This window comes from Thioclava sp. NG1, from assembly GCF_003122275.1.
GTDB classification, from domain to species: Bacteria; Pseudomonadota; Alphaproteobacteria; order Rhodobacterales; family Rhodobacteraceae; genus Thioclava; species Thioclava nitratireducens.
In genome coordinates this window covers 446,865-553,546 of sequence record NZ_QFBB01000001.1, presented here as the reverse complement: position 1 = coordinate 553,546, position 106,682 = coordinate 446,865, and the positions used below count along the sequence as shown (strand labels likewise).

The following is a 106,682-nucleotide window of genomic DNA, read 5'->3' as shown; positions in this document are numbered from 1 at the left end:
CTGGTGAAGCCAAGGCCAAGCGTACGACCGCCGCCCTGCGTGGTCACTTCGCGAAAGCCAATGTCGCCCCGAAGCGCAAAGTCGCGGAATTCCGCGTCGCTGAAGAAAACCTGATCGAAGTGGGCGAGGAAATCACCGCGAACCACTATTTCGAAGGTCAGTTCGTGGATATCGCGGGCACCTCGATCGGTAAGGGTTTCGCCGGTGCGATGAAGCGTCACAACTTCGGCGGTCTGCGCGCCACGCACGGCGTGTCGATCTCGCACCGCTCGCACGGTTCGACCGGCCAGTGTCAGGACCCGGGTAAAGTGTTCAAGGGCAAGAAGATGGCCGGTCACCTCGGTGCCGTCCGTGTCACGACCCAGAACCTTCAGGTCGTCAAGACCGATGCCGACCGTGGCCTGATCATGGTCAAGGGTTCGGTTCCGGGCGCCAAAGGTGGCTGGGTGACGGTCAAGGATGCGGTCAAGAAACCGCTTTCCGAGAACATCATCTACCCCGCCGCGCTGAAGTCGGCTGCCGAAGCCGCTGCGAAAGCTGCCGAAGAAGCCGCTGCCGCCGCTGCCGCCGAGGCCGAAGCCGAAGCTCAGCGTCTCGCCGAGGAGCAGGCCGCTCAGGAAGCTGCCGCGCTGAAGGAAGCCGAAGCGTCGATCGAAGCCGATAAAGGCGAAGACGGCGGCGAAGCGCCCGAAGGAGACAAAGAATGAAACTCGATGTGATCAAGCTCGACGCCGGCAAGGCCGGTTCGATCGACCTCGCCGACGAGATCTTCGGGCTCGAGCCGCGTGCGGACATCCTGCATCGCGTCGTGCGCTGGCAGCGCGCGAAGGCTCAGCAGGGCACCCACTCGGTTCTCACCCGCTCGGAGGTCAGCTACTCGACCAAGAAGATCTACCGTCAGAAGGGCACCGGTGGCGCACGTCACGGTTCCCGCAAGGCGCCGATCTTCCGCAAGGGTGGTGTCTACAAGGGCCCGACCCCGCGCAGCCACGCTCATGACCTGCCCAAGAAGTTCCGGGCTCTGGGTCTGAAGCACGCGCTGTCGTCGAAAGCCGCCGCTGGCAAACTGATCGTCCTGGAGGATGCGCAGCTCGCCGAAGCCAAGACCAAGCTGCTGGCGAAAGCCGCCAAGGAGCTGGGCTGGAAGAAGGTGCTGGTGATCGACGGGGCCGAGGTGAACGAGAACTTCGCCCAAGCCGCGCGCAACATCGACGGCATCGATGTGCTGCCTTCGATGGGCGCCAACGTGTATGACATCCTCAAGCGTGACACGCTCGTGCTCACGAAGGCGGGTGTCGAAGCTCTGGAGGCTCGTCTGAAATGAGCGCGAAACCCGAACATTACGACGTGATCGTCAAGCCGGTCATCACCGAGAAGGCCACCATGGCCTCGGAGAACGGCGCTGTTGTTTTCGAAGTGGCGAAAGACGCTTCGAAGCCGCAGATCAAAGAAGCTGTCGAGACTCTCTTCGGCGTCAAGGTGAAGGCGGTCAACACCACCATCACCAAGGGCAAGACCAAGCGCTTCCGGGGCACCCCCGGCCGTCGCTCGGACTTCAAGAAAGCCTACGTGACGCTGGAAGAAGGCAACACGATCGACGTCACCACCGGCCTGTAATCCGGTACGACCGAGACATTGGAAAGGCCCTCGTGATCGCGGGGGCCTTTTCGTTTGCGGAGTTGGATTAGGGGCTTGTCTCTCATGGGGCGCCCGGGTGGCCAGCCCGGGCAGCGCCCACCACTCACTTCTCCCGCAGGTAGCTCTCCGAGACATAGCCGCGCAGGTTGCGCGCGACGTCGAGCGAGACGTTGCACCAGCGGGTATTGCCGCTGCGCTCGCAGCTGCGCACATGGACGATTGCGCCGTTGGGGAGCCCCAGGATTACCTTGTAGCCGGTGCCGGGGCCTGCGCGCAGTTTCAGCATGTCCTGGCCCTTCACGCCTGCGACCTCGTAGGTTCCGCGCCAAGCGTCGGCGAGGGTGGGGGTGGCGAGGGTGGCTGCCGCGCAGAGCGGAGCGGCGAGCAGAATTGCTCGGGTTGGACGCATCGATTTTCTCCTGTTATGTCGTCTGCCTCGGGGGGCATTTTGCCTGCCCGGACCGCGAAGCGCCAGTTGCTTGGGCCATCGCGTGTAAAAACAGGCCAAGGCTATAGACTCACCCCCATAAGCCTGCTACATCGCGCCAGTCTCGCGGCCTCGGATTCGTTCCGGGGCCCGTGATTTTTGAATTCGGGGACCTTCGGGGCCCTATACACACAGACAGGCGAGGCAACTCGCCGCAAACCAACGGAAGACAGAAAGCATGGCACTCAAGTCGTATAAGCCGACGACGCCGGGCCAGCGTGGGCTGGTTCTGATCGACCGTTCGGAGCTTTGGAAAGGCCGTCCGGTCAAAGCCCTCACTGAGGGTTTGACCAAGTCGGGTGGCCGGAACAACACCGGGCGGATCACGATGTGGCACAAGGGTGGTGGCGCGAAGCGTCTCTACCGCATCGTCGATTTCAAGCGTCGCAAGTTCGATGTTCATGGCACCGTCGAGCGGATCGAGTACGATCCGAACCGGACCGCCTTCATCGCGCTGATCAACTATGAAGATGGTGAGCAGGCCTACATCCTCGCACCCCAGCGTCTCGCTGTTGGTGACAAGGTCGTTTCGGGCTCGCGTCACGACGTCAAGCCGGGCAACGCGATGCCGTTCTCGGGCATGCCGATCGGTACCATCGTCCACAACGTCGAACTGAAGCCCGGCAAGGGTGGCCAGATCGCACGCGCCGCGGGCACCTACGCCCAGTTCGTCGGTCGTGACGGCGGCTACGCTCAGCTGCGTCTTTCGTCGGGCGAACTGCGCCTCGTGCGTCAGGAATGCATGGCGACCATCGGTGCCGTGTCGAACGCCGACCACTCGAACCAGAACCTCGGTAAAGCCGGTCGTAAGCGCCACATGGGTGTTCGTCCGACCGTCCGCGGTGTCGCGATGAACCCGATCGACCACCCGCACGGTGGTGGTGAAGGCCGCACCTCGGGTGGCCGTCATCCGGTTACGCCGTGGGGCAAGCCCACCAAGGGCAAGCGCACGCGCGTCAACAAGAAGACGGACCAGTACATCCTGCGTTCGCGTCACGCGAAGAAGAAGGGTCGCTAACATATGTCTCGTTCTGTTTGGAAAGGCCCCTTCGTTGATGCCTACCTGCTGAAAAAAGCAGAGAAGGCTCGCGAGTCGGGCAAAGGCGACGTCATCAAGATCTGGTCGCGTCGCTCCACCATCCTGCCGCAATTCGTCGGCCTCACCTTTGGGGTCTACAACGGTCAGAAACACATCCCGGTCAACGTCACCGAGGAAATGATCGGCCAGAAGTTCGGTGAATATTCGCCGACCCGCACCTATTACGGGCATGCGGCCGATAAAAAAGCCAAGAGGAAGTAATCGTCATGGGTAAGGAAAAGAATCCGCGCCGCGTGGCGGAGAACGAAGCGATGGCGAAGACCCGTATGCTTCGCACCTCGCCGCAGAAACTGAACCTCGTCGCCGCGATGATCCGTGGCAAGAAGGTCGACAAGGCCCTTTCGGACCTGACCTTCTCGAAGAAGCGCATCGCGCTCGACGTGAAGAAGTGCCTCCAGTCGGCGATCGCCAACGCAGAGAACAACCACGGCCTGGACGTGGACGAACTCGTCGTGGCGGAAGCCTGGGTCGGCAAGAACCTGGTGATGAAGCGTGGCCGTCCGCGGGCGCGTGGTCGCTTCGGCAAGATCATGAAGCCGTTCTCGGAAATCACCATCAAGGTGCGTCAGGTTGAGGAGCAAGCGTAATGGGTCAGAAGGTTAATCCGATCGGCATGCGCCTCCAGGTCAACCGCACCTGGGATAGCCGCTGGTATGCCGACAGCAAGGACTACGGCGACCTGCTGCTCGAGGACATCAAGATCCGCGAGTTCATCCACGAGGAAGCCAAGCAGGCCGGCGTCAGCCGTGTCATCATCGAGCGTCCGCACAAGAAATGCCGCGTGACCATTCACGCTGCGCGTCCGGGCGTCATCATCGGCAAGAAGGGCGCTGACATCGAAGCGCTCCGCAAGAAGCTGGCGAACTTCACCGACAGCGAGCTGCACCTGAACATCGTCGAAGTCCGCAAGCCGGAACTTGACGCGCAGCTGGTTGCCGAGTCGATCGCTCAGCAGCTCGAGCGTCGTGTCTCGTTCCGTCGCGCCATGAAGCGCGCGGTGCAGAACGCGATGCGCATGGGTGGTCTTGGTATCCGCGTGAACGTCGCTGGCCGTCTGGGCGGCGCCGAGATCGCACGGACCGAGTGGTATCGCGAAGGTCGCGTTCCGCTGCACACCCTGCGTGCCGACATCGACTACGCGCTGTCCGAAGCGTCGACCCCCTACGGGATCATCGGCGTGAAGGTCTGGATCTTCAAAGGCGAGATCATGGAACATGATCCGCAAGCTCGTGACCGCAAGCACGCCGAAGCCCAAGAGGGCCCGGCACCGCGCGGCCCGCGTCGCGATCGCTGAGGGAGTAGATAGTTATGCTGCAACCGAAACGGACGAAGTTCCGCAAGATGCACAAAGGCCGGATTCATGGTGAAGCCAAAGGTGGTTTCGACCTGAACTTCGGTCACTTCGGCCTCAAGGCAGAGGCGCCCGAGCGCGTCACCGCCCGTCAGATCGAAGCTGCGCGTCGTGCGATCACCCGCCACATGAAGCGTCAAGGCCGTGTCTGGATCCGGATCTTCCCGGATACCCCGATCACCGCAAAGCCCACCGAAGTCCGTATGGGTAAAGGTAAGGGTTCGGTCGACCGTTGGGCCGCCAAGGTCAAGCCCGGCCGCGTGATGTTCGAGATCGACGGCGTCAACGAAGTGACCGCACGCGAGGCTCTGCGCCTCGGCGCGGCCAAGCTTCCGGTGGCCTGCCGCATCGTCGAGCGTCAGGACTGGTAATACCGGTCTGACTGCTGAAGACAAACGAAAGCCCCGCCAGAGATGGCGGGGCTTTTGCGTATCTGGCGCTGAGATCAGGCGCCGTCGGAAATCCAGCCGTCGATCAGCGCGTCCAGTGCCTTCCAGTCGGTATATTCGATATCTGCATCGAGATCGGCATCGGGATTTTTCTTCGCCACGATCCGGCGCATCACGAACCGGCGGAAGATATCGTATCTCGACGGCAGATAGGCGCCCGCGATCTGTTCCGTCAGATCCGGCGTCCAGCCGGTCGCCGCTTCGAAGTCCTTCAGGATTTTATCGAGCGCGCGCCAATCCTCTGCGTCATGACCGGCGGCGGCCAGCGAGACCGAGAGAAAGAGGTTCGGGCGGTTCTTGATGATATCGCGTTGTTCGGCGACGAAATCCGCGAAGCGACCCTGATAATGTCCGACATGGATCGAGGCCGCGAGGACGATCCGGTCGAACCGGCCGAGATCCATCCCCTCGGCCTCATCGGTGGAAATCAATTCCGCAGAGTGACCCAGATCCGCGATGCGGTCGGCGACGTGCCGCGCGATCTTGCGGGTTTGCCCCTCGGTCGAGGCATAGGCGACGAGTGTTTTCATGCTGCGCTCCCGGTGTCTGGTTGCGCAGCAAGAAAATCAGGTGAGATGCGGCTTGGCTATGATGGCGATCAAAGCGCCGGGCTCAGTCGACCCATTTGTAATTGAAGCTGACCGAGATCCGCTCGTCTTCGGCCATGTTCATCGGCACCTCGTGGCGCAGCCAGCTCTCCCAGAGCAGCACCTCACCCGGTTCTGGGGCGATGTAGATGAAGGGCTGCAGCTCGCGCCGGGCGGTCTTGAGGCGGGTAGGGGCCGCCATCATCCGGGCGCTGCGCGGGTCTTCCAGCTTCAGCGCCGAGGCGCCGTCGGGCATCGCGACATAGGTCGTGCCCGAGATCACCGAATGGGGGTGCAGGTGCGAGCTGTGGGTGCCGCCTTCGGGCAGGATGTTGATCCAGAGGTCTTCCAGCACCAACTTACCCTCACCCAGATCGAATTCGAGATCTTTGGCAAAGGCCGCAACGTGCTTGTCGAGCGCCTTCACCATGTCCGCGAAGATCGGGAAGCGCCAGGGCAGGTCGGTGAGCGAGGCGTAGGAGGTATAGCCCGGATAGCCGTTCTCCTCGCACCAGTCCTGACCGGCTTCGTCATCCTCGGCGATGGCGTAGCACGAGGCCTCCAGCTCGTTCGTATCGACCTTGGGGCCGAATTCGGATAAGGAGGCGCGGTAGAGGCGGGTGACGAAAAGGGACTCGATCTGGGATTTGGACTCGGGCATTGGGGGCTCTCGCAACTGGGCGTGGATTTACCCCCCTGTTACGCGAAAGCGGGCCGGAGGCCAAACAATCCTTGCCATATTCGATTCGCTCTGATATTGGCCCCAAGTTCCTGAAATCAGGACCGACATAACCCATCAGAAGTAGGGTCACCCGCGAGGGGCCCTCTGATGCCAAGAAAGGACCCGGGATGAACGCCCAAGAACTCAAGGCGAAGACGCCTGATGAGCTGCGTGACCAGCTCGTCTCGCTGAAGAAAGAAGCCTTCAACCTCCGCTTTCAGCAGGCCACGAACCAGCTCGAGAACACCGCGCGCATGCGTACCGTTCGTCGGGACGTTGCACGGATCAAGACCGTGCTGAACCAAAAAGCCGCTGAAGCCGCGAAGTAAGGAGAGCTTCCTATGCCCAAACGCATCCTGCAAGGTACCGTGACGTCGGACAAGAACGACCAGACCATCACCGTTTCGGTCGAGCGCCGCTTCACGCATCCGGTTCTCAAGAAGACGATCCGGAAGTCCAAGAAATACCGCGCCCACGACGCGGAAAACCAGTTCAAGACCGGTGACATTGTTCGCATCGAAGAGTGCGCGCCGATCTCGAAGACCAAGCGCTGGCGGGTTGTGGTCACGGCGTAAGCCGCGGCCATTTCGCCAGTATTCGAAACCCTGGGGCCCTTACTGCATAGGCGTCCCCAAAGGTCGGGAGTAACCCCATGATCCAGATGCAGACCAATCTGGATGTTGCTGACAACTCCGGCGCTCGCCGGGTTCAGTGCATCAAGGTCCTCGGCGGCTCGCACCGCCGTTACGCATCCGTGGGCGACATCATTGTGGTGTCGGTCAAGGAAGCGATCCCGCGCGGCCGCGTGAAGAAAGGTGACGTCCGCAAGGCCGTCGTCGTGCGCACCGCCAAAGAAGTTCGTCGCGACGATGGCACCGCCATCCGTTTCGACCGCAACGCCGCCGTCATCCTGAACAACGCGGGCGAGCCGGTCGGCACCCGTATCTTCGGGCCGGTCGTGCGTGAGCTGCGGGCGAAGAACTTCATGAAGATCATCTCGCTTGCTCCGGAGGTGCTGTAATGGCTGCTAAGCTCCGCAAAGGCGACAAGGTCGTCGTTCTCGCTGGCAAGGACAAGGGCAAGCAGGGTGAAATCACCTCTGTTGACCCGAAAGCCGGCAAAGCTGTCGTCGACGGCGTGAACGTTGCGATCCGCCACCAGCGTCAGACCCAGTCCAACCAGGGCGGTCGCCAGCCCAAGGCGATGCCGATCGACCTGTCGAACCTGGCTCTGATGGACGCAAACGGCAAAGCCACCCGCGTCGGCTTCCGCGAGGAAGACGGCAAGAAGGTGCGTTACGCCAAGACCACGGGGGATGCGATCTGATGCTCGATCAAGCTACCTACACTCCGCGTCTTCGCGCTCTTTACCGCGACTCGATCAAAGCCGCGCTGAAAGAAGAGTTCGGCTACAAGAACGACATGATGATCCCGCGGCTCGACAAAATCGTGCTGAACATGGGCGTCGGCGAAGCCGTGAAAGACACCAAGAAGGTCAAGCAGGCCGCCGAAGAGCTCTCGCTCATCGCTGGTCAGAAGGCCGTGATGACCAAGGCGAAGAAGTCGATCGCAGGCTTCCGCGTCCGTGAAGAAATGCCGCTGGGCGCGAAAGTGACCCTGCGCGGTGACCGGATGTACGAATTCCTCGATCGCCTGATCAACGTTGCCCTGCCGCGCGTTCGCGACTTCCGCGGCGTGAAGCCGGCCTTCGACGGTCGTGGCAACTTCGCAATGGGCCTCAAGGAACACATCGTGTTCCCGGAAATCGACTTCGATAAGGTCGATGAGGTTCTGGGTATGGACATCATCATGGTGACCACGTCTGACGTGGATGCCGAAGCGAAGGCGCTGTTGAAGCATTTCAACATGCCTTTCAACGCCTGATCGCGGAGGAACGAAACTTATGGCTAAGAAATCCATGGTTGCGCGCGAAGCGAAGCGCCAGCGTCTTGTGAACAAGTACGCTGACAAGCGGGCCGCGCTCAAGGAAATCATCAACGACCAGGAGCGCCCGATGGAAGAGCGCTTCAAGGCGTCGCTGAAACTCGCGGAACTCCCGCGCAACTCGTCGGCGGTCCGGCTGCACAATCGTTGCCAGCTCACGGGTCGTCCCCACGCTTACTACCGTAAGCTCAAACTCTCGCGGATCATGCTGCGTGACCTGGCCTCCTACGGTCAGATCCCCGGCATGGTGAAGTCGAGCTGGTAAGGAGGGCGACATGTCTGTGAACGATCCTCTCGGCGATATGCTGACCCGCATCCGCAACGCACAACTGCGTGGCAAATCCACCGTCCGCACCCCGGCCTCCAAGCTCCGCGCTTGGGTTCTCGACGTGCTGGCTGACGAAGGCTACATCCGTGGTTACGAGCAGACGACGTCTGCTGCCGGCCATCCGGAGCTGGAAATCAGCCTCAAGTACTACGAGGGCACCCCGGTCATCCGCGAGCTGCAGCGCGTCTCGACCCCCGGTCGCCGCGTGTACATGGCCGCGAAAGACGTCCCGTCGGTCCGTCAGGGCCTCGGCGTCTCGATCGTCTCGACCTCGAAGGGCGTGATGTCGGATGCAAACGCACGCTCCGCCAATGTCGGCGGCGAAGTGCTCTGCACCGTATTCTAAGGAGGGCTCAATGTCTCGTATTGGTAAGAAACCGGTCGAGCTTCCCAGCGGCGTTTCGGCGCAGCTGTCGGGCCAGACCATCGAAGTGAAGGGGCCGAAAGGCACCCGTTCCTTCACCGCGACCGACGATGTGACCCTCAAGGTCGAGGACAACCTCGTCACCGTCACCCCGCGTGGCCTCTCGAAGCGCGCGCGCCAGCAGTGGGGCATGACCCGCTCGCAGGTCGCGAACCTCGTGCAGGGCGTGACCGAAGGCTTCAAGAAGGAGCTGGAGATCCAGGGTGTTGGTTATCGTGCGCAGATGCAGGGCAACGTCCTGAAGCTGTCGCTCGGTTATTCGCACGAAGTCAACTTCGAGGTTCCGGAGGGCGTGACTGTCACCGCTCCGAAGCAGACCGAGATCGTTGTGGAAGGTTCCGACCAGCAGCAGGTGGGCCAAGTCGCGGCAAATATCCGCGAATGGCGTGCTCCCGAGCCCTATAAGGGCAAGGGCATCCGCTACAAGGGCGAGTATATCTTCCGCAAAGAAGGTAAGAAGAAGTAAGGAACGCGAAAATGGCAAACAGCAAACGGGATCTGTTCCTCAAGCGCCGCCTGCGCGTCCGGAACAAGCTTCGCAAGATGGCCGCTGGTCGCGCCCGTCTTTCGGTGCATCGTTCGTCGAAAAACATCAGCGTTCAGCTGATCGACGACGTCAACGGTCGCACTCTGGCCGCCGCTTCCACGCTCGAGAAGGATCTCGGCGTGGTCGGCAAGAACAACGTCGAAGCGGCTGCCAAGGTTGGCGCCGCGATCGCCGAGCGTGCGAAGAAGGCCGGTGTCGAAACCTGCTACTTCGACCGCGGTGGCTTCCTGTTCCACGGGAAGATCAAGGCGCTCGCCGACGCAGCCCGCGAAGGCGGTCTGAAGTTCTAAGACTGGTGGGGGACGTTCGCGTCCCCCCGATGATCCGGGCCGCGCCCTTCGGGGCGGGGCACCTGGATTGAGACAAACGGCGTGAGACCACGCCATCACGAGAAGGAATGCCTCATGGCAGAACGTGACAACCGCCGGGGCCGCCGCGACGACCGCGACGAAAACCCGGAATTCGCCGATCGCCTCGTCGCGATCAACCGCGTGTCGAAAACCGTGAAGGGTGGTAAGCGCTTTGGCTTCGCAGCCCTCGTGGTCGTCGGCGACCAGCGTGGCCGTGTCGGCTTCGGCAAAGGCAAGGCCAAAGAGGTTCCGGAAGCGATCCGCAAAGCCACCGAGCAAGCGAAGCGCAACCTGATCCGCGTCCCGCTGCGCGATGGCCGCACGCTGCACCACGACATCGAGGGCCGTCACGGCGCTGGTAAGGTCGTGATGCGCACCGCACCGGAAGGTACCGGGATCATCGCCGGTGGTCCGATGCGTGCCGTGTTCGAGATGCTGGGCGTGAAGGACGTCGTGTCGAAATCGACCGGCACCCAGAACCCCTACAACATGATCCGTGCCACGCTGAACGGTCTGACCCGCGAAGCAAGCCCCCGTCAGGTGGCTGCGCGCCGCGGCAAGAAAGTGGCCGACATCCTCAAGAAGCCCGAGGCCGAGGCACCTGCCGAAGCCACGGAAGCGTAAGGAGAGCGATCAATGGCTACCATCGTCGTCAAGCAGATCGGTTCGCCGATCCGTCGCCCCGCCATCCAGCGTGCCACGCTGAAAGGTCTGGGTCTGGACAAGATGAACCGTACCCGTGAGCTGGAAGATACCCCGGCCGTGCGCGGTATGGTCGCGAAGATCCCGCACCTCGTCGAAATCGTCGAAGAGCGTGGCTGAACCGACCGGTTCATCTGAGTAACGAAGCGCCCCGACCGAAAGGCCGGGGCGTTTTGCATTTGTAGCGCTTGGCTCCTGGCGGGGCAGGCGGAGAGGACGCCCGCGAGTGACGGATAGTCCGCCGGATACGCGTCCTCCAAAGCCGAGAGACGGGCCGCATGTCTCGCCGGAATGAACGCCCGTTGCGTGGGTGACGCCGAGGCGCCTCCGACCGCGATCACGGTATTGGTGCCGCTGAAATCCTGTTCCATATCGGCGGTGAAAACGTCTCGCCCTCTCCGGTCTGAGGCGATTGGACATGGTACATCCGCGTATGGCGGTTTGGCGCGAAATTGGGGCCGTCGCGCGCCGCACCCGATAACGGCATGTCATTTCTTTAATATTTATTCACGATTTCCGGAACCGATTGTGACACACTGGGTTGGTTGGATATCGTTGCATCCTGCAATAGGGTGCTGCGCTTCAAGACTGAGGGACGGATCGAGATGTTTGAGAAAATCATGGTTCCGGTCGACCTGCGTCACGTCGAGAAGATGGACAAGACGTTGAGAGTCGCTTCGGAAATCGCAGCGAAACACGACGCGGAAGTCGTTTTCATAGGTGTTACGAGCCAGGAGCCGAGCGAATTCGGCCATAATGCCAAGGAATATGCCGCGAAGCTGGACGCTTTCGCGGATAGTCATGCCAACGAATTCGGGCACAAGGCCTCGGGGAAGGCGGTCGTCGTGCCCGATCCTGCCGTGGATCTCGACAAGACGTTGCTGAAGGTGGCCGACGATCTCGAGGCCGATCTCGTCGTGATGGCCACGCACGTGCCCAACGCGGCCAACTATCTCTTTGCCTCGCATGGGGGACATCTGGCCGCGCACAGCGATGCGTCGGTCTTCCTCGTACGCGGATAAGCGGACCAACATAACCAATAAGGACAGGAGGACGGCATATGGCCGAACCTGAAGAAGTTCAGGGTATCCCTGCCCCCGAAGGGGACACGCAACTCATCGAAACCGATTACGAAATCGGTCAGGACAACCTGGAAGGCCAAGTCGGGCCCTTCGGTTTCGACATTCACAACCCGGTTTTCATGATCTCGGCGCTGACGATCGTTGCCTTCGTCTTCTATGCGCTGGCCCTGCCCGAACAGGCGAGCGAGATCTTCGGCGCAATGCGTCCGTGGCTGACCTCGACTTTCGACTGGTTCTTCATGAGCGCCGCGAACATCTTCGTCATCTTCTGTCTCGCCCTGATCGTCTCGCCCTATGGCGCGGTGCGTCTGGGGGGCACGGATGCCGAGCCGGACTTCACCTATATGGGCTGGTTCGCGATGCTCTTCGCGGCCGGTATGGGCATCGGTCTGATGTTCTTCGGCGTGCTCGAGCCGGTCTATCACATGGCGGTATCGCAGCCGTTGGGCACACCTTCGCCCTTCGATGCAGATGGCAACCTGATCCCGGAGAATGTCGCACGGGCCAAGGAAATGGGCCTCGCCGCGACGATCTATCACTGGGGTCTGCACCCTTGGGCGATCTATGCGGTCGTGGCGCTCGCGCTGGCGCTGTTCTCCTATAACAAGGGGCTGCCGCTGACGATCCGCTCGGCTTTCTATCCGATCTTCGGTGAGAAGGTCTGGGGCTGGACCGGCCACATCATCGACATCATCGCGGTGTTTGCGACACTGTTCGGTCTTGCGACCTCGCTCGGTTTCGGCGCGCAGCAGGCGAATGCGGGTCTCAATCACGTATTCGGCGTCCCGATCAACACGACGGTGCAGATCATTCTGATCACCATCATCACCGGCGTTGCGTTGTTCTCGGTGCTGCGCGGCCTCGACGGCGGCGTGAAGCTGCTCTCGGAGATCAACATGGGCATCGCGGCGCTGCTGCTGCTCTTCGTTCTCTTCGCGGGTCCGACCCTGATGATCTTCACCGATTTCGGTCAGGGTCTTCTGGCCTATGCCAAGGACATCATTCCGCTGTCGAACCCGATCGGGCGCACGGATGACAGCTATCGCGACGGCTGGACCGCGTTCTACTGGGCGTGGTGGATTTCCTGGTCGCCCTTCGTCGGTATGTTCATCGCCCGGGTGTCGCGTGGCCGTACCGTGCGCGAGTTCATCATCTGCGTGCTGCTGATCCCCTCGCTCGTCTGCGTGCTGTGGATGGCGGTCTTCGGTGGCGTCGCGATCGACCAGGTGATTTCGGACCCGGCAGGCTCGCTGGTGAAGGCGCAGGTCATCGATAGCTACAACCCGCCGCTGTCGCTGTTCGCGATGCTGGAGGGTCTCCCGCTGACCTCGATCACCTCGGTCATCGCGATCATCCTGGTGATCGTGTTCTTCGTGACCTCGTCGGACTCCGGCTCGCTCGTGATCGACACGATTACCGCAGGCGGCAAAGTCGACGCTCCGGTGCCGCAGCGTGTGTTCTGGGCCACCTTCGAGGGCGCGGTCGCGATCGTGCTGTTGATCGGCGGCGGTCTGAGCGCGCTACAAGCGATGGTGATCTCGACCGGTCTTCCCTTCACGCTGGTTCTGCTGGTGATGTGCTGGGCGATCTGGAAGGGTCTTCGGACCGAGCCTCGGTAAACTGAGGGACACTTGAGACAGAGAGGCGCGCGGGGGGAAACCTCGCGCGCCTTTCGCTATGCGCAGGGCGTCTGGAAACGCGGCGCGACTGCGTATATGACCCGGCGCATGTCTGACGGCGCGACCCTTACTTCTGCGAGCCATATCGCGATTTCCGATCTGGGCCACGATCTCGACGGTCGCCCGGTGCTGGAGGGGATTTCGCTTGAGACCCGTGCCCGCCGCATCGGCGTGGTGGGGCGCAACGGATCGGGCAAATCTACCCTCTCGCGGCTGATGGCCGGGCTGATTGCGCCGAGCCGGGGTAGCCTGCGGATCAACGGCCACGATCTGGCCGCCGACCGCAAGGCCGCGCTGCGCGAGGTCGGCATCCTGTTCCAGAACCCCGATCATCAGATCATCTTCCCCACCGTGATCGAGGAGATTTCCTTCGGGCTGCGCCAGCAGGGGATGAGGAAAACCGAAGCCGAGGCTGCGGCGGAAGAGACACTCGCGCAGTTCGGCAAGGCGGCGTGGCGCGATGCCTATGTCACGACGCTCAGCCAGGGCCAGAAGCAGCTTCTATGCCTGATGGCGGTGAGCGCGATGGCCCCGAACCTGCTGATCTTGGACGAGCCCTTCTCCGGTCTCGACATCCCGACCAAGGCGCAGCTGGGTCGCGCGCTGACGCTCTATCGTGGGACGCTGGTGCAGGTGACCCACGACCCGCGCGAGTTGGAGCATTACGACGAAATCCTCTGGCTCGACCAAGGGCGGCTGCGAATGCATGGCGCGGCGCGCGAGGTGCTGCCCGCCTATGTCGAAGAGATGACCCGCGCGGGAGAGGCCGATGATATCGCTCAGCTCTCCCGTTAAGACCGCCGCCCATGACTGGCCTGCGGGTTTGAAACTCGCAGCGCTCTGCCTCGCGACCGTGGGTCTGTTCTATATCGAAAGCCCGCTGATCCTCGCGGGCGTCGTCACGGCGATCCTGATCGCCTATGCCTTGCCCGGTCGCGCCTTCCTGCGCGCGGGCCTGTCGGCGCTGAAACTGCTCTGGCCGTTTATCGTCATCGTCGCGATCTGGCAGATGGTGATCGGCGAGATCGCGGAAGGCGCGGTGATCGTGATGCGGATGATCTCGGCGGTGGCGCTGGCGAACCTCGTGTCGATGACGACGCGGCTCAGTGATATGATCGCGGTTGTGCGCTGGCTGACGACACCGTTGCGCCGCTTCGGGCTGTCGACCGCCGCGCTGGAGATCGCGATCGCTTTGGTGATCCGCATGGTGCCAGTGCTGACCAACAAGGGTGCGCGCCTGACCGAAAGCTGGCGCGCCCGGGCCACGCGGCGGCCGAGCTGGCGGCTGGTGCTGCCCTTCACGCTTCTTGCGCTTGACGACGCCGACCATGTCGGCGATGCGCTACGGGCCCGGGGAGGGCTCACATCCGAGAGGGAGACTTGAGATGGAAAAGAATGTCGCGCTGATCGCGCTGTTTGCGGCCCTGATCGCGGTACTCGCGCTGATCCCGAAGATCACGCTGGGCTTCGGTGTGCCGATCACGGCGCAGAGCCTTGGGATCATGCTGGCCGGCGCCGTTCTGGGCTCGAAGCGTGGTGCTCTGGCGGTCCTGCTGTTCCTGCTGCTGGTGGCCGTTGGTCTGCCGCTGCTGGCCGGCGGTCGTGGGGGCCTCGGCGTCTTCTTCGGTCCGACGGGCGGGTTCCTGTTCAGCTGGCCGCTGGCCGCGTGGCTGACCGGCTTCGTCGTCGAGAAATGGCGCTCGGTTCCGCTGGGCGCATCGGTCTTCGTAGGGTCGATCCTTGGTGGGATCGTGTTGTCCTACGCGATGGGAATCGTCGGGCTGTCGCTTGCGCTCGGCAAGAGCCTGATCGAAAGCACTTCGCTAATGGTCGTCTTCATCCCCGGCGATCTGATCAAGGCGCTGATCGTTGCGGCGCTGACCGTCTCTCTGGCCCGCGCACGGCCTTCCAGCGTCCTGTCGCGGAACTGAGGGACGCGGCATGGCGCTGCTTCTGATCCATACGGGCGGGACGATCGGCATGGTCGCCTCTGATGCGGGTTTCGTACCGCAGCAGGGCGTGGTCGAGGATTTCCTCGCGACCCTGCCCGAGGGGCGCGAGGTTGAGACCCTACGTCTCGATCCGCTGATCGACAGCGCCAATGCCACACCCGCCGATTGGGATCGGATCGCCGAGACCATCGCCGCGCATCACGACCGTTGCGACGGGGTGATCGTGACCCACGGCACCGATACGCTCGCCTATACGGCGGGGGCTTTATGCTTCGCGCTCGAAGGGCTGGGCAAGCCGGTGATTGTGACCGGCTCGATGCTGCCGCTTTCGGTCGAGGGAAATGACGGCGCGCGCAATCTGCGCGACGCGATTGCGGCGGCGCGGACAGCTACGCCAGGCATATGGGTGCAATTCGCCGGACGCCTGTTGCACGGCGCGCGGGTCCGCAAAAGCCACTCGCGCGCTTTCGATGCCTTCGCCGCCGATCCTTCCGACATCCTGCCCTGCCAGCCGGGGCCGCGCCTGATCCGTCATCCGGTCAGGCCCGCGCGGATCGCCGTTCTGGCCGTGGCGCCGGGGGCGGAGGAGAGCCTTCTCGACCATGCAGCCAAGACCTGTGACGGTCTGGTGCTGCGCTGCTACGGCTCGGGGACTGCGCCCGACACGCCCGGCCTGCGCGCGGCGCTTGCCGCGGCGCAGGCCCGCGCGGTCCCGGTCATCGGGGTCAGCCAATGTCCCGAGGGAGGGATGGCGCTTGGCACCTATGCGGCGGGGGCGGTCCTGCGCGATCACGGGGTGATCGACGGGCGCGACATGACGCCGGAGTCGGCCTATACAAAGCTCTCCCATGTCCTTTCGCTCGACGATCCGCAGACGCGGGCGGCGCGCCTCTCCCGGTCGCTCTGCGGAGAATACACGCCCTGAGCCTTGGGGCTCACGCCGGTTTTTCGGAACGCCTTCGCCCGTCCTCCCGTTAGGAGAGCGAACCCCGAAAAGGAGCACCCCCATGGCGGAAGGCAATAACAAGCCGAAATCTTCCAATTCGAAAGCGTCGAGCCAGAAACGGTCGCGCAAGGCCACCGGGGTTGCGCCCGTCCAACAGCTCCAGAGCCGCGTCGAGGCCTATCGCGAGCTCGCCGAGGCCTATGTGAAATACCCCTGCGTGATGCGTCCGGGCGATCTGACCGGGCTTGCGCGTCGCCTGCATGTGCGCTCGACGATCATCGAGGACCACGCGGTGCGCATCGACGAGAAGGCCGAGGGCGCGAGCGAGAAATTCGAGGAACTGGCGGATTCGCTGTTCTCCTTCTTCCGCGGCACCTCGCTGCTGTTTCACCGCGACATGCTGGGCGAGGATGAGCGGATGCCGACGGTGCTCGCGCTCGGGGATGTCCATCCGGAGAATTTTGGGATCATGCCCAATGCCGATAACGTGCCGATCTTCGGCGTGAACGATTTCGACGACGTGCTCTACGGGCCCTTCACCTGGGATCTGAAGCGCGGCATCACTGGCTTTCTGATCGCCGCCAAGGAGGAGGGAGACCAGAAGAAGAAGCACCGTGAGAAGATCGTGCGCAAATTCGTCGAAGGCTATCGTGACGGGATGGAATTCTATGCCCGCCACGACAAGGAGGCGAGCCAGCAGATGCGCCCCGATAACAGTCCGAAAGTGATCCGGCGGATGTTCAAGAAGGCGCGCAATAGTCGGAAGGAATGGCTCTGGGATCGCTATCTCAACGAGACCGGTCGGGGCTTCCGGGCGAATGACGAACTGACGCCGATCTCCAGTCGGATCTCGGAGTTTCAGGGTTACATCAACGACGTGGCCAAGCAGAACGGGATCGATCCCGGTGGGCGCGCAGGGCAGCTGAAGGTGAAGGATGTGTGCATCCGCCATGGGCAGGGCACGGCCTCGCTGGGGCTGCCGCGCTACTATTGCCTGATCGAAGGTCCGAGCAAGAATGCCAGCGACGATCTGATCATCGAGTTCAAGCGTGCCCGGCAGTCCGCGCTCGAAGGTCTGGTCCCGGAGAACGATTTTGTCGCCGGTGAAAAGGGCGACCGGATCGCGCATGGCCAGCGGGTGCATCTGGCGCATGGCGATGTCTTCTACGGCAGCGTGGAGATCGACGATATGAGCTTCATGTCGCGCGAACGTGCGCCGTTCCGCGACGATATCGACCTCGACGATCTGTCGAAGGACAGCTGGCGTGACTATGCCCATGCCTGCGGGCAGGCGCTGGCGCAGGCCCACGCGCGCTCCGACGATGCGGGCGAGCTGGACTACCGGATCGAGCCGCGCATCATCGAGGCGATGCAGCCCTTCGATCTGTTCGTCGACGATCTGCTGTGTTTCGGGCGAGAGGCGGTGAAGCGCCTCAAGCGTGACCACAAGTTCTTCAAGATGGATCTGAAACGCGGCGCTTTCGACATGACGCAGAAGCACTACCGCTAAGCTCTCGTACTCGCGTTGACACGGTCTCCCCAGACGGGGCGGCCGTTTCCCAATGAGCGCAGCTAGTCGCGTGACGGCGGTGTCGTGCTTGCGCGAGCGCCTTCCTGTCGTTACTCCGCGATTATGGCGGTGAAGCGTACGACATTGATGGATGTGGCGCGGGCGGCGGGCGTGTCCCGCGCGACGGCCTCGCTCGTCATTCGCGGCTCGGACCTCGTGGCGGCAAAGACGCGCGAGAAGGTCGAGAAGGTCATCGCCGAGCTCGACTACGTGCCCAATAGCGGCGCGGCACGTCTGCGCGGTCAGAAAAGCCGCACTATCGGCGTGATCATTCCGAACCTCGTGAACAGCTTCTTCTCGGAATTCGTCGAGGGGATCGAGGCCGAACTGGACGAGCAGGGCTATCAGGTCATGCTCGCCAGTTCGCGGGACGATCCGGAACGGCAATCGGGTCTGCTCCGCCGGTTGCGCGAGCATGACGCGGAGGGGATCATCCTGTTTCCCGCCGAAGGGACCGCGCCGGATACGATAGAGAAGCTGGTCGCAGCTGGCGTGCCGCTGGTGCAGGCGATGCGCCACGTGGGCCGCGATCTCAGCGATTTCGCAGGCTCCGATCACGGCCTCGCGGTGCGGCTGAGCGTGCGGCATTTGCGCGATCTCGGCCATCGACGGATATCCTTCGTCGCGCTCGCGGGGGAGGTTTCCACGCGGGATGAACGTCTCGCGGCCTTCGAGGAGGAGATGCGGGCTCAGCAGCTCATCAATGCTGGGGTGATCGACGTGCCGCTCGCATGGGATGGCTCGCCGCAATCGGCCGCGATGCTGATGGCGCTCGAGCCACGCCCGACCGCAGCGATCTGCTTCAACGACATCCTCGCCTCGGGCCTGCTGCGGGGACTGTTCGATCTGGGGCTGATGCCCGGCCGCGATCTTTCGGTGGTGGGCCACGACAACCTGTCCTTCATCGATCTCGGTGCGCCGCCGCGCCTGACCACGGTGCAGGTCTTCCCGCGCCAGATCGGCGCGGCTTCGGCGCGCCTGCTGCTGCGGCGAATCGCAGATCCGGGCGCAGAGCGGAAAACCGAGATCGTGACGCCGCGCCTGCGGGTGCGCGACACCACCGGTTCCGCCGACTGATCCCAACTTGCCCCGACGCCGTCCACTCACGCATCCGTGATTTGCGACTCGTAATTTAGATCGTTCTAATTAGATCGATCTAAATGAGCATGCCCGACCGTTGAGGAGCGCGAGGGCATGTGGTTACACGCAGGGAGGCGACGTGTATCACTTCAACTTCACGCCCGTATTCGAGAACTTGGACCTGCTGCTTTACGGCGCATGGCTGACCATCCGCCTGTCTTTCGCGGCGATGCTTCTGGGCCTGATCGTGTCGGTTCTCGGGGCTGCTGCGCGCACCTCGCATTCGAAGGTGCTGCACGCGATCGTCGGCGCCTATGTCGAGATCATCCGCAACACCCCCTTCCTCGTGCAGATCTTCTTTCTGTATTTCGGGCTGCCCGCGATCGGGATTTCGCTCGATCCGAATGTCGCGGCGCTGATCGCTCTGGTGATCAATGTCGGCGCGTACGGGACCGAAATCACCCGCGCCGGGATCGAATCCGTGCCCCATGGCCAGATCGAGGCAGGGCGCGCGCTGGGTCTCGGGCCGATCCAGATTTTCCGCTACGTGATCCTGAAGCCCGCGCTGCGCAACGTCTATCCGGCGATGACGAGCCAGTTCATCTACCTGATGCTGACCTCGTCGGTCGTCTCGACGATCTCCGCGAACGATCTGGCCTCGGTAGGGGCGGATCTGAACGCCAAGACCTTCGCCAGCTTCGAGATCTACCTCGTCGTGACCGCGTTCTACCTCGTTCTCTCGCTGCTGTTCTCGGGCCTCTTCAAACTCGTCCAGAACGCCATTTTCAACTATCCTGCGAGCCGCTGACATGATCCGCCAATTCGGTCCCTCCGACATCCTGTTCATCATCGAGGCCGTGCGCTGGACGCTTCTGCTGTCGGTCATCGCCTTTATCGGCGGCGCAATCGGCGGGCTGTTCGTGGCACTCGCGCGCAGCTCGGGCTCGAAGGCTCTGCGCCGGATCAGCGCCGGGTTCATCCGGATCTTCCAGGGCACCCCGCTCCTGATGCAGCTGTTCCTGTTCTATTTCGGTCTGACCGTGCTGAACCTGCCGATCAACCCGCTGCTGGCGGCGGCGATCGCGCTGACCTTCCATGCCAGCGCCTATCTGGGCGAGATCTGGCGCGGCTCGATCGACGCGGTGCCGTCGGGGCAGACCGAGGCCGCGACTGCGCTTTCGCTGAGCTATCGCGACCGGATGCAGCATGTGGTTCTGCCGCAGGCGGCGCGGATCGCCGTAGCCCCGACCGTCGGCTTCCTTGTGCAGCTGATCAAGGGCACCTCGCTGACCTCGATCATCGGCTTCACCGAGCTGACGCGCGCCGGTCAGATCGTCAACAACGCGACCTTCGACCCCTTCGTGGTCTTCGGGCTGGTGGCCGCGATCTACTTCATCATCTGCTGGCCGCTGTCGCTTTATGCGCGCCGGCTGGAAGGGCGGATGCGCCTCGCATTCACCCGCTGATTTTTCACCCGCTTCAGGTTTAGGAGGAGTAAAACATGAAGTTTCTCAAGACAGTCGCAACGGCGGCCCTGACGGTCGGCGCATTGATGGCAGGCCACGCGCAAGCCACCACGCTCGATCAGGTCGAGAAGGCCGGCGTGCTCAAGGTCGGCATGCTCGTCGATTTCCCGCCCTTCGGTCTGATGGGCACCAGCGGCAAGCCCGAAGGCTATGACGCGGATACCGCCAAGGCGCTCGCCGACTACCTGGGCACCAAGATCGAGATCGTGCCGGTGACCGGCCCGAACCGTATCCCCTACCTGCTCTCAGGTCAGGTCGATGTGCTGGTCGCCTCGTTGGGCATCACGCCAGAGCGCGCCAAGCGGGTCGATTTCTCGCGCCCCTATGCCGGGATCGAGATTATGGTCTACGGCAAGAAAGAGGAAAAGGTCTCGAAGCCGGCTGATCTGTCTGGTGAATCTGTCGGCGTCGTGCGCGCCTCGACGCAGGACGCGGGCGTGACCAAGGTCGCCCCCGACGACACCACGATCCGCCGCTTCGACGACGACGCGGCCGCAGTGCAGGCACTCCTCTCGGGGCAGGTGCCGCTGATCGGTGTGTCCAACGTCGTGGCCGCGCAGATCGCGAAGGCTGCGCCGGGTCGCTTCGACGAGAAGTTCCCGCTTTCGAGCCAGGTCCAGGGCATCGCGGTCGAGCCGGGCGCAGACAAGCTTCTGGCCAAGATCAACGCGTTCGTCGGCTCCGCAATGAAAGACGGCACGATGGACAAGATCTCGCAGCAGTGGCTGGCGACGGACATCCCCGATTTCGTCCGTAACGGATCGGCGGAGGAAGCCGCGACACCGAAATCGGCCTCGAACTGATCTCACCCCACATCCGGCGCAGCCCCGCGCTGCGCCGGGTCACCCTACAAGGCATCCCATGACACAAGCACAGCAGCCCGCCGTCGAGATGCGCGGCGTCACCAAGTTCTTCGGTGCGTTTCAGGCGCTGAAGTCGATCGATCTGACGGTCGAACAAGGCGAGCGGATCGTGATCTGCGGTCCGTCCGGCTCCGGCAAGTCGACCCTGATCCGCACGCTCAACCAGCTCGAAGAGATTCAGGAGGGCACGATCACCGTCGACGGGATCGAGCTGACGGCAGGCGGCGAGAACGTCGCCAAGGTGCGCCGCGAAGTCGGGATGGTCTTCCAGCAATTCAACCTATTTCCCCACCTGACCGTGCTGCAGAACTGCACGCTCGCGCCACTCAAGACGCGGCGGGCGGACAAGGCCGGGGCTGAGGCGACCGCGCGCAAGTATCTGGAGCGCGTGAAGATCCCCGAGCAGGCGGACAAATTTCCCGCCCAGCTTTCGGGCGGTCAGCAGCAGCGGGTCGCGATTGCGCGGGCGCTCTGCATGGAGCCGCGGATCATGCTGTTCGACGAGCCGACCTCGGCGCTCGACCCCGAGATGGTCAAGGAGGTGCTCGACACGATGATCGACCTCGCCCGTGAAGGCATGACGATGCTCTGCGTCACCCACGAGATGGATTTCGCCCGTGCCGTCGCCGATCGTGTGATTTTCATGGAGCAGGGCGCGATCATCGAAGAGGGGCCGCCGGCAGAGTTCTTCGGCAATCCGAAGTCGGAGCGTCTGCGCAACTTCCTGGGGCAGATCTCATGAGTGATGATGCCAAAGCCACCCCGTTGATCCTCGCGCTGATCGAACTGAAGCCCGCCGACATGATGGAAGCGTTCTGTGCCGAGCATCCGGTCACCCGTGACGCCACAGCGCGCGAGGGCATCGAGGTCGTGCTGACCAGCGGCGCGCGCGGCCTCTCCGGCGAGGAGATCGCCGAATTTCCCGACCTGCGTCTGATCGCGGTCAATGGCGTCGGCACCGATGCGGTCGATCTGGATGCGGCGGCCGCGCGCGGCATCCATGTGACGACCACGCCCGACGTGCTGTCGGAAGCGGTGGCCGAGCTGGCGCTGGGTCTCGCTATCTCGGTGCGTCGGCGGATCGGCGAGGGCGAGCGGTTGCTTCGCTCGGGCGGCTGGTCGAACGGGCAGAAACCGCGGCTCGGTCAGGCGCTGACCGGTTGCCGTGCGGGTATTCTCGGCTATGGCCGGATCGGGCGCGCACTGGCGGACATGCTGCGCGCGCTGGGGGTTGATGTGATCTATCATGCCCGCAAGCCCCATGACGACGCCCCCGAGGCATGGCGCCCCGACGCCCGGACGCTGGCCGCCGAAAGTGACGTCCTGTTCGTCACGCTCTCGGCCACGCCTGAGACGCGGTATATTGTCGATGCGCCGGTGTTGGAGGCGCTCGGCTCCGAAGGCACCTTGGTCAATGTCGCGCGCGGCTCGGTCGTCGACAGCGCGGCGCTGGCTGCGGCCTTGCATGGCGGCACGCTCGGCTCTGCCGCGCTCGATGTATTCGAGGTCGAACCTGTCGCGCCCGATGGGGCGGAGGACGGTCTTTTGCGCGCGCCGAACACGCTTTTCACGCCACATATCGCTTCGGCCACGAACGAGGCGCGACGCGCGATGGCGCAGCTGGTGATCGCGAATATCGACGCCTATCTGGCCGGAGCCCCGCTTCCGAGCCCGGTAGGGCCCGCCTGATCGGAGCCTTGCATGCTGGACTTTCTCTGCATAGGCGAGCCTCTCGCCGAGTTCACAAACGACCCTGCAACGCCCGATCTGTTCCACCGCCGGCTTGGGGGCGACACGCTGAATGCGGCGATCTACCTCGCGCGGCTGCGGCCCGATCTGCGGGTGGGCTACCTTTCGCGGCTCGGTTCGGACGGGATGAGCCGCTGGATGCGCGATACGATCGCGCAGGAGGGGGTCGAAATCGAGGCAATCGGGTCCGAGGCCGATGGCAGCCCGGGGCTGAGCTTCATCGCCACCGATGCTACGGGCGAGCGCAGCTTTACCTATTGGCGCGATCAGGCGCCGGCGCGCCGGATGTTCGGCGCCGACGGGGAGGAGGTCGCGGCGCTCGGTCAGGCACGCGTCCTTTTGTTCTCGGGCATCACCTTGGCGATCCTTCCCGACACGGCGCGCAGCCGTTTGCTGGCGGAGTTGGACGCGCTGCGCCAGCGCGGGATCACCGTCGCCTATGACACGAATTACCGCCCGCGGCTCTGGCGTGACCGGGCCGAGGCGGCGGAGTGGACCGAGCGCGCCTTGGCAGTGACGAGCCTCGCGCTGCCCTCGCTCGACGATCTCGCGGCGCTCTGGAACGAGACCGACCCCGAGGCGATCATGGCGCGCTGCGAGAAACACGCAGCGGGCGCCATCGTGCTGACGACGGGCGGCGGCGCGGTGCTCGCGCGCGACGCATCGGGGGCGACGCTGCGCGTTGCGCTGCCCGATCCCGTCGCGGCTGTCGACACGACTGCGGCAGGCGACAGTTTCGATGCCGCTCTCCTCTCGGCCCTGCAGCGCGGTAAAACGCTGGAGGCCGCAATTCTCGACGGTGCGCGTCTCGCAAGCCGAGTCGTCCGTCATCCCGGCGCGATCATCCCGCGCGATGCCATGAAAGAAGAGGTTGCACACCATGCAGCGTGACCAGATCGCAAGCGCCGCAGAGGCGCTGGCTGCCGCGAATGACGGCGAGACGCTCGAGGCGCTGACCCCGCTGCCGGTCACGCCGGCGGAAGCCTATGCTGTGCAGGCCGAGAGCCTGCGCCATCTCGGCCCCGTGGGGGGGTGGAAACACGCGCTGCTGGGCGGGCAGGACCTGTCCTGCGCCCCGGTTCTGGGTCGCGCGGTCCATCGCTCGGGTGCGACCCTTGCCGTTGCGCCCCATGCGCGGCTTGAACTGGAAATCGCGGTGCGGCTGCGTGCCGATATTTCGCCCGAGGCCAAATCTCACGAGATTCTGGAAGCGATCGGCAGCGTTCATGTCGCCTTCGAAGTGCTCCAGTCGCGCTTCACCACGCTCGAAAAGCAGCCGCCGCTGGCACAGATGGCGGATCGGTTCTCGAACCGGGCGATCGTCATGGGAGATGAGGTGCCCGATTGGCAAACCCGTGACCTCTCGCGCCTGCCGCTTGCGATCGGCGCGCCTGCCGAGCCGCCTGAAATGGCCGCTGGGATGTCACTTTCCGAGATCGTGTCCTTCCTCGGCTTCCTCGCCGAGCGCGCCGCCGTGATCGGGCCGGGGCTGCGGGCGGAGCATTGCATCGTCACCGGCGCGCGCATCGGCCCGCAGCCTCTGCCGGTGGGGGTGCAGCTGCACGGGGGGCTCGAAGGCTGTCAGGTTTCGCTGACCACGCGCGCGCTCTGAAAACTCATCGGTTTGACGGAGAGATAGCCGGCCCTGCTTCGAAAGAGGCGGGGCCTTCGTATTCCGCCCTCGCCGCCGCGATCGGGGGCAGGCTCTGTCGGGAGTCGCCCCGTGGGCGAAAACTGAATTTTTCGGGGAAAGGTGGAGGCGAGTACCGGAATCGAACCGGTGTACACGGATTTGCAATCCGCTGCGTCACCACTCCGCCAACTCGCCACCGTGGTGTGGGCGTCAGATACGGTATCGCAGGCGCCCGCGCAAGAGGCGAGTTGCGTCCGAGATGCATTGTGCGCGGGCGCCATCGCCCCTGAGCGCGACGGCAGGTCGGATCTGGCTCTCGCATAACTTGCTCAGGCCCTGCTTCTGTGGCAAAACCGCCCACAAGGGTTTGCTACCGAAGAGTTCTCGACATGCAAGATTTCGCTACGCGCCGCACCGTGATGGTCGACACGCAGGTCCGCCCCAACGACGTGACCAAATTCCCGATCATCGCGGCGATGCTGCATGTGCCGCGCGAGCAATTCGTGCCCGCGGCCAAGCGCGAAGCCGCCTATATCGGGGAAAACCTCGAACTGGCACCGGGCCGGGTTCTGCTCGAGCCGCGCAATTTCGCGAAGATGCTCGACGCGCTCGACATTCAGCCCGACGATCTGGTGCTCGATGTGGGCGCGGGGCTCGGCTATTCCTCCGCGGTGATCGCGCGGATGGCCGAGGCAGTCGTCGCGCTGGAAGACGGGGACATGGCGTCGCAGGCGGAGGCCGCGCTGGCCGAGGCCGGGGCCGACAATGTCGCCGTCGTGACCGGCGCGCTGACCGAGGGTGCGGCGCAGCACGGCCCCTATGACGCAATTCTGATCGAAGGCGCAGTGGAAGCCATTCCGCCCGCGCTGATCGAGCAGCTCAAGGAAGGCGGTCGGATCGCCGCGATTTTCATGGAAGGCGCCCTCGGCATCGCTCGGATCGGCTACAAGATCGACGGAGCGATGAGCTGGCGCGACCTGTTCAATGGCACCGCACCGGTCCTTCCGGGCTTCGTGCAGCCGCGTGAATTCGTGCTCTGAAAGGCACATCGAATAGGCTAGCTGTTTTGCAGGATATGCAATCGAGCGGCGAGCCGATAAACTTAAAGTAATTGCGCCCGGCGGCAGAGGGACTCCTGCATCTGTGGCGATACAGGAAAACGAGGGGCATTCGATGCTGCGCAAGACACTGACATGGACCGCTTTGGTCGCGGCGACCGCCATGGCGCCTATCACGGCCGGGGCCGAGACGCTGGCCGACGCGCTGGTCTCTGCTTATCGCCATTCGAACCTGCTGGAGCAGAACCGCGCTGCGCTGCGGGCCGCGGATGAAGACGTCGCGCAAGCCGTCGCGAATCTGCGCCCGGTCCTGCAATGGACCGCGAGCTACGATTACCTCAATGCCGACGCCACGCGCACGATCTCGCAAAAAGCCTCGACCACGCTCGGCGCGTCGATGACGCTGTTCGATTTCGGCCGTAACAAGCTGAATGTCTCGATGAAGAAAGAGACCGTGCTCGCCACCCGCGAGGGGCTGCGTTCGGTCGAACAGAACGTGCTTCTGGCGGCGATCCAGGCCTATTCGGATGTGAAGTCGGCCTCCGAGCAGGTTGCGATCAACCAGAATTCCGCGCGCGTCCTGAACGAGGAACTCAAGGCGTCGAACGACCGGTTCGAAGTGGGTGAAGTCACCAAGACCGACGTCTCGCTCGCACAGGCGCAGCTGGCTTCTGCCCGCGCGTCGCTCGCCGCGGCACAGGGCAAGCTGCGTTCCGCGCGCGAGGCCTACAAGGCCGCGACCGGGCACTACCCGAGCAATCTCGCGGCGTTCCCGAAGCGGCCCTCGCTGCCGGGCTCGCTGGATGCCGCGCGCGATATCGCCCTACGCAGCCATCCGAGCATCAAGCAACTGCAGCACACTGTTGCGGTCTATGACCTCGGCGTTGATTACGCCCGCGCCAATCGTCTACCGAAAATCACCGGTTCGCTCGGCCTGAAGCAGGAAGAGCAGGGCATCCAGACGCAGTCCGCCGGGATCGAAATGAGCCAGACGCTCTATTCCGGCGGTGCGCTTCTCTCGGCACAGCGCCAGGCCGTGGCGAACGACCAGTCGGCCCGTGCACAACTCAGCCAGGCCGGCGTGACGGTCGCGCAGAACGTGGCCAATGCCTGGTCGGCGATCGACATCGCGAAGGCGCAGATCTCGGCTTATGACCAGCAGATCACCGCAGCGCGTACCGCCTATCAGGGCGTCAAGGAAGAGGCGCTTCTGGGCGCCCGTACCACGCTCGACGTGCTCTCGGCAGAACAGGATCTGCTTGATGCGCAGGCCGGACGGATCGACGCGGCCGCCACGCTGCAGGTAGCTTATTATCAACTTTTGTCCGCTATGGGGCTGTTGACGGTAGAAAACCTGAAGCTTGGAATTCCGACCTATGATCCCGCGGCTTATTACAATGCGGTCCGCACCGCGCCCCTTACGCTCAGCCCGCAGGGCAAGCGTCTGGATCGTGTGCTCAAGGCCATCGGCCAGTAACGACCAACCGGTGTTCCGGCGGGCTCTTGGGGCCCGCCCGCCGCGCCATAGTGGCGCGGGTATCGCAGCCTCCGGGTGTCCCTCGCAGTTTCGGATCCGTCACGGCTGGACAGGCGCGCGTGCGCGCTGCAGGATGGAGTGATTATGGCTGATACCCGACCCAGACCTGAAATCGAAGATGTGCTGGCATCGATCCGGCGACTGGTGTCGCAGGACAGCCCGCGTATGGCCGAGAGTTATCCGGCCTCCAAGGCCGAGCGTGCGGCCCCCGATCCGCTGGTTCTGACGCCCGCGCATCTCGTCTCCGACACGCAGGCGGAGCCGAAGGGCGACATCCATGATCTCGAATGGTCCGCGCCGGGAGTGACGCCTGAAGAAGAGGCGGCCGAACCGCAGGATTTCGCGCAGGACCAGCCGGAGAAGGCCGCCGCGCCTGCAGGGGCCGAGGCGCCCGCGCCACTGTCCGAGGCACGTCGGAAGCCACAGAATTTCGAACCCGAATTCGACGATGCCGAGGCCGAGCCCTGGCCGTCGGAGGCGGAACTGCAGCAGGGCGGGTTCGACGATGAGCTCAAGCGGCTGGAAGGGTCGCTCGCGCAACTCGAGGCGGAAGTCGCGCGCGATGGCTCAGATTTCGAATCCGAGACAGGCGACAGGTTCGAACCTGCCGGCACTGCACCCCTGACCGAACTTCCCGAGAGCTTCACGCCGGTCTGGTCCCAAGGTGCGGATCCGGAGCAGACTTTTGCCACTGCCGATTGGGAGGACGTGGCCGGGTTCGTCGCGCCGCAATCGCCGGATCAGTTTGGGGCCGCGGACAAAGATATCACAGAGCCGCTCCCGGCAGAGGATGCCGCCGCGCCTGCCGAAACCGATCCCTTGGCCGGGCTTGATTTCGCTGCGGCCGACACAGACGAAGGGGAGCCGGAAGACGTTCATCCCGGCGAAACGCCGATCGGGGCAGACGCCCTCTTGGGCTTCGATGTCCCGCCGGGAGCTGAGACACCGGAGGAGGCGCCTTCGGCACAGGATTGGGAAGATCTTGCACCGGAACCGGACGCGGGTGGCGCTGCCGCGCCGGAGGCGACAACCGCGCCACCGACCGATTCCGCACCGCCACGCCGCCTGCATCTCAGCGATGCCGGGGCGCGCATCCCGGAGCCGGAGCCACGTATGTCGAGCTATGCCGAATTGCGTGCGACGCTGGAAGAGGATTCCGAAGCCGACGAGATCGCCGCGCTCGAGGCTGAACTCGCGTCGACGCCGGACCAACCTGAAGCGCCGCTGCATCCGGCGGTGCAATCGATGAACGAAACCCAACTTCGTCAGATCGTCTCGGCGATGCTGCGCGAAGAGTTGCAAGGCGCACTTGGCGCGAAGATCACACGTAATCTGCGCAAGATGGTGCGCCGCGAAGTGCAGCGCGCGCTGATGAGCCGCGATCTGGACTGACTCGCGCCATCGCCAACACAGCCGGGGCAGGGGCGACGATCGCGCGCTGTTTGCCCCCGCGAACATGCGCTTCAGCCGCGATTGCGGTAATCTCGGCGCAAAGCTGCGCTTGAAAATTCAAAACGGCGCGCCCTGAGGGACGCGCCGTTTTGGGTACTCAACTGTCGCCGTGGCGCCTGACAGGATCAGGCCGCTTCGGCCTCGTGCTCATCCGAGATCGCGGCGAGGCGGCGTTCGCTTTCTTCGCGCGACAGCGCGACCGACGTACGGACACCCTTGCCGACGAATTCCATCAAACCCCGGACGACGCGCTCGTTCGGATCGATGCCGGCGCAGGACAGGACTTCACGGCCATCGCGCGAGCGTGCCCAGCGGGCGATCTGCTCGGGGCCATTGCCGTATTTCTTGTCGTCTGCAATCGCATCGTCCAAGGCCGCGAGGACCACAGCGGCGAACAGTTTGCGGGCTCGTTGGCCCTGCTCGTAATTGAAGGCCGAGCCGTCAACGAAATCGCGCATTCTTCCGTCCTTTGTTATTGCTCTTGCGTTTCCTGGCGTGAGGGCCATCTAGGCCTTTCGGCCCCCGATTCGATATGGCTTGGGTCACATGGCAGCTATGCGCTTAACGCATGGCACCTTTGCCCGTTTCCAAAACCTGGTCCTTCGCGAAGGATCGCATTGAACGCGAATTAAGCGCGGGCGCCCGAAATTCAAGGGCTGTCATTCGCGAAGCGCGAAACCCGTATCGCATCAAGAGCCGGTTAATATTCTGTAAACATTACAAGTTTACGGGATGGGCGCAGCGAAAAAACCTTTGGTGCCCCAGGTGCGGCCGATCGTCGTTTCCTCTGCGTCACGATGTTCCGCAAATCTCCGCCGTGGGGCTTGCGCTTTTCGAAACAGTTGATCCGCGGCGGTCATAAATAAGTGACCACGGCCTCGCCAGCCGACAACTCGCCATTGGCGCGCCCGAAGCGCAGATAGGCGATCGCGCGATCGCCCGAACGCGTGAAAAGACGCCCCACGCTGCGATCTTCGGCGGTAATCTCGGCACCCGGTTCCGCGGGCCCTTCGACACCTACGGTGACGAAGCCTTTGCGCAGCTCCGTTTTGTGCTTCATCCGCGCCGTGACCTCTTGCCCGACATAGCAGCCCTTGCGGAAATCGACGCCATTCAGCTGAGCGAACCCGGCTTCGAGGATGAAAGTGTCGGGGGTCAGTTCGATACCGGTCTCGGGGATGCAATGCTCGACCCGGATCGCATCCCAATCGGTGCCGTCATCGCCCGCCTCGTCGCCGTAAAGCCGCCAGCCCATGTCGGGATGGCGTGGATCGGTCAGCGCGCCCTCGGGTGCCGGACCTGTGCCGCGGTAGACCTTGAGATCCGAGGGCGCGATCGCGACGTCGGCGCGGAGCTTGTACATGCCCAGTCGTTTGATCGTCGCCTCGGCGATGCTTTCGTCGATATCGATGACGATCGCGTCGCCTCGCGCTAGCAAGAAGAAATCGGCAAGGTATTTTCCCTGCGGCGTCAGCAGGGCGGTATAGACCAGCCCGTCATTCACGTGGCGCACGTCGTTCGTCACCAGCCCTTGCAGGAAGTGCTCGCGATCCGTGCCAGTGATCTCGTAGAGAATGCGCTCGGCCATGGAGGTCTCCTTTCCCCGCCCATGTAGGCAGCCGGGGCGGGAATGCCAACTCAATCGAGAAGCTGCATCCGGCACAGTCCCGCATAGGGCCCGTTCTTGGCCAGCAGTTCGTCATGCGTGCCCTGTTCGACGACCTGACCTTCAACCACCACGACGATCTTGTCGGCGTTGCGCACGGTCGACAGGCGGTGGGCGATGACCAGCGTCGTGCGGCCCTCGCTGAGCTCCGAGAGCGCCTGCGCCACCTTTGCCTCGGAGACGGTGTCGAGCGCCGAGGTCGCCTCGTCGAGCAGCAGGATCGGCGCGTCGCGCAGCACGGCGCGCGCAATCGCGACCCTTTGCCGTTGTCCGCCCGAGAGCGCCGAGCCGCGCGGGCCTGCGCCGGTATTGATGCCGTTCTGCAGAAGGTCTGTGAACTCGGTCACGTGCGCGGCTTCGAGCGCGGTCTGGATATGGTCGGGATCTACCTCCTGCCGGCCGAGCAGGACGTTCTCGCGGATCGTCTCGTCGAAAAGAGCCGAGTCCTGCGACACGGTCGAAAAATGCTGGCGCAGTTCGGCAACGCCGAGATCGCTCAGCGGCGTGCCGCCCAGAGTGATGCGCCCGCTATCGGGATCGACGAGCCGGGTCAGCAGGTTGAACACGGTGGTCTTGCCCGCGCCCGAAGGGCCGACGAGTGCGGTGGTCTGGCCGGGCTCCGCCACGAAGCTGAGGCCGCGCAGGACATGCTTGTCGCCGTAATGCAGATGTACGCCGTCGAACTCGATCCGCGTGGTCTCGGGCAGGGCGGCGGGGTGCGCGGGCGAGGTGATCGACGGTTCGGTATCGAACAGGCGATAGATCCGCTCGAGGCTCGCCGCCGCCGTCTGCCAAGAGCCCGCCGAATTCGCGAGGCGGCGAAGCGGCTGGAAGGCCAGCGCCATTGCGGTGAAGAAGGACATGAAATCGCCGACCGAACGCTCGCCCGCCATGATTTCCTGACCGCCGAGGATCAGTACCAAGAAGAAGCCAAGCCCGGTGATGATGTCGATCATCGCGGGCACCAGCCCCGAAATGAAGGTGGTCTTGATCTGCGCGATGCGGACCTCGTCCACCAGCCGCGCGAAGCGCCCCGCTTGATAATCCTCGATCCCGTTGAGCTTCACCGCAGCGATACCGTGGAACACCTCGTCGAGCCGAGTCGCGCGGTCGGAGGAACTTTCGCGCATCTGCCGGGTTTTGCGGCGGATGTAGCGCTGCGCCATCGCGACCGGCAGGATCAGAAGCGGCGCGCCGATCACGGCGCCCATGGTCCAGCTCGGATCGATGGCGACCGCAACGGCGAACAGCGAGATCAGCGAGACCGCATCGCGCCCGGTGCTGGAAATGAAGATCTTCCAGACGTTCTGCACGGCGCTCGTATCGCCTTGCACCCGTTCGATCAGGGCGCCGGGCGGGTTGGCCTGGTAGAAGCGCTGGTCGAGCCGCAGCATGTGGCGGAACAGATCGGTCTGCATGTCGCTCGACGTGCGCAGCGAGACGCTGGTCATCACCGTGCGCGAGGCCACCGAGGTCGTCGCCCGGACCACGAACAGCCCGAATATCGCGGCGCCGACCCACCAGATCAACTCGCTCTCGCCCTGCACGAAGACCTTGTCGAAGAGCGGTTTGAGCATCCAGCTCAGTGCGCCCAGCGTTGAGCCTTCGATCATCAGAAGGACCATCGACACCCCGATCATCGGCCAGTGCTTGCGCAGATAATCGCGCCACATCCGGCCGGCGAGGTGTTTCGACGTGTAAGGGTTTGCAGTCTTGGCCACGAGGCACCATGCGATAGGCGCGCCTCTCGAGCGCGCGGTTAAGTCCGTGAATTACCGCGAGACGGGGCCTGCGTGCAAGCCGGGCGCGAGATTGACGCCGCGCGCGGGCGGCATTACCGATTATTCGTTGTGCCAGACGGAGATACCCGATGAGCCTTGCCCAAGGTCGCCCCTACCTCGCAATTCCCGGACCCTCGACGATGCCCGACCGCGTTTTGGCCGCGATGCATCGCCCGGCGCCCAACATCTATGAGGGCGAGATCGAGGAGATCTCGGTGCGGGTCGCGGCGAATCTGCGGCGGGTGGCAATGTCCTCGTCCCATGTCGCGATCTACATCGCCAACGGCCACGGTGCGTGGGAGGCCTCGATCGCGAACGTCTTTTCGCGCGGGGATAAGGCGCTGAGCCTCGTGACAGGGCGCTTCGGCAATATCTGGGCGCGTAACGCGGCGACGATGGGCGTTCATGTGGAGCGGCTGGAATTCGGCCTGAAGGCGCCCGCCGATCCGGCCCGCGTCGAAGAGGCACTGCGCGCCGACAAGGATCACGAGATCAAGGCCGTGCTGCTGACCCATGTCGATACCGCGACTTCCGTGGTCAACGACGTGGCGGCGATCCGTGCGGCGATCGACGCAGCGGGGCATCCGGCGCTGCTGATGGTCGATTGCATCGCCTCGCTCGCCTGCGACGAGTTCCGGATGGACGATTGGGGCGTCGATGTGATGGTCGCGGCCAGCCAGAAGGGGCTGATGGTGCCGCCGGGTCTGGGCTTTGTGTGGTTCTCCGACAAGGCGCTGGCGGCGAGCCGCGAGGCCGATATGGTCACGCCTTATTGGGACTGGCAGCCGCGCGCCTTCCCCGAGATGGTCTACCAGTATTTCGGAGGCACCGCCCCGACGCATCACCTCTTCGGCCTCGACGAGTCGCTCAAGATGATCCTCGAGGAAGAGGGGCTCACCCATATCTGGGCGCGTCACGCGACGCTCGCCTCCGCCGTCTGGGCTGCGTTCGAGACCTGGGGGCAGGAAGGGGATATCGCGCTCAACATCGCCAACCCGGCGCATCGCGCGCATTCGGTGACGGCAGCGCGGATCGGCGCGGGCAATGCGCAGCGGCTGCGCAGCTGGTTGGAGCGCGAGGCGGGGGTGACGCTTGGCATCGGGCTCGGCATGGCCGAACCCGGTACGCCCGAGGCCAACGATTTCCTGCGGGTCGCCCATATGGGCCATGTGAACGCCCATATGACGCTGGGCGCGCTGGCGACGATGGAGGCCGGGATGCAGGCGCTGAAAATCCCGCACACCCCCGGCGGCATCGCCGCGGCGGCTGGTGCGATCGCGAAAGGCGCCGGTCAGGCCTGACCGTGACGCTCCAGCCAGTCGGTGAGCTGTTCGACCTCTTCCGAGGCTTCCCGCGAGACCTGCGGCGTCTCGGTGCGCGAGGACGACAGCCGCATCTCGCGGCTGGTCTGGGTGTTGCCTGCATAGGCGCCGAAGGCCAACGCGAAGGCCAGCGGGCTCAACATTGCGATACGGGCGTTGCGGATCTTGCGGCTCATGTGTCTGCTCCTGTTGTCGAGCAAAACATGGGCCCGGCCTCGAGTCGGCGCAATTCACCTTGCGGCGAGACGTGCTGACGCCGGTGCTTTTTTGCCGATTTGGTAGGCGGATTTGTTTCCGGGAGGGCGCGCAGATCAGCGCGCGCGGGCGGCTTTCAGCGCGTCAGGGAGGGCCGCGGCAAAAGCGTCGAGCTCGGCTTCGGGCCCGACCGAGACGCGGATGCAGCGGTTTTGCGGGGCGACGAACGGCATCCGCACGAACACCGCGCGCGCGTCCAGTTCCTGCAGCACGGCCCGCGCGAAATCACCATCCTGCCCGCAGTCCACGGCGACGAAATTCGTGGCCGAGGGCAGGGTGCTCAGCCCGTTCTCGCGCGCGATCTCGTCGATCCGGTCGCGTGCGCCTGCCACGAGGAGACGCATGTAGGCCTGCCACGTCTTGTCCTGCAGCGCGGCCAGCGCGCCTGCCTGAGAGATGCGGCACATGCCGAAATGATTGCGAATCTTGTCGAAAGCCGCGATCAGGCCGGGGGCCGCAAGCGCATAGCCCACGCGCGCGCCCGCCAGACCATGGGCCTTCGAGAAGGTCCGCATCCGGATCACTCGGGGATCGTCGGCCGCGATGCGCGCCTCGGTCCCGTCGTCGGCGAATTCCACATAGGCCTCGTCCAGCACCATCAGCGTGCCATCCGGCACCGCGTCGATCATCGCCTCGATCGTCTCGCGCGGATGATGCGTGCCCATCGGGTTATCGGGATTGGCGATATAGACGAGCTTCGCGCCCACCTCGGCGGCCTTCGCGATCAGCGCCTGCGGGTCTTCGTGATCCCCGGCATAGGGCACTTTGTGCAGCACTCCGCCGAAGCCCGCGATATGGTAATTGAAGGTCGGGTAGGCACCTTCCGAGGTGACAACGGGATCGCCCGGTTCGATCATCAGGCGGCACAGGTAGCCCAGCAGCCCGTCGATCCCTTCGCCGACCAGAACGTTCTCGACCGCGACATCGTGATGCGCGGCAATCGCCGTACGCAGATCGAAGCTCGTCGAGTCGCCGTATTTCCAGGCATCGCCTGCCGCAGCCGCCATCGCGGAAATCGCCCGCGGCGAGGGGCCAAAGCCGTTCTCGTTGGCTCCGAGCCGCGCAGTGAAGCGGCGACCGGCAAGGCGCTCGTGTTCCTCGGGCCCGACGAAGGGCACGGTGGCGGGAAGGCTGTCGATCAGGCGGGTATATCGAGGTCCGGTCATGGCTACAGGCGTAAGCGCAAAGCGCGGATGCGGCAAGAGGCTGCGTCGATCGGTTCCTCGCGGCGGAACCGGGGACTGGGCCAAGCGCTTTTCCCTGCGTAATATCGTGAAATGACATAAGTTCGGGAAGCCAGCCGATGAGCGCCAGCGACACCTCTTTCTCCTCCTCCCTATTCGAAACGCTGACCGGCGATGCGCCGGGGAATGTGAAAGAGCTGAGCGACACCGCCGCCAAGCACGAACCCGGCAGTTTTTTGCGCCATGTCGGATCGCTGTCGATGACCAAGCTGGCAGACGGGCTGATCGACCCGAAGCTGGTGCTCAGCTGGCTCATGCAGGCGGTGGGCGCGCCCGCCGCTCTGGTCAGTTGGCTGGTGCCGGTGCGCGAGGCGGGCTCGCTGTTGCCGCAGCTGTTCACCGCACCGCATGTCCGCAAGATGCCGCAGCGCAAATGGGCCTGGGCCGCCGGTAGCATGATCCAGGGGCTGGCGGCGGCGGCGATCGTGGCGATCGCGCTGACGATGCAGGGGATGGCCGCGGGGCTTGCGATGCTCGCCGCGCTGGGCGTGCTGGCCATCGCGCGCTCGCTGTCCTCGGTGAGCTACAAGGACGTGCTGGGCAAGACCGTGGACCGCACGCGGCGTGGTACGACGACCGGCATCGCGACGAGCGTTTCTGCGGCCGGGGTGATCCTGTTCGCGCTGATCCTGATGAGCGGATTCGTCCCGCGGATGAGCCTCGTGATCGGGGCGATCTCGCTGGCCGCCGTGCTCTGGGTGGCGGCGGCTGCGCTGTTCTCGACGCTGCGCGAGGAAGACCAGCCGGGCGAGGCGAAGGGCAGCATTGGCCTGTCAGAGCTTAGCCTGCTGTGGAAGGATGCCGATCTTGGCAAGTTCGTGATCGCGCGGGTGCTGCTGCTGCCGACCGCGCTCGCGCCGCCCTATATCGTGCTGCTCGCCGCGAATGCCGGAGATAACCGGTTCGGCGCGCTGGGGGCGATGGTGCTGGCCTCGGCGTTGGCCTCGCTGGTGAGTTCCTATATCTGGGGGCGGCTGGCGGATCGCTCCTCGCGCAAGGTGCTGATCTTCACCGGGCTGGTCGCCGCCGCGTTCCTGGCGCTTGCGGTGGGATTGAGTTGGTCGGGGCTGATGGGCACGATCTGGGCCTCGCCGGTGGCGCTGTTCGGGCTGATGATCGGCTATCAGGGGGTGCGGCTCGGCCGCTCGACTTACCTCGTGGACATGTCGCCCAAGGACGATCGCGCGGCCTATACGGCGGTGTCGAACACGAGTGTAGGCGTGATGCTGCTGGCCTTCGGCGCGGCGAGTTCGGCGCTCGCGATAGCGGGGCCGGATATGGTGCTGATCGTCTATGCGGGAATCTGCGTGGTCGCCTCGGGCGTGGCCTTCACGATGAAGGAAGTGTCGGAGTAAGGTCTCCGCTCAGCTCACGGCGCGGGACGACCGGCCCCGGGGCCGCGCCCGCACCTCCCCGCGGGAGGGCGCATTGCGATGTCGCACGCGCTCATCCGTCGTTCGGTCTTGCGAGATAAAGTGCAGACCTCACGTTTCGAGCCGCGCCCACCCGAGGGGCAGGCGCGGCCCTGATCGCTAAAAGCCTCGCTCAGCCCAGCTCCGCCAGACGCGCGACGGCCTGACGCACCTTCTCGGCCTCTTCCTCGGCGCGGGCGAGGTTCTCGCGGGTTTCCACCACGACCTCGGGATCGGCATTGGCGATGAATTTCGGATTGTTCAGACGGCCCTTCATGCCGCCGATTTCCTTCTCCATCTTGCCCAGAGCCTTCTCCAGACGCGCCTTCTCCTTGGCGATGTCGATCACGCCTTCCAGCGGCAGACCGAACAGCGCGCCCTGCGCGGGGATCGAGATCGCGCCTTTCGGGATCGGCCCCTCGGTGATGCTTTCGATGCGGGCCAGCTTGAAAATCAGCGCCTCGTTATTGGCGAGCGCCGCGCGCGCGGCGTCATCGGCCTCGGCCAGAACCATCGGCAGCTTCAGGCCTACCGGCACGCCCATCTGCGTGCGCGACGACCGGATCGCCTCGATCAGTTCGATCACCCAGTTCATCTCGCGGTCGGCGGCCTCGTCCACCAGATCGGCGGCTTTGTAATCCGGCCAGTCGGCATGGACGAGCATCTTCGCGCGGTCGCCCTGCGGCGCGGTCAGATCCCACAGCTCTTCGGTGATGAAGGGCATGATCGGGTGCAGCAGCGTGTAGCACTGATCGAGCACCCAACGCATCGTGGCGCGGGTTTCCTCGGCATGCTCGCCATCGAACAGAGGCTTGGCGAATTCGACATACCAGTCGCAGACCTTGCCCCAGACAAAGCCGTAAAGCCCGAGCGCCGCGTCGTTGAAGCGGTAGGCGGCGAAGGCCTCGTCCACCTGCTCACGGATCTTCGCGGTCTCGCCGATGATCCAGCGGTTCACCGTATGCGTCGGCTGCGGGATCTCGGTCACGACCGGCCCTTCGAACACGCCGTTCATCTCGGCGAAGCGTGTCGCGTTCCAGATCTTCGTGCCGAAGTTGCGATAGCCCTTGATGCGCTCTTCCGAGAGCTTCAGCACGCCGCCCATCGCCGCCATCGCGGCATTGGTGAAGCGCAGCGCGTCCGCGCCGTAAGCATCGATGATCTCGAGCGGGTCGATCACGTTGCCCGTCGTCTTCGACATCTTCTTGCCCTTCTCGTCACGGACGAGCTGGTGCAGGTAGACGGTGTGGAAGGGCACCTGATCCATCACGGCCAGCTGCATCATCATCATCCGCGCCACCCAGAAGAACAGGATGTCGAAGCCGGTCACGAGGACATCGGTCGGGAAATACTTGCGCATCTCCTCGGTATCCTCGGGCCAGCCCAGCGTGCCGATCGGCCAGAGGCCTGACGAGAACCAGGTGTCGAGCACATCGGCATCGCGCCAGACCGGGTAGACGAGCTGCGTCGGGTCCTCGGTCATCTCGTATTGCGCGAGGCTCGCGGCCAGCACTTCGATCGCCTTGTGGCGATCTTCCACTTCAACGATGCGCGCCACGTTCAGCGGCGTCGGCAGCTCGGCATTCTGCGCCTTGAACCAGCCGATGACGCTCTCGAAATCCGAGGCGCAGTGGTAGCGGTCGTCGCGATGCACCATCTTCGTCTCGACGAGCAGGCGGCCCATCTCCACGAGGTCGATCGTGCCATCGCCTTCGTCATCGCGGAAGTCGGGCGCTTCCATGTCCAGACCGTACCAGACCGGGATCTGGTGGCCCCACCAGAGCTGGCGCGAGATGCACCAGGGCTCGATGTTTTCCAGCCAGTGGAAATAGGTTTTCTCGCCCGCTTCGGGCATGATCACGGTGTCGCCGTTGCGCACGGCGTCCAGCGCCTTGCCGACGATCTGCTCGGCATCGACGAACCACTGATCGGTCAGCATCGGCTCGATCACCACTTTCGAGCGGTCACCGAAGGGCTGCATGATCGGCTTGTCTTCGACATACGGAACGGTGGTTTCGGTCTCAACGCCGTCTTCGTCGGTGACGGTCTTCGTGGTCGTCACCGCGAGACCTTCCTCGGTGATCTGACGGATCACGGCTTCACGCGCCTCGAACCGGTCGAGCCCGCGCAGTTCCTCGGGCACGAGGTTGAGCGCGTCGATCTCTGCCTCGGTGAAATCCGCGCCGCGGGAGATCTCCATCGCGCGGGCCGCGCATTCCTCGTAGGACAGCCCGTCGGCGCGCATCGCGCCCTTGGTGTCCATGAGGCGATACATCGGGATGCCGCCGCGTTTGGCGACCATGTAGTCGTTGAAGTCATGCGCGCCGGTGATCTTCACCGCGCCCGAGCCGAATTCGGGATCGGGATATTGATCGGTGATGATCGGGATCAGGCGGCGATGCTCTTTCGGGCCCACCGGGATTTCGCAGAGCTTGCCGACGATCGGCGCGTAACGCTCATCGGACGGGTGCACCGCGACAGCGCCGTCGCCCAGCATCGTCTCGGGGCGGGTCGTCGCGATCGAGATGTAGTCGCGCTCTTCCGTGAAGACGACGTTCCCCTCTTCGTCCTTCTCGACATAGGTATAGGTCTCGCCGCCCGCGAGCGGGTATTTGAAGTGCCACATGTGACCGGCGACTTCGATATTCTCGACCTCGAGATCGGAGATCGCGGTCTCGAAATGGGGATCCCAGTTCACCAGCCGCTTGCCGCGATAGATCAGGCCCTTCTCGTACATGTCGACGAAGACCTTGATCACGGCGTCATGGAAGTTACCCTCGTTGCCTTCCGGCGCGCCGGGAGCCCCCGACATGGTGAAGGCATTGCGCGACCAATCGCAGCTCGAGCCCAGACGCTTGAGCTGGTTGATGATGGTCGAGCCGTATTCGCCTTTCCACTCCCAGACCTTCTCGAGGAATTTCTCACGGCCGAGTTCGATGCGCTTGGGCTGACCGGTCTTGGCCAGTTCCTTCTCGACCATCAGCTGGGTCGCGATACCCGCATGGTCCTGTCCCGGCTGCCAGAGCGTGTCGAAGCCGCGCATCCGGTGCCAGCGCACGAGGATATCCTGCACGGTGTTGTTGAAGGCGTGGCCCACATGCAGCGCGCCCGTTACGTTGGGCGGCGGGATCATCACGCAGAAGGTCTCGTCGCGCGACGCGTTGGCCCCGGCCTTGAAGGCTCCGGCCTCTTCCCATTTCGCGTAGATCCGCGGCTCGGCGCTCGCGGCATCGAAAGTCTTGTCCATCGTCATGTCAGGCATCCTTGGCTCGGCTTGAGGGCTGTTTAGCCCGCGCAGGCGACAAGGAAAACCCCGTGCGCGCGGTCCGAAAAAGCGCGGCGGGCACGATCGGGTCAACAAACTGCCGCGATTGCCCCTGAAGATAAGTGAAACTTATCCTACATTGGATAGTATAAGCCCAACTTATGTGGAGCGCTGATATGCGCGGTCTCTTCGAGCGTGTGATCTCTGCCCTGCGCCGCCGCAGCCCGGAACGGGCCGAGGCGCGCTCGGCGGCAGGCGCGGGCCGTGGTCCGGTCGATCATGTCGTGTTGCTCGACGGGACGCTCGGCTCGCTGCGCGCCGACCGGCTGACCTCGATCGGGCTGATCTATCGCTTCCTGCGCCGGGCAGCGCCGAAAGTCTCGGTCTATTACGGGCGCGGCCTGCGCTGGCGCGACTGGCACGACATGTCGGATGTCTGGTTCGGCTGGGGCGTGAATCAGCAGATCTCCCGCGCCTATGGCTGGCTCGCGATGCGCTACCGCCCGGGCGACCGCATCTTCCTGATCGGCTATTCCCGGGGCGGCTTCGCTGCGCGCTCGCTGGCGGGGATGATCGGGCGGATCGGTCTGTTGCGCCCGGAGCATGCGATCGAACGCAACACGCGGCTTGCATGGCGCCACTACGAGGAAGAGACGCCCGCGGACGTCCTGCAAAGCTTCCGCAACAGCCTGTGCCACGAGAATGTCGAGATCGAGATGGTCGGCGCCTTTGATACGGTTCAGGCGCTGGGCATCCGCGTGCCGTTCTTCTGGATCGTCAACGAGGAGCGCGTGCGCTTTCACGACCACCACCTGAGCGACCATGTGCGCCACGGGTTTCAGGCGCTCGCGCTCGACGAGCGGCGCTCTGTGCTGGAGCCGCTGGTGTGGGAAAGCGACGAGGGCGCTTCCGACGCCGATTCTCCCGCGACTCGGATCGAGCAGCGCTGGTTTCGCGGCGCCCATGGCGATATCGGCGGAATGCTCGGGCATTTCGCGGATGCGCGCCCGCTCGCCAATATTCCGCTCGTGTGGATGCTGGAGCGGGCGGAATCGCTGGGTCTGAGCCTGCCGCCCGGTTGGCAGGCGGAGTTCCCGCGCGATCCGAATGCGCCCTCGGTCGGCACCTGGACTGGCTGGGGCAAGCTGTTCTGGCTGCGCGCGCCGCGCGTCGTGGGGCGCGACCCCTCTGAAGGGCTGCATGAGAGCGTGGTCTTGCCCGAAGGCTCGCGCGCGATTTTCAGGCCGCGCATCCTGCGTCCCGAAATCCGTCGTCTCGCGCGCCGGTCCGAGCCTGTCTCAGAGGTCAGGCGTCATGACGAAACAGGTGGCGGTGCCGGTCGCGTAGAGGCGTCCATCCTCGGCGCCCCGGATCTCACCCCGCGCGACGCCGGTTGACCGGCCGATGTGATCGAGCTGTCCCACGCCGATCACCTCGGTGCCGGGCTTGATCGCGCGGATCAGGTTCACCTTGAATTCGAGCGTGGTCTGCGTCTGACCCTTCTTCAGTCCGGTGATCACCGAACAGGTCATCACCGTATCTAGCATCATCGCATACCAGCCGCCGTGAATGCCGCCATAGCCGTTGGTCTGCGGATGGCCCGGCGTCCCTCGGCAGGTGACGCGGCCTTCCTCGGCCTCGGTAATCCGATAGGCCATCAGCTTCTGCACGGTGGGCGAGGGAACGTCGCCGGTGACCATCTTCCTGACGTAGTCGAGCCCCGGCATCGAAAGCACCTCCTCGAGTGGGAGGAAATCTTCGGGGCCTTCGGCGAAATATTGGTCGGGCATCTTCGGGTCCTTTTCCGGGTCGGCACTAAGCTATCGTCGCCGAGCGGAAAGGAAAGGGGAGGTAGGTGTCGACCTGCGACCGAAGTGGCCTTAACTGCCCGGCGGCACGAAGTTCGAACGGATGCCGGCCGCAGCCTTCTGCATCTCCTTGAAGTCGGCGGTCGTGAAGGCCTCCTGCGTCTGCACCTTCGACAACGAGCCCGAGCCAGCGGCGGCCATGATCGCCGGCAGCACCTTCTTCATGTCGTCGCCCGTGGCGATGATCAAAAAGTCACTCGGACCGGTGGTTATGTAGTAGTTTTCCAGTTTCCCCCCAGCCGCCTTTATCAACGCGTCGATGGTCTCCCATCGGTCCGTCGGGCTGTCCATGAAGCCCTTTATGGCCTGAGGAGAGAAGCTCCCCGTGATCACGAAACGTCCCATGTGTTACCTCCCTAGAACGGACGCCAGTCATCGGCGCGATCTCGTCGGCAGATTTGAACTGGTTTCCGTTGGGTAAACATTATCACGACCGGCGCGATTTCCTGAGCGTCTTCTGGGCGGTGGTGTGGGCGTTGCGACAAGCGTCAGACGCGTGACGCATCACGACCAAAAAAGAAAAGGGGCCCAGCCGGGCCCCTTCGTTCAATCCATTTGAGTGCTCTTTCAGGCCACTTTCTCGAGCACCGTGTCAGGCGTCACACCCAGCGCGTGGCAGACGTCGCGGGTCAGGCCGGGACGGTTGAGCGTGTAGAAATGCAGGTCTTCCACGCCGCCCTCGATCAGTTTGTCGCACAGCTCGGTGCACAGCGCTGTCGCCAGAAGATGCTCGCGCCCGTCGCGGATCGCGGCCTCGAAGGCTTCCTCGACCCAGGCGGGGATGGAGGTGCCGCAGCTTTGCGCGAATTTCTTGGCGCCTTTCCACGACTGGATCGGCAGGATGCCGGGGATGATCTTGGCGTCGATCCCTTCGCGCTCGCAGGCATCGCGGAAGCGGAAGAAGGTCTCGGGCTCGAAGAAGAACTGGGTGATCGCCGAGGTCGCACCTGCCTCGACCTTGCGCTTGAGCCAGCGCACGTCGGCCATGTTGTCGGCGGCGTCCGGATGCCGTTCGGGATAGGCGCCGGCGCGGATCGTGAAGCGGCCATCCTCGGCCAGCGCCTCGATCAGTTCGACCGAAGAGGCGAAGCCCTCGGGATGCGGGGTGAAATGCTTGGCACCCTGCGGCGGGTCGCCCCGCAGCGCCACGATCTCGGTCACGCCGACCTCGGCATAGGCGTCCACGATTTCCATCGTCTCAGCCTTGGTCGCTTCCACGCAGGTCAGGTGGGCGGCGACATTGAGGCCGTAATTCTTGTGGATCGTCCCCACCGCCTCGTGGGTCAGCTTGCGCGTCGTGCCGCCCGCGCCATAGGTCACGGAGGTGAACTCGGGTTTGAGCGGTGCCAGAACCTGCGCGGTTTCCCACAGCCGGAACGACGCATCGAGCGTCTTCGGCGGGAAAAATTCGAAACTGACCTTGGGCGTCGTCATGGGATTTTGTCCTTTCGTTCGCTCTCTTGTGCCAGATCGGGCTTTGTGAGACAAACTCATAATCCTCAAAATGGTTATGAGTGTAACAGCAAGATGCATCTCGAGTTCCGTCACCTGCGCACAATCAAGGCGATTCACGATGCCGGAGGGCTCGCGAAGGCAGCGGACGTTCTGCACATAACACAATCGGCGCTGTCGCACCAAATCAAAGGGCTGGAGGACCAGACCGGGGTGGAGCTGTTCGTGCGCCGCTCGAAGCCGCTGAAGCTCTCGGCGGCGGGGCAGAAGCTGTTGCGGCTGGCCGAGCGCATCCTGCCCGAGATCGCGGCAACCGAGGCCGAGTTCGACGCGCTGCGGTCGGGGCGGGCGGGCCGTCTGCATATTGCGATCGAGTGCCACGCCTGTTTCGACTGGCTGTTTCCGGTGCTGGAGCGCTTCCGCCATGCCTGGCCCGATATCGACGTGGATATCCGGCCCGGTCTGGCTTTCAACGCGCTTCCCGCGCTGAGCCGAGAAGAGGTCGATCTGGTGATATCGTCGGATCCGGAAAAGATCGACGGCGTCACCTTCAATCCGCTTTTCGACTACGCGCCGACCTTCATCGCCGCCGCGAATTCACCGCTGGCGGCAAAGCCATATATCGAGGCGCAGGACTTCGCGGATCAGACGCTGATCACCTATCCGATCGACCGCGGTCGCTCGGACATCTTCACCCAGCTGCTCACGCCCGCACGGGTGGAGCCGAAAGCCGTGCGACAGGTGGAGCTGACGGCGGTGATCCTGATGCTGGTCGCCTCGAATCGCGGCGTGGCGGTGCTGCCCGACTGGGTGCTGCGCGAGGTGAAGTACCAGCCTGACTACATCACCAAACCTGTTACCGAACACGGGCTGACCAAGCGCCTTTATGCCGCGACGCGGTCCGAGGATGCCACTCAGCCCTTCATGGCGCATTTCCTGCGGCTTGCACGCACCGAGCCGGTGAAGCTTCAGCGCGCCTGACCCATCGGGCTTGTCCCAATATCCCGGGGGCTCGCGCAGCGAGCGGGGCAGAGCCCCTCCTCAGTCTGCCTTACGTGCCAAAGCTCTTGGATTTTCCGCGCAACCCCTGTAAGGCGACCGCTTGAAACGCGAAGGAGCCCAGAGATGCAAGGCAGCGCAAACCTCAACCTGATGATCAAGGCCGCCCGCAAGGCAGGCCGCTCGCTCGTCAAGGATTTCCGCGAGGTCGAGAACCTTCAGGTCTCCTCGAAGGGCCCGGGCGATTTCGTCTCGAAGGCCGATCGCGAAGCCGAGAAGATCATCAAGGACGAGCTGCGCGGCGCGCGCCCTTCCTATGGCTGGCTTGGCGAGGAGACCGGTGAAGAGGCGGGCGATGACCCGACCCGCCGCTGGATCGTCGACCCGCTCGACGGCACCACGAACTTCCTGCACGGCCTGCCGCATTGGGCGATCTCGATCGCGCTGGAGCATAAGGGCGAAATCATCGCGGCCGTGGTGTTTGACGCCGCGAAAGACGAGATGTATTTCGCCGAGAAGGGCCTCGGCGCCTACATGAACGATACGCGTCTGCGGGTCTCGGGCCGGCACAAGATGATCGAATCGATCTTCGCGACAGGCGTGCCCTTCGGCGGCAAGTCGACCCTTCCGGCGACGCTGCAGGACCTTGCGAAGCTGATGCCGCAATGCGCGGGCGTTCGTCGCTGGGGCGCGGCCTCGCTCGACCTCGCCTATGTCGCGGCGGGCCGCTACGAGGGCTATTGGGAGCGCGGGCTCAACGCCTGGGACATGGCCGCGGGCATTCTCCTCGTGAAAGAAGCGGGCGGTTTCGTGGAAGCAGTGCGCGAGGGGCGCGACGTTCTCGAATCGGGTTCGGTGATCGCGTCGAATGCTGAAATGTTCCCGGCTCTCACCAAGGCGCTTCGGTCAAACGACTGAGAAATATCTGAAAATTCGATGAGGCGGCGAAAGGTGAGCGAAAGTTCACCTTTCGTTCATTCTGTTGTGCCAGCCTGAAGCGGTTACCAGAAAGGGGATGCCGCCATGGTTGGACAGGAATTCGGGTCCGCGTCACTCGCGCTTGAACAGCGCGCATTGACTGCGCTGCACGGGCCGGGCGATTGCGCGGTCGAACGCGCGTTGGAGGAGTTACGGCAGGCGGTGTCCGATCTCGCCTTCGCCGAGGCCGCCGAGTTGATCGCGCGGCATCGGGTCGCCTTCCTGGACGAGATGATTTCGGGCTGCCTCGACGATGCCGAAACGGCGGAGGTGGACACTGCGGCGGCGCTGCGCACGGCGGCCGAGGGGCTTCAGGAGGAGCGGGCGACCGTGGCAGAGACCATGCCGCTGGAGCTTGCCCTGCGCGCCGACCAACGCGACGCGGCCTGCGATCGCATCCGTGCTGCGCAGCGGCGTCTGCGCAATATCTCACAAATGCCCCAGCATTTCGGCTGTGCCTGCGGCTTTGACTGTCCCTCTGAGGGCGACGGGGCGGGACCCTGCTCGGGGGTGGCAGAGCGAATCCAGCAGGCGCTCCGCTGTGATGCAGACGCCATCGCCGACATCGCCAGACAGGAAGCGCGCGCAAGGCTCAGCGACGGTTTCGCGGCCTTGCCGGTCGCCGCGCCTCTCTCGTCCCGTTCCGGCGGCGACGCGGTGTCCACGGCGGCGCAGGTCGCCCGCCGCCTTGTCGAGGATGCACGCCGAAGGTTGTGCTAAAGCGAAACCGGCAAGCCTGCCTTGCGCTCGCTGCTTGAGGCTATGCAGACGCAAAGATCGTGATAGCCTGTCGTCGCGCAGAACGCGCATCGCAATGAGGGGCTGGAATGATTCAGGAATTCAAGGATTTCATCGCCAAGGGCAATGTCATGGACATGGCGGTGGGCATCATCATCGGCGCGGCCTTCACCGCCATCGTGACCTCGCTGGTCGGCGACATCATCAACCCGATCATCGGTCTGTTCACCGGAGGCGTTGATTTCACGAATAACTACGCCGTGCTCTCCGGCGAGGTTCCCACCGGGGCGAGCCTTGAAGAGGCGCGCAAGGCGGGTGCCTCGGTCTTCGCCTATGGCGCGTTCCTGATGGCGGTGATCAATTTCTTCATCATCGCCTTCGTGGTCTTCATGCTGGTGAAGATGGTCAACCGCATCAAGGCTGCGGCGGACAAGCCGGACGATGTCGCGCCCGAGGTGCATACCGGTCCGAGCCAGCTCGATGTGTTGCTCGAAATTCGCGACGCACTTCGGAAGTGATGGCGCGGCGCGCAGCGCCGCCTGAAGATAGAAGAACGGCCCGGGGCAAAGCGCCGGGCCGTCCTCGTCATGGGTGCAGTTGTTCTTGGCGTCGTGGCCTTTATTCGGCCGCGTGCATCACCGCGTCCGGCGCGTCGAACGGCAAGTCGAGCGCTTCGGCCACTGCCTTATAGGTCACCTTGCCGGCATGGACGTTAAGCCCCGCCGCGAGATGCGGATCCTGGGCACAGGCGCGCTCCCATCCCTTGTCGGCCAATGCGAGCAGGAAGGGCTGGGTTGCGTTCGACAGCGCGAGTGTCGCGGTGCGCGCGACCGCGCCGGGCATATTGGCCACGCAGTAATGCATGATGCCCTCGACCTCGTAGATCGGGTCGTCATGGGTGGTCGGGTGCGAGGTCTCGACGCAGCCGCCCTGATCGATCGCGACATCGACGATCGCCGCGCCGGGCTTCATCGTCTTGAGCATTTCGCGGGTGACCAGTTTCGGGGCGGCGGCCCCGGGGATCAGCACCGCCCCGATCACCAGATCGGAGGCCGCGACCAGCGCCTCGGTCTCGGCTTTCGAGGCATAGGCGGTGCGGAAGGTTCCGCCGAACGTGTCATCGAGATAGCGCAGACGCGGCAGCGACTTGTCGAGCACGGTCACATCCGCGCCCATCCCGGCAGCCACGCGCGCGGCGTTGGTGCCCACGACGCCGCCGCCGATCACGACGACCTTCGCGGGCGACACGCCGGGCACGCCGCCCAGCAGCACACCGCGCCCGCCATTGGCCTTCTGCAGGGTCCACGCGCCCATCTGCGGCGCGAGGCGACCAGCCACCTCGGACATCGGCGCGAGCAGCGGCAGGGTGCCGTCCTTCGCCGTCACCGTCTCGTAGGCGATGCAGGACGCGCCCGATTTCATCAGGTCATGAGTCTGCGCCGGGTCGGCGGCCAGATGCAGATAGGTGAACAGAAGCTGGCCTTCGCGGAGCATCGCGCGCTCGGAGGCCTGCGGCTCTTTCACCTTCACGATCATCTCGGCCTCGGCGAACACCTTTGCCGCATCGCCGAGGATCTTCGCGCCGGCGGCCTCGTAATCGCTGTCATTGAAACCCGCGCCCAGGCCTGCGCCGGTTTCCACCAGCACTTCGTGGCCATGGGCGACCGCCTCTTGCGCCGCGGCCGGGGTCAGCCCGACGCGGAATTCCTGCGCCTTGATTTCGCGTACGGTTCCGATCTTCATCGCGTGTCCTCCTCCAAAACATGGAAACGTCCTGCGACCAGTATGCGCTCCGTCACAAGCAAGTGCTTTGCCATTTGGCGGTTGTGGATGGGGTAGGCCGCTCGTATCTTCGATAAAATACGTGAATAGCGGCAGGATATTGCATGAGCGACAAGCTGGACGCGACAGATCGTCGGTTGCTGGAGGTTTTGCAGCGGCAGGGGCGAATCTCCAATGCCGAGTTGAGCGAGCGGGTGAACCTCTCGCCCTCGGCCTGTCACCGGCGGGTACAGCGACTGGAGGAGGAGGGTTACATCCGCGATTACGTCGCCCTGCTGAACCCGCGCAAGCTGGGGCGGACCACGACGGTCTATGTCGAGATCAAGCTGTCCAGTCAGGCCGACGAGGTTCTGGATGCCTTCGAGAAGGGTGTGCAGCAGGTCCCGGAGGTGCTCGAATGTCATCTGATGGCGGGGGCTGCGGATTACCTTCTGAAAGTGGTCGCCGCCGATGCCGAGGATTTTGCGCGGCTGCACCGGGCGAAGCTGGCCAACATTCCGGGCGTGGCGCAGATCCAGTCGAGCTTCTCGCTCAAATGCGTGGTCTCGACCACGGCGATGCCGGTCTGAGAGTCAGGCGCGCCAGAAGCGCGGCAGGAATACGACGAGGATCGCGAGCATCCCGATCCGGCCCAGCAGCATTGCGAGCGTCAGCAGCCATGTCGCGGCGTCGCTGAAATCGATCATCGTGCCGGTGCGATCGGTCAGCGGGCCGACCCCGTAGCCTATATTGCCGAGAGCCCCCCAGGTCGCGAAGATGGCCGAGACGAAATCGGCCCCGGTCATCGAAATCCCGACCGAGATCAGGCCCAGCGTCAGGATGTAGCCGGTAAAATAGAGGATCAGAGAGGAGAGGATGTCTTCCTCCAGCAGCCTTTCGCCGAGGCGCGGCTGCAGTACCCGATGCGGCATCTGCAATCGGCGCACGGCGGCGCGGATCACCGCGCCGAGTGCCTGCCAGCGAAAAACTGACAGCGCGCCCGAGCTGGACCCGGTGCAGCCGCCGATCAGCCCGACCCAATAGGCCAGCACCATCGCGAAGCTGCCCCAATTCGAGACGTTGGCCGTGCCGAAGCCGGTGCCGGTCATGATCGAGGACAGGTTGAAAGCGGCGGAACGGAAGGTCGGCTCGATCCCGTCGGGCGCGTGGGTGTAGAGCCAGATCAGGAGTGCCGCGAGCGCGAGGCCGAACCAACGAAAGAAGGCGTGGATTTGCGGGTCGTCCCAGAACGGGCGCAGGTCGCCTCGGCCAAGCTGGACATAGCGGATGAAGGGCAAGGCCGAACCCAGCATGAAGACGACGCCCGCATATTGCGACCCGGGCGAGAAGTTCGCGAAGGAGCTGTCATGCGTGCCGAAGCCCCCGGTCGCGATCGTCGCCATTGCGTAGCAGATCGCGTCGAAGGAGGTCATGCCCGTGGCGGTGTAGCTGATCGCGCAGGCCAGCGTCAGCGAAACATAGACCCAGAGCAGCGAGCGCGCGATGTTATGGGCGCGCGGCATGACCTTGCCCAGCGTGTCGAAGCCTTCCGCCTGGAAATAACGCATCCCGCCGATGCGGAGCACCGGCAGGAAGATCATCGCGACGAAGGCGATCCCGAGCCCGCCGAACCAGTTCAGCATCCCGCGCCACAACACGACACCGCGTGGCAGCGTGTCGAGATGTTCGAAGACGGTGTAGCCGGTTGTGGTGATGCCCGAGGCGGCTTCGAAATAGGCATTCGTCCAGGTCGCGTGCGGTGCGCCTTCGATGAAAGGGAGGGCGGCGAAGATCGGCAGGCCGAGCCAGATCGCCGCGGTGAGCAGATAGGCCTGCCGCGTGGTGAGCCCGCTCGCGCTCTTGGTGCGGGTCGCGAGCGCGAGAGCGCCCCCGAGCAGCGCAGTCTCGAACGCCGCTTCCAGGAAGTCCTGCCAGTTCGGGTTGAGGTCGCTGAAATCCAGCGCCGCGGGCACCAGCATAGCGGTTCCGAGGGCTGTGACGATCAGGCCAAAGAGGTGCAGGACGGGCCGGATATCGGACATTTGAAAGCGGTTCCCGCCAGAGCGAAGTGCTGGCGCTAGGGTAGGGGGCGCAGCGCTTTAGGCAAGATCAAAGCGGCGGCGATTGCGCTTTCTTGTAGCGGTGTCCTCCAGAAACCAAAAACCCCCGCGGCCAAGCCTCGGGGGTCATCGGTGCGGGCAAGCCCGCCAGCATTTTCAGGCGCCTTTTCAGACGCGGAGCGGTACGCTTAGAGCGCGCCTTCGCGCTGAGCCTTCTTACGTGCCAGTTTACGGGCACGGCGGACGGCTTCGGCTTTCTCGCGCGCTTTTTTGACCGAGGGTTTCTCGAAATGCTGCTTGAGCTTCATTTCGCGGAACACACCCTCGCGCTGAAGCTTTTTCTTCAGAGCACGGAGCGCCTGTTCGACGTTGTTGTCGCGAACGCTGACCTGCATGTGGTGTCACCACCTTCCTAAGTTAGAGTTGCAGTTGCTTGCAGGAGCGCTCCATATAGTCACCAAAAGGCGGTTTGTCTACCGTCAAAGCTGAGAGAGGAAACGCGATGAAAAACGACCATCTCGATATAGAACGCACGCGGTCCGAGCTGTTGGCGGCGATCAAGCCGCATGTCCCTTTCGATGGCTGGTCCGAGCCTGCCTTCAAGCTCGCAGTGTCCGATCTGGGGCTCGATCCGGGGTTGGCGCGGGTCGTGTGTCCGCGTGGTGCCGTCGATCTGGCGGTGGCCTATCACCGCGAGGGCGATGCCGAAATGCTCAGGCGTCTGGAAGAGGCGGATCTGTCGGGACTGAAGTTCCGCGACCGGATCGCGACTGCCGTGCGCTTCCGTCTGGAAGAGGCCGATCCGGAGCTGGTGCGCCGTGGCGCCGCGATCTTCGCGCTACCGCAGAACGCCACGACCGGCTCGAAGCTGATCTGGGAAACGTCGGACAAGATCTGGCGCGCGCTGGGTGATGTCAGCGAGGATTACAATTGGTACACGAAGCGGATGACGCTTTCGGGGGTCTACAGCTCAACGGTGCTCTACTGGATGGGCGACGAGAGCGAGGGCAAGGGTGACACCTGGGCCTTCCTCGACCGCCGGATCGAGGACGTGATGCAGTTCGAGAAGGTGAAGGGGGCCGCGATGAAGCTGCCCTTCCTGCCGAAACTCCTTGGCGGCATCCGTGCGCCCAAGGGTAATGCCGACATGCCGGGTCGGGAGGCGCAGTGATGGAGCCTGTCGAGATGCCGACCGAGATGCGCTGCGTCGAGATTTCCGAACATGGCGAGCCGGAGGTGCTGAAGGAAGTGACCCGCGCCGTGCCGGTCGCGGGACATGGCGAGATCCTGATCGAGGTGGCCTATGCCGGAGTGAACCGCCCGGACGCGCTGCAGCGTGCGGGCGCCTACAATCCGCCGCCCGGCGCGTCGGATCTGCCGGGGCTGGAATGCTCGGGTCGGGTCGCGGCGATCGGCCCGGGCGTCACCGATTGGGAGATTGGCGACGAGGTCTGCGCGCTGCTGCCCGGTGGCGGATACGCGGAATACGCGACCTGCCCGGCGGAACATGCGTTACCCGTGCCCGCCGGGCTCGATCTGAAATCGGCGGCCTGCCTTCCCGAGACCTGCTTCACCGTCTGGTCGACCGTTGTGATGCGCGGCGGCTTGCAGGCGGGCGAGCGGTTCCTCGTGCATGGCGGCTCGTCGGGAATCGGCACCACCGCGATCCAGATCGCGACGGCGCTGGGTGCGCGGGTGTTCACCACCGCCGGGTCAGCGGAGAAATGCGCGGTCTGCGAAGAACTCGGCGCGACCGCGATCAACTACAAGACCGGCGATTTCGTCGACGTGCTGAAGGCCGAAGGCGGGGCGAACCTCGTGCTCGACATGGTGGGCGGCGACTATATCGCGCGCAACATCAAGGCGATGGCCGATGACGCGCGGCTGGTCTTCATCGCTTTCCTCGGCGGTCCGAAGGCTGAAATCAATTTTGCGCAGGTCATGGCGAAGCGGCTGACGCTTACCGGAGCGACGCTGCGCCCGCAATCGGTTGCGGCCAAGGCAGAGATCGCGCGGCAATTGCGCGCCAATGTCTGGCCGATGATCAATTCGGGCAAACTGCGGGTGATCCATGACAGCAGCTTCCCGCTGGCCGAGGCCGCAAAAGCTCATACCCGGATGGAGACGAGCCAGCATATTGGCAAGATCGTGTTGGAAGTTGCGGGCGGCTGAACTTTCGTGAAGCGCGCGCCGGGTGTATGCTTGCGGCGCGCGCGAACCAGCGAGGGGAGGCGGTCATGAGCGAAGGACGCTTTGAATTTCTGGATGGATTTCCGGCGGATGTGCTGGCTTTCGAAGCCAAAGGCACGATCGGTGCGGAAGCCTACGAAAAACACCTCATCCCGGCGGTGGAGAAGAAGATCACCGCCGAGGGAAAGGTGAAGCTGCTCTATATCATCGGGGAAGAATTCGACGGCTACACTGCGAAGGGAGCATGGGACGACACCAAGCTGGGCCTGTCGCATCTGGGCGATTTCGCCGCCGTGGCGCTGGTCAGCGATGTCGACTGGATCCGCTGGGGCATTCAGGCCTTCGCGCCGATGATCCCCGGCACGGTCAAGCTGTTTCATCTCAGCGAGCTCGAGCAGGCGAAAGCGTGGATCTGTTCCTCGGGCAAGCCGGAGGAAGATCACAGTCACGACGTCGCGGCGACACACAAGCTGCCGACGCTGGAAGATCGTCAGCCGCCGCTCGACGAATAGCGCCTCAGCGCACCTTTTCCATCAGCGCGTCCGACAGGCTGCAATCGCGGATCGTATCGGCCCCGCAGCGGCGCGGCTCCAGCTCCTTGGTCAGGCAGATGCGCGCTTCTTGGATGCGTCCGGATTTGCAGGTGATGGTGATCTCGTCGGCATCGAGGCCGGGATTGGCCTCGAGAAACGCCTGCTCGACCACTTTCGCGGGCAATCTTACGTCGCGGTCGAGGTTCGCCAGCATGCGCGGAATTTCGATGCTCTCGTAAGCCTTGCGCTCCAACGCGAAGTAATCCGTGGCGGACAGCCCCGAGCAGCGCCCGTGCTTCTTCCACTCGTACCACGCCAGCCCCGGCGCGCCGGTCAGGTCCTCCATCGCCGCGGTCTGCTGGCGCGACGGATCGCGCTGCGGCGTGCGGCAGAAGCTGGGCCAGCCGGTCTCGTATTGCGGCCAGAGCCCGTGCAGCACGAAGCCGCGATCCTCCGCCGGGTCACATTGCGGCGAGTTGCGCGCGTCGCCGGTCAGCGCGCACCACGTGGGCGACCAGCTGAGCGAGAGGAGGTAATAGTCGAAATCGCCCGCGCGCTCGCCCTCGGCGGAGACGCTGGATGTGAGGGTCGAAAGCGCAAGCAGGGCTGCGGTCAGAAGGCTCAAACGAGTCATTTTCTCTTTTCTCCTGACGCGCGATTGACTATATGAGGCGGCAATTCCCCTTCCAGAAATGGACCGCGGCAGGGAAATCTCGCGCCGCAGCCGATTTCTCGGCCCGGGAGAGATATGTAAAGGATGGCTGCAATGACGAACAAGCCCCTGATGGCAAAGGCCACCGCCGTGTGGCTGGTGGACAATACGACGCTCAGCTTCAAGCAGATCGCGGATTTCTGCGGCCTGCACGAGCTGGAAGTACAGGGCATCGCCGATGGTGACGTCGCCACCGGCGTGAAAGGCTTCGATCCGGTCGCCTCGAACCAGCTCGATCAGGAAGAGATCGACAAGGCCGAGAAAGACCCGCTGCACAAGCTGAAGCTGAAGTTCAACAAGGCGGCGCTGGGCGAGGACAAGCGTCGTGGCCCGCGCTACACGCCGCTGTCGAAACGTCAGGACCGTCCGAACGCGATCCTGTGGCTGGTGAAATTCCATCCGGAACTGGCCGATGCGCAGATTGCGCGTCTCGTCGGCACCACCAAGCCCACGATCCAGTCGATCCGCGAGCGCACGCACTGGAACATCCAGAACATGACCCCGATCGATCCGGTCGCGCTGGGTCTTTGCCGCCAGTCGGAACTGGATATCGAAGTGCAGAAGGCCGCGAAGAAAGCCGCCGCCGAAGGCGTGATGAGCGATGACGAGCGCCGCAAGCTGGTCTCGACCGAGCAGTCGCTGGGCATGCCCGACGAACCGCGTCTGCCCTCGGGCATCGCCGGCCTGGAGAACTTCTCCTCCTCCGATCTCAAGCAGGAGACCGAGGAAGAGGAAGAGACCGCGGACAATGCCGACTATTCGGACGCGGACAGCTTCTTCAACCTGCCCGACGACAACGAGGACGAGGACGAAGACGACAACCACAAATAAGTTGTCGCCCTCGCGAAAGATCAGGGCCGCTCCTTCGGGGGCGGCCTTTTCACATTGCGGGTGCGTCGTTTCGCGCCGCTGAGGATGGAAAAGGAACACGGGCGACGAATGAACCGTCGCCCGTCGCTGATATGGCGGAGTGAGCTGCTCGAGAGGCGGCCCTGTTCCGCTGCAGCTGCGACTTACTGCTTCAGCACCACCGGCTGGAACGAGAACACGGCGTCGGATTTCGGATCGACCGTCATCTCGACCCAGCTGTTGTCGCTGCTGCCGAAGACCTCGACGCGGGTGAAGTTCGCGGTGCTGCGGCCATCGGGCTGGATCATCGGCTTGTCGACCTTGAAGTAATGGGAGTCGCCATGGACCAGCAGGACCTGACCTTCGAAGTTATGTGTCTCCTCGACGAGAGTCTTGTAGAAGTCGGTGAAGCCGTTCTTGTCGTCGAGGGTCGGAAGGAAATCCTCTTCGTAGCCGCCGTCGCTTAGCTCGAACGGGAAGAAGATGTCGGCCTGAATGTCGATCAGGATGCCCGCGTCGTTATTCTCGCGCGCCTTCGCGAAGGACTCCTTGAGCCATTCGACGTTCTTCGGATTGCGGGCTTCGTATTCCGCGGTTGCGGCATCGCAATCGGCCTGCGTGCGGTCGGATTTCTTGGTGCACTGCTTGTCGGTCACGACGAGGTTGTTGTTGCTGCCCGGCACGTTGAGGGCCACGAACATGACGTTGTCGCGCTCGAAACGGCTGTTCTCGCTGTAAGCTTCGCCCGGCGTGCCCTGACGTTCGACGTCGATCGGGTTCTGGCCTTGCGACTTCGCGGCAGCAAAGAAGGTCTTGCGCAGGTAGGACAGCCGCTCGACCGGGTCGTAGCTGCCGTTGTTGGTCCGGTGGCAGTCGACCCATTCATTGTCGCCGAGGGCGTAGAGTGTCGGCATGTCGAGGCGGTTGAAGATCGCCTGCACGTCCGCCCCGATCGCCTGATCGGTGCACTCGCTGCTGCCGCTCTTGGTGTCGCCGGCGAAGATCGTGAAGTCGAGATCGTGTGCGTTCATCGAGGCGACGGTCTGGTCGATCCAGTTCGCCTTTTCCTCCGGGTCCTTGCTGTAGAACTCGTCGCCCCAGAGCGCGACCTTCAGCACGCCCGCGTCGGAGGCGGATTGTGCATGGGCCGGAGCCAACAGGGCAGTGGAGAGAACGGCGGCAGCGAGAGCCGCGCAAAGCGTGATCGAACGGGAAGGACGTGGCATATATACCCCCAAGGTAGACTTGATATGACGAAGGCCCAGAGGGTGGCGCGGTGCATCGGGCGGCAGACCGTCGGCTCGGGGCGCTTCGGGCGTCATAATACGCCGGGCTGTGACAGCCCGCTGACGCAGGGGCGAAGGATTTGTGACGCGGGCCGCGCCGCCACCGGCTGGACAGTCGCGACCCCGGGCGCGATGCTCCCGTCGAGAAGAGGAGGAACAGATGCCGGAATTCGCCACTTATCCGAGCCTGAAGGGCAAATCCGTGATCGTGACCGGGGGCGCCTCGGGGATCGGAGCGCTGATCGTCGAAGGCTTCGCCGCGCAGGGGGCGAAGGTCGGCTTTCTCGACCGCGATGCGGAGGGGAGTGCGGCGGTCGCGAAACGGCTGGGCGTCGAGTACGAGCTGTGCGACCTGCGCGACATCGCCGCGATGAAGGAGGCGCTGGGTCAGCTGCGCGAGAAGATCGGCCCCGCGGATGTGCTGGTGAACAATGCCGCGCGCGACGACCGCCACGACTGGCGCGAGATCGATGCGGAGTACTGGGACGAACGCCAGCACACCAACCTGCGCCACATGTTCTTCGCGATCCAGACGGTTGCGCCGGACATGATCTCGAAAGGGGCGGGGTCGATCATCAATATGGGCTCGAATTCGTGGTGGGAGGCCGGCAGCGGCTTCCCGGCCTACGCGACGGCGAAAGCGGCAGTGCACGGGCTGACCCGCACGATGGCACGCGAGTTGGGCGGGCATCGCATCCGGGTCAACACGGTCGTGCCGGGCTGGATCATGACGGATCGGCAGAAAACACTCTGGGCGACGCCCGAGGCGCTGGAGGATCATCGTCGCAATCAATGCCTGCCGGATCTGATCCAGCCGGAATATGTCGCGCGGATGGTGCTGTTCCTCGCGTCCGACGATGCGGCTATGTGCACCGCGAACAACTACATGGTCGAGGCGGGTTCGATTTAATCGGGTTGCGGCGCGTTGTTCGACGGCGCGTCGCTTTGCCCGGTCTCCAAGGGCTCGACAGGTTCGATCTCGACCTGCGCGAGTTCGGTTTCGAGGAATTTCTCGAACGCATCGAAGTCCAGCGGTTCGAACTGGCCGAAGCCCTGGATCCATGTCGTCGCGGCAGACATTGCGAGCGGCTCCAGCTTGCACCATTTCACCCGGCCGCGTTTCTCCTGCGAGATCAGCCCGGCATTGGTCAGGATCGCGAGGTGCTTGGAAACCGCGGCGAGCGACATCTCGAAGGGCTCTGCCACGTCGGTCACCGCCATGTCGTCTTCGAGCAGCATCGTCAGGATCGTCCGCCGGGTCGGGTCGGCGAGCGCGGCGAAGATCGCATCGAGAGAAGGGGCGGGCGGCGGTAGCATCGCTCCTTGATGGGGCGGCACGCGACAAACGTCAACCGATCGGTTGAATATGCCCTTGCTCGCATTCCCGTGAGCTTGGCGCGGCGCGAATTTGATGCCTATTTTCAAAATCGTTACGGATCAATGGGTTGCGCGGTGCCTTCAAGGGGCTATCCGGAATTGACTCAGGCTGGGGGCGCGGCTATCACGGCTGGGACCTGAGTGGGGGCCGAACCATGCCTGATCACCGCTCCGACGAGCCCGATCCCGAGCGCCTCGCAGCGCTTGAGAAGAAGCTTGCGGCAGTGAGAAAGACGCAAGAACCGCCTCCGCAACGTGCCGATCATCATCTGTCCCAGGCGAACATGGCCTGGCGTATGGTGATCGAAATGGTTTCGGGGCTGGGGATCGGCTTCGGCATCGGATACGGGCTTGATGTGCTGCTTGGCACGATGCCTTGGATGATGGTGCTGTTCACGCTTCTCGGGCTCGCGGCCGGGGTGAAGGTGATGCTTCGCTCGGCCAAGGAAATGAACGAAGAGCGTGCGGCCGACATGGCCGATGAAGAGGAAGACGACCGTGGCAAATCTTGAACAGGAAATGCGCAGTGAACTGACCTTCCACCCGATGGATCAGTTCATCGTTAAGCCCCTCTTCGGCGAGGGTCCGGTTCACTGGTACACGCCGACCAATGCGACGCTGTGGATGGCGATTGCCGTTCTGGCGATCTTCTTCATGCTGGTCATCGGCACCCGTGGCCGCGCCGTGGTGCCCTCGCGCGCCCAGTCGATCGCGGAGCTGTCCTACGGCTTCATCCACAAGATGGTCGAGGACGTGGCGGGCAAGGACGCGCTGAAGTTCTTCCCCTATATTTTCACGGTCTTCCTGTTCATCGTCTTCTCGAACTTCCTCGGCCTGCTGCCGCGCGGCTTCACCACGACTTCGCATATCGCGGTGACCGGTCTGCTGGCAGTCGCGGTGTTCGTTGCGGTGACCGTCATCGGTTTCGTCAAGAACGGCGCGGGCTTCCTGAGCCTGTTCTGGGTGGCTTCGGCCCCGCTGGCGCTGCGCCCGATCCTCGCGATCATCGAGGTGATCTCCTACTTCGTGCGTCCCGTCAGCCACTCCATTCGTCTTGCGGGCAACATGATGGCCGGCCACGCGGTTATGAAAGTGTTCGCCGCCTTCGCGCCGCTGATCCTGTTCTCCGGCGTCGGCCTCGCTGTGACCCCGCTGTCGATCCTCGCGATCACCGCGATGTACGGGCTCGAAGTTCTCGTGGCCTTCATCCAGGCCTATGTCTTCACGATCCTGACCTGCGTCTACCTGCGCGACGCGCTGCACCCGGCACACTGACCGGATCGCGGATCGAACCAGTTCACCAAGTTTCTGCCACTTCCAACCTCAAGGAGTTACGACAATGGAAGGCAATATCGTTCAAATGGGTGCTTACATCGGCGCTGGTCTGGCCTGCATGGGCATGGGCGGCTCGGCTATCGGTGTGGGCAACGTTGCCGGCAACTTCCTGTCGGGTGCCCTGCGCAACCCCTCGGCCGCCGCTGGCCAGACCGCGACCCTCTTCATCGGCATCGCCTTCGCAGAAGCGCTCGGGATCTTCTCGTTCCTCGTCGCTCTGCTGCTGATGTTCGCAGTCTGATCCAGCACGCTTTTCCTTGAGGGCGGGTGGGCTCATTCGGAGCCCATCCCGTGACCCGCAAGGGGATTTGTGATCAGGGTCGAGGGACGACATGGCAAGCGAAACGCAAAATACGGCGCACGCAGCCGCTGATGCGGCCCAAGGCGCGGCACATTCCGCGCAGCAGGGCGGCATGCCGCAGCTCGACTTCTCGAGCTACCCGAACCAGATCTTCTGGCTTCTGGTCGCTCTCGTCGCGATCTACTGGCTGCTGACGCGCATCGCACTGCCCCGGATCGAGGCAGTTCTCGCCGACCGTCAGGGCACGATCGCGGGTGACATCGCCGCAGCCGAGGACTTCAAGCGCAAGGCCGAAGAGGCCGAAGCCGCTTACGAGAAAGCTCTGGCCGAAGCACGCGCTCAGGCGCAGAAGATCGCAGGCGAAACCAAGGCCGAGATCCAGAAGGACCTCGACGCGGCCATCGCCAAGGCAGATGCCGAGATCGCGGCACGCTCCGCGGAATCGGAAGCGCGCATCGCGGAAATCCGGGACGGCGCACTTGCAGCGGTCGATCAGGTCGCCAAGGATACCGCCGGCGAGATCGTCGCGGCTCTGGGTGGCAACTCGGACGCAGCGGCTGTGAACGCAGCTGTCGAACAACGGCTGAAAGGGTAAGACGATGAAGAAACTCTCGCTTCTCCTTCCGCTCGTGGCGGCACAGCCCGCCTTCGCGGCAACTGGTCCGTTCTTCTCGCTGTGGAACACGAATTTCATCGTGACCATCGCCTTCATCATCTTCGTGGCCATCGTGCTCTACGCGAAGGTGCCGGCGACGCTGGGCAAGATGCTCGACAAGCGTGCGGCGAACATCCGTTCGGATCTCGACGAAGCTCGCAAGCTGCGTGACGAGGCACAGGCGGTTCTGGCCAGCTACGAGCGCAAGGCGCGCGAAGTGCAGGGGCAGGCCGACCAGATCGTTGCCGCCGCCAAGCGCGACGCCGAAGCCGCCGCAGAGAAGGCCAAGGAAGATCTGAAGGTCTCGATCGAGCGCCGCCTGAAGGCCGCTGACGAGCAGATCGCCTCGGCCGAGGCGCAGGCTCTGAAAGAGGTCAAGGACCGCGCCGTGTCGGTCGCCGTGGCCGCCGCCGGCGATGTGCTCGCCAAGCAGCTGAGCGCGTCGGACCGCGCCGCGATGATCGACAGCTCGCTTTCGGAAGTCGAACAGCGCCTGAACTGATCTTCCCTTACGGGTGACATTGAAAACCCCGGTCCGATGGGCCGGGGTTTTTCTTTATTCAGCGGTTATGTTCGAGACGTAATCGCGCGGTGGCCTCATTGCGCTCGGCCCGGCGCATCGCCGCCATCTCGACCTCGACGAATTCCATATGGGCCGCGATGGCCTTGCGCGCGGAGTTGGCGTCGCGGCGCTGGATCGCATCGTTGATCGCGCGGTGCTGGTCGAGCAGCTTGCTGCGCGTGCCGCGGTTCTTGAACATCATGGAGCGGTTGTAGAACACGCCTTCGGCCAGAAGATCGAACATCGCGCGCATCATATGGATCATGATGACGTTATGGCTCGCCTCGATGATCGCCATGTGGAACTGCGCATCGAGCTGCGCTTCCTGCGTGGGATTGCGCTTTGAATGGGCCGCTTCCATCTGAGAGAACAGGGTCTGGATCACTTCGAGATCGGTGTCCGAACCGCATTGCGCGGCGCGCTCGGCGGCCAGTCCCTCCATGTCGCGGCGGAACGAGATGTAATCGAACAGCGCCTGGTCGTTGCGGGCAAAGAGTCGGATCAGGGCGGGCGAAAAGGCGGAATCGAGCACTTCGGCGACATAGATGCCCGCCCCGGCGCGGGTCGTCAGAAGGCCGGATTCCTGCAGCTCCGCGACCGCTTCGCGCAGACTTGGGCGCGACACGCCGAGACGCTCGGAGAGCTCTCGCTCCGAGGGGAGGCGCTCTCCTGGGCGCAGGATGCCCTGCAGGATGAGCTGCTCGATCTGGCGCACGACGGCATTCGCGAGCTTCTCGGATTCAATCTTCTGAAACGGCATTTCCCCCTCCATGTGGTCAAGATGTATGACCAGATCAGGGGGTAGGCAATGAAAAAAGGCCGGAATTTCCCGGCCCTTTTCCCGCTCTGATGAGCGATTTAGTTGTTCGGACGAATGATGAATTCGACCCGGCGGTTGGCCTGACGGCCTTCCGGCGTGAGGTTGCTCGCGATGGGCTGATCCTCGCCACGACCGGTCGGGATGACGCGGTAGCTCGGGACGCCGCCATTGATGAGGACATTGGCCACCGACTGCGCGCGCTGACGCGAAAGGCGCATGTTGTAGGCCGCATCGCCGGTGTTGTCGGTGTGGCCGACGACCTCGACGGTGGTATCCGGATAGCGGTTGAGGCTGCCGGCGAGCGTGTACAGATCGCGCTGCAGATCGGGGCGCACGGCTGCGCTGTCGGTCGCGAAGAGCACGTCTTGCGGCATGGTCACGATCAGCTGGTTGCCCTGACGCACGACGCTGACGCCGTTGGTGGTCAGGTCGCGACGCAGTTCCTGTGCCTGACGGTCAAGCTGCGAACCGATCGCGCCGCCGATCACGCCGCCGACGATTGCGCCGGCTGCGGCTTTGGTCAGCTTCTCGTCGCCTTTGCTTTTCGCGCCGAGGGCGCCGCCGATCAGCGCACCGGTGATCGCACCGGCATTGCGATTTGCGTTCGGGCTCTGGTCGGGGTTGTTCGCCCCGGTATAGCCGCCCGGCACACAAGCGGTGAGCGCCATCGCTGCGGCGGCACTCAGAAGAATGGTTTTGGTCTTGAGAACGGTGGTCATGTTCTGTCTCTGCCTTCTCTGGTCGCCCCATGTTTCGAGGCTTGACGGAAGATACGCGTAAAAAACGCGCAGGTTCCATGCCCTTTTCGCGAAGCGCGGAATTCCGCGCATCATCTGCCGGTAGAAGCGGCGGAGCGACGCTCAATCTGCCTCTGCACGGGCGCCTTCCCAGCCCAGAATCGCGCGTTTGACGCCCAAACCCCAGTGATAGCCGCCCAATCCGCCCGATTTGCGTAAGGCGCGGTGGCAGGGAATCAGGAAGGAAATCGGGTTGCGGCCTACGGCGGTGCCGACGGCGCGCACCGCTTTCGGGTGGCCGATCGCCTCGGCGATGTCGGAATAGGTCGTGACCTGTCCCGAGGGGATCGAGAGCAGCGCCTCCCACACCTTGATCTGGAAGGGCGCGCCGATCAGCGTCAGCTTCGCCTCGCCATGGCGGGAGAAGGCGGCGTCGACCCAGGCGCGCAGCGGCTCGGGGTCTTCGGTGAAGCGGGCCTCGGGCCAGCGGCGGGCGAGATCGTCAAATGTCTCCTGCTCGCCCATCTCGGCGGTGAAGCCCATGCCGCAAAGCCCCTGATCGGTGCCCATCGCGATCACCGGGCCGAAGGGGCTGTCGAACCGTGCCCAGCGGATCGCGACACCTTCGCCGCCACGCGCGAAGGCGCCGGGCGTCATCGCCTCCCAGCGCAGAACCAGATCGTGCAGACGGCCCGTGCCGGACAGTCCCGCACGGTCGGCCACCTCGTCGAGCGGCAGGCGTTGGCTGAGTAACTCGCGCACGAAGTCGAGCGTCAGATATTGCTGGTAGCGTTTCGGAGAGACCCCGACCCAGGCAGAGAACAGCCGCTGGAAATGCGCGGGGCTCATCGAGAGCCGCGCGGAGATCGCCTCGAGCGTCAGCAACTCGCCCGCCGCCTGTGCTGCGTCGATCTCGTCCAGCGCGCGGGCGATGACCTGATAGTGGTAACTGTCGGCGATGTCGCTGTGGTCGTTCATCACGCACCTCTTGGGCTTTCCCCGATCCTAGGACGCGGGCGGCAGGCACGCGACCCGAAAGCTGCGGTTTCGCGGGTGGCCTTGCCCTTCGCGCGCGTGGCGGGCATTAGGAAAGCATGGCCAAGCAATTCGATTATGCCACGATGAAAGAGGTCTTCGCGCGGTTCGAAGCCTCCGAGCCCCATCCCAAGGGGGAGCTCGAGCACGTCAACGCCTATACGCTGGTGGTGGCCGTGGCGCTGTCGGCGCAGGCGACCGATGCGGGCGTGAACAAGGCCACGCGGAAGCTTTTCGCCGTGGCCGACACGCCCGAGAAGATGCTGGAGCTGGGCCTTGAGGGCGTGACCGAGCATATCAAGACGATCGGTCTCTTTCGGCAGAAGGCGAAGAACGTCATCAAGCTGAGCCAGATCCTCGTCGATCAGTATAACGGCGAGGTGCCATCCTCGCGTGCCGCGCTGCAATCGCTGCCGGGCGTGGGGCGCAAGACCGCGAATGTCGTGCTGAACATGTGGTTCGGCCATCCCGCGCAGGCGGTCGATACGCATATCTTCCGGGTCGGCAATCGCAGCGGCATCTGCCCGGGCAAGGATGTCGACGCGGTCGAGCGCGCCATCGAAGACAACGTGCCCGTCGAATACCAGCGCCACGCCCATCACTGGCTGATCCTGCACGGTCGCTATATCTGCGTGGCGCGCAAACCCAAATGTCAGGCCTGTCCGATCAAGGATCTGTGCCAGTTCGACGATAAGACCGTGTGAAACACGAGGAGAAAAACCTTTGAAACAGTATCAGGTCGTCGGCATCGGCAATGCCGTCGTGGACGTGATCGCGCAATGCGACGACAGCTTTCTCGAGCATATGGGCATCGAGAAAGGCATCATGCAGCTGATCGAGCGCGAGCGCGGCGAAACGCTGTACGGCGCCATGAAAGAACGCACGCAGGCGCCGGGCGGCTCGGTTGGCAACACGATCGCGGGGCTGGGCAATCTGGGCCTGTCCACCGCCTTTATCGGCCGGGTGCGCGACGACACGCTGGGGCGCTTCTACGAGGCGGCTCTGCATGGCGAGGGCACGGATTTCCCGAACCCGCCGGTGAAGGATGGCGAGCTGCCGACCTCGCGTTCGATGATCTTCGTGACGCCGGATGGTGAGCGTTCGATGAACACCTATCTGGGGATCTCGGCGGAGGTCTCGACAGAGGATGTCAGCCTCGAAGTGGTGGAGAACACGCAGATTCTGTTCCTCGAAGGCTATCTCTTCGACAAGGATCACGGGAAGGCCGCATTCCTGAAGGCGGCGCAGGGCTGTCACCGAGGCGGCGGCAAGGCGGGGATCGCGCTGTCGGACCCGTTCTGCGTCGATCGTCACCGCGCCGATTTCCGTCGTCTGGTGCGCGACCAGATGGATTACGTGATCGGCAACCAGCACGAATGGGAATCGCTCTACCAGACCGATCTGGATGCGGCGCTGAAACAGGCCGCTGAGGAATGTGAGATGGTGGTCTGCACCCGCTCGGGCGACGACGTGATCCTGATCCGTGGCGAGGAGCGTGCGACGGTTCCGGTCAAGCGCGTGGTGCCGGTCGATGCGACGGGCGCGGGGGATCAGTTCGCGGCGGGCTTCCTCTATGGCTACGCGACGGGGCAGAACCTCGAGACCGCGGGCAAGATGGGCTGCGCCGCGGCGGCCGAGGTGATCGGCCATTATGGCGCGCGCCCGGAAGTGGATGTGAAGGCGCTGTTCGCAGAGCGCGGGCTCATCTGAGCCTGTCCGGCGCGCCCGGGATCAGGGCGCGCCACCAGCCTTAACGCATCAGCAGCATCGGTCCGAGCGGGCGACCTGCGAGGATATGCAGGTGGTAATGCGGCACTTCCTGCACGCCGTTCTCGCCCGCATTGGTAATGCCGCGATAGCCTTCGCCGCCTTCGCCCGGGCTCGCCCCGGTCATCTTGCAGACCTCGGCCACGGTGCGGTGGAAATCGACGATCTCGGCATCGCTGGCTTCAGCGCAGAAATGATCGAGCGCGACATAGGCGCCTTTCGGGATCACCAGCACATGCTCGGGCGCTTTCGGGGCGATGTCGCGGAAAGCGAGCGTATGCTCGGTCTCCAGAACGGTGTCGTTCGGGATCTCGCCGCGCAGGATTTTGGCGAAGATGTTCTGATCGTCATAGGTATAGGCCATGGCCTCTCTCCTCAGTCGCGGAAGATGTAGTCGAGTTCGGCCAATTCCTGCGCCATATCGGAGGGGATGTCGAGCGCATGGGCCAGCGCGCGTGCGTTGTCCTCGATCTCGCCGCCCTCGCGCATGAGCGCGTAATTCTCGAACTCGGCATCGCGGAGCCGTTCGGATTCATGATGCAGGTCGGCGCGGATCGTCGGCAGCATCTGATCGAGCACCTGCGGCGGCGTATGATGCCCAGCGAGGCCCACGCGTTGCGCGTGCCCCTTGAGATAGTCGTCGGAGAACTGGCACTCGATCTCGAGGATGCGGGTCTGGCATTTGTCGCGGGTGAAATCCTCGATCACGTCAAGCTCGGCCGGATCGACGCAGATCACCATGCGGTCGGCGTTCTCGTGGTCGAACACCATCCGCATCAGGGCGCGGCGGTGACGGTTGCGCTTTTCGGGGCTGGTCTCGATGCCGCCGAGATCGGGCAGGGGGGCCATCTCGTTGAAAACGTAATCGAGCGCGGGGATCGAGGAGCGTTTGCGGAACTCGGCCACCAGCCGCTTCGCGACATGCCATTTCTTGCACAGGATCAGGGTCAGCGTGCGCTCGCGCCCCAAGGTCGCCTCCGCCTCCCAGAAGCGCGGTGCGAAGCGACGGCCGACGCGACCGCGCCCGGTCAGGAAGCGATGCAGCGCGCGGCCTTCGTTCGAGACGGCGAATTGGACACCCTCGCGTGTCCACAGCTCGCCCAGACGCTGCTTCAGCTCCTTCGCCTCGGGGCTGATCTTGCGCGCGAAAAGGTAATCCTGCGCGAGTAGCAGGTCGTAATGGTCGTTGTAGAAATTCGCCGGCATCCCGTAATCGGTGAACATGAGGAAGGTCAGCGTCCGGGCACGGATCTCGGTCTCGGGGATCAGGTGGTGGACGATGGTCTGAAAGAAGGTTTCGTCCGGAATCCATGTCGTGCGGAAGAACCGCATCACATCGGGCCGCGCCTTGATGAAATCGAGCACCTGCTCCATCGTGCGCCGCCGCAGGCACCACCATTGCGAGCCGATCATCATCTGCAGATCGCGCGGCACCTCGCGCGACAGCTTCAGCCGTTTCTGCAGGTTATAGGCAAGGTAGAACCGCTTGGGCTGATTGCGCTCGTTGAACCAGTGGCGATAGACCAGCCGGTCCTCCTTCATCCCGGTCTTGATCCAGCCAGACGAAAAGAAGTCGAAGCTTTCGATGTAATCGACCTCTTCAGCGTCGAGAAAGTCATGCGCGTATTCGGCCGATTTGATCTGCATGCAATCGCCCGAGAGCATGTAGAAATGCGTGGCGCGCGGGAAATCGGCGACGGCGGCTTTTACCGCCTCCAGGGTCGCGGCGACGAGGCTCCATTCGCCCCAGCCGCATTTGACGCGCTTTTTCGCGAAGGTGACATTGGGATTGGCATCGAGCGCGCTGCGCAGCTTGCGGTAATGCTCTGGTTTGGCGCGGGCATCGAAATGGATCGCCACATAATCGCCGGTCTGCGTCAGTCGTTCCGCCTGAGCGATGATCCCGTCCGGGTCCTTATGGGTCAGAAGAATAAAGGCGATTCGGGCCATACGGGAAACGATGCGCTGTCACTTGCTGGTATTATCCGACTTGTTAGCCGGAATGAGCGTTGAAAAGACAGGGTTTCTTTGCTCTTTACTCGATATTTATTATGTCTGCGTCACCCATTCACGGGTGCGCGACCTTCTGGAGGGCTTTGAATGGGATTTCCCGGAACCTGGATGACCGAGAGCGAAAGCATGGTGTATCGCGTCGTGCCGAAATGCGCCTGCTCCTCCATCGGGCAGATCATGTTCTATTCCGACCACGGGAAATTCTTCGACGGCGACATCCACGATTCCAAGACCGGGCTGCATAAGTGGTCGCAGGAGGAAAGCCAGACGCCGATCACCGAGAACGTGGTGGCGCACAAAAGCTACGCCTTCACCTGCGTTCGCAACCCGTATCAGCGCATCCTGTCGAGCTTCTTCGACAAGATCGCGGGCATCCAGCGCAACGGCAAACGCTATCGCGGAAATCTGGTGCCACAGCTGGTGCAGAAATACGGGATCGAGGTCGGCTCGCCGGAAGATAACTTCGATTTCGACCAGATCGCCTCGTTCCGCCGCTTCTTGCTGTTCGCGCGAGACACGATCCGCTGGCGCCGCCCGATGGAGCCGGACATTCACTGGTCGTCCATGTCGGGCCATATCTCGACCTTCATCGTCAATGGCGGCCGCTACGACAACATCTTCTTCACCGAGAAATTCAACGAAGGGATGCAGTCGGTGCTCGACGCGGTCGAGACGCCGGTGAAGGTCGATCTGGCTGACGTGCCGCGGTTCAACGAATCCGAAGGGCACGGGCCGAAGCGTGCGCATAAGGTCAGCGATTATTTTGACGACCTGTCGCGCCACCTGATCTGGGAAATCTACAAGAAGGATTTCCAGCTATTTCAGTACGATTTCGACGATCCGGATAACAAGATGCCGGTGGGCGAGGTCGATCTGGACGAGGTGCACGCAAAGCTGGGCGACTGATCACCAGCGTTTCAGCGCGTCCTCATCCTCATCCTTCGCGGCGACCCAGGAGGTGCCTTCGGGCCCGTGTTCCTTCTTCCAGAAGGGCGCGCGGGATTTCAGGTAATCCATCAGGAATTCGGCCGCCTCGAAGGCAGCGACGCGGTGGCGTGCGGCGGTGGCGACCATCATGATTTGCTCGCCCACGACGAGACGTCCATGGCGGTGGATCACGGTCACGTCCGACAGGGACCAACGCTCGACCGCCTGATCCACGATACCCGCGATCGCGCGCTCGGTCATGCCGGGGTAATGCTCCAGCTCCAGCGCCTCCATCGCGCCGGTGTCGTCGCGTACGATGCCGGTGAAGCTAACGACCGCGCCGACATCCGCGCGGCCCGTGCCGAAATCGGCAAGCTCTGCGCCCAGATCGAAGGGCTCGGCCTGAACGGAGACTTTCATCTCAGCCTCCCGTCATCGGCGGGAAGAAGGCCACCTCGCGCACACCTTCGAGCGGCGCATCGAACTCTGCCAAGTCCTGATCGAGCGCGACCCGCAGCGCCGAGATGTCGGCAAAGGCCGCCTCGTAGCGCGGCTCGCGCGCTTTCAGCTCCTCGACCAGATCGGCCACTGTTTTTGCCTCGGTCTCGACCTTTTCCCTCGGCAGGCCGATCCGCTCGCGGACCCATGCGAAATAGAGAACGTCAATCATGGCTCGGCTCCTTCAGATAGGGCAGGGCCTTGCGGAAATAGTCCCAGCCGGTGATCGCGGTCAGCACGGCGGCGATCCAGATCAGCGCAAGCCCCACATGGGTCGCGACATCGGCGGGGGTGGCGCCCATGCGGATATCACCTTCCCCCGCGCGCGGGGCCTGACCCTGTTCGAGATAGGCGAGCCCGGTACCGAGGAACAGCACCGCGATCGCCACCATCTGCGCGGTCGTTTTCCACTTCGCGAGCTTGGTCACCCGCAGCCGCCCGGCATCCGCGCCGAGGAATTCGCGTAGCCCCGAGACGAAGACCTCGCGGAACAGGATCACGGTGGCGGGCAGGATCAGCCAGGGGTTCATGCCCGAGTAGCCGGTCAGCACCACAAGCGCGATCACCACCATCGCCTTGTCTGCGATCGGGTCGAGCATCGCGCCGAAGCGGCTCTCCTGTTTCCACGCCCGGGCAAGGTAGCCATCGAACCAGTCAGTGATTGCTGCGCCGATGAACAGCGCGAGCGCCAGCCAGTCGGCCCAGGGCCGCGAGAAATAGAGGAACATGACCGCCACGCCCGGGGCAGCCAAGAGCCTGAGCACGGTCAGGATATTGGGAAGGGTCCATTTCATGGGAGGCAACCTAGCTGCGTGCTTGGCAAAGCGGAAGAGGGCGCGTTAACGGGTCGCGGGATCGCGATATGCATGCACCGTGCCGCGTCGGTCGGTCACATGCCAGTCTCCGGGACTGTCCCCCGGCGTGAAATGGTCGGACGTGATCGGCACTTTGCCATGCCCACCGGGGATGTCGAGCACATAGGTCGGCAGCATGGTGCCCGAGCAGCGGCGGCGCAGCTCGGCCATCAGCGCGCGGCCTTCCGCGATGGTGGTGCGGAAATGCGAGGTACCGCGCGCGAGGTCGCAATGGTGCAGGTAATAGGGTTTGACGCGCAGCTTGGTCAGGGCGCGGAACAGGCCCTCCAACGCGTCGGCACTGTCGTTGATGCCCCGCAGGAGTACGGTTTGCGAGAGCATCGGTATGCCGTGATCGACAAGTCGGGCGATGGCGTCGCGAGCGACAGGCGTAAGTTCCTGCGCGTGGTTGGTGTGCAGCACGATCCACGCAGTAGGCGCATTGCGCAACAGAGCGCAAAGCTGATCGGTGATGCGCTCTGGCGCGACGACCGGAACGCGGGTGTGGAGCCGGACCTGGTCGAGATGGGGGATGACAGAGAGGCGGTCGAGCACCGCGCCGAGCCTGCGCGTCGAGAGCGTCAGCGGATCGCCTCCGGTCAGGATCACCTCGCGAATGGCCGGGGTCGCGGCGATATAGTCGAGCGCCTGCGTCAATTGGTCTTCCGGCAGCGGCCCGTTCTCCCCCACCGTCTCGCGGCGGAAGCAGAAGCGGCAATAAACATCGCAGGTCTTGGTGATGTGCAGGATCACCCGGTCCGGATAGCGATGCGTCAGCCCGGGCGCTGGGGAATGGGCATCGTCGCCGATGGGGTCTTCCATTTCTTCGGCGCGGGTCACCAACTCCGCCGCGGAGGGCACGAATTGCGCGGCCACCGGATCGGTCGGATCGGCGATGGCCCCACGCATCTCGGGTGTCACGCGGATGCGGAATTCCTTGGCGACGCGCTCCAGATCGACGCGCGCCCCCGAGGCGGTCAGCCCGTCGCGTTCGAGATCGGCCACGCGGGTCAGCGCGCGGGGGTGGCGGCTGTGATCGGTCATCTCAGCCCTTCTCGTTGAAGAAATTGTGGATGGTCTCGGCCATCGCCTCGGAGATGCCGTCGACTTCCATAAGATCGATCGGCGCCGCGCGGCTCACCGCCTTGGCGGAGCCGAAATGCGCCAGCAGCGCGCGTTTGCGGGCCGCGCCGATGCCCGGAATTTCATCCAGCGGGTTCGCCATCTGCGCCTTGGCGCGTTTCGCGCGGTGCGTGCCGATGGCCCAGCGGTGCGCCTCGTCGCGCAGACGCTGGATGTAATAGAGGACCGGCGATTGCCGGGGCAGGGCGATCGGGCGCTGGCCGGTACGGTGGAATTCTTCCTTGCCGTGGTCGCGGTCGACGCCCTTCGCGACGCCGACCATCGCGACGTCACTCACGCCCATCTCGTCCATGATCTCGCGCACCGCCGAGACCTGTCCGGCGCCGCCGTCGATGAGCAGCAGATCGGGCCAGGATTCGGATTTGCGCTCTGGGTCTTCCTTCAGCAAACGGGTGAAACGTCGCGTCAGTACCTCTTTCATCATCCCGAAGTCGTCGCCCGGCGTCAGGTCGGCGTTCTTGATGTTGAACTTGCGATACTGGCTCTTGATGAATCCTTCCGGCCCCGCGACGATCATCCCGCCCACGGCATGCGCGCCCTGAATATGCGAGTTGTCGTAGACCTCGATCCGCTGCGGTGGCTTCTCCAGCCCGAAAGCTTCGGCCACGCCGGCCAGCAGCTTCGCCTGCGCCGCGGATTCTGACATCTTCCGACCGAGGCTCTCGCGGGCGTTGCGCGCGGCGTTCTCGACGAGTTCGGCTTTCTCGCCCCGTTGCGGCACGGTGATCTCGACCTTGCGCTCGGCGCGCTCGGAGAGGAATTCGCTTACCAGTTCCTCATCCTCGACCGGGTGCGACAGCAGGATCAGCTTCGGCGGCGGGCGGTTGGTGTAGAACTGCGCGATGAAGGCCTGCAGGATTTCGGGCGCCTCGGCGCCGGAGCCGGTCTTCGGGTAGAAGTCGTGATTGCCCCAGCTCTGGTTCGCGCGGATGAAGAAAACCTGCACACAGGCCTGCCCGCCTTCCTGATGGAGCGCGATGACATCGGCCTCGGCGGTGGTACGAGGATTGATCCCCTGGCTTTGCTGCACGTTGGTCAGCGCCTTGATCCGGTCACGGAGCGCCGCGGCGCGCTCGAACTCCATATCGTCCGAGGCTTGCTGCATCTGCTCCGCCAATTCACGCTGGATCGTGGTGGACTTGCCCTGCAGGAAGCGCTTCGCATCGTCGACCAGCGCTGCGTAATCCTCCTCGGAGATCTTGCCGACGCAAGGCCCCGAACAGCGTTTGATCTGGTATTGCAGACAGGGGCGTGTGCGGGTCTCGAACATCGAATCCGAGCAGTTGCGCAGCAGGAACACCCGCTCCAGCTGGTTCAGCGTGCGGTTCACCGCGCCAGCGCTCGCGAAGGGGCCGAAGTAATGTCCCTTCTCTTTGCGCGCGCCGCGATGCTTCTTGATCATCGGGTAGGGGTGATCGGTCGCGATCAGGATGTTGGGAAAGCTCTTGTCGTCGCGTGCGAGAACGTTGTAGCGCGGCTTGAGCTGCTTGATCAGGTTCTGCTCGAGCAGCAGCGCCTCGGTCTCGGTCCGCGTCGTGAGGAACATCATCGAGGCGGTCTCGAAGATCATCCGCGCGATCCGTGCCGAGTGTCCCGAGGGCCGCGCATAGTTCGAAACCCGCGCCTTCAGGTTGCGCGCCTTGCCCACATAGAGCACCTCGCCCTTCGCGTTCAGCATCCGGTAAACGCCGGGCGATCCGTCGAGACGCTTGAGGTAATCCGCGATCAGAGCATGGCCCGTAAGCCCGTGTTGCGGGCGCGTGGCCGCCGGGGGATCGAGGGTGTCCTTGTTGTTCTCGTCATCATTCATGAGCAGGCTTCGATTCTCCCCCCGTGGCTGCAACCTCGCGCGACCGTTTTCAAGAAAAAACATGTCCACGAAATTTGGGGATAAGTCTGTTGGCAAACATGTGGGACCGCGGGTTCCGACCTTAATATAAGGGTTGATCGAGTGTTTGCCCGTTTTTTGAGCAATTGCGGAGCGCATTGATTTCATTGAGAAATTTTCTGCACATTTGCCAAGCTATTGAAAGGATTAATACTTTTGTGACGGTCTCGTTACAGGCCGCCGCGCAGTGCACAACTTCGGCCTGTGATTCGATTTCAGGCTCATTCCGGACCTAATACATCGGGCGTCCGCCAGCCTAGATGTTGGCCGCCATCTACGCAGAGCAACTGCCCTGTGACGGCCGGCGCATCCATGAAATATCCCAGCGCTGCAACGATATCCGCAGGGTCCGCGCCACGCTCAAGGATCGTCGCCGCGCGCTGCCGGTTGAAGTGATCTTCCGACTGGCGCGCGCCCTGCAGGGTGGGGCCGGGGCCGATCGCGTTCACCCGGATATCGGGGGCCAGCGCCTGCGCGCCGGTCTGGGTCAGCGTCCACAGCCCCATCTTCGCGAGTGAGTAGGTCATGAACTCGGGCGTCAGCTTGCGCATCCGCTGATCGACCATGTTGACCACCAGGGCACGGGCCTTGGGTTCCGCGTCTGAGCGGTCGGCTTGCGGGGCCTGTGCCGCGAAATGCTGGATCAGCACGAAGGGCGCGCGCAGATTGGAGCCAATATGCCGGTCCCAGCTTTCGCGCGTAGCCGAGCGGATCGTGTCGTATTCGAAGATCGAGGCATTGTTGATCAGCAGATCGAGCGGCCCGTCGAGCAGTTGCGCCGCATGCGGCACCAGTGCCGCCGTCGCTCCCTCGTCCAGCAGGTCGGCCTGTAGGATCTCGGCGCGCACGCCCTTCGCGCGGGCCTCCGCTGCCGTGGCCTCCGCGTCCTCCGCGGAGCCGTGATAATGGATCGCGACGTCCAGGCCGCGTTCGGCCAGATAAAGCGCCATCGCGCGCCCCAGCCGCTTCGCGCCGCCTGTCACCAATGCTCGTTTCATGCGCTGCCTCCAATGAAGAGGGCCACCATATAGGCCAGATAAGCCACGGAAAAAGCGATACCGACGCCGCGGGTGATCACGCGGTTGCCGAAGATGAATGGCGCGAGCGCGATCGAGGCGGCTGCCATGACCCAAAGGTCGATCTGCAGCATCTGCCGAGGCACCGGAATATCGCCGAACAGCCCCGCAACGCCGATGATGCAGAGCAGGTTGAAGATGTTCGAGCCCACGACGTTGCCGAGCGCGAGGTCCGAGCGACCTTTCATCGCCGCCGTGATCGAGGTCGCCAGCTCCGGCAGCGAGGTGCCGAGGGCCACCAGCGTCAGGCCGATCACCGCATCCGAGATGCCCATGGCGCTGGCGATCTCCGATGCGCCGCTGACCAACCAGTTCGCGCCCAGCGGCAAGCCGACGAGGCCCGCGAGAACGTAAAGCCCGATCCGCCAGAGCGGCATCTTCGGATCGACGCTTTCGATCTCTTCATTCGCCTCGGTCTCGGCCGCGCTCCCGTTGCCGCGATTGGCGCGATGGGCGCGCGCCTCGCGGATCTGCCGGAACAGGACGATGCTCAGAGCAAAGAGCAGAAGCAGCCCCTGCGCCCAGCCGATCGGGCCCATGAAACAGACGAGAATGAACAGAATCGTCGCGCCCATCATCAGCACGAAGCTTTCGCGCGTGTCGTGCAGGTCGGTGCGGATCGCGGAGATGATCGCCGGCAGTCCCAGCACCAGTAGGATATTCGCGATATTCGAGCCGACGACGTTTCCGAGCGCGATGCTCGGCGCATTGTCGAGGACGGCGGCGACGGAGACCATCAGCTCGGGCGCGGAGGTGCCGAAGGCCACGACAGTAAGCCCGACGATCAGCGCCGGAATGCCAAGGCGCAGCGACATCGCCACCGCGCCTTTCACCAGCAGATCGCCCGCCACGACCAGCAACGCCAGCCCGGCAATGATCTCGCCGAAATCCCAGATCATGACCGGCGCTCCGTCTTCTTGCTCTTGGTCTTGGAGGTCGTCTTGCAGGGGCAGGGGCCGCGTCCTATTTTCGGACGTCCGCAATGGGGACAACGTGCCGACAGCCGGCCCGGACCGCGCGGGCCCTTGATCTTCGGCATCCGCAGCTTGCCGAACATGGCGAGCACCGCCATGACGACCAGGAAGAGGGTCATGCCCTTGATGAGCATCGGGTTACAGCCCGTAGCGCGCCCAGAGCGCGCGCTCTTCGGTCGTGTCGATAAGTGCGCCTGCCGTCGCCGCCGCCATCTCGCCGCCGATCTGCGCGCCGAAACGCCGGAAGAGAGAACGCTTGGGCGCATAGGGCACGATGCGTGTCTTCTCGCCGTAGATTTCCTTCAGCTTCGGTACCGCATGGGCCAGCCCGTCGATCAGGCCGGTCTTCTCGGCCAGCGCTTGTCGCCCGGTCCAGATATCGCCCGTAAAGAGATCGCGATCCGAGGCCAGTTTTGCGCCGCGCCGGGACTCGACATGTTCCTTGAAGCTGACATGCATGTCCTCGAGCAGCTTGTTCAGCCGCGCGACGTCCTCGTCCTTTTCTGGGCGGAACGGGTCCATGAAACTTTTCGAGCCGCCCGCCGTGTGCACGCGGCGCTGGATTCCGTGACGGCTGATGAACTCGTCGAGGCCGAACCCTGCCGAGATCACACCGATCGAGCCCACGACCGAAGTCGGGTCGGCCCAGATCTGGTCGGCGGCGCAGGCGAGCCAATAGCCGCCCGAGGCCGCGACGTCTTCGACGAAGGCATGCACGGGAATACCTTTTTCGTCCGCGAGCCTGCGGATACGCCCCGCGATCAGCGCCGATTGCACGGGCGATCCGCCGGGCGAATTGATCATCAGGGCCACCGCCGCCGGTTTCCCGCGGGAAAAAGCCCGCTCGATGATCGGGGCCATCGCGGCATCCGACAGGCCGGGCGATCCCGGGCGCGAGATGCCAATGGCACCGTGCAGACGGATCACCGCGACGAAGGGCGATTTCTTGACGAAGGGAAGGCGTTGGATCAGGCTCATGTGAGGGATGTAGAGGCTCACCCCTGCCCGCGCAAGCACGGCGATGACGGTTCCTGTCCGCGCCTGTTCGCGATTGAACCAGTCGTGACTTGCTGGCCGGGGCATGCTCGCCCCATCATCGGGGCCGGGAGGATGGAAATGACCGAAGACGACAGGCTCGCCGCGATTCTGGCGGATCATGCGGGGCGCGAAGGTGCGCTGCTGCCCATTCTTCACGATGTGCAGGCCGCTTACGGCTGCGTGCCCGCCGATAGCTATCAGCCGATTGCCGATGCGCTGCGGTTGAGCCGGGCGGAGGTGGCGGGCGTCGTCTCCTTCTATCACGATTTCCGCGATGCGCCCGCGGGCAAGCATGTGATCAAGCTGTGCCGTGCCGAGGCCTGCCAATCGATGGGCGGGACGGAGATGATCGCGCGGCTGGAGCGCGCGCTCGGCATGAAAGTCGGAGAAACGAAGGGAGACGTGACCCTTGAGGCGGTCTACTGCCTCGGGCTGTGTGCCTGCGCACCCGCCGCGATGGTGGGCGATCAGTTGGTCGGGCGGGCGACCCCCGAGCGGATCGAGGCTCTGGTTGCGGAGGTCTCGGCATGAAGATCTGGGTTCCCTGCGATGCCGCTGCCGTGGCCTGTGGGGCCGATGAGGTCGCGGCGGCGATTGCCTCGGCGGCTGGTCTGAGCGGCGAAACGGTCGAGATCATCCGCAATGGCACGCGCGGGATGATCTGGCTGGAGCCTTTGGTCGAGATCGAGCGCGACGGCGTGCGCTACGGCTTCGGACCGATGACGCCCGAGGACGTACCTGCGCTGTTCGAAGACGGCGATCACCCGAAGGCGCTCGGCCCGGTCGAGGAAATCCCCTTCTTCGCAAAACAGACCCGCCTGACCTTCGCGCGCTGCGGTCGGACCGATCCGCTGTCGCTGGCCGATTATGAGGCGGGCGAGGGCTGGCAGGGTCTCAAGCGTGCGCTGGAACTGAGCGGGGAGCAGACCATCGAAGAGGTCATCACATCGGGGCTGCGCGGTCGTGGCGGTGCGGGCTTCCCGACCGGCATAAAATGGAAGACTGTCGCCGGGGCAGAGGCCTCGCAGAAATATATCGTCTGCAACGCGGACGAAGGCGATAGCGGCTCTTTCGCGGATCGGATGCTGATGGAAGGCGATCCCTTCTGCCTGCTCGAGGGCATGGCGATTGCCGGTCTTGCGGTCGGCGCGACCAAGGGCTTCATCTATGTCCGTTCGGAATATCCCCATGCGATCCGCACGCTGAACGCAGCGATCAAGGCAGCGCGCGCGGCCGGGATCATCGGCGACAGCCTGATGGGGCAGGGGCCGGCCTTCGATCTGGAGGTGCGCGTCGGCGCGGGCGCCTATATTTGCGGCGAGGAGACCTCGCTTCTCAATTCGCTCGAAGGAAAGCGCGGGATGGTGCGCGCCAAGCCGCCGCTGCCCGCGCTGGAAGGCGCGTTCGGCAAGCCGACCGTGGTGAACAACGTGCTCTCGCTGGCCGCCGTGCCGTGGATCTTGGTCCACGGCGGCGCTGCCTATGCCGAGTTCGGGCTGGGTCGCTCGCGCGGGACGATCCCGCTTCAGATCGCGGGCAACGTCAAACATGGCGGGTTGTTCGAGACCGGTTTCGGGATGTCGCTCGGCACGCTTGTCAACGAAATCGGCGGCGGCACGGCCTCGGGCCGTCCGTTCAAAGCGGTGCAGGTGGGCGGACCGCTGGGCGCCTATCACGGGCCCGACGATTTCGATCTACCGGTCTGCTACGAGGCCTTTGCCGATCAGGGTGGCCTCGTGGGCCATGCCGGTTTCGTGGTGCATGACGACAGCGCCGACATGCTCGCGCTCGCCCGCTACGCGATGGAGTTCTGCGCCGTCGAGAGCTGCGGGAAATGCACGCCCTGCCGGATCGGCGCGGTGCGCGGCATGGAAACGCTCGACCGCGTGGCAGCGGGCGACCCGGCGGCGATCGAGTTGCTGCACGAGCTATGCGAAGTGATGGAGAAGGGCTCGCTCTGCGCGATGGGGGGCTTCACGCCCTTCCCGGTGCGCTCGGCGATCCGGCTTTTCCCGCAAGAATTCTCGCTCTCACAGGAGGCTGCGGAATGAAGGATTTCATCATCCCCGACGGAGTGCACGGGCCGAAACTCTCCGATATGGGCACGCCTGCCAAATCGGGCCCGCCTGTGACGCTGGTGATTGACGGCATGGATGTGAGCGTGCCCGAGGGCACCTCCGTGATGCGCGCCGCCGCCGAGGCCGGGATCACCGTGCCGAAGCTGTGTGCGACCGATATGCTCGACGCTTACGGCTCGTGCCGTCTTTGCGTGGTCGAGATCGAGGGGATGCGCGGAACGCCTGCGTCGTGCACCACGCCCGTGCGCGAAGGCATGGTCGTGAAAACCCAGACCGAGCAGCTGCACAGGCTGCGTCGCGGGGTGATGGAGCTTTATATCTCCGATCACCCGCTCGACTGTCTGACCTGCGCGGCGAACGGCGATTGCGAATTGCAGGACATGGCAGGGGCCGTCGGCCTGCGCGACGTGCGCTACACGCCGGGCGAGAACCATGTCGAGACGCGCGCGGCGGACGCCGCCAATCCGCTCTATATTCCGCGCGACGATTCCAACCCGTATTTCTTCTACGATCCGTCGAAATGCATCGTCTGCATGCGCTGCGTGCGCGCCTGCGAAGAGGTGCAGGGCACTTTCGCGCTGACCGTGGACGGGCGCGGCTTCGACGCCCGCATCTCGACCGGTACGGAAGATTTCCTCAACTCCGACTGCGTCAGCTGCGGCGCCTGTGTGCAGGCCTGCCCGACAGCGACCCTGCAGGAGAAGACCGTCGACGAGATCGGCGTGCCGGAGCGTTCCGTGGTTACGACCTGTGCCTATTGCGGCGTGGGCTGCTCTTTTGAGGCGCAGATGCGCGGCGACCAGCTGGTGCGCATGGTGCCGTGGAAAGAGGGCAAGGCGAACCGTGGCCATAGCTGCGTGAAGGGCCGTTTCGCCTGGGGCTATGCGAACCATGGCGACCGCATCCTCAACCCGATGATCCGCGACAGCATCACTGACCCGTGGCGCGAAGTGTCGTGGGAAGAGGCGCTGGAATTTGCTGCCAACGGCATCAAGCGCGCGCAGGCCAAGCACGGCAAGGATTCAGTGGGCGTCATCACCTCGTCGCGCTGCACCAATGAGGAGACCTTCCTCGTGCAGAAACTCGCCCGCGCGGTTATGGGCACGAACAACACCGATACCTGCGCCCGGGTCTGCCATTCGCCGACCGGCTACGGGCTGAAGCAGACCTTCGGGACCTCGGCTGGCACGCAGGATTTCGACTCCGTCGAGCAGGTGGATTGCGCCGTGGTCATTGGGGCGAACCCGACCGACGGCCACCCGGTTTTCGCCTCGCGGCTGCGCAAAAGGCTGCGGCAGGGCGCGAAGCTGATCGTCGTGGACCCGCGCCGGATCGATCTGCTGGAGACCCCGCATATGGGCGAGGGGCATCACCTACCGCTACGTCCGGGAACCAATGTCGCGGTGTTGACCGCGATGGCCCATGTGATCGTGACGGAAGGGCTGTTTGACGAGGCGTTCATCCGCGAGCGCTGCGATTGGGACGAATGGATGGATTATGCCGAGTTCGCCGCCGATCCGGCCCATTCTCCCGAGGCGGTCGAAGAGTTGACCGGCGTGCCGGCCGACGCGCTGCGTCATGCCGCGCGGACCTATGCCGCCGCGCCGAACGGGGCGATCTATTACGGGCTGGGCGTGACCGAGCACAGCCAGGGCTCGACCACCGTGATCGCCATTGCCAACCTCGCGATGATGACCGGCAATATCGGACGCCCCGGTGTGGGGGTGAACCCGCTACGGGGGCAGAACAACGTGCAGGGCTCGTGCGATATGGGCTCCTTCCCGCACGAACTGCCGGGCTATCGCCATGTCTCGGACGACTCCGTGCGCGCGGTGTTCGAAGCGGAATGGGGTAGGACGCTCGACCCCGAGCCGGGGCTGCGTATTCCCAATATGCTCGACGCCGCCGTCGCGGGGGACTTCAAGGCGATCTACATTCAGGGCGAGGATATTCTGCAATCCGATCCCGATACCCATCACGTGGCCGCGGGCCTCGCGGCGATGGATTGCGTGATCGTGCATGACCTCTTCCTGAACGAGACCGCGCGCTACGCCCATGTCTTCCTGCCGGGCTCCACCTTCCTCGAGAAGGACGGGACCTTCACCAATGCCGAGCGCCGGATCAACCCGGTGCGCAAGGTCATGGCGCCGAAAGCAGGGCTGGCCGACTGGGAGGCGACGCAGGCGCTGGCCAATGCGCTGGGCGCGGGATGGAGTTACACCCACCCGTCCGAGATCATGGCCGAGATCGGTCGTACGACGCCCGCCTTCGCGGGCGTGACCTACGACCTGATCGACCGTATGGGCTCGGTGCAGTGGCCTTGTAACGATGCGCATCCGCAAGGCTCGCCGGTGATGCATGAACATGGCTTCGTGCGCGGCAAGGGGCGGTTCATCCGCACGGCCTATGTCGCGACCGAGGAGCGCACCGGGCCGCGCTTCCCGCTGCTGCTGACCACCGGGCGCATCCTGTCGCAGTATAACGTGGGCGCGCAGACGCGGCGGACCGAGAATTCCGTCTGGCATGCCGAGGACCGGCTGGAAATTCACCCGCATGATGCCGAGACGCGCGGCATTCGCGAGGGCGACTGGGTCCGGCTCACCAGCCGAGCGGGCGAGACGTCTTTGCGCGCGACGATCACCGACCGGGTCTCGCCCGGCGTCGTCTATACGACTTTCCACCACCCCGAAACGCAGGCGAACGTCGTCACCACCGACAATTCCGATTGGGCGACGAACTGCCCGGAATACAAGGTGACGGCGGTGCAGGTGGGGCTGTCGAACGGGCCGTCGGACTGGCAGGAGCTCTACACCGCGCAGACCAAGTTGACCCGCCGCGTCGAGGCTGCTGAATGACGGCGACCGATTGGGAAATGCCCAGCGGCGCTGTGCAGCGCCTTGCCGAGGAAGTGCCCGTGGCGCTGTCTTTCGACGGGGTGACGCAGGCGGTGATGATGGCGAGCCCCGCCGACCTGGAGGATTTCGCACTGGGATTCGCGCTCTCCGAAGGGCTCATCGAGGACGCGTCCGAGATCACCCGGCAGGAGCTCGAAGTGACCGAGGCCGGGATCGAAGCGCGCAACTGGCTGGCAGCGCCCGCAGGCGCCCGGTTTGCCGAACGCCGCCGCGCTACGATGGGGCCGGTGGGCTGCGGGCTCTGCGGGATCGAGCAGCTGGAGGAGGCGCGGCGCAAGCTCGCTCCGGTTCTCCCGCCCGCCTTTACCATGACGCCGGAACAGGCCGCGGAGGCGCTCGAGACCCTGCGTGACCATCAGCCTCTGCAGGACGAAACCCGCGCCGCCCATGCGTCGAGTTTCTGGCAGCCGGGCAAGGGGATCGTGCTGACGCGCGAAGATGTCGGCCGCCACAACGCCCTCGACAAGCTGATCGGGGCGCTGATCCGGGGCGGGATAGACCCGGCGAGCGGCGCGCTGGTGATGACCTCGCGGCTTTCGGTCGACCTGATCCAGAAGGTCGCGACCCTACGTATCCCGGTGATAGTCGGCCCCTCCGCCCCCACCGCTTTGGCGGTGAGCGAGGCGCGGGACGCGGGCCTTATCGTTATTGCACGCGCAGGCCGGGGCCTCGCGCTTTACACCGCGCCGCAGGAGGCCACCGCATGAAGCCTGAGAAACTCGCCGGGATGGCCAATCAGATCGCACAGTTCTTCGAAAGCCAGCCCGGCGATCAGGCGCATGCCGTGGCAGATCACATCAATGCCAATTGGGCGCCCACGATGCGCGACACGTTCCTCGCGGCGGCGGACAAGCTGGAGCTGCACCCGCTGGTGAAAGCAGCCCTGCCGGATATCCGTCCCCCTCAGCGCGGCTGATCGCCCGGCGTCACGATTGGCGCGACCGAGAGGGTGAACTTCGCCTCATCCGCGAAGGGGTAGGGGGCCGCGAACCGCTGCCCCGGTCCGATCGTCCAGTCGGGATGGTCTGGATAGGTCGTGCGCGGAAGACCTGCCCCGGACATATCATCTGCGCATCGTCAAGCCCGCGCGCACCGCCGAGCGCGGTGCGGTACAGGGTCTGGATCACGAAATAGGTGACGATGCTCAGCGGCCAGATCGCATCGGGCAGGCTGCGGCTTGCGATACGGGGCATGGGCTCGGCGCATATGCCGGCGGTGCGGCAGGGGAGGGCGCCACGGGAAAAGTCTGGAGCATGGCGCAGCTATTGGCTTGCAGATCGGCCGCGCATGGCGGGCGGGACTCGATACCAACTTCGGGGCGCGGGCCAAAGCGCCACGGGCGTCTGCCGCCTGACATGACGGTTTGGAGAATCTGCGGCAATATCGGGCAGGGAGCCGCGAGAGATCAGGCCTCTTTCGTACGCTCTATATAGGCGCGCAATTCCTCGGCCTCGTGACGCGCGTCGCGCAATCCATCCATCGCCGCGCGCAGCTCGGCCTCGGTCTGGCTGAGCTGATTGGCCAGTTCCGCCTCGCGCTGCTCGACATAGACGAGCGCCTGATCGCGGGTCTCCTCGGCTTCATGCAACGCCTGCGCCATCTGCTCCAGCTCGCCCATATCGGCCTGGCTCACACGGGTGAGGCGGTGGATCAGCCAGCTTGCGAACCAGCCAAGCGCGAAAGCCACGAAAAGGATGATCGCTGTGGCGATGATGAATTCGTCTCTGTTCATATGGCGTCCCTTCAGCCCTTCGACAGGTCCTCCGGCCGGGACTGCGGGCGCGGCGTCTTCTCGCCGGGCGTCTCGACCGGAATTTCTTCTTGTTGTGGGGTCTGTTGCCCCGGTTCTGCGGCGGTGTCCCCATCGCCGGATTTGTCCTGCGCGCCGTTCTCGGTGGCGGGGGCGCCGTCATCGGTCACGGCGCCATTCCAGTGCGGCTCGCCAGCGCCATCCCCAGTCCCCTCGTCAGCGCCTGCCGTCGCGTCTGCCGTGGCATCGGGCAGCGCCTCGTCACCCACCGGCGCCTCGTCCAGCAGCACGAACTCGATCCTGCGGTTCTGCTCGCGGCCGGCTTCGGTGTCGTTCGAGGCGATGGGCTGGGCTTCGCCGTAGCCTTTTGCCTCCAGGTTGCCGATCAGCACGCCACGGTCCAGAAGCCCGCGGATCACCGCCTGCGCGCGCTGTTGCGAGAGCTGCAGGTTCATTTCCTCGCGGCCCTGATTATCGGTATAGCCGGCCACTTCCATCTTGAAGTCGGTGCAGTTCTTCATCGCCTTGGCCAACGCGTCGAGCGCGTCGAGGCTTTCCGCAGCGACCTGCGCCGAACCCGGATCGAAATCGACTTTCTTCTTCTTCAGCGTGTCGTTCAAGCGGGCCACGCACTCCTTGCCGGTCGGCAGGGCGAGCTGCTCATCGAGGCGCTTGTCGTATTTCACGCTCAGGTCGATCTGCGCATCTTCGCCAAGCTCGCTCGTCAGGATGCGCGAAATCGTGTCGGAGGCCTGCGGATCGCCCGAGACGCCGCTGACCGAGATGCCGTCGGGGGTCACGGTGACCTTGCCTTCGTGCAGCACCGACAGGGCGTCGAGGGCGGCCAGGGTGCGTACCGGCCAACCGGCGGGAAGCTCCTTGTCGACGCGGGTCGCGCCATGGACATTGGCATGGCCGAGCTTGGCGCGTGCGTAGCTCTCGACGGTCTGGCGCTCACGCGCATCGGTCACGCGGCCCTTCAGGTCGACATGGCCGTTGCCGTCGCGGGTGGCGGTGAAGCTCGCCTCGCCGGCTTTCGCATCGGGGGCGGGCTCGCGCTTGGCCTTGAGCGAAAACACCCCGGGCAGGTTCGATTCCAGCTCACCCACGACATCGTCGAATTGCTGCTGATCGACGGTCGAAGGCACATCCAGCGCGATATCGGCATCCGAGAAGGTCACCGAGCCCGCGCCGAGATCGCCGAGCGCCTTGATCGCCATCTGCGCGGCCTTGGACCAGTCGGGCGAAGGCGTGCCCATCCCGATCGTGCAGCTCAGCGTGCCTTTCGCGCCCGCCGCGCGGGCCGCAGTCAGGATGCGGTCGCGCGCACGTTCGTTATCGGCGGAGCAGGCGTCGAAATGCGGGCCTTCCGCCTTGTCGATGAGGAAGCGCAGCGTGAAGGGGGTGATCACGGGGCGCGGTGCGGAGATGTCGAAGCTGAGCTTGAGATCGGAGGGGCGGCGGCGTGCCAGCGAAGTCTCCACTCGCCCCTTTTCGGCGGGGCTGTCGGTGATCGCCTCCACCGAGACTTTGCCCGCGCTGACCGACACTTTCGAGCGCGGCAGCGTCTCGAGCGTCGTCATCGCGAATTTCATCGCCTCGTCCCAACCGCCGGGCACCGGGTAATCGGCGCTCTCCAGCATGTCGGTGACGCCATCCTCGCCTGCGACTTTCGAGAGCTTCTCCACGATCGCCTCGCGGTCGATCGAGGATGGCACCAGCCCGATCAGCGAGATGCCGTTCTCGTTGCGCAGCATTTCCAGCGAGAAGGCGGGTGGCGTGATCGGCTTCGTGATCTGGGTGTCGGTATTGTCGACGACCCGCGAGCTGTCGACGTATTTGTCGACCTCGGAAACGGCGCGGAAGCGCTCGGCCTCGGTCGGGGCGGTGCCGGAGAGGATCACCTGCAGCCCATCGGTATGGATACGCATCCAGCCGTAGCCCTGCGCCTCCATCGCGACGCGCACTTCTTGTTTCGTGGATTTTTCGACAATTGTCGCCGCGCCGCCCGCGATGACTGCGGAGACGACGAGTGCGAGGACAAAGGCGGCGATCGTCAACAAGGTGGCGCGGCTGCGCATCGGTCTCAGGCCCTCCCCAGGGGAATCTTTATCCCGTGTTCCTTAAGGTGCAGGGGCGCGGGGATCAATCGAAACGCCGTTACACGATTGCGCCAACGGCGAGAAACAGCGCAGCGATCAGGCCCGTATCGCGGTTCGCGCGGAACAGTTTCAGGCAGGTGTCCGGGTCGTCGATATCGAGCTGACGCATCTGCCAGAGCATGTGCCACCCCATCGCCCAGGGCGCGAGCAACGAGAGCGCGAGGCGCAGCGGCGGCGCGCCGGGCAACAGTGCGCCCATCACGGCGATGGTCATCAGCGCGACGGAGGTCATCAGGAAGCCGCCCAGCCATTTCGCGCTGTCGTCCCCGAAGAGCCGCGCGGTGGATTTCACGCCGATCAGCGCGTCGTCTTCCTTGTCCTGATGCGCGTAGATCGTGTCGTAGAACAACGTCCAGGCCATGCCCGCGAAATAAAGCACGACGGGCGGCCAGCTGAGGCTTCCGGTATGCGCGACCCACAGCAGCAGCGCACCCCAGTTGAACGCGATCCCGAGGAAGATCTGCGGCCACCAGGTGAAGCGCTTGGCGAAGGGGTAGATCGCGACCGGGCCGAGCGAGACGATCCCGAGAATGATCGCGGGGGTGTTGAAGGTCAGCAGGATCGCGAAGGAGATCAGCGACTGGATCACAGCCCAAGCCAGCGCCTGTTTCGTCGAGACCTGCCCCGAGGGGATCGGGCGCGAGCGGGTGCGGGCCACGCCGGCGTCGATGTCGCGGTCGGTGATGTCGTTCCAGGTGCAGCCCGCGCCGCGCATCAGGAAGGCTCCGACGGAGGCGCCGATGGCCAGCCACAGATCCCACCAGATGAAGCCGCCCGTCGAGGACGCCGCCAGCGCGATCGACCAGTAGCAGGGCAGCAGCAGCAGCCACGTCCCGATAGGCCGGTCGGCGCGGCTCAGGCGCAGATAGGGCCGCGTCCATGCCGGGGCCAGCCGGTCGACCCAGTTGCCGCGATAGGCATCCGCGACCGTACCGTTTGCGTCTTCCGCCGCCTCTGGCGTTTCGGGTTTTCCGCTCATAAAGTCCGCCTCATGGAACGTGCCAAGATCAGGCTCTGTGTAGAGCACCCGCTGGGCGCGGGGCAAGCCGTGCCTCTGACTCAGGACGAAGCGCATTACCTCTTCGCGGTGATGCGGCTGGCCGTGGGCGCCCGTGTTGCGCTGTTCAACGGGCGGGATGGCGAGTGGACGGCGGAGGTCGTCGAGGCTCACAAGAAGCGCGGTATTCTGGCCTGCGTCGAGCAGGCCGCACCGCAGCTCGCGCCGCCCGATCTCTGGCTCATCTTCGCGCCGATCAAGAAAGAGCGCACCGATTTCATCGTCGAGAAGGCGACCGAACTGGGCTGTGCCAAGGTGTTGCCGGTACAGACCGAATTCACCAATTCCGCGCGCATCCGGCAGGACCGCTTGCAGGCCCATGCCAAGGAGGCGGCGGAGCAATGTCTGGGCACCTATGTGCCCCCGGTCGAGGATTTGCAGGGGCTCAAGAAGCTGCTGGATGGCTGGGATCCGAGCCGCCGCATCCTCTGGGCCGACGAGGCTCTGGTTGGTCCGGCAGAGACGCTCGCAGGGTTGGAGCCGGGACCTTGGGCGATCCTGATCGGGCCAGAAGGCGGGTTCTCGGAGGCCGAGCGCGAGATGCTTCGCAGTCGCGATTTCGTGACCCCCGTCAGCCTCGGCCCGCGCATCCTGCGCGCCGATACGGCGGTCTGCGCGGCGATCACATTGTGGCAATCGGCGCTGGGAGACTGGCGGTGATCCGTCCCGAAGTTGCAGAAGGCTTCAAGCGCTGGGGCGAGGTGATCGCGGCGGGAGTTGTTGTGGCGTTCGGAGCATGGCTGATCTGGCTCGGCGGATTGATCCTGATGCCGCTGGGACTGGTCGCCGTGGCGCTCGGGCTCGGCTGGGCGCTGATCGGCTGGCGGCGGCTGCGCTTTGCGCGTGAAACCAGCGCGCCGGGTCTGGTCGAGATCGACGAGGGTCGTATCTCCTATTTCGCAGCCAGCCGGGCGCGCGCCATTGCGGGGCCGGGCAGCAATGTCTCGGCGCTCGGGATGGGCGGCGAATTGCCGCTGCGCGAACTGGCCGAAATCCGTCTGCTGACACTGCAGGGCAAGCAATATTGGCGGCTTCGCAGCCTGTCGGGGGAGGCGCTCCTGATCCCGCTCGACGCGGCGGGGGCGGATGCGCTCTACGATGCCTTCGCGAGCTTGCCGGGGATCGATATGGGGAAAATCTCCGCCGCGCTCGACCAGCAGACTACCGCACAGAGCCTCTGGATCCGTAAACAGGTTTCACGCTTGACTTGAGCTAGCCCCCGCGCCACCTGTGGCGCTCCATAAAGCGACGCGAGAAAAGACATGTCCATTCCGCAGCAGGGCGGTGGCCCGATCGAGCGCTTCGAGCAACTGGCCGAATATCTGGCCGCAGGCGAGAAGCCGCGCGACGATTGGCGCATCGGCACCGAACACGAGAAATTCGGCTATTGCGCGGACAAGCAATTGCCGCTGCCCTATGACGGCCCGCGGTCGATCAAGGCGATGCTGGAAGGTCTGCGCGACCGCTTTGGCTGGCAGCCGGTGGAAGAGCAGGGCAACATCATCGGGCTGGAGCTGAACGGCGCGAATGTGAGCCTCGAGCCCGGTGGGCAGCTGGAACTGTCGGGCGCGCCGCTCGAGACGATCCACCAGACCTGCGACGAGGTGAACCTCCACCTGCGCGAAGTGCAGTCGGTCGCCGACGATCTCGGCGTAAGGTTCATCGGCCTTGGCGCGGCTCCGATCTGGTCGCAGGAGCAGATGCCGATGATGCCCAAGGGGCGCTACCGGCTGATGACCGATTACATGGGCCGCGTCGGCGAACTCGGAACGCAGATGATGTATCGCACCTGCACCGTGCAGGTGAATCTCGACTTCGCGTCCGAGGCCGACATGGTGCAGAAGATGCGCGTGGCGCTGGCGCTGCAGCCGGTCGCGACGGCGCTCTTCGCGAACTCGCCCTTCCTCGATGGCAAGCCCAACGGCATGAAATCGTGGCGCAGCCATATCTGGCAGAACCTCGACGATGCGCGCACGGGCATGCTCCCCTTCATGTTCGAAGAGGGCGCGGGCTACGAGGCCTACGCGAACTACGTTCTAGATGTGCCGATGTATTTCGTCTATCGCGACGGCAAATATATCAATGCTTTGGGCCAGTCCTTCCGCGACTTCCTCAAGGGCGAACTGCCCGCGCTGCCCGGCGAGAAGCCGACGCTGAGTGACTGGGCCGATCACCTGACCACCGTCTTCCCCGAGGCGCGGGCGAAAAAATTCATCGAGATGCGCGGTGCCGATGGCGGGCCCTGGCGGCGTCTGTGTGCGCTGCCTGCGCTGTGGGTCGGCCTGTGCTATGACCAGACCGCGCTCGATGCCGCTTGGGATCTGGTGAAGGGCTTCGATCACGAGACCCGCGAAGGTCTGCGCCGTGCGGCGGCGGTCGATGCGCTGCAGGGCGAGTTCAACGGCGTGAAGCTGCATGACCTCGCACGCGAAACGGTGGCGATCGCGAAATCCGGTCTGGCGGCACGGGCGAAGCCCGGCGCAGGCGGAATGATCCCCGACGAGACCCATTTCCTCAACGCGCTGGAAGAGAGCGTCGAGACCGGCCGCGTGCCTGCCGACGAACTCCTCGAGAAATATCACGGCGAGTGGAATGGCGATCTGAGCAAGATCTACGCCGAATACAGCTACTAGCGGACAGGGCAGGGCGGTTAGCCGCCCCGCCGCTCTATCCCAGCCGCTCGCGCACCCATTGCGGGACGAGCACGCTCGCCGGTCCCTGGCGCGAGATGTCGAACATCTCGCTGCCCGCCGAGCGGTCGAGGTTCAGCTCCAGCGTCTCGACACCGGCCATCGCGGCATCCTGTACGAAGCCTGCCGCCGGATAGACGTTGCCGCTGGTGCCGATCGAGACGAAGAGGTCCGCGGCTTCCAGCTCGCGGATTATCCGGTCCATCTGGTAGGGCATCTCGTTGAACCAGACGATGTCGGGCCGCGTGGCTTTTCGCCCGCACTCGGGGCAGGTGTCACGCGGCTTCATCGCTTCCGGCGCGGGCCAGCGATGGCCGCATGCGTGGCACAAGGCTCCAAACAGCGTGCCGTGCATGTGGATCACGTTCCGAGAGCCAGCGCGCTCGTGCAGGTCATCGACATTCTGCGTCACCACTAGAACCTCGTGGCCCGGATCGGCCTCAAGTGCCGCCAACGCGACATGGGCAGGATTTGGCTGTGCCGCGCGCGCCGCCGCCCGGCGCGCATTGTAGAAGCGATGCACCAATTCGGGGTCGCGCGCAAAACCCTCAGGCGTCGCCACGTCCATGATGCGATGCTCTTCCCAAAGGCCGTCACTCGCCCGAAACGTCTTGAGACCACTTTCGGCGGAAATACCGGCGCCAGTCAGAATCACGACCTTGGCCATCGCGCTGCCCTCCGTTATCACTCCTCCTATGCGTATCCTCTTTCTCTGCCTTGGCAATATCTGCCGCTCGCCCGCCGCCGAAGCGGTGACCCGTCACAAGGCCGCCGCGGCCGGCCTCGATATCGAGTTCGACAGCGCCGGCACCGGTAGCTGGCATCTGGGAGAGCCGCCCTACGAACCGATGATCGCGGCGGCGGAGGCGCGCGGCTATGACATGCGCGCTCTGCGTGCACGGAAAATCGAGCCCGCCGATTACGACGCGTTCGATGTGATCCTGGCGATGGATGAAAATAACCTGCGCGATGCTCTGGACGGGGCGCCGCGCGAGATGCGCGCGCAGGTGCAGATGTTCATCGACGGGCCGGACGGGCCGCGCGATGTGCCCGACCCTTATTTTACCCGCAATTTCGAGGGAGCCCTCGACATGATCGAGGCGGGCGCGGATCAGCTGATCGCCGATTTGCTGGCCGATGAGGAAGAAAAGCGGCGCGGGCAGTAGACCGCGCGCCGCAGACTGACCGCTTACTTGCAGAAGCCTTCCGCGGTGGAGGCGAAGTTCTTGTAGCGGTCCCAGAAGTCCGAATCCGACTTGCGATCCGACATGCGCACTTCCTGCGCGCGGTCGGGATCGTGGAAGAAGCTGGCGGCGCGGCGCTGGTCGCGGTGGCTCAGCGTCATGTCGGCGACTTGCTGGATGCACCCACAGGTGCCGGGATTGCTGGCGCGCCCCGCCTTCAGGCAGGCGTTGTCGATGGGCCCGGCCGAGGCCATCGAAGCGAGCGCCACGGCGCCCGAGAATGCGCAGAGTCCGAGTGTCGTCTTGAAAGTCATCTACTGCCCCTTTTGTCGTTGCGGCCGGCATGTATTTGCCGATCCTGCCTGCTCATTTGTCCGCGATTCTAAACAAATTTCAAAAAGCAGGCAATAAAACAGGCAGGATTTCGCTTGTCCGGGGCAGGGCAGGGAACCCGATTTCTAACCGTCGCGTTGCGCGGCGCTGGGCCTACTACATCTGGACCGCGACGCCCCTCCGGATCACTCTTCGACCGGGGTGGCCTCGTAGCCCGCGCCTTTCAACGCGCTGATCACGGTGGATTCGGGCAGCCCTTCCACCTCGACCTCGCGATCTTCCAGATAGACATCGGCCTTGCCGCCCACCTCTTCGATCGCGGCTTCGACCGAGGCTTTGCAATGCCCGCAGGTCATGTTCGGAACGGAATAGATCATCTTGCGTCTCCCGTGTTTCGTGTCTCAGGGATATGTCGGACGCGACCGGGCCTAGGTCAATGGCAGATGGCGTTCAATCCCTCTTCCCGGCCCGCTTTTTCCCCTGTATACGCGCGCCCATGACTGATCTTGATCGCATCCGCAATTTCTCCATCGTGGCGCATATCGACCACGGTAAATCCACGCTTGCCGACCGGCTGATCCAGCTGACCGGTACCGTGGCCGAACGCGATATGAAGGACCAGCTCCTCGATGCGATGGATATCGAGCGAGAGCGCGGCATCACGATCAAGGCCAACTCGGTGCGGATCGACTATCCCGCCAAGGACGGCAAAACCTATGTGCTGAACCTGATCGACACCCCCGGCCACGTCGACTTCGCCTATGAGGTGTCGCGCTCGATGCAGGCGGTCGAGGGATCGCTGCTGGTTGTCGACGCCTCGCAGGGCGTCGAGGCGCAGACGCTGGCCAACGTCTATCAGGCGATCGACGCGGATCACGAGATCGTTCCGGTCCTGAACAAGATCGACCTTCCGGCGGCAGAGCCCGAGCGCGTGAAGGAGCAGATCGAGGATGTGATCGGGATCGACGCCTCCGAGGCGGTCGAGATTTCCGCGAAGACCGGCCTGGGCATCCCGGACGTTTTGGAAGCTATCGTCCATCGTCTGCCCGCCCCGCAGGGCGACCGTGACGCGCCGCTGAAAGCGATGCTGGTGGATTCGTGGTACGACCCCTATCTGGGCGTCGTGGTTCTCATCCGCGTCATGGATGGCGTGATCAAGAAGGGCGACCAGATCAAGATGATGAAGACGGGGGCGACCTACAAGCTCGACCGTCTCGCCGTTCTGAAACCCGCGATGGTCAATATCGACGAGCTGGGCCCCGGCGAAATCGGTGTCTTCACCGCCTCGATCAAGCAGGTGCGCGACACCAAGGTCGGCGACACGATCACCCATGAGAAGAAGCCCTGCGCCAACGCGCTGCCGGGCTTCAAACCCTCGATCCCGGTCGTGTTCTGCGGCCTCTTCCCGGTCGATGCGAACGATTTCGAGGCGCTGCGCGACGCGATCGAGAAACTGCAGCTGAACGATGCGAGCTTCTCGGCGGAGATGGAAACCTCGGCCGCGCTCGGCTTCGGCTTCCGCTGCGGCTTCCTCGGGCTGTTGCACCTTGAAGTGGTGCGCGACCGTCTGGAGCGGGAATACGATCTCGACCTGATCACCACCGCGCCATCGGTGGTGTTCAAGGTTCACATGAAGGACGGGGAGGTGATCGAGCTTCACAACCCCGCCGACATGCCCGACCTGACCTATGTCGACCATATCGAGGAGCCGCGCATCAAGGCGACGATCCTCGTGCCGGACGAATATCTGGGCGATGTGCTCAAGCTCTGTCAGGACCGCCGCGGCATCCAGCAGGACCTGACCTATGTCGGTGGCCGCGCGATGGTGGTCTATGACCTGCCGCTCGCCGAGGTCGTGTTCGACTTCTACGACCGCCTGAAATCGGTCACGAAGGGCTATGCCAGCTTCGATTACCAGATCACCGAATATCGCGAGGACTACCTCGTGAAGATGTCGATCCTGGTGAATGACGAGCCGGTCGACGCGCTCTCGATCATGGTTCACCGCGACCGGGCCGAGGCCCGGGGCCGCGCGATGTGCGAGAAACTCAAGGACCTGATCCCGCGCCACATGTTCAAGATTCCGATCCAGGCCGCCATCGGTGGCCGCGTGATCGCGCGCGAAACGCTGTCGGCGATGCGCAAGGACGTGACCGCGAAATGCTACGGCGGCGACGCGAGCCGTAAGAAGAAGCTGCTGGAAAAGCAGAAAGCCGGTAAGAAGAAGATGCGCCAGTTCGGGAAGGTCGAGATCCCGCAAAGCGCGTTCATCGCTGCGCTGAAGATGGACGAGTGATCCTCTTCGAAATTTCCTGATTGAAGGCCCGGCGATTGCGCCGGGCCTTTTCGTTTCTGGCGGCGCAGGGCGGCGGCCTTTCTGAGGAACATGGGAAGGCGGGCTCACGTTCTCCTCCCAGACCTATTTCAGGAGGAAACGACATGACCGACCAAGCCAAGATCGAGAAAGATTTCTGGGACGCCCTCGACTCGGATCGCACAGTGATGTTGGCGCGGGCCGGCGTCGATACGGCGGCGCCGCGTCCGATGACGGCAATCGTCGAGGAAAAACCCGGCCCCGTCTGGTTCTTCACCGCGCGCGACACGGAATTGATGGACGGGCTGGCCCCCGGCGCCGGTGCGATGTTCACCTTCGTCGACAAGGGGCATGATGTCTTCGCGACCGTCACCGGCAGTCTGACGGAGAACACCGACCCGGAGATCGTCGAGCGTCTGTGGAACCCCTTTGTCAGCGCCTGGTATGACGGCAAGGACGACCCGAAGCTGGTGCTGTTGCGCTTCGATGCGGATGCGGCCGAGATCTGGGACAGCGGCAATGCCTTGGTGGCGGGCGCGAAGATCCTTCTGTCCTCGGACCCGGGCGAGACGATGAAAGATCGCGTCGCCCATGTGAAATACTGAGAAGGACGCATCCCGGACGGCATCGGTCCGAAGTTCGAAATGCAAAGGCCCCGGAAATTTCCGGGGCCTTTGATGTTTCTGGCAAGCTTCGGTCGTGCTTAGCGCGCCTGACGGGCTTCACCCGCAATCGTGCTGCCCGCGACGGACAGATCCTGACCCGCGCCTTGCACCGTGTTGCAGGCCGCGAGGCCCAGAAGAATCACGGTCATTGCTGCCATTTGAACCGATTTCGTCATCTCTTACGCTCTCCTATTAAGCCATTGTCGGCCAACGTACGAAAAAATTTACGGTTCCGTGGAACTGTAGGCAAGAAGCGGCGTTTTGCCCTCGAACACATAAGGGAGAGCCCGAAGAAAGACGCCTCCGCGCCTATTCGTCGTCGCTCTCCCGGACCGAATTCTCGCCGGGCTCCGGTCCGAGCGCCGTAACAAAAGGAATGACCCGTTCTGGCCGCCCCGCCAGGCATGATCCCTGTCAGAACGGTCTTGCGGCCCCTGCTATGTCCCTCGCGGGGGCCGCACACTCCGCCCGAGCTGGTTAACTCATTGTTAATCAAGCTCTGAAAGGCTCCGGGTTGTCCCTCCCCGGAGCCTTTCCATGTCTAGAGCCTCGTTTTTCCTCGCTCTTTGCCTCCTCACGAGCTGCGCTTCCCCGGCGCCGCAGTTCCTCGGTGCGTCGCGGCACGAGGTGAGGCTCGACGGCATCGATTTCGTCGTATTCCTCAAGGGGGACCGGGCGGAGGTCGTGCGAATGGGCTATCTGCGCCGGGCAGAGAGGGGCCGCGTGCCGCCCCTGTTGATCCGAGCGGCGGAACAGGTATCTGGCTGCAAGATCACGGGTTCGGCGGGCGGGCTCTATCGGTCGCCCTCGCTGCCCGGCGATACGGGCGAAGCGCGCTTCCAGCTCGATTGCTGATGCGACGCCCTGCCGCAGCGGCGAGAGGGCGGATTTGATGCGGATCAAGGTAACATCGCCGTGATCGTGGCCAATCTGACGTCCGAAATGTGTTCTCACTGGAGATCAGATATGCGCCTCTTCGGTATCATCTACGCCCTCGCCGGACCGACCCTTGCGGGCATCCTCATTATCGCCGTATTGACGATGAATATGGTCACGACCAACGCGATCATCGTTTCGGCAGTAATCGGCTTCCTCGTGGCCCTTCCGATCGCGTGGTTCGTCGCCAAGGCGATCCGCGAGAACGCCTGATCGCATTCGCGCGAGCCGTCGTCGCGGGGGGATCCCAACTTCGTGACGGGGCGGAACCTCTGCGCCTTCCTCGCGCTAGTCTGGCGAAGCGCAGAGCCGTTTCGCCAATTTTGAAGAGGTAACATGTCCTACGCCCCCGGTTATTCGAAAACGCAGATATGGCTTCACTGGGCCGTCGTCCTGCTGCTCATCGTCCAGTACCTGTTCAATGACGAGATGGGCCATACTTTCCATGACCTGATGAAGAACGGATCGGCCGATGCCGGGTTTCTGACCTATGGTCACATCGTCATCGGCATTACTGTGCTCGTACTTGCGATCTGGCGCTTGGCGCTGCGCGCAGGCCACGGAACGCCCGAGCCGCCGGAGAACGATCCTGCCATTCTGCGGTTCGGCGCAGCGGCAATCCACTGGCTCCTTTACGTGCTGCTCTTCCTGATCCCGATTGCGGGGCTCGTGGCCTATTACGGGCAGCTGGGATGGGCGGCCGAGACGCACTCGATCCTGACGACGGCCCTCCTGTGGCTCGCCGGTCTGCATGTGGCGGCCGCGCTCTATCACCAATACGTCAAGCGCGATCATCTGCTCCGCCGGATGATGAAGCCGGGCGCCTGAACGAAGGGACGCGGTTTCCTCAGCTCGCGGAGTTGAGGAAACGCGCCACGTCGGCTTCGAATTCGCGGGGTTTCTCGGCGTGCAGCCAGTGCCCCGCGTTGTCGACTTCCTCGAAGCGAGCCTGCGGGAAGAAGCCGCGGATACGCTCGTGCATCTCCGGCTGAACATAATGCGAGTCCGCGCCGGACAGGAACAGCGTCGGTCCGTCGAACTGTTTGCCCTCGAGTGTCTCGGGCCAGCCGAGAATGCCGTCCATATTCGCCTTCAGCGCCGCAAGGTTGAACTTCCAGCGCGGCGGGCCGTCGCGAAGCACCAGCGATTGTAGCAGAAAGGCGCGGGTGCCCGGATCGAAGACCTGCTCGCCCAGCCGCTCGTCCGCGGTGGAACGCGAGGTCAGATCGCTGATATCCATCTCCTGCATCGCTTCGATCAGCGCAGTGTGGTTGTCGCCGTGGTCGTAGTTCTCGGGCGCGATATCCGCGACGATGAGATGCTCGACACGTTCCGGCCGCGTCAGGGCGAGCGTCATCGCCGCCTTGCCGCCCATCGAATGGCCCAGAACCTCCGCGACCCCACCATTCGCCTCGATCACCTCGGCGATATCCCCCGCCATCGCCTCATAGCTGTGATCGTCGTCCCAGAAGCTGTCGCCGTGATTGCGCATGTCGAGCGCGATCACGGGCCGGTCCGCGCTCAGCCGTTTGGCGATCGCGGTCCAGTTCCGGGCCGATCCGAAAAGGCCGGGCGCGATGATCAGGGGCCGCGCGCCGGGATTGCTGTCGGAGGAGTAGAGGGTCGTGTTCAACATGGGGCCTAAGCTAGATCGCTCTTCCAGGCGCTTCCAGAGCGGATGCGAAAAAAACTGCGGCCATGCGCGCTGTTGCGCTGATCTCGCGCGGCGGCTAGCGTCCGGTGCGGTCGTGCCGAACGCCGCGTAGGGGAGAGGGTCGCATGGGACCGGAGAAGATAAACGAGATGGTGCGGCAGGTCTCGCGGCTTCTGGCGCAGCGGCTGGGCGCTAAGGGGCCGACGCTCGAGGCGCGGGTCGCCTCGCGGGCCCGGGCGCTGCCGCGCAAGGTGCGCAAGGCGGCGCTGGTGCTGATCGATGCCGAGCGCAAGATGCAGGCCCCCAAGATCGCCCGACAACTGGATGCCCGCCGGGTGGAGGCGGCCTTCGCGACCTGCCGCGATTATCTCGAACCGCTGGGCGCGGCAGAGCGGTTGCGCTCTGCGGCGCTTGGCCTCGCCACGTCGATCGCGGTGATCGTGGTGATCGTGGGCGGCACCTTGCTGGCGGCGATGGTCTGGACCGGGGCGATCTGATTCGCCCGCAATCTCCCACATGAAAAAAGGCCCCCGGAACGCGGGGGCCTTCGTCGTGATCTCGGATCCGGATCAGAGTTCGGGGTAGATCGGGAAGCCGCTGAGCAGGGTCGCGACCTTGGCCTTCACGGCCGCTTCGACCTCGCCATTGCCCTCTTCGCCATTCGCTGCGAGCCCGTCGACCACTTCGACGATCAGGCGTGCGATCTCGCGGAACTCTTCTTCGCCGAAGCCACGGGTCGTGCCCGCCGGGGTGCCCAGACGGATGCCCGAGGTGACCATCGGCTTTTCCGGGTCGAACGGGATGCCGTTCTTGTTGCAGGTGATGTGCGCGCGGCCCAGAGCCTTCTCGGTCGCGTTGCCCTTCACGCCTTTCGGGCGCAGGTCGACCAGCATCACGTGGGTGTCGGTGCCGCCGGTGACGATGTCGAGGCCACCCTTCATGAGCTCGTCGGCCAGCGCCTGAGCGTTCTTCACAACTTGGGCTGCGTAGTTCTTGAACTCGGGGCGCAGCGCTTCGCCGAAGGCCACGGCCTTGCCGGCGATGACATGCATCAGCGGACCGCCCTGAATGCCCGGGAAGATCGCAGAGTTCACCTTCTTCGCAATCTCCTCGTTGTTGGTGAGGATCATGCCGCCACGCGGACCGCGCAACGTCTTGTGCGTCGTGGTGGTCGCGACATCGGCGTAGGGGAAGGGCGAGGGGTGCTGACCGCCCGCCACGAGGCCCGCGAAGTGGGCCATGTCGACCATTAGGTAGGCGCCGACCTCGTCCGCGATTTCGCGGAACTTGGCGAAGTCGATCTGGCGCGGGATGGCCGAGCCACCGGCGATGATAAGCTTCGGCTTGTGCTCCAGCGCGAGTTCACGGACCTGCTCGTAGTCAAGCAGGCTGTCTTGCTTGCGCACGCCGTACTGGATCGCGTTGAACCACTTGCCCGACTGGTTCGGCTTGGCGCCGTGGGTCAGGTGGCCGCCCGCATCGAGGCTCATGCCGAGGATGGTGTCGCCGGGTTTCAGAAGCGCGGTGAACACGCCCTGGTTCGCCTGGCTGCCCGAGTTCGGCTGGACGTTCGCGAATTCGCAGCCGAAGAGCTGCTTGGCGCGGTCGATCGCGAGGTTCTCCGCGACGTCGACATATTGGCAACCGCCGTAGTAGCGCTTGCCCGGGTACCCTTCGGCGTATTTGTTCGTCATCACCGAACCCTGCGCCTCCATCACCGCCTTCGAGACGATGTTTTCCGAGGCGATCAGTTCGATCTCGTCGCGCTGGCGACCGAGTTCATCGGTGATCGACTTGAACAGTTCGGGGTCACGGCTGGAGAGGCTTTCGGTGAAGAAGCCCGCATCGCGTTGGTCTTTCATGGCCATTCCTCGCAAAGATCCGGTCGCCGACCGTTTAGCGCAGATTTCGCAGGGCTGAAAGCAGACAAACGACCAAATCGGTCATTTCCGCGCCGGATTGACGCTTGTCTTTCGTCCAAGCCCTTGCAACACCTTGGACAAGCAGGAGGACGGCGCGGTGGCGAAGCAATTTACCCATATCCATTTCGCAGCCTCCCATGCCGAGACGGCGCAGAAGGCGCTCGAGGATCTGGTGGCGCGTTACGGGCAGGTGCCGCGCTATGCGGCCGATGTGATCGTGGCGCTTGGCGGTGACGGGTTCATGCTGCAATGCCTCCACGAGGGCACGGGGTTGCCGGTCTACGGGATGAACCGCGGCTCGGTCGGCTTCCTGATGAACGACTATGTCGCCGACGATCTGCCAGAGCGGCTGGAGGCGGCGGAGCAGGCGGTGATCAATCCGCTGTCGATGAAAGCCGAGACAGAAGACGGGATGCTGCATGAGGCGCTCGCCATCAACGAGGTCTCGCTGCTGCGCGCGGGTCCGCAGGCCGCGAAGCTGAAGATCTCGATCAACGGCAAGGTGCGGATGGAAGAACTGGTCTGCGACGGCGCGATCGTCTCCACCCCGGCCGGATCGACCGCCTACAACTTCTCCGCCCACGGGCCGATCCTGCCGATCGGATCCGACGTGCTGGCGCTGACCGGCATCGCGAGCTTCCGGCCACGTCGCTGGCAGGGCGCGATCCTGCCATCCTCCGCGCTCGTGCGCTTCGACATTCTGGAATCCGACAAGCGACCGGTCATGGCCGATGCGGACAGCCGATCGGTCAAGCCGGTCAAATGGGTCGAGGTGCGCTCCGAGCCGGAGATCGAGCATTGCATCCTCTTCGATCCCGGCCACGGTCTCGAAGAGCGATTGATGCGCGAGCAATTCGCCTGACGCTCAGTCCTTCGACAGCCACGCATCGCGCTTTCGATAGATCGTAGAGGGCGCGACCCCCAGTTCCAGCGCCGCCCGCGGGATAGATCCGTCATGGCGGTCTATCGCGGCTTCGATCGCGGCGCGCTCGATCTCTGCCAGGGTTCGGTTCGCGAAGGGATCGGCGGCTTGCGCGGCAGGCGCGGCGGCGGCGCCCATCGTCGGGTCGAACTCCGGAAGCATATGGGCGCGCAGCACGGGCCCCTCATGCATGACGATCGTCGCGCGGATCACGTTCATGAGTTCGCGCACGTTGCCGGGCCAGGGGCGGTCTTCAAGACGGGCGATCGCTTCGGGCTCGATCTCGCTGAAGCAGCGATCTTCCTCGGAGGCGAACCGCTCCAGCGCCATCCGCGCCAGAGGGCCGATATCCTGCCGGTGCATCCTCAGCGGCGGCATCTCAATCGCGAGCACCACCAGCCGGTAATAGAGGTCTTCGCGGATCGCGCCGCTTTGCAGCAGTGCCGTCGGCGAACTGGTGGCGGCGCAGACGATACGCACGTTGACGTCAATCGCCTGGCTGGTACCGAGCGGTTTGATCTGACCGCTTTGCAAAAACCGCAGCAGCTTGATCTGCGCGGTGGGGGCGAGCTCGCCGATATTGTCGAGCAACAGAGTGCCTCCATCTGCGTCATGGAGCGCACCGGGTTTGTCTTCCAAGGCGCCGGGGAAGGCGCCGCGGCTGTGACCGAACAGCTCGCTGTCGATCCGTTCCGCGGGCAGGGCGCCGCAATCAAGCGCGACGAAGGGGCCGTCGGCGCGGGGGCTCGTGCTGTGAACCGCATGGGCGCAGAGTTCCTTGCCGGTGCCGCTCTCGCCCCAGATATAGACCGGCGCCGTCGAGCGGGCGGCGGCGCGCGTCCGGGCATAGAGCGCGCGCATCTTCGGCGCGCTGCCGATGAACTCCCCGACCGTCCCTTCGACCGCGTTCGCATCGTTGGCATCCGCTCGCAGCGACAGGGTGCGCGCGCTCTCGATGGCGCTTCGGAAGCGCGGTTCGTCGATCGGTTTGACGAGAAAGTCGATCGCGCCCTCCTGCATCGCTCGCACCGCGCGATCGATCGACCGGTCGGCGGTGACCGCGATAATCGCCGTGTAGGGGCGCAGGGCCAGCATCTCCGCGATCAACTCATCACCATCACGGTCGGGCAGCATCAGATCGAGCAGAACCATGCGGATCGGGTTCTCGCGGAAGATGCGCATCCCCTCCTCAGCGCTTGCCGCGAGATGGGTGACGAAGCCGGCATTGCGCAGATAAGCGTCGTAGATCGCGCGCAGCGATCCGACATCTTCGATCAGAAGGAAATGATCGGCTTCTGCGTCTTCGCCGTCCCGCGCGCGTCGGCTTGACGCGTAAGGCTGGTCGTCCGTCCCTCCGTGCGTCTCGCTGTCCGGGGTCTTCGTATCGGAGTCACTGGGTCTCATGCTGTAAATCAGTCTTCGTGTTCAAATTATTTCGAGTGGTGGCGATCAGCCGGTCGATGAAAATGAGGGCGACACGGCCAAGGGTTTGAATATCTTCATAAGTCCCATGACGGGTAGCGCTGTCAAGCGCCCGTGCTTGCCGCGACAGGGGGGTGTCACCGGCGGCTCCAGCCACGGCACTGAGCTTATGACTAAGTAATTGCAGGGCGCAGAGGTCGAAAGGGGGCAACGCGAGCGAGAGTCCGTGACGTACCGTCTCGAGATCGGCGATCAACTCGCGCCCGAGCCCTTCCGGCAGCGCCTTCTCGGTCAGGCGCAGGTGCGCGAGCAGACCGCGCGGCGGTGTGGTCACCCGCGGCACCGTCGTCGTGCAGCCGGCGTCTTCCAGAGCGCGCAGGATCGGCTGCAGACCCAGCATCGGCTTGAGGAGGCAGGCATCGGCCCCACCCATCTGAGCTCCGCGATGGCCGCTACACTGAATGATCGGAAGGTCCGCCCAAGGCAGCCCGGAGCGGCGAATAGCCGCAATCACCTCGGTGCCGCGGAGACCCGGCATCTCGATGTCCAGCACCGCGAGATCGAACCGTTCGGTCAATAACTGGACAGCGGCGGTGCCGCCGTTGCTCAACCCTGTCACTTGCGCGCCCAACGCGCTCAGGAACTGTTCGAGCAAGGCGCGGCTCGTCTCGCTGTCGTCCGCGACGAGCACGTTCCATCCGCTGAGATCGGGCAGCGGAGCGTCTGGCATCGTGGAGCCGATATCGACGGGACGGGCGGGAAGCGACACGCGAATTTCGGCGCCGCCTTCCGGTGCGTTGGCGAGTTCGATCCGGCCGCCGGCCTCCGCCACCAGCGCGTGGCAGATCGCGAGCCCCAGGCCTTGCCCTTCTGGACTGCGGAACGTCGCGGTCTCGCTGCGTTGCCCCGCGCATGCCGGATCGCTGAGGCGTTCGGCGGGAAAGCCATCCCCCTCGTCCCGCACGGTCAGCAAAAGCCCCTCGGCTTGGTCGAAGTCAAGCGACAGATGGATCGTGCCTCGCTGCGCATAGCACAGTGCGTTGCGCATCAGGTTGGCGAAGATGCGGGTGAGCGGCACGCGGTCGATCGCCAGCACCGGCGGAATATCGGGGGACATATGAACTGCGAGCGCCATGCCGCGACCGGAGGCCGCGCTGGTCCAGCGACGGCGCACACGTTCAAGCGCATCGGCGATGACCAAGGGCGGTGTCTCGGAGGGGGTGCCCCGATCGGCTGCGTCATCGCTCTGGACCACGGGCGCACCCGCCACCGCGTCGTCCAGATCGATCAGCTGAGCGAGATCGTTCGCCGCTTCGCGTGCGCGTTGGAGTTGCCCATGCATGCCTCGCCCGCCGGGATCGGCGAGCGCCGCGTCCAATCCGCACATCACATCGGCAAGCGCGGCGCGCAGATCGTGCTGCCATAGAGGCCCCCGATCGCATCGCGATGTCGCGAGAGGGGCTTGGTCAGCGGGGTCTGGTAGCTCTCGGTTCATCAAAATAACCCCTCGATGGATGATTCCGGGGTGCGGTTCTCAAATCAATCTTTGATAGCATAAACAATAACGTAAAGCCGCACCCATTGTGGATGCGGCTTCTTAACTTTCGCGTAAACTTCTAAAGTGGTGCCTATTCGCGTCTCTCACAATCAGCGACGCTTATTATAAGCTTGCCTTACTTTCGGGGATAACCGAGCCCCTTGAGCGCCTCGGTTATCTCGTCGAGGATCGCCGGATCGTCGATGGTGGCAGGCATTTTCCACTCCTGCCCGTCCGCGATCTTCACCATCGTCGCGCGAAGGATCTTGCCAGAGCGGGTCTTTGGCAGCCGATCCACCACAGTGGCGAGCTTGAAGGCCGCGACCGGACCTATCTGTTCGCGCACGCGGCTCACGCATTCCTTGACGATCTCTTCATGCGGGCGGTTGCAGCCAGAACTGAGGCACAGGAAGCCCAGCGGCGTCTGCCCCTTAAGCTCGTCCGCCACGCCGATCACGGCGCATTCGGCGACGTCGGGATGCCCTGCGAGAACCTCCTCCATCGCGCCGGTCGAGAGGCGGTGACCGGCGACGTTGATCACGTCATCGGTGCGCGCCATGATGTAGAGATAGCCATCTTCGTCGACATAGCCCGCGTCGCCCGTCTCGTAATAGCCGGGGAACTGTTCGAGATACGCCTTCTTGAAGCGTGCCTCGGCATTCCACAGCGTCGGCAGCGTGCCCGGAGGCAGCGGCAGCTTGATCGCGATGGCGCCGAGCTGGCCCGCCTCGACCGGGTGGCCGCCCTCGTCGAGCACCTGAATGTCATAGCCCGGCATCGGCACCGAGGGGCTGCCCACCTTGGTCGGCAGTTCCTCGATCCCGATCGGGTTTGCGGCGATGGCCCAGCCGGTCTCGGTCTGCCACCAGTGATCGACCACCGGCACGCCAAGATGTTTCTGCGCCCATTCGACGGTCGCGGGATCGGCCCGTTCGCCTGCGAGGTAGAGTGCCTGCAGGTCGTGCAGCGCATAGCGCTTGATCCACTCGCCATTCGGGTCTTCGCGCTTGATCGCACGCAGCGCCGTGGGGGCGGTGAAGAAGCTCTTGATGCGGTTGTTCTGAATAATCCGCCAGAATACGCCCGGATGCGGCGTACCGATCGGCTTGCCTTCGAACACCACCGTGGTGGCGCCCGCGATCAGCGGGCCGTAGCAGATGTAGGAGTGACCCACGACCCAGCCGACATCGGACGCCGCCCAGAAACGGTCGCCCGCCTCGATATTGTAGATGTTCTTCATCGACCACTGCAGCGCGACGAGATGGCCGCCGGTATGGCGCACGACGCCCTTCGGCTGTCCGGTCGTGCCCGAAGTGTAGAGGATATAGGCCGGGTGGTTGCCTTCGACCGGCACGCAGTCCGCGGGCTTCACGCCATATTGGAAACCGTGCCACGAGAAGTCGCGCCCCTCGATCAGCTTCGCCACTTCCTGTTCGCGCTGGAAGACGACGCAGAATTCCGGCTTGTGCTCGGCCTGCTCGATCGCCTCGTCGAGAAGCGGCTTGTAATGCACTGTGCGACCCGGCTCGAGACCGCAGCTGGCCGCAATGATCGCCTTGGGGGTGCAGTCGTCGATCCGCACCGCGAGTTCATGCGCCGCGAAGCCGCCGAACACGACCGAATGGACCGCGCCGATCCGGGCGCAGGCGAGCATCGCCTCCAGCGCCTCGGGGATCATCGGCATGTAGATGATGACGCGATCGCCCTTCTCGACGCCGCGCATCTTCAGCGCGCCCGCCAGCGAGGCAACGCGGGTCTGCAGTTCCTTGTAGGTGATGCCCTTGGTCGAGTGGGTGATCGGGCTTTCATGCATGATCGCGATCTGATCGCCACGTCCTTCCTCGACATGGCGGTCGACCGCGTTCCAGCAGGTATTGACCATCCCGTCCGAGAACCACTCGTAGAGCGGCGCGTTCCCGTCAAACAGGGCCTTCGAGGGCTTCTCGTCCCAGTCGATCTTCTCGGCGGCGTCCATCCAGAATTTCTCGGGATCGGCCTGCCAGGCGGAATAGACCTCTTTGTAGCCCATGCGAACATCTCCTCCTCAGGAATTTGGAGATGTGTTACGGAGCGGAAACGGCTGACGCAAGAATGTTACCGCGCACAATCGGTTGCCCTGCCAAAAAATTTGCAGAAACCGGGACAAATCGCCCGCAAACTTTTGCAAACTGCGGGCGAGTTTTCAGGTTATTTGCACCCTCGTGGGGGTTTGCAAATTTCGCTGGCGAGTGCGACTCAGCTGTAATGCGCCACCGGCGTGCCTGCGATGGCCGACATGTTCAGGAGGCCGCGCGAGGTGATCGAGGGCGTGACGATATGCGCCTTGTTGCCCATCCCCATCAGGATCGGCCCGACTTCCAGACCGCCCGCTTTCATCTTGAGGATGTTGCGCACGCCCGACGCCGCATCGGTATTGGCGAAGACCAGCACGTTGGCCGCCCCCTCGAAGCGCGAATTCGGCATCAGGCGGGCGCGGGTGTCGGGGTCGAGCGCCGCGTCGACATGCATTTCGCCTTCGAAGTCGAAATTCACCTCGCGCTGGATCAGCAGATTCATCGCGGCGCGCATCCGCTCGCCCGAGTCGCTGTCGAGATTGCCGAACTGGCTATGCGAACACAGCGCGATCTTCGGCTTCAGCCCGAAGCGCGAGACGTGCCGCGCCGCGCCGCAGACCGTTTCCATGATCTGCTCCGGCGTCGGCGCGTGATGGACGTGGGTGTCGGCCACGAAAAGCGGGCCGTCCTCCAGGATCATCAGGCTCAGCGCGCCCTGAGGATGGAGCCCGTCGCGGGCAAGGATTTCGCGCACGTATTTCAGGTGCCACAGATACTGCCCGAATGTGCCGCAGATCAGCGAATCCGCTTCCTCGCGATGGACCATAACGCCGGCAATCGCGGTGGAGTTTGTGCGCATGATCGCACGCGCGAGGTCGGGCGTGACACCGCGGCGGGCCATCAGCTCGTGATAGGTGCCCCAATAGTCGCGGTAACGCGGGTCGTTCTCCGGGTTCACGATCTCGACCGCGCCGAGATCGAGCGGCAGGCCGGCCCGTTCGCAGCGCATCTCGATCACGTCGGGACGACCGATCAGGATCGGCGTGTCGGTGGTTTCCTCGATCATCGCGTTGGCGGCGCGCAGCACTCGCTCGTCCTCGCCCTCGGCGAAAACGATACGGCGGCTCACGGTCGCAGCGGCGTCGAAGACAGGCCGCATCAGCAGGGCCGATTTGAATACCGAACTGTCGAGCTGGACCTTGTAGGCATCGAGATCTTCCAGCGGGCGGGTCGCCACGCCGGTCTCCATCGCGGCTCTCGCCACAGCGGACGCGACGATGCCGATCAGCCGGGGGTCGAACGGCTTGGGGATCAGGTAGTCCACGCCGAAGGTGAGTTTCTCTCCGCGATAGGCGGCGGCGGCTTCGGCGGAGGTGGTCTGCCGCGCGAGTTTGGCGATTCCTTCGACGCAGGCGATCTGCATCTCGTCGTTGATCGTCGTCGCGCCCACATCCAGCGCGCCCCGGAAGATGAACGGGAAGCACAGCACGTTGTTGACCTGGTTCGGGAAATCGCTGCGCCCGGTCGCGATGAGCGCGTCGGGGGCGACCTCGCGGGCGAGATCGGGCAGGATTTCCGGGTTCGGGTTCGCCAGCGCGAAGATGATCGGCTGCTTGGCCATCTTCTGCACCATTTCGGGCTTCAGCACGCCGGGACCGGAAAGGCCGAGGAACATGTCCGCGCCTTCGATCACCTCGTCGAGCGTGCGCAGATCGCTGTCCTGCGCGAATTCGGCCTTCTGCGGCGTCATGTCGGCTTCGCGGCCCTTGTAGACCAGCCCTTCGATATCGCAGAGCCAGACGTTCTCGCGCTTCACGCCCAGCTTCAGCAGCATGTTGAGACAGGCGATGCCCGCCGCCCCGCCGCCGGTCGAGACGATCTTGATGTCCTCGAAGTTCTTCTTCGCGATGCGCAGCGCGTTGGTCGCGGCTGCCCCCACAACGATCGCGGTGCCGTGCTGGTCGTCGTGGAAGACCGGGATGTTCATCTTCTCGCGGCAGATTTTCTCCACGATGAAGCAGTCGGGCGCCTTGATGTCTTCAAGGTTGATCGCGCCGAAAGAGGGCTCGAGCGCGCAGACGATCTCGGCCAGCTTCTCGGGGTCGTTCTGGTTCACCTCGATGTCGAACGCGTCGATATTGGCGAATTTCTTGAACAGAACCGCTTTGCCTTCCATCACCGGTTTCGCGGCGAGCGGGCCGATATTGCCCAGACCCAGCACCGCCGAGCCGTTGGTGACGACAGCCACCAGGTTGCCCCGCGCGGTGTAGTCATGCGCGGTGTCGGGATCTTCCTTGATGGCGAGGCTCGCCTCGGCCACGCCGGGCGAATAGGCGCGGGCCAGATCGCGGCCGTTCGCGAGCGGCTTCGTCGCACGAATTTCCAGTTTTCCGGGTTTCGGCTTGGCGTGATATTCCAGTGCCGACTGACGCAGGGTGTCCTGACGCGCCTCTTCCATGAGATCCTCCCCGAACTGGTTTAGCGCTAAACTAATTTTTCGCGCGCGATTCTCCCGTCGTTCTAGATAGCACGAAGGGAGTGATTGCAACCCCTGCGAATTACGTTGCGGCATGAACTCCGCGCGAGGCGGACGGGTGGCGCGAGGTGAGCGCTTGCATCCGGAGCAGGTGCGGCGCAGGATCGGGAGAACTCAACCGGCTGGACAAATTTTACGCTCCGGCCACGGACCGGAGACCGCCGATGTCGCTGCTCGATTCTGCCCGTCAGGTGCGCGAAAACGCCTATGCGCCCTATTCGAAATTCAAGGTCGGTGCGGCGGTGCGCGGGGCGTCCGGCACCATTTATAGCGGCGTGAATGTCGAGAACGTGGCCTATCCCGAAGGCACCTGTGCCGAGGCCGGCGCGATCGCCGCGATGGTGGCCGCGGGCGAGACCGAGATCACCGAGGTCGCCGTGATTGCCGACAGCCCGACGCCGGTCCCGCCCTGTGGCGGCTGCCGTCAGAAGCTGGCGGAATTCGCGCGTCACGACACGCCGGTGACGCTGGCCACGACCGAGGGCGAGCGACTCGATACGACGGTGGGCGATCTGCTGCCCGGTCGCTTCGATATGAGCCATATGGAAAACACCTGATGGATGCCCGCAGCATTATCCAATCGGTGCGCGACGGCAAAAGCTTGAGCGCAGATCAAGCCCAATGGTTCGCGCGCGGTCTGGCCGACGGCTCGGTCTCCGATGCGCAGGCGGGGGCCTTCGCGATGGCCGTCCTGCTGAAAGGTATCGGCACCGACGGTCGTGTGGCGCTGACACAGGCGATGCGCGATTCCGGCGAGGTGCTGCGCTGGGATATGCCCGGCCCTGTCATCGACAAACACTCGACTGGCGGGGTAGGGGATTCCGTCTCGCTGCTGCTTGCGCCCGCGCTGGCGGCCTGTGGCTGCTACGTGCCGATGATCTCGGGGCGGGGCTTGGGCCATACCGGCGGCACGCTCGACAAGATGGAAGCGATCCCCGGCTATGACGCGACGCCCGGCATCGGCGCTTTGCGCAAGGTGGTGGGCGAAGTCGGTTGCGCGATCGTCGGCGCCACGGGCGAGATCGCCCCGGCCGACAAGCGCCTCTACGGGATCCGCGACATCTCGGGCACGGTCGAGAGCATCGACCTGATAACCGCGTCGATCCTGTCGAAGAAGCTGGCCGCCGGGCTGGAAGGGCTGATCCTCGACGTTAAGGTCGGCTCGGGCGCGTTCATGGCGCGGCCCGAGGATGCGAAGGCGCTTGCGCAGAGCCTCGTCGCCACCGCGAACGGTGCGGGCTGCAAGACCACGGCGCTGATCACCGACATGGACCAGCCGCTCGGCCATTCGGCGGGCAATGCGCTGGAAGTGATCGAGGTGATGGAGACGCTGACCGGCACCGGTGTGAACGAGGCGCTTTGGGACGTGACCGCGGCTCTGGGCGGCGAGGCGTTGGTTCTCGCGGGGTTGGCCAAGGACGCGGTCGACGGCACGGCGCGGATCGACGAGGTGCTCAGCAACGGGCGCGCGGTCGAGGTGTTCGGCAAGATGGTCGCCGCGTTGGGTGGCCCGAGCGATTTCGTCGAACGTTTCCCCGACCGACTGCCCTCCGCCCCGGTGATCCGCGCCGTGGAGGCGCCGCGCGCAGGCTTCGTCAGCCGCATCGACACTCGCGCGGTGGGCGAAGCGGTGGTGCATCTGGGCGGCGGGCGTCTGGTCGGCACCGACAGGATCAATCCCTCGGTCGGGCTGTGGGAGATCGTCTCGCTGGGCGACGACGTGACATCGGGCGAACCGCTGGTGACGATCCATGCCGCGAATGATCGCGACGCCGATGCCGCCGAAGCGGCCCTTCTGGCTGCGATCGAGCTGAGCGACGAGGCCCCCGAAGAGCCGCCCCTGATCCACGAACGTATCGGCCCGGAGGATGTTCAATGAGCCGCGCCTTTCTGATCGTCATGGACAGCGTCGGGATCGGCGGCGCGCCCGATGCGGATCGTTTCTTCAACGACGGCGCGCCGGATACGGGCGCGAATACCGTGGGCCATATCGCGCAGGCCTGCGCCGAAGGACGGTCAGAGGAAGGCCGCTCGGGGCCGCTGAAGATGCCGACTTTGGCCGGTCTGGGGCTGGGCGCTGCGGTGAAGCTCGCCTCGGGCGAGGCTGCGCCGGGGCTGATGGCTGAACCTGTCGGGCTCTGGGGCGCGGCCACCGAGGTCTCTCCCGGCAAGGACACGCCCTCGGGCCATTGGGAACTGGCTGGTGTGCCGGTGCCGTGGGAATGGCATTACTTCCCGGACAAGGTTAACAGCTTCCCGCCGGATCTCGTCGCGAAAGCCTGCGAGATCGCGGGTACCGACGGCATCCTGGGCAATTGCCACGCCTCGGGCACGAACATCATCGAGGAACTGGGCGACGAGCATATCCGTACCGGCTGGCCGATCTGTTACACCTCTGCCGATAGTGTGTTCCAGATTGCAGCCCAT

At 64.1% G+C, this 106,682-nt stretch carries 123 protein-coding genes and 1 tRNA gene (2 of these 124 cut by a window edge); 77 read left to right on the top strand and 47 right to left on the bottom strand.

The window, feature by feature from the left end:
* The 3 genes in view from rplC to DEM26_RS02735 are tightly spaced (each overlapping or abutting the next) and all read left to right on the top strand, a layout consistent with a single transcriptional unit that may run on beyond the window.
* On the top strand, nt 1-707 hold the 3' portion of the coding sequence (gene rplC / locus DEM26_RS02745) for a 50S ribosomal protein L3 (RefSeq protein ID WP_075773838.1). The gene continues 160 nt to the left of window position 1, outside the view; the window shows 707 of its 867 coding nt (coding positions 161-867); its start codon lies beyond the left edge, outside the window; the stop codon is at nt 705-707.
* Nucleotides 704-1,324 carry a 50S ribosomal protein L4 gene (gene rplD / locus DEM26_RS02740; RefSeq protein ID WP_075773839.1) on the top strand — a complete coding sequence of 207 codons (621 nt, stop codon included), beginning with the start codon at nt 704-706 and terminating at the stop codon, nt 1,322-1,324. The genes rplC and rplD overlap by 4 nt, the downstream gene beginning before the upstream one ends.
* Nucleotides 1,321-1,617 carry a 50S ribosomal protein L23 gene (locus tag DEM26_RS02735; protein ID WP_075773840.1) on the top strand — a complete coding sequence of 99 codons (297 nt, stop codon included), beginning with the start codon at nt 1,321-1,323 and terminating at the stop codon, nt 1,615-1,617. Before rplD ends, DEM26_RS02735 begins: the two co-directional genes overlap by 4 nt.
* Nucleotides 1,618-1,741: 124 nt before the next feature.
* On the opposite strand, the gene DEM26_RS02730 is transcribed toward DEM26_RS02735, so the two are convergent.
* Nucleotides 1,742-2,047, bottom strand: a complete 306-nt coding sequence (locus DEM26_RS02730; RefSeq protein ID WP_075773841.1) for an SH3 domain-containing protein — start codon at nt 2,045-2,047, stop codon at nt 1,742-1,744.
* Between the two features lie 256 nt (nt 2,048-2,303).
* Here DEM26_RS02730 and rplB point away from each other — a divergent pair, with 256 nt between their 5' ends.
* From rplB to rplP, 5 genes are read left to right on the top strand one after another with little or no spacing between them, the layout of a single operon-like run.
* Nucleotides 2,304-3,143, top strand: coding sequence for a 50S ribosomal protein L2 (gene rplB, locus DEM26_RS02725; protein WP_075773842.1), 840 nt, complete (start codon nt 2,304-2,306; stop codon nt 3,141-3,143).
* A 3-nt stretch (nt 3,144-3,146) separates the two neighbouring features.
* Nucleotides 3,147-3,425, top strand: a complete 279-nt coding sequence (rpsS, locus tag DEM26_RS02720; RefSeq protein ID WP_075773843.1) for a 30S ribosomal protein S19 — start codon at nt 3,147-3,149, stop codon at nt 3,423-3,425.
* 5 nt (nt 3,426-3,430) lie between these two features.
* On the top strand, nt 3,431-3,811 hold the full coding sequence (rplV, locus tag DEM26_RS02715) for a 50S ribosomal protein L22 (RefSeq protein WP_078521290.1): 381 nt from the start codon (nt 3,431-3,433) through the stop codon (nt 3,809-3,811).
* Nucleotides 3,811-4,518 carry a 30S ribosomal protein S3 gene (gene rpsC / locus DEM26_RS02710; RefSeq protein ID WP_075773845.1) on the top strand — a complete coding sequence of 236 codons (708 nt, stop codon included), beginning with the start codon at nt 3,811-3,813 and terminating at the stop codon, nt 4,516-4,518. The genes rplV and rpsC overlap by 1 nt, the downstream gene beginning before the upstream one ends.
* Before the next feature lie 14 nt (nt 4,519-4,532).
* Nucleotides 4,533-4,946: a 50S ribosomal protein L16 gene (rplP, locus tag DEM26_RS02705; RefSeq protein ID WP_075773846.1), complete on the top strand. Its 414-nt coding sequence runs from the start codon at nt 4,533-4,535 to the stop codon at nt 4,944-4,946.
* A gap of 74 nt (nt 4,947-5,020) precedes the next feature.
* On the opposite strand, the gene DEM26_RS02700 is transcribed toward rplP, so the two are convergent.
* Complete coding sequence (locus tag DEM26_RS02700; RefSeq protein ID WP_075773847.1) at nt 5,021-5,554, bottom strand: flavodoxin domain-containing protein; 534 nt, start codon at nt 5,552-5,554, stop codon at nt 5,021-5,023.
* 82 nt (nt 5,555-5,636) lie between these two features.
* A complete protein-coding gene (locus tag DEM26_RS02695) occupies nt 5,637-6,272 on the bottom strand; it encodes a 2OG-Fe(II) oxygenase family protein (RefSeq protein ID WP_088719469.1) in 636 nt (211 codons plus the stop codon).
* A gap of 188 nt (nt 6,273-6,460) precedes the next feature.
* On the opposite strand from DEM26_RS02695, the gene rpmC reads away from it, so the two are divergent.
* The 26 genes from rpmC (at nt 6,461) to DEM26_RS02565 (ending at nt 24,685) form a co-directional block, all read left to right on the top strand.
* Nucleotides 6,461-6,661, top strand: coding sequence for a 50S ribosomal protein L29 (gene rpmC, locus DEM26_RS02690; RefSeq protein WP_075773849.1), 201 nt, complete (start codon nt 6,461-6,463; stop codon nt 6,659-6,661).
* A gap of 12 nt (nt 6,662-6,673) precedes the next feature.
* A complete protein-coding gene (rpsQ, locus tag DEM26_RS02685) occupies nt 6,674-6,907 on the top strand; it encodes a 30S ribosomal protein S17 (protein WP_075773850.1) in 234 nt (77 codons plus the stop codon).
* 77 nt (nt 6,908-6,984) lie between these two features.
* Complete coding sequence (rplN, locus tag DEM26_RS02680; protein ID WP_075773851.1) at nt 6,985-7,353, top strand: 50S ribosomal protein L14; 369 nt, start codon at nt 6,985-6,987, stop codon at nt 7,351-7,353.
* Nucleotides 7,353-7,658 (top strand): 50S ribosomal protein L24, encoded by a 306-nt coding sequence (rplX, locus tag DEM26_RS02675; RefSeq protein WP_075773852.1) that lies wholly within the window; start codon nt 7,353-7,355, stop codon nt 7,656-7,658. Before rplN ends, rplX begins: the two co-directional genes overlap by 1 nt.
* Complete coding sequence (rplE, locus tag DEM26_RS02670; RefSeq protein WP_075773853.1) at nt 7,658-8,215, top strand: 50S ribosomal protein L5; 558 nt, start codon at nt 7,658-7,660, stop codon at nt 8,213-8,215. The genes rplX and rplE overlap by 1 nt, the downstream gene beginning before the upstream one ends.
* 19 nt (nt 8,216-8,234) lie before the next feature.
* Nucleotides 8,235-8,540, top strand: a complete 306-nt coding sequence (gene rpsN / locus DEM26_RS02665; protein WP_075773854.1) for a 30S ribosomal protein S14 — start codon at nt 8,235-8,237, stop codon at nt 8,538-8,540.
* 10 nt (nt 8,541-8,550) lie between these two features.
* A complete protein-coding gene (gene rpsH / locus DEM26_RS02660; protein ID WP_088719470.1) occupies nt 8,551-8,949 on the top strand; it encodes a 30S ribosomal protein S8 in 399 nt (132 codons plus the stop codon).
* Nucleotides 8,950-8,959: 10 nt separating this feature from the next.
* Nucleotides 8,960-9,493: a 50S ribosomal protein L6 gene (gene rplF, locus DEM26_RS02655; RefSeq protein ID WP_075773855.1), complete on the top strand. Its 534-nt coding sequence runs from the start codon at nt 8,960-8,962 to the stop codon at nt 9,491-9,493.
* Between the two features lie 11 nt (nt 9,494-9,504).
* Entirely contained in the window at nt 9,505-9,864 is a 360-nt protein-coding gene (gene rplR, locus DEM26_RS02650; protein WP_075773856.1) for a 50S ribosomal protein L18, read from the top strand.
* A 114-nt stretch (nt 9,865-9,978) separates the two neighbouring features.
* Nucleotides 9,979-10,548 (top strand): 30S ribosomal protein S5, encoded by a 570-nt coding sequence (gene rpsE, locus DEM26_RS02645; protein ID WP_075773857.1) that lies wholly within the window; start codon nt 9,979-9,981, stop codon nt 10,546-10,548.
* A gap of 12 nt (nt 10,549-10,560) precedes the next feature.
* A complete protein-coding gene (gene rpmD / locus DEM26_RS02640; protein ID WP_075773858.1) occupies nt 10,561-10,746 on the top strand; it encodes a 50S ribosomal protein L30 in 186 nt (61 codons plus the stop codon).
* A gap of 485 nt (nt 10,747-11,231) precedes the next feature.
* Nucleotides 11,232-11,648, top strand: a complete 417-nt coding sequence (locus DEM26_RS02635; RefSeq protein WP_075773859.1) for a universal stress protein — start codon at nt 11,232-11,234, stop codon at nt 11,646-11,648.
* A gap of 38 nt (nt 11,649-11,686) precedes the next feature.
* Nucleotides 11,687-13,327 carry a BCCT family transporter gene (locus DEM26_RS02630; RefSeq protein ID WP_075773860.1) on the top strand — a complete coding sequence of 547 codons (1,641 nt, stop codon included), beginning with the start codon at nt 11,687-11,689 and terminating at the stop codon, nt 13,325-13,327.
* 108 nt (nt 13,328-13,435) lie between these two features.
* Nucleotides 13,436-14,182, top strand: a complete 747-nt coding sequence (locus tag DEM26_RS02625) for an energy-coupling factor ABC transporter ATP-binding protein (protein WP_233242999.1) — start codon at nt 13,436-13,438, stop codon at nt 14,180-14,182.
* Nucleotides 14,157-14,771, top strand: coding sequence for an energy-coupling factor transporter transmembrane component T family protein (locus tag DEM26_RS02620; protein WP_088719472.1), 615 nt, complete (start codon nt 14,157-14,159; stop codon nt 14,769-14,771). Before DEM26_RS02625 ends, DEM26_RS02620 begins: the two co-directional genes overlap by 26 nt.
* A 1-nt stretch (nt 14,772) precedes the next feature.
* A complete protein-coding gene (locus DEM26_RS02615; protein WP_075773862.1) occupies nt 14,773-15,318 on the top strand; it encodes a biotin transporter BioY in 546 nt (181 codons plus the stop codon).
* A gap of 10 nt (nt 15,319-15,328) precedes the next feature.
* Nucleotides 15,329-16,264 (top strand): asparaginase, encoded by a 936-nt coding sequence (locus tag DEM26_RS02610; protein ID WP_109171632.1) that lies wholly within the window; start codon nt 15,329-15,331, stop codon nt 16,262-16,264.
* Between the two features lie 82 nt (nt 16,265-16,346).
* Nucleotides 16,347-17,795 (top strand): DUF2252 domain-containing protein, encoded by a 1,449-nt coding sequence (locus DEM26_RS02605; RefSeq protein WP_075773864.1) that lies wholly within the window; start codon nt 16,347-16,349, stop codon nt 17,793-17,795.
* Between the two features lie 123 nt (nt 17,796-17,918).
* Complete coding sequence (locus DEM26_RS02600; protein ID WP_109171631.1) at nt 17,919-18,932, top strand: LacI family DNA-binding transcriptional regulator; 1,014 nt, start codon at nt 17,919-17,921, stop codon at nt 18,930-18,932.
* A 142-nt stretch (nt 18,933-19,074) separates the two neighbouring features.
* On the top strand, nt 19,075-19,743 hold the full coding sequence (locus tag DEM26_RS02595; protein ID WP_088719475.1) for an amino acid ABC transporter permease: 669 nt from the start codon (nt 19,075-19,077) through the stop codon (nt 19,741-19,743).
* A 1-nt stretch (nt 19,744) separates the two neighbouring features.
* Nucleotides 19,745-20,401 carry an amino acid ABC transporter permease gene (locus tag DEM26_RS02590; RefSeq protein WP_075773867.1) on the top strand — a complete coding sequence of 219 codons (657 nt, stop codon included), beginning with the start codon at nt 19,745-19,747 and terminating at the stop codon, nt 20,399-20,401.
* A gap of 35 nt (nt 20,402-20,436) precedes the next feature.
* Complete coding sequence (locus tag DEM26_RS02585; protein WP_088719476.1) at nt 20,437-21,264, top strand: transporter substrate-binding domain-containing protein; 828 nt, start codon at nt 20,437-20,439, stop codon at nt 21,262-21,264.
* Between the two features lie 88 nt (nt 21,265-21,352).
* Nucleotides 21,353-22,066 (top strand): amino acid ABC transporter ATP-binding protein, encoded by a 714-nt coding sequence (locus tag DEM26_RS02580; RefSeq protein WP_369907717.1) that lies wholly within the window; start codon nt 21,353-21,355, stop codon nt 22,064-22,066.
* Nucleotides 22,063-23,013: an NAD(P)-dependent oxidoreductase gene (locus tag DEM26_RS02575; RefSeq protein ID WP_109171629.1), complete on the top strand. Its 951-nt coding sequence runs from the start codon at nt 22,063-22,065 to the stop codon at nt 23,011-23,013. The genes DEM26_RS02580 and DEM26_RS02575 overlap by 4 nt, the downstream gene beginning before the upstream one ends.
* Before the next feature lie 12 nt (nt 23,014-23,025).
* A complete protein-coding gene (locus tag DEM26_RS02570) occupies nt 23,026-23,964 on the top strand; it encodes a sugar kinase (protein WP_233242998.1) in 939 nt (312 codons plus the stop codon).
* Nucleotides 23,954-24,685, top strand: coding sequence for a hydratase (locus tag DEM26_RS02565; RefSeq protein ID WP_109171628.1), 732 nt, complete (start codon nt 23,954-23,956; stop codon nt 24,683-24,685). The genes DEM26_RS02570 and DEM26_RS02565 overlap by 11 nt, the downstream gene beginning before the upstream one ends.
* Nucleotides 24,686-24,827: 142 nt before the next feature.
* Here the strand turns inward: DEM26_RS02565 and DEM26_RS02560 are convergent.
* A tRNA-Cys gene (locus tag DEM26_RS02560) sits at nt 24,828-24,901 on the bottom strand.
* Between the two features lie 194 nt (nt 24,902-25,095).
* Between DEM26_RS02560 and DEM26_RS02555 the strand changes: the two genes are divergently transcribed.
* The 3 genes from DEM26_RS02555 to DEM26_RS02545 all read left to right on the top strand — a co-directional run bounded on the left by DEM26_RS02555 (nt 25,096) and on the right by DEM26_RS02545 (nt 28,693).
* Nucleotides 25,096-25,746, top strand: coding sequence for a protein-L-isoaspartate O-methyltransferase family protein (locus tag DEM26_RS02555; RefSeq protein ID WP_088719483.1), 651 nt, complete (start codon nt 25,096-25,098; stop codon nt 25,744-25,746).
* A 133-nt stretch (nt 25,747-25,879) separates the two neighbouring features.
* Nucleotides 25,880-27,241 carry a TolC family outer membrane protein gene (locus DEM26_RS02550; RefSeq protein WP_075773872.1) on the top strand — a complete coding sequence of 454 codons (1,362 nt, stop codon included), beginning with the start codon at nt 25,880-25,882 and terminating at the stop codon, nt 27,239-27,241.
* 144 nt (nt 27,242-27,385) lie between these two features.
* Nucleotides 27,386-28,693: a hypothetical protein gene (locus DEM26_RS02545; RefSeq protein ID WP_146194423.1), complete on the top strand. Its 1,308-nt coding sequence runs from the start codon at nt 27,386-27,388 to the stop codon at nt 28,691-28,693.
* A gap of 185 nt (nt 28,694-28,878) precedes the next feature.
* On the opposite strand, the gene DEM26_RS02540 is transcribed toward DEM26_RS02545, so the two are convergent.
* From DEM26_RS02540 to DEM26_RS02530, 3 genes are all read right to left on the bottom strand, one after another.
* Nucleotides 28,879-29,211 carry a DUF6280 family protein gene (locus DEM26_RS02540; RefSeq protein ID WP_075773874.1) on the bottom strand — a complete coding sequence of 111 codons (333 nt, stop codon included), beginning with the start codon at nt 29,209-29,211 and terminating at the stop codon, nt 28,879-28,881.
* Between the two features lie 398 nt (nt 29,212-29,609).
* On the bottom strand, nt 29,610-30,341 hold the full coding sequence (gene ygfZ, locus DEM26_RS02535; protein ID WP_109171626.1) for a CAF17-like 4Fe-4S cluster assembly/insertion protein YgfZ: 732 nt from the start codon (nt 30,339-30,341) through the stop codon (nt 29,610-29,612).
* 50 nt (nt 30,342-30,391) lie between these two features.
* Nucleotides 30,392-32,092: an ABC transporter ATP-binding protein gene (locus DEM26_RS02530; protein ID WP_109171625.1), complete on the bottom strand. Its 1,701-nt coding sequence runs from the start codon at nt 32,090-32,092 to the stop codon at nt 30,392-30,394.
* A gap of 197 nt (nt 32,093-32,289) precedes the next feature.
* On the opposite strand from DEM26_RS02530, the gene DEM26_RS02525 reads away from it, so the two are divergent.
* Nucleotides 32,290-33,501, top strand: a complete 1,212-nt coding sequence (locus tag DEM26_RS02525; protein WP_109171624.1) for a pyridoxal-phosphate-dependent aminotransferase family protein — start codon at nt 32,290-32,292, stop codon at nt 33,499-33,501.
* Here DEM26_RS02525 and DEM26_RS02520 read toward each other — a convergent pair.
* The gene (locus DEM26_RS02520; protein WP_088719487.1) at nt 33,492-33,698 is read right to left on the bottom strand and encodes a hypothetical protein; all 207 of its coding nucleotides are present in this window, start codon (nt 33,696-33,698) and stop codon (nt 33,492-33,494) included. The two genes, DEM26_RS02525 and DEM26_RS02520, sit on opposite strands and share 10 nt — an antisense overlap.
* Before the next feature lie 135 nt (nt 33,699-33,833).
* Nucleotides 33,834-34,943: a pyridoxal phosphate-dependent aminotransferase gene (locus DEM26_RS02515; RefSeq protein ID WP_109171623.1), complete on the bottom strand. Its 1,110-nt coding sequence runs from the start codon at nt 34,941-34,943 to the stop codon at nt 33,834-33,836.
* A gap of 137 nt (nt 34,944-35,080) precedes the next feature.
* On the opposite strand from DEM26_RS02515, the gene DEM26_RS02510 reads away from it, so the two are divergent.
* On the top strand, nt 35,081-36,376 hold the full coding sequence (locus DEM26_RS02510; protein WP_109171622.1) for an MFS transporter: 1,296 nt from the start codon (nt 35,081-35,083) through the stop codon (nt 36,374-36,376).
* A 190-nt stretch (nt 36,377-36,566) separates the two neighbouring features.
* Here the strand turns inward: DEM26_RS02510 and DEM26_RS02505 are convergent, their stop codons facing one another.
* Nucleotides 36,567-39,686 carry a valine--tRNA ligase gene (locus DEM26_RS02505; protein ID WP_109171621.1) on the bottom strand — a complete coding sequence of 1,040 codons (3,120 nt, stop codon included), beginning with the start codon at nt 39,684-39,686 and terminating at the stop codon, nt 36,567-36,569.
* A gap of 188 nt (nt 39,687-39,874) precedes the next feature.
* On the opposite strand from DEM26_RS02505, the gene DEM26_RS02500 reads away from it, so the two are divergent.
* A complete protein-coding gene (locus DEM26_RS02500) occupies nt 39,875-41,095 on the top strand; it encodes a DUF2235 domain-containing protein (protein ID WP_075773882.1) in 1,221 nt (406 codons plus the stop codon).
* Here DEM26_RS02500 and DEM26_RS02495 read toward each other — a convergent pair.
* The 3 genes from DEM26_RS02495 to metF all read right to left on the bottom strand — a co-directional run bounded on the left by DEM26_RS02495 (nt 40,997) and on the right by metF (nt 43,000).
* Nucleotides 40,997-41,488: a PaaI family thioesterase gene (locus DEM26_RS02495; protein WP_109171620.1), complete on the bottom strand. Its 492-nt coding sequence runs from the start codon at nt 41,486-41,488 to the stop codon at nt 40,997-40,999. The genes DEM26_RS02500 and DEM26_RS02495 overlap by 99 nt on opposite strands.
* A 90-nt stretch (nt 41,489-41,578) precedes the next feature.
* Nucleotides 41,579-41,911 (bottom strand): GYD domain-containing protein, encoded by a 333-nt coding sequence (locus DEM26_RS02490; RefSeq protein ID WP_075773884.1) that lies wholly within the window; start codon nt 41,909-41,911, stop codon nt 41,579-41,581.
* Between the two features lie 222 nt (nt 41,912-42,133).
* The gene (metF, locus tag DEM26_RS02485; protein WP_109171619.1) at nt 42,134-43,000 is read right to left on the bottom strand and encodes a methylenetetrahydrofolate reductase [NAD(P)H]; all 867 of its coding nucleotides are present in this window, start codon (nt 42,998-43,000) and stop codon (nt 42,134-42,136) included.
* Between the two features lie 93 nt (nt 43,001-43,093).
* Between metF and DEM26_RS02480 the strand changes: the two genes are divergently transcribed.
* The 4 genes from DEM26_RS02480 (at nt 43,094) to mscL (ending at nt 46,251) form a co-directional block, all read left to right on the top strand.
* Complete coding sequence (locus tag DEM26_RS02480; RefSeq protein WP_075773886.1) at nt 43,094-43,999, top strand: LysR family transcriptional regulator; 906 nt, start codon at nt 43,094-43,096, stop codon at nt 43,997-43,999.
* A gap of 144 nt (nt 44,000-44,143) precedes the next feature.
* Nucleotides 44,144-44,935 (top strand): inositol monophosphatase family protein, encoded by a 792-nt coding sequence (locus DEM26_RS02475; RefSeq protein ID WP_075773887.1) that lies wholly within the window; start codon nt 44,144-44,146, stop codon nt 44,933-44,935.
* A 105-nt stretch (nt 44,936-45,040) separates the two neighbouring features.
* A complete protein-coding gene (locus tag DEM26_RS02470) occupies nt 45,041-45,715 on the top strand; it encodes a hypothetical protein (RefSeq protein ID WP_109171618.1) in 675 nt (224 codons plus the stop codon).
* 107 nt (nt 45,716-45,822) lie between these two features.
* A complete protein-coding gene (gene mscL / locus DEM26_RS02465) occupies nt 45,823-46,251 on the top strand; it encodes a large conductance mechanosensitive channel protein MscL (RefSeq protein ID WP_088719494.1) in 429 nt (142 codons plus the stop codon).
* A gap of 100 nt (nt 46,252-46,351) precedes the next feature.
* Here mscL and ald read toward each other — a convergent pair whose 3' ends face one another.
* Nucleotides 46,352-47,476 carry an alanine dehydrogenase gene (gene ald, locus DEM26_RS02460; RefSeq protein WP_109171617.1) on the bottom strand — a complete coding sequence of 375 codons (1,125 nt, stop codon included), beginning with the start codon at nt 47,474-47,476 and terminating at the stop codon, nt 46,352-46,354.
* Nucleotides 47,477-47,619: 143 nt separating this feature from the next.
* On the opposite strand from ald, the gene DEM26_RS02455 reads away from it, so the two are divergent.
* On the top strand, nt 47,620-48,084 hold the full coding sequence (locus DEM26_RS02455; protein WP_075773891.1) for an Lrp/AsnC family transcriptional regulator: 465 nt from the start codon (nt 47,620-47,622) through the stop codon (nt 48,082-48,084).
* Between the two features lie 3 nt (nt 48,085-48,087).
* Here the strand turns inward: DEM26_RS02455 and DEM26_RS02450 are convergent, their stop codons facing one another.
* Nucleotides 48,088-49,536 carry a TrkH family potassium uptake protein gene (locus tag DEM26_RS02450; RefSeq protein ID WP_109171616.1) on the bottom strand — a complete coding sequence of 483 codons (1,449 nt, stop codon included), beginning with the start codon at nt 49,534-49,536 and terminating at the stop codon, nt 48,088-48,090.
* A gap of 206 nt (nt 49,537-49,742) precedes the next feature.
* Nucleotides 49,743-49,949 carry a 30S ribosomal protein S21 gene (gene rpsU, locus DEM26_RS02445; protein ID WP_011748553.1) on the bottom strand — a complete coding sequence of 69 codons (207 nt, stop codon included), beginning with the start codon at nt 49,947-49,949 and terminating at the stop codon, nt 49,743-49,745.
* A 107-nt stretch (nt 49,950-50,056) separates the two neighbouring features.
* On the opposite strand from rpsU, the gene DEM26_RS02440 reads away from it, so the two are divergent.
* The 3 genes from DEM26_RS02440 to DEM26_RS02430 all read left to right on the top strand — a co-directional run bounded on the left by DEM26_RS02440 (nt 50,057) and on the right by DEM26_RS02430 (nt 52,256).
* The gene (locus DEM26_RS02440) at nt 50,057-50,725 is read left to right on the top strand and encodes a COQ9 family protein (protein ID WP_109171615.1); all 669 of its coding nucleotides are present in this window, start codon (nt 50,057-50,059) and stop codon (nt 50,723-50,725) included.
* A gap of 14 nt (nt 50,726-50,739) precedes the next feature.
* Nucleotides 50,740-51,726, top strand: coding sequence for an NAD(P)H-quinone oxidoreductase (locus tag DEM26_RS02435; RefSeq protein ID WP_075774309.1), 987 nt, complete (start codon nt 50,740-50,742; stop codon nt 51,724-51,726).
* Nucleotides 51,727-51,791: 65 nt separating this feature from the next.
* A complete protein-coding gene (locus tag DEM26_RS02430) occupies nt 51,792-52,256 on the top strand; it encodes an STAS/SEC14 domain-containing protein (RefSeq protein WP_158275072.1) in 465 nt (154 codons plus the stop codon).
* Between the two features lie 4 nt (nt 52,257-52,260).
* Here the strand turns inward: DEM26_RS02430 and DEM26_RS02425 are convergent, their stop codons facing one another.
* Nucleotides 52,261-52,911: a ribonuclease T2 family protein gene (locus DEM26_RS02425; RefSeq protein ID WP_109171613.1), complete on the bottom strand. Its 651-nt coding sequence runs from the start codon at nt 52,909-52,911 to the stop codon at nt 52,261-52,263.
* Nucleotides 52,912-53,043: 132 nt separating this feature from the next.
* On the opposite strand from DEM26_RS02425, the gene DEM26_RS02420 reads away from it, so the two are divergent.
* Nucleotides 53,044-53,820 carry a DUF1013 domain-containing protein gene (locus DEM26_RS02420; RefSeq protein WP_075773894.1) on the top strand — a complete coding sequence of 259 codons (777 nt, stop codon included), beginning with the start codon at nt 53,044-53,046 and terminating at the stop codon, nt 53,818-53,820.
* Between the two features lie 182 nt (nt 53,821-54,002).
* Here DEM26_RS02420 and DEM26_RS02415 read toward each other — a convergent pair whose 3' ends face one another.
* Nucleotides 54,003-55,064, bottom strand: a complete 1,062-nt coding sequence (locus DEM26_RS02415; protein ID WP_088722266.1) for a hypothetical protein — start codon at nt 55,062-55,064, stop codon at nt 54,003-54,005.
* A 220-nt stretch (nt 55,065-55,284) separates the two neighbouring features.
* Here DEM26_RS02415 and DEM26_RS02410 point away from each other — a divergent pair, with 220 nt between their 5' ends.
* Nucleotides 55,285-56,034 (top strand): SDR family NAD(P)-dependent oxidoreductase, encoded by a 750-nt coding sequence (locus DEM26_RS02410; protein WP_109171612.1) that lies wholly within the window; start codon nt 55,285-55,287, stop codon nt 56,032-56,034.
* On the opposite strand, the gene DEM26_RS02405 is transcribed toward DEM26_RS02410, so the two are convergent.
* Nucleotides 56,031-56,441: an ArsR/SmtB family transcription factor gene (locus DEM26_RS02405; protein ID WP_088722268.1), complete on the bottom strand. Its 411-nt coding sequence runs from the start codon at nt 56,439-56,441 to the stop codon at nt 56,031-56,033. The two genes, DEM26_RS02410 and DEM26_RS02405, sit on opposite strands and share 4 nt — an antisense overlap.
* 215 nt (nt 56,442-56,656) lie before the next feature.
* On the opposite strand from DEM26_RS02405, the gene DEM26_RS02400 reads away from it, so the two are divergent.
* From DEM26_RS02400 to DEM26_RS02380, 5 genes are all read left to right on the top strand, one after another.
* Complete coding sequence (locus tag DEM26_RS02400) at nt 56,657-57,013, top strand: AtpZ/AtpI family protein (RefSeq protein ID WP_075773898.1); 357 nt, start codon at nt 56,657-56,659, stop codon at nt 57,011-57,013.
* Between the two features lie 7 nt (nt 57,014-57,020).
* Complete coding sequence (locus DEM26_RS02395; RefSeq protein ID WP_233243003.1) at nt 57,021-57,776, top strand: F0F1 ATP synthase subunit A; 756 nt, start codon at nt 57,021-57,023, stop codon at nt 57,774-57,776.
* A 64-nt stretch (nt 57,777-57,840) separates the two neighbouring features.
* The gene (locus tag DEM26_RS02390; RefSeq protein WP_038144344.1) at nt 57,841-58,077 is read left to right on the top strand and encodes a F0F1 ATP synthase subunit C; all 237 of its coding nucleotides are present in this window, start codon (nt 57,841-57,843) and stop codon (nt 58,075-58,077) included.
* 91 nt (nt 58,078-58,168) lie between these two features.
* On the top strand, nt 58,169-58,732 hold the full coding sequence (locus tag DEM26_RS02385) for a F0F1 ATP synthase subunit B' (protein ID WP_075773900.1): 564 nt from the start codon (nt 58,169-58,171) through the stop codon (nt 58,730-58,732).
* Between the two features lie 4 nt (nt 58,733-58,736).
* Nucleotides 58,737-59,294: a F0F1 ATP synthase subunit B gene (locus DEM26_RS02380; RefSeq protein WP_075773901.1), complete on the top strand. Its 558-nt coding sequence runs from the start codon at nt 58,737-58,739 to the stop codon at nt 59,292-59,294.
* Between the two features lie 58 nt (nt 59,295-59,352).
* On the opposite strand, the gene DEM26_RS02375 is transcribed toward DEM26_RS02380, so the two are convergent.
* The 3 genes from DEM26_RS02375 to DEM26_RS02365 form a co-directional block, all read right to left on the bottom strand.
* The gene (locus tag DEM26_RS02375) at nt 59,353-60,114 is read right to left on the bottom strand and encodes a FadR/GntR family transcriptional regulator (protein WP_075773902.1); all 762 of its coding nucleotides are present in this window, start codon (nt 60,112-60,114) and stop codon (nt 59,353-59,355) included.
* Between the two features lie 98 nt (nt 60,115-60,212).
* The gene (locus tag DEM26_RS02370; RefSeq protein WP_075773903.1) at nt 60,213-60,893 is read right to left on the bottom strand and encodes an OmpA family protein; all 681 of its coding nucleotides are present in this window, start codon (nt 60,891-60,893) and stop codon (nt 60,213-60,215) included.
* 141 nt (nt 60,894-61,034) lie between these two features.
* A complete protein-coding gene (locus DEM26_RS02365; RefSeq protein ID WP_109171611.1) occupies nt 61,035-61,889 on the bottom strand; it encodes a bifunctional helix-turn-helix domain-containing protein/methylated-DNA--[protein]-cysteine S-methyltransferase in 855 nt (284 codons plus the stop codon).
* A gap of 116 nt (nt 61,890-62,005) precedes the next feature.
* Between DEM26_RS02365 and nth the strand changes: the two genes are divergently transcribed.
* The gene (nth, locus tag DEM26_RS02360; protein ID WP_088722271.1) at nt 62,006-62,650 is read left to right on the top strand and encodes an endonuclease III; all 645 of its coding nucleotides are present in this window, start codon (nt 62,006-62,008) and stop codon (nt 62,648-62,650) included.
* A gap of 19 nt (nt 62,651-62,669) precedes the next feature.
* A complete protein-coding gene (locus tag DEM26_RS02355) occupies nt 62,670-63,656 on the top strand; it encodes an adenosine kinase (RefSeq protein WP_109171610.1) in 987 nt (328 codons plus the stop codon).
* 40 nt (nt 63,657-63,696) lie between these two features.
* On the opposite strand, the gene DEM26_RS02350 is transcribed toward DEM26_RS02355, so the two are convergent.
* The gene (locus tag DEM26_RS02350) at nt 63,697-64,077 is read right to left on the bottom strand and encodes an HIT domain-containing protein (RefSeq protein WP_075773907.1); all 381 of its coding nucleotides are present in this window, start codon (nt 64,075-64,077) and stop codon (nt 63,697-63,699) included.
* 11 nt (nt 64,078-64,088) lie between these two features.
* A complete protein-coding gene (locus DEM26_RS02345; RefSeq protein WP_075773908.1) occupies nt 64,089-65,663 on the bottom strand; it encodes a DUF5928 domain-containing protein in 1,575 nt (524 codons plus the stop codon).
* Between the two features lie 150 nt (nt 65,664-65,813).
* Here DEM26_RS02345 and DEM26_RS02340 point away from each other — a divergent pair, with 150 nt between their 5' ends.
* Entirely contained in the window at nt 65,814-66,632 is an 819-nt protein-coding gene (locus DEM26_RS02340; RefSeq protein ID WP_088722273.1) for a sulfotransferase family protein, read from the top strand.
* Here DEM26_RS02340 and DEM26_RS02335 read toward each other — a convergent pair whose 3' ends face one another.
* From DEM26_RS02335 to DEM26_RS02295, 9 genes are all read right to left on the bottom strand, one after another.
* On the bottom strand, nt 66,633-67,073 hold the full coding sequence (locus DEM26_RS02335; RefSeq protein WP_088725420.1) for a molybdenum cofactor biosynthesis protein MoaE: 441 nt from the start codon (nt 67,071-67,073) through the stop codon (nt 66,633-66,635).
* A gap of 1 nt (nt 67,074) precedes the next feature.
* A complete protein-coding gene (moaD, locus tag DEM26_RS02330; protein WP_075773911.1) occupies nt 67,075-67,323 on the bottom strand; it encodes a molybdopterin converting factor subunit 1 in 249 nt (82 codons plus the stop codon).
* The gene (pgsA, locus tag DEM26_RS02325) at nt 67,316-67,945 is read right to left on the bottom strand and encodes a CDP-diacylglycerol--glycerol-3-phosphate 3-phosphatidyltransferase (RefSeq protein ID WP_075773912.1); all 630 of its coding nucleotides are present in this window, start codon (nt 67,943-67,945) and stop codon (nt 67,316-67,318) included. Before pgsA ends, moaD begins: the two co-directional genes overlap by 8 nt.
* 45 nt (nt 67,946-67,990) lie before the next feature.
* Nucleotides 67,991-69,049 (bottom strand): lysine-2,3-aminomutase-like protein, encoded by a 1,059-nt coding sequence (locus DEM26_RS02320; protein WP_109171609.1) that lies wholly within the window; start codon nt 69,047-69,049, stop codon nt 67,991-67,993.
* Between the two features lies 1 nt (nt 69,050).
* On the bottom strand, nt 69,051-70,958 hold the full coding sequence (uvrC, locus tag DEM26_RS02315; RefSeq protein ID WP_077701319.1) for an excinuclease ABC subunit UvrC: 1,908 nt from the start codon (nt 70,956-70,958) through the stop codon (nt 69,051-69,053).
* Between the two features lie 299 nt (nt 70,959-71,257).
* Nucleotides 71,258-72,034: an SDR family oxidoreductase gene (locus tag DEM26_RS02310; RefSeq protein WP_109171608.1), complete on the bottom strand. Its 777-nt coding sequence runs from the start codon at nt 72,032-72,034 to the stop codon at nt 71,258-71,260.
* On the bottom strand, nt 72,031-73,011 hold the full coding sequence (locus DEM26_RS02305; protein WP_075773915.1) for a calcium/sodium antiporter: 981 nt from the start codon (nt 73,009-73,011) through the stop codon (nt 72,031-72,033). Before DEM26_RS02305 ends, DEM26_RS02310 begins: the two co-directional genes overlap by 4 nt.
* Entirely contained in the window at nt 73,008-73,220 is a 213-nt protein-coding gene (locus DEM26_RS02300) for a hypothetical protein (RefSeq protein ID WP_109171607.1), read from the bottom strand. Before DEM26_RS02300 ends, DEM26_RS02305 begins: the two co-directional genes overlap by 4 nt.
* Before the next feature lie 4 nt (nt 73,221-73,224).
* Nucleotides 73,225-74,064 (bottom strand): S49 family peptidase, encoded by an 840-nt coding sequence (locus tag DEM26_RS02295; RefSeq protein WP_075773917.1) that lies wholly within the window; start codon nt 74,062-74,064, stop codon nt 73,225-73,227.
* A gap of 138 nt (nt 74,065-74,202) precedes the next feature.
* Here DEM26_RS02295 and DEM26_RS02290 point away from each other — a divergent pair, with 138 nt between their 5' ends.
* From DEM26_RS02290 to DEM26_RS02270, 5 genes are read left to right on the top strand one after another with little or no spacing between them, the layout of a single operon-like run.
* Nucleotides 74,203-74,655 (top strand): formate dehydrogenase subunit gamma, encoded by a 453-nt coding sequence (locus DEM26_RS02290; RefSeq protein ID WP_075773918.1) that lies wholly within the window; start codon nt 74,203-74,205, stop codon nt 74,653-74,655.
* On the top strand, nt 74,652-76,175 hold the full coding sequence (locus DEM26_RS02285) for a formate dehydrogenase beta subunit (protein WP_109171606.1): 1,524 nt from the start codon (nt 74,652-74,654) through the stop codon (nt 76,173-76,175). Before DEM26_RS02290 ends, DEM26_RS02285 begins: the two co-directional genes overlap by 4 nt.
* Nucleotides 76,172-79,057: a formate dehydrogenase subunit alpha gene (gene fdhF / locus DEM26_RS02280; protein WP_109171605.1), complete on the top strand. Its 2,886-nt coding sequence runs from the start codon at nt 76,172-76,174 to the stop codon at nt 79,055-79,057. Before DEM26_RS02285 ends, fdhF begins: the two co-directional genes overlap by 4 nt.
* Nucleotides 79,054-79,824, top strand: coding sequence for a formate dehydrogenase accessory sulfurtransferase FdhD (fdhD, locus tag DEM26_RS02275; protein WP_109171604.1), 771 nt, complete (start codon nt 79,054-79,056; stop codon nt 79,822-79,824). Before fdhF ends, fdhD begins: the two co-directional genes overlap by 4 nt.
* The gene (locus tag DEM26_RS02270) at nt 79,821-80,033 is read left to right on the top strand and encodes a formate dehydrogenase subunit delta (RefSeq protein ID WP_088722284.1); all 213 of its coding nucleotides are present in this window, start codon (nt 79,821-79,823) and stop codon (nt 80,031-80,033) included. Before fdhD ends, DEM26_RS02270 begins: the two co-directional genes overlap by 4 nt.
* Here DEM26_RS02270 and DEM26_RS20300 read toward each other — a convergent pair.
* The 4 genes from DEM26_RS20300 to ubiA all read right to left on the bottom strand — a co-directional run bounded on the left by DEM26_RS20300 (nt 80,021) and on the right by ubiA (nt 84,008).
* Nucleotides 80,021-80,179, bottom strand: a complete 159-nt coding sequence (locus DEM26_RS20300; protein WP_158275071.1) for a hypothetical protein — start codon at nt 80,177-80,179, stop codon at nt 80,021-80,023. The two genes, DEM26_RS02270 and DEM26_RS20300, sit on opposite strands and share 13 nt — an antisense overlap.
* A 343-nt stretch (nt 80,180-80,522) precedes the next feature.
* Complete coding sequence (locus DEM26_RS02265; RefSeq protein ID WP_075773923.1) at nt 80,523-80,849, bottom strand: hypothetical protein; 327 nt, start codon at nt 80,847-80,849, stop codon at nt 80,523-80,525.
* A gap of 11 nt (nt 80,850-80,860) precedes the next feature.
* Nucleotides 80,861-82,948 (bottom strand): OmpA family protein, encoded by a 2,088-nt coding sequence (locus tag DEM26_RS02260; protein ID WP_075773924.1) that lies wholly within the window; start codon nt 82,946-82,948, stop codon nt 80,861-80,863.
* A 79-nt stretch (nt 82,949-83,027) separates the two neighbouring features.
* Nucleotides 83,028-84,008 (bottom strand): 4-hydroxybenzoate octaprenyltransferase, encoded by a 981-nt coding sequence (gene ubiA, locus DEM26_RS02255; protein WP_075773925.1) that lies wholly within the window; start codon nt 84,006-84,008, stop codon nt 83,028-83,030.
* Between the two features lie 12 nt (nt 84,009-84,020).
* On the opposite strand from ubiA, the gene DEM26_RS02250 reads away from it, so the two are divergent.
* The 3 genes from DEM26_RS02250 to DEM26_RS02240 are packed head-to-tail and all read left to right on the top strand — an operon-like array spanning nt 84,021 to nt 86,719.
* Nucleotides 84,021-84,746: a 16S rRNA (uracil(1498)-N(3))-methyltransferase gene (locus DEM26_RS02250; protein ID WP_075773926.1), complete on the top strand. Its 726-nt coding sequence runs from the start codon at nt 84,021-84,023 to the stop codon at nt 84,744-84,746.
* The gene (locus DEM26_RS02245) at nt 84,743-85,297 is read left to right on the top strand and encodes a hypothetical protein (protein WP_088727392.1); all 555 of its coding nucleotides are present in this window, start codon (nt 84,743-84,745) and stop codon (nt 85,295-85,297) included. The genes DEM26_RS02250 and DEM26_RS02245 overlap by 4 nt, the downstream gene beginning before the upstream one ends.
* A 51-nt stretch (nt 85,298-85,348) precedes the next feature.
* The gene (locus DEM26_RS02240; protein WP_075773928.1) at nt 85,349-86,719 is read left to right on the top strand and encodes a glutamate--cysteine ligase; all 1,371 of its coding nucleotides are present in this window, start codon (nt 85,349-85,351) and stop codon (nt 86,717-86,719) included.
* Nucleotides 86,720-86,753: 34 nt separating this feature from the next.
* On the opposite strand, the gene DEM26_RS02235 is transcribed toward DEM26_RS02240, so the two are convergent.
* Entirely contained in the window at nt 86,754-87,443 is a 690-nt protein-coding gene (locus DEM26_RS02235) for an NAD-dependent deacylase (protein ID WP_109171603.1), read from the bottom strand.
* 28 nt (nt 87,444-87,471) lie between these two features.
* Here DEM26_RS02235 and DEM26_RS02230 point away from each other — a divergent pair, with 28 nt between their 5' ends.
* Nucleotides 87,472-87,942 (top strand): low molecular weight protein-tyrosine-phosphatase, encoded by a 471-nt coding sequence (locus tag DEM26_RS02230; RefSeq protein WP_088727391.1) that lies wholly within the window; start codon nt 87,472-87,474, stop codon nt 87,940-87,942.
* A gap of 23 nt (nt 87,943-87,965) precedes the next feature.
* On the opposite strand, the gene DEM26_RS02225 is transcribed toward DEM26_RS02230, so the two are convergent.
* Nucleotides 87,966-88,274, bottom strand: a complete 309-nt coding sequence (locus tag DEM26_RS02225; RefSeq protein WP_075773931.1) for a hypothetical protein — start codon at nt 88,272-88,274, stop codon at nt 87,966-87,968.
* 204 nt (nt 88,275-88,478) lie between these two features.
* The gene (locus DEM26_RS02220; RefSeq protein WP_075773932.1) at nt 88,479-88,670 is read right to left on the bottom strand and encodes a heavy-metal-associated domain-containing protein; all 192 of its coding nucleotides are present in this window, start codon (nt 88,668-88,670) and stop codon (nt 88,479-88,481) included.
* 119 nt (nt 88,671-88,789) lie between these two features.
* Between DEM26_RS02220 and lepA the strand changes: the two genes are divergently transcribed.
* Together lepA and DEM26_RS02210 are read left to right on the top strand one after the other, a co-directional pair.
* Nucleotides 88,790-90,589, top strand: coding sequence for a translation elongation factor 4 (gene lepA, locus DEM26_RS02215; RefSeq protein ID WP_075773933.1), 1,800 nt, complete (start codon nt 88,790-88,792; stop codon nt 90,587-90,589).
* A gap of 143 nt (nt 90,590-90,732) precedes the next feature.
* A complete protein-coding gene (locus tag DEM26_RS02210; RefSeq protein ID WP_109171602.1) occupies nt 90,733-91,212 on the top strand; it encodes a pyridoxamine 5'-phosphate oxidase family protein in 480 nt (159 codons plus the stop codon).
* Between the two features lie 98 nt (nt 91,213-91,310).
* Here the strand turns inward: DEM26_RS02210 and DEM26_RS20550 are convergent, their stop codons facing one another.
* The gene (locus DEM26_RS20550) at nt 91,311-91,448 is read right to left on the bottom strand and encodes an entericidin A/B family lipoprotein (RefSeq protein WP_109171601.1); all 138 of its coding nucleotides are present in this window, start codon (nt 91,446-91,448) and stop codon (nt 91,311-91,313) included.
* Nucleotides 91,449-91,809: 361 nt separating this feature from the next.
* Here DEM26_RS20550 and DEM26_RS02200 point away from each other — a divergent pair, with 361 nt between their 5' ends.
* The 3 genes from DEM26_RS02200 (at nt 91,810) to DEM26_RS02190 (ending at nt 93,036) form a co-directional block, all read left to right on the top strand.
* A complete protein-coding gene (locus DEM26_RS02200; protein WP_109171600.1) occupies nt 91,810-92,127 on the top strand; it encodes a hypothetical protein in 318 nt (105 codons plus the stop codon).
* 111 nt (nt 92,128-92,238) lie between these two features.
* The gene (locus tag DEM26_RS02195; protein ID WP_075773936.1) at nt 92,239-92,421 is read left to right on the top strand and encodes a hypothetical protein; all 183 of its coding nucleotides are present in this window, start codon (nt 92,239-92,241) and stop codon (nt 92,419-92,421) included.
* A 123-nt stretch (nt 92,422-92,544) separates the two neighbouring features.
* Complete coding sequence (locus DEM26_RS02190; RefSeq protein WP_088719525.1) at nt 92,545-93,036, top strand: cytochrome b; 492 nt, start codon at nt 92,545-92,547, stop codon at nt 93,034-93,036.
* A 19-nt stretch (nt 93,037-93,055) separates the two neighbouring features.
* Here DEM26_RS02190 and DEM26_RS02185 read toward each other — a convergent pair whose 3' ends face one another.
* Complete coding sequence (locus DEM26_RS02185) at nt 93,056-93,844, bottom strand: alpha/beta fold hydrolase (protein ID WP_109171599.1); 789 nt, start codon at nt 93,842-93,844, stop codon at nt 93,056-93,058.
* Nucleotides 93,845-93,987: 143 nt separating this feature from the next.
* Between DEM26_RS02185 and DEM26_RS02180 the strand changes: the two genes are divergently transcribed.
* Nucleotides 93,988-94,359, top strand: coding sequence for a hypothetical protein (locus tag DEM26_RS02180; RefSeq protein WP_075773939.1), 372 nt, complete (start codon nt 93,988-93,990; stop codon nt 94,357-94,359).
* A gap of 72 nt (nt 94,360-94,431) precedes the next feature.
* On the opposite strand, the gene glyA is transcribed toward DEM26_RS02180, so the two are convergent.
* Nucleotides 94,432-95,724, bottom strand: a complete 1,293-nt coding sequence (gene glyA, locus DEM26_RS02175; protein WP_109171598.1) for a serine hydroxymethyltransferase — start codon at nt 95,722-95,724, stop codon at nt 94,432-94,434.
* A gap of 157 nt (nt 95,725-95,881) precedes the next feature.
* Between glyA and DEM26_RS02170 the strand changes: the two genes are divergently transcribed.
* Entirely contained in the window at nt 95,882-96,646 is a 765-nt protein-coding gene (locus DEM26_RS02170; protein ID WP_199224616.1) for an NAD kinase, read from the top strand.
* A 3-nt stretch (nt 96,647-96,649) separates the two neighbouring features.
* Here DEM26_RS02170 and DEM26_RS02165 read toward each other — a convergent pair whose 3' ends face one another.
* The 4 genes from DEM26_RS02165 to DEM26_RS02150 all read right to left on the bottom strand — a co-directional run bounded on the left by DEM26_RS02165 (nt 96,650) and on the right by DEM26_RS02150 (nt 104,177).
* A complete protein-coding gene (locus DEM26_RS02165) occupies nt 96,650-98,110 on the bottom strand; it encodes a sigma-54-dependent transcriptional regulator (protein WP_109171597.1) in 1,461 nt (486 codons plus the stop codon).
* Nucleotides 98,097-99,470, bottom strand: coding sequence for an ATP-binding response regulator (locus DEM26_RS02160; protein WP_158275070.1), 1,374 nt, complete (start codon nt 99,468-99,470; stop codon nt 98,097-98,099). The genes DEM26_RS02165 and DEM26_RS02160 overlap by 14 nt, the downstream gene beginning before the upstream one ends.
* Before the next feature lie 331 nt (nt 99,471-99,801).
* Complete coding sequence (locus tag DEM26_RS02155) at nt 99,802-101,694, bottom strand: propionyl-CoA synthetase (protein WP_088725434.1); 1,893 nt, start codon at nt 101,692-101,694, stop codon at nt 99,802-99,804.
* Nucleotides 101,695-101,900: 206 nt separating this feature from the next.
* Entirely contained in the window at nt 101,901-104,177 is a 2,277-nt protein-coding gene (locus DEM26_RS02150) for an NADP-dependent malic enzyme (RefSeq protein WP_075773943.1), read from the bottom strand.
* A gap of 242 nt (nt 104,178-104,419) precedes the next feature.
* Between DEM26_RS02150 and DEM26_RS02145 the strand changes: the two genes are divergently transcribed.
* The 3 genes in view from DEM26_RS02145 to DEM26_RS02135 are tightly spaced (each overlapping or abutting the next) and all read left to right on the top strand, a layout consistent with a single transcriptional unit that may run on beyond the window.
* Nucleotides 104,420-104,812, top strand: a complete 393-nt coding sequence (locus DEM26_RS02145) for a cytidine deaminase (RefSeq protein WP_075773944.1) — start codon at nt 104,420-104,422, stop codon at nt 104,810-104,812.
* Nucleotides 104,812-106,134 carry a thymidine phosphorylase gene (locus DEM26_RS02140; protein ID WP_075773945.1) on the top strand — a complete coding sequence of 441 codons (1,323 nt, stop codon included), beginning with the start codon at nt 104,812-104,814 and terminating at the stop codon, nt 106,132-106,134. Before DEM26_RS02145 ends, DEM26_RS02140 begins: the two co-directional genes overlap by 1 nt.
* A protein-coding gene (locus DEM26_RS02135) for a phosphopentomutase (RefSeq protein WP_109171595.1) crosses the window boundary here: on the top strand, nt 106,131-106,682 show its start. It continues 666 nt past the right edge of the window; the window shows 552 of its 1,218 coding nt (coding positions 1-552); it begins with the start codon at nt 106,131-106,133; the stop codon falls past the right edge of the window. The genes DEM26_RS02140 and DEM26_RS02135 overlap by 4 nt, the downstream gene beginning before the upstream one ends.

What these genes read in the sequence shown, in the direction of transcription:
- DEM26_RS02500 (WP_075773882.1), top strand. Translation starts at nt 39,875, where the DNA reads ATGCGCGGTCTCTTCGAGCGTGTGATCTCTGCCCTGCGCCGCCGCAGC.
- DEM26_RS02190 (WP_088719525.1), top strand. Translation starts at nt 92,545, where the DNA reads ATGTCCTACGCCCCCGGTTATTCGAAAACGCAGATATGGCTTCACTGG.
- glyA (WP_109171598.1), bottom strand. Translation starts at nt 95,724, where the DNA reads ATGAAAGACCAACGCGATGCGGGCTTCTTCACCGAAAGCCTCTCCAGC.
- DEM26_RS02580 (WP_369907717.1), top strand. Translation starts at nt 21,353, where the DNA reads ATGCGCGGCGTCACCAAGTTCTTCGGTGCGTTTCAGGCGCTGAAGTCG.
- DEM26_RS02635 (WP_075773859.1), top strand. Translation starts at nt 11,232, where the DNA reads ATGTTTGAGAAAATCATGGTTCCGGTCGACCTGCGTCACGTCGAGAAG.
- DEM26_RS02380 (WP_075773901.1), top strand. Translation starts at nt 58,737, where the DNA reads ATGAAGAAACTCTCGCTTCTCCTTCCGCTCGTGGCGGCACAGCCCGCC.
- DEM26_RS02240 (WP_075773928.1), top strand. Translation starts at nt 85,349, where the DNA reads ATGTCCATTCCGCAGCAGGGCGGTGGCCCGATCGAGCGCTTCGAGCAA.
- uvrC (WP_077701319.1), bottom strand. Translation starts at nt 70,958, where the DNA reads ATGAATGATGACGAGAACAACAAGGACACCCTCGATCCCCCGGCGGCC.
- DEM26_RS02405 (WP_088722268.1), bottom strand. Translation starts at nt 56,441, where the DNA reads ATGCTACCGCCGCCCGCCCCTTCTCTCGATGCGATCTTCGCCGCGCTC.
- DEM26_RS02365 (WP_109171611.1), bottom strand. Translation starts at nt 61,889, where the DNA reads ATGAACGACCACAGCGACATCGCCGACAGTTACCACTATCAGGTCATC.
- DEM26_RS02505 (WP_109171621.1), bottom strand. Translation starts at nt 39,686, where the DNA reads ATGACGATGGACAAGACTTTCGATGCCGCGAGCGCCGAGCCGCGGATC.
- rpsH (WP_088719470.1), top strand. Translation starts at nt 8,551, where the DNA reads ATGTCTGTGAACGATCCTCTCGGCGATATGCTGACCCGCATCCGCAAC.
- DEM26_RS02375 (WP_075773902.1), bottom strand. Translation starts at nt 60,114, where the DNA reads ATGCCGTTTCAGAAGATTGAATCCGAGAAGCTCGCGAATGCCGTCGTG.
- rpsS (WP_075773843.1), top strand. Translation starts at nt 3,147, where the DNA reads ATGTCTCGTTCTGTTTGGAAAGGCCCCTTCGTTGATGCCTACCTGCTG.
- DEM26_RS02730 (WP_075773841.1), bottom strand. Translation starts at nt 2,047, where the DNA reads ATGCGTCCAACCCGAGCAATTCTGCTCGCCGCTCCGCTCTGCGCGGCA.
- DEM26_RS02610 (WP_109171632.1), top strand. Translation starts at nt 15,329, where the DNA reads ATGGCGCTGCTTCTGATCCATACGGGCGGGACGATCGGCATGGTCGCC.
- DEM26_RS02145 (WP_075773944.1), top strand. Translation starts at nt 104,420, where the DNA reads ATGTCGCTGCTCGATTCTGCCCGTCAGGTGCGCGAAAACGCCTATGCG.
- DEM26_RS02625 (WP_233242999.1), top strand. Translation starts at nt 13,436, where the DNA reads ATGTCTGACGGCGCGACCCTTACTTCTGCGAGCCATATCGCGATTTCC.
- DEM26_RS02525 (WP_109171624.1), top strand. Translation starts at nt 32,290, where the DNA reads ATGAGCCTTGCCCAAGGTCGCCCCTACCTCGCAATTCCCGGACCCTCG.
- DEM26_RS02265 (WP_075773923.1), bottom strand. Translation starts at nt 80,849, where the DNA reads ATGAACAGAGACGAATTCATCATCGCCACAGCGATCATCCTTTTCGTG.
- DEM26_RS02615 (WP_075773862.1), top strand. Translation starts at nt 14,773, where the DNA reads ATGGAAAAGAATGTCGCGCTGATCGCGCTGTTTGCGGCCCTGATCGCG.
- rplR (WP_075773856.1), top strand. Translation starts at nt 9,505, where the DNA reads ATGGCAAACAGCAAACGGGATCTGTTCCTCAAGCGCCGCCTGCGCGTC.
- DEM26_RS02490 (WP_075773884.1), bottom strand. Translation starts at nt 41,911, where the DNA reads ATGGGACGTTTCGTGATCACGGGGAGCTTCTCTCCTCAGGCCATAAAG.
- DEM26_RS02210 (WP_109171602.1), top strand. Translation starts at nt 90,733, where the DNA reads ATGACCGACCAAGCCAAGATCGAGAAAGATTTCTGGGACGCCCTCGAC.
- DEM26_RS02455 (WP_075773891.1), top strand. Translation starts at nt 47,620, where the DNA reads ATGAGCGACAAGCTGGACGCGACAGATCGTCGGTTGCTGGAGGTTTTG.
- fdhF (WP_109171605.1), top strand. Translation starts at nt 76,172, where the DNA reads ATGAAGGATTTCATCATCCCCGACGGAGTGCACGGGCCGAAACTCTCC.
- DEM26_RS02410 (WP_109171612.1), top strand. Translation starts at nt 55,285, where the DNA reads ATGCCGGAATTCGCCACTTATCCGAGCCTGAAGGGCAAATCCGTGATC.
- rpsC (WP_075773845.1), top strand. Translation starts at nt 3,811, where the DNA reads ATGGGTCAGAAGGTTAATCCGATCGGCATGCGCCTCCAGGTCAACCGC.
- rplP (WP_075773846.1), top strand. Translation starts at nt 4,533, where the DNA reads ATGCTGCAACCGAAACGGACGAAGTTCCGCAAGATGCACAAAGGCCGG.
- DEM26_RS02345 (WP_075773908.1), bottom strand. Translation starts at nt 65,663, where the DNA reads ATGGCCCGAATCGCCTTTATTCTTCTGACCCATAAGGACCCGGACGGG.
- DEM26_RS02585 (WP_088719476.1), top strand. Translation starts at nt 20,437, where the DNA reads ATGAAGTTTCTCAAGACAGTCGCAACGGCGGCCCTGACGGTCGGCGCA.
- DEM26_RS02435 (WP_075774309.1), top strand. Translation starts at nt 50,740, where the DNA reads ATGCCGACCGAGATGCGCTGCGTCGAGATTTCCGAACATGGCGAGCCG.
- DEM26_RS02385 (WP_075773900.1), top strand. Translation starts at nt 58,169, where the DNA reads ATGGCAAGCGAAACGCAAAATACGGCGCACGCAGCCGCTGATGCGGCC.
- DEM26_RS02260 (WP_075773924.1), bottom strand. Translation starts at nt 82,948, where the DNA reads ATGCGCAGCCGCGCCACCTTGTTGACGATCGCCGCCTTTGTCCTCGCA.
- DEM26_RS02420 (WP_075773894.1), top strand. Translation starts at nt 53,044, where the DNA reads ATGACGAACAAGCCCCTGATGGCAAAGGCCACCGCCGTGTGGCTGGTG.
- fdhD (WP_109171604.1), top strand. Translation starts at nt 79,054, where the DNA reads ATGACGGCGACCGATTGGGAAATGCCCAGCGGCGCTGTGCAGCGCCTT.
- rpmC (WP_075773849.1), top strand. Translation starts at nt 6,461, where the DNA reads ATGAACGCCCAAGAACTCAAGGCGAAGACGCCTGATGAGCTGCGTGAC.
- DEM26_RS02630 (WP_075773860.1), top strand. Translation starts at nt 11,687, where the DNA reads ATGGCCGAACCTGAAGAAGTTCAGGGTATCCCTGCCCCCGAAGGGGAC.
- DEM26_RS02700 (WP_075773847.1), bottom strand. Translation starts at nt 5,554, where the DNA reads ATGAAAACACTCGTCGCCTATGCCTCGACCGAGGGGCAAACCCGCAAG.
- rpsN (WP_075773854.1), top strand. Translation starts at nt 8,235, where the DNA reads ATGGCTAAGAAATCCATGGTTGCGCGCGAAGCGAAGCGCCAGCGTCTT.
- rplV (WP_078521290.1), top strand. Translation starts at nt 3,431, where the DNA reads ATGGGTAAGGAAAAGAATCCGCGCCGCGTGGCGGAGAACGAAGCGATG.
- DEM26_RS02270 (WP_088722284.1), top strand. Translation starts at nt 79,821, where the DNA reads ATGAAGCCTGAGAAACTCGCCGGGATGGCCAATCAGATCGCACAGTTC.
- rplF (WP_075773855.1), top strand. Translation starts at nt 8,960, where the DNA reads ATGTCTCGTATTGGTAAGAAACCGGTCGAGCTTCCCAGCGGCGTTTCG.
- DEM26_RS02605 (WP_075773864.1), top strand. Translation starts at nt 16,347, where the DNA reads ATGGCGGAAGGCAATAACAAGCCGAAATCTTCCAATTCGAAAGCGTCG.
- lepA (WP_075773933.1), top strand. Translation starts at nt 88,790, where the DNA reads ATGACTGATCTTGATCGCATCCGCAATTTCTCCATCGTGGCGCATATC.
- metF (WP_109171619.1), bottom strand. Translation starts at nt 43,000, where the DNA reads ATGACGACGCCCAAGGTCAGTTTCGAATTTTTCCCGCCGAAGACGCTC.
- DEM26_RS02575 (WP_109171629.1), top strand. Translation starts at nt 22,063, where the DNA reads ATGAGTGATGATGCCAAAGCCACCCCGTTGATCCTCGCGCTGATCGAA.
- DEM26_RS02250 (WP_075773926.1), top strand. Translation starts at nt 84,021, where the DNA reads ATGGAACGTGCCAAGATCAGGCTCTGTGTAGAGCACCCGCTGGGCGCG.
- DEM26_RS02475 (WP_075773887.1), top strand. Translation starts at nt 44,144, where the DNA reads ATGCAAGGCAGCGCAAACCTCAACCTGATGATCAAGGCCGCCCGCAAG.
- DEM26_RS02570 (WP_233242998.1), top strand. Translation starts at nt 23,026, where the DNA reads ATGCTGGACTTTCTCTGCATAGGCGAGCCTCTCGCCGAGTTCACAAAC.
- DEM26_RS02440 (WP_109171615.1), top strand. Translation starts at nt 50,057, where the DNA reads ATGAAAAACGACCATCTCGATATAGAACGCACGCGGTCCGAGCTGTTG.
- DEM26_RS02400 (WP_075773898.1), top strand. Translation starts at nt 56,657, where the DNA reads ATGCCTGATCACCGCTCCGACGAGCCCGATCCCGAGCGCCTCGCAGCG.
- rplD (WP_075773839.1), top strand. Translation starts at nt 704, where the DNA reads ATGAAACTCGATGTGATCAAGCTCGACGCCGGCAAGGCCGGTTCGATC.
- DEM26_RS02335 (WP_088725420.1), bottom strand. Translation starts at nt 67,073, where the DNA reads ATGAAAGTCTCCGTTCAGGCCGAGCCCTTCGATCTGGGCGCAGAGCTT.
- mscL (WP_088719494.1), top strand. Translation starts at nt 45,823, where the DNA reads ATGATTCAGGAATTCAAGGATTTCATCGCCAAGGGCAATGTCATGGAC.
- DEM26_RS02555 (WP_088719483.1), top strand. Translation starts at nt 25,096, where the DNA reads ATGCAAGATTTCGCTACGCGCCGCACCGTGATGGTCGACACGCAGGTC.
- DEM26_RS02290 (WP_075773918.1), top strand. Translation starts at nt 74,203, where the DNA reads ATGACCGAAGACGACAGGCTCGCCGCGATTCTGGCGGATCATGCGGGG.
- DEM26_RS02520 (WP_088719487.1), bottom strand. Translation starts at nt 33,698, where the DNA reads ATGAGCCGCAAGATCCGCAACGCCCGTATCGCAATGTTGAGCCCGCTG.
- DEM26_RS02735 (WP_075773840.1), top strand. Translation starts at nt 1,321, where the DNA reads ATGAGCGCGAAACCCGAACATTACGACGTGATCGTCAAGCCGGTCATC.
- rplX (WP_075773852.1), top strand. Translation starts at nt 7,353, where the DNA reads ATGGCTGCTAAGCTCCGCAAAGGCGACAAGGTCGTCGTTCTCGCTGGC.
- DEM26_RS02590 (WP_075773867.1), top strand. Translation starts at nt 19,745, where the DNA reads ATGATCCGCCAATTCGGTCCCTCCGACATCCTGTTCATCATCGAGGCC.
- rpsQ (WP_075773850.1), top strand. Translation starts at nt 6,674, where the DNA reads ATGCCCAAACGCATCCTGCAAGGTACCGTGACGTCGGACAAGAACGAC.
- DEM26_RS02200 (WP_109171600.1), top strand. Translation starts at nt 91,810, where the DNA reads ATGTCTAGAGCCTCGTTTTTCCTCGCTCTTTGCCTCCTCACGAGCTGC.
- DEM26_RS02480 (WP_075773886.1), top strand. Translation starts at nt 43,094, where the DNA reads ATGCATCTCGAGTTCCGTCACCTGCGCACAATCAAGGCGATTCACGAT.
- DEM26_RS02530 (WP_109171625.1), bottom strand. Translation starts at nt 32,092, where the DNA reads ATGTGGCGCGATTATCTGCGCAAGCACTGGCCGATGATCGGGGTGTCG.
- pgsA (WP_075773912.1), bottom strand. Translation starts at nt 67,945, where the DNA reads ATGAAATGGACCCTTCCCAATATCCTGACCGTGCTCAGGCTCTTGGCT.
- DEM26_RS02180 (WP_075773939.1), top strand. Translation starts at nt 93,988, where the DNA reads ATGGGACCGGAGAAGATAAACGAGATGGTGCGGCAGGTCTCGCGGCTT.
- rplN (WP_075773851.1), top strand. Translation starts at nt 6,985, where the DNA reads ATGATCCAGATGCAGACCAATCTGGATGTTGCTGACAACTCCGGCGCT.
- DEM26_RS02165 (WP_109171597.1), bottom strand. Translation starts at nt 98,110, where the DNA reads ATGAGACCCAGTGACTCCGATACGAAGACCCCGGACAGCGAGACGCAC.
- rplE (WP_075773853.1), top strand. Translation starts at nt 7,658, where the DNA reads ATGCTCGATCAAGCTACCTACACTCCGCGTCTTCGCGCTCTTTACCGC.
- ubiA (WP_075773925.1), bottom strand. Translation starts at nt 84,008, where the DNA reads ATGAGCGGAAAACCCGAAACGCCAGAGGCGGCGGAAGACGCAAACGGT.
- DEM26_RS02150 (WP_075773943.1), bottom strand. Translation starts at nt 104,177, where the DNA reads ATGGAAGAGGCGCGTCAGGACACCCTGCGTCAGTCGGCACTGGAATAT.
- DEM26_RS02425 (WP_109171613.1), bottom strand. Translation starts at nt 52,911, where the DNA reads ATGACTCGTTTGAGCCTTCTGACCGCAGCCCTGCTTGCGCTTTCGACC.
- DEM26_RS02230 (WP_088727391.1), top strand. Translation starts at nt 87,472, where the DNA reads ATGCGTATCCTCTTTCTCTGCCTTGGCAATATCTGCCGCTCGCCCGCC.
- DEM26_RS02450 (WP_109171616.1), bottom strand. Translation starts at nt 49,536, where the DNA reads ATGTCCGATATCCGGCCCGTCCTGCACCTCTTTGGCCTGATCGTCACA.
- DEM26_RS02225 (WP_075773931.1), bottom strand. Translation starts at nt 88,274, where the DNA reads ATGACTTTCAAGACGACACTCGGACTCTGCGCATTCTCGGGCGCCGTG.
- DEM26_RS02565 (WP_109171628.1), top strand. Translation starts at nt 23,954, where the DNA reads ATGCAGCGTGACCAGATCGCAAGCGCCGCAGAGGCGCTGGCTGCCGCG.
- rplB (WP_075773842.1), top strand. Translation starts at nt 2,304, where the DNA reads ATGGCACTCAAGTCGTATAAGCCGACGACGCCGGGCCAGCGTGGGCTG.
- DEM26_RS02220 (WP_075773932.1), bottom strand. Translation starts at nt 88,670, where the DNA reads ATGATCTATTCCGTTCCGAACATGACCTGCGGGCATTGCAAAGCCTCG.
- DEM26_RS02430 (WP_158275072.1), top strand. Translation starts at nt 51,792, where the DNA reads ATGAGCGAAGGACGCTTTGAATTTCTGGATGGATTTCCGGCGGATGTG.
- DEM26_RS02295 (WP_075773917.1), bottom strand. Translation starts at nt 74,064, where the DNA reads ATGAGCCTGATCCAACGCCTTCCCTTCGTCAAGAAATCGCCCTTCGTC.
- DEM26_RS02540 (WP_075773874.1), bottom strand. Translation starts at nt 29,211, where the DNA reads ATGCGCGATTTCGTTGACGGCTCGGCCTTCAATTACGAGCAGGGCCAA.
- DEM26_RS02195 (WP_075773936.1), top strand. Translation starts at nt 92,239, where the DNA reads ATGCGCCTCTTCGGTATCATCTACGCCCTCGCCGGACCGACCCTTGCG.
- DEM26_RS02600 (WP_109171631.1), top strand. Translation starts at nt 17,919, where the DNA reads ATGGCGGTGAAGCGTACGACATTGATGGATGTGGCGCGGGCGGCGGGC.
- DEM26_RS02350 (WP_075773907.1), bottom strand. Translation starts at nt 64,077, where the DNA reads ATGGCCTATACCTATGACGATCAGAACATCTTCGCCAAAATCCTGCGC.
- DEM26_RS02510 (WP_109171622.1), top strand. Translation starts at nt 35,081, where the DNA reads ATGAGCGCCAGCGACACCTCTTTCTCCTCCTCCCTATTCGAAACGCTG.
- nth (WP_088722271.1), top strand. Translation starts at nt 62,006, where the DNA reads ATGGCCAAGCAATTCGATTATGCCACGATGAAAGAGGTCTTCGCGCGG.
- DEM26_RS02495 (WP_109171620.1), bottom strand. Translation starts at nt 41,488, where the DNA reads ATGCCCGACCAATATTTCGCCGAAGGCCCCGAAGATTTCCTCCCACTC.
- DEM26_RS20300 (WP_158275071.1), bottom strand. Translation starts at nt 80,179, where the DNA reads ATGTCCGGGGCAGGTCTTCCGCGCACGACCTATCCAGACCATCCCGAC.
- DEM26_RS02235 (WP_109171603.1), bottom strand. Translation starts at nt 87,443, where the DNA reads ATGGCCAAGGTCGTGATTCTGACTGGCGCCGGTATTTCCGCCGAAAGT.
- rpmD (WP_075773858.1), top strand. Translation starts at nt 10,561, where the DNA reads ATGGCTACCATCGTCGTCAAGCAGATCGGTTCGCCGATCCGTCGCCCC.
- DEM26_RS02185 (WP_109171599.1), bottom strand. Translation starts at nt 93,844, where the DNA reads ATGTTGAACACGACCCTCTACTCCTCCGACAGCAATCCCGGCGCGCGG.
- moaD (WP_075773911.1), bottom strand. Translation starts at nt 67,323, where the DNA reads ATGATTGACGTTCTCTATTTCGCATGGGTCCGCGAGCGGATCGGCCTG.
- DEM26_RS02620 (WP_088719472.1), top strand. Translation starts at nt 14,157, where the DNA reads ATGATATCGCTCAGCTCTCCCGTTAAGACCGCCGCCCATGACTGGCCT.
- DEM26_RS02310 (WP_109171608.1), bottom strand. Translation starts at nt 72,034, where the DNA reads ATGAAACGAGCATTGGTGACAGGCGGCGCGAAGCGGCTGGGGCGCGCG.
- DEM26_RS02340 (WP_088722273.1), top strand. Translation starts at nt 65,814, where the DNA reads ATGGGATTTCCCGGAACCTGGATGACCGAGAGCGAAAGCATGGTGTAT.
- DEM26_RS02695 (WP_088719469.1), bottom strand. Translation starts at nt 6,272, where the DNA reads ATGCCCGAGTCCAAATCCCAGATCGAGTCCCTTTTCGTCACCCGCCTC.
- ald (WP_109171617.1), bottom strand. Translation starts at nt 47,476, where the DNA reads ATGAAGATCGGAACCGTACGCGAAATCAAGGCGCAGGAATTCCGCGTC.
- DEM26_RS02395 (WP_233243003.1), top strand. Translation starts at nt 57,021, where the DNA reads ATGCGCAGTGAACTGACCTTCCACCCGATGGATCAGTTCATCGTTAAG.
- DEM26_RS20550 (WP_109171601.1), bottom strand. Translation starts at nt 91,448, where the DNA reads ATGACGAAATCGGTTCAAATGGCAGCAATGACCGTGATTCTTCTGGGC.
- rpsU (WP_011748553.1), bottom strand. Translation starts at nt 49,949, where the DNA reads ATGCAGGTCAGCGTTCGCGACAACAACGTCGAACAGGCGCTCCGTGCT.
- DEM26_RS02370 (WP_075773903.1), bottom strand. Translation starts at nt 60,893, where the DNA reads ATGACCACCGTTCTCAAGACCAAAACCATTCTTCTGAGTGCCGCCGCA.
- DEM26_RS02140 (WP_075773945.1), top strand. Translation starts at nt 104,812, where the DNA reads ATGGATGCCCGCAGCATTATCCAATCGGTGCGCGACGGCAAAAGCTTG.
- DEM26_RS02300 (WP_109171607.1), bottom strand. Translation starts at nt 73,220, where the DNA reads ATGCTCATCAAGGGCATGACCCTCTTCCTGGTCGTCATGGCGGTGCTC.
- DEM26_RS02285 (WP_109171606.1), top strand. Translation starts at nt 74,652, where the DNA reads ATGAAGATCTGGGTTCCCTGCGATGCCGCTGCCGTGGCCTGTGGGGCC.
- DEM26_RS02305 (WP_075773915.1), bottom strand. Translation starts at nt 73,011, where the DNA reads ATGATCTGGGATTTCGGCGAGATCATTGCCGGGCTGGCGTTGCTGGTC.
- DEM26_RS02545 (WP_146194423.1), top strand. Translation starts at nt 27,386, where the DNA reads ATGGCTGATACCCGACCCAGACCTGAAATCGAAGATGTGCTGGCATCG.
- DEM26_RS02550 (WP_075773872.1), top strand. Translation starts at nt 25,880, where the DNA reads ATGCTGCGCAAGACACTGACATGGACCGCTTTGGTCGCGGCGACCGCC.
- DEM26_RS02515 (WP_109171623.1), bottom strand. Translation starts at nt 34,943, where the DNA reads ATGACCGGACCTCGATATACCCGCCTGATCGACAGCCTTCCCGCCACC.
- DEM26_RS02415 (WP_088722266.1), bottom strand. Translation starts at nt 55,064, where the DNA reads ATGCCACGTCCTTCCCGTTCGATCACGCTTTGCGCGGCTCTCGCTGCC.
- DEM26_RS02155 (WP_088725434.1), bottom strand. Translation starts at nt 101,694, where the DNA reads ATGGGCTACAAAGAGGTCTATTCCGCCTGGCAGGCCGATCCCGAGAAA.
- DEM26_RS02160 (WP_158275070.1), bottom strand. Translation starts at nt 99,470, where the DNA reads ATGCATGGGCAACTCCAACGCGCACGCGAAGCGGCGAACGATCTCGCT.
- DEM26_RS02390 (WP_038144344.1), top strand. Translation starts at nt 57,841, where the DNA reads ATGGAAGGCAATATCGTTCAAATGGGTGCTTACATCGGCGCTGGTCTG.
- ygfZ (WP_109171626.1), bottom strand. Translation starts at nt 30,341, where the DNA reads ATGGCCGAGCGCATTCTCTACGAGATCACTGGCACGGATCGCGAGCAC.
- DEM26_RS02470 (WP_109171618.1), top strand. Translation starts at nt 45,041, where the DNA reads ATGGTTGGACAGGAATTCGGGTCCGCGTCACTCGCGCTTGAACAGCGC.
- DEM26_RS02320 (WP_109171609.1), bottom strand. Translation starts at nt 69,049, where the DNA reads ATGACCGATCACAGCCGCCACCCCCGCGCGCTGACCCGCGTGGCCGAT.
- rpsE (WP_075773857.1), top strand. Translation starts at nt 9,979, where the DNA reads ATGGCAGAACGTGACAACCGCCGGGGCCGCCGCGACGACCGCGACGAA.